The following is a 114,072-nucleotide window of genomic DNA, read 5'->3' as shown; positions in this document are numbered from 1 at the left end:
GGCCGGTGTGCGCGCGAGGCCTGCGACCAGGCCTTCGTGGACACTTCCCGGAACGGCCGGCGGGCCTACTGCTCCCTGCGCTGCGCGAACAACGATGCGGTGGCCCGCCACCGGGCCAGGGTCGCGGGCCGGTACGGCATCTGAGCCGGAGTTCAGCCCTGTTCGGGCAGGTGAGCAGCGGTGATCTCGGATTCGACGGCCCAGCCGAGGGTGCGGTAGAGGGCCAGGCCCTCCGCGGTGGCCACGAGCATCGACCGCGTGGCCCCGCTCTCCGCCGCCGCGACGCCGAGCGCTCGCATCACGTACCGTCCGAGTCCGCGCCGACGGTGCTCGGCGTGCGTGGCGACCTGGTCGACGACGGCCGCCTGCCCGGCGACGGCGACGCGCCCGCTGGCCGCCACCGTCCCGTCCTCGGCGAGCACCACCACGTCGTGGACGTCGCCGTCGGAGGTGATCCCGGCTGAGTACCCCGGCTCGATCGATCCGGCATCGTCGCTGCTCAACGCCGCGCTCATCAGGTATTCCGGCGCCTCGACCCGCCAGGCCGCGCTCAGCGCCGACACCACCTCGGCCCGGTCACCGCAGACCTTCAGCCAGGTGCCGGGCGCGGTCAGGGTCGCGGCTCGGTGACCTGTCGAGGCAGGGCCGGTGAGCACGAACCGAATGCGGTGTCCCGGCGCGCCGACGTCGATCCGGTATCCGTCGGGCTCGGCGACCGGGCTCGGTGCCCCGCGGCAAAGCGACCAACCGCGCACCCAGTCCTGAACGCACTGCTCAAGCCCGTGCTTCGATCTCACACGGCCGATCGTGCCAGCGCGGGCGGACATTTCCGGTGGCTCACGACGCGGTGATGCGCAGGTACAGCGCCGCGACGGCGGCGACCGCGGCCGCTGCCGTGAAGATCGGGGCCGGACCGAGAGCGAGCAGCGCGCCGCCGAGGAGGGTGCCCGCTCCGATGCCGAGGTAGATCGCCGACGCGTTCAGCGACACCACGATCGCCGCCTCCTGCGGCGCCGCGTCGATGAGCCGGGTTTGCTGCGGAGGCGTTTGGGTCCAGGTGCTCCCGCCCCACGTGAACACCAGGATGGCGACCGCGACCTGCGGCGTGGTGCCGGTCCAGGCGAACCACGCCAGCAGCGCCAGCGCAAGCGTCATGGTCAGGTAACCGCAGGTCAAGACCCTGGTCGGGCCCCAGTGGTCGGTCGCGTAGCCGGACAGGAGGTTGCCCAGCACCGCCCCGAGCCCGTACAGGAACAGCATCAGCATGGTCGAGTTCACCGGGACCCCGACGGCGTTCAGCGCGGGAACGCTGTAGGCGTAGACGGTGTAGCTGGCGCCCATGCCGAGCACCGTCAGCGGCAGGACCGCCAGGACGCTGCGGCGGCGCAGCAGCGCGAGCCGGTCGCGCAGCGGGACGCGGGCGCCGCCCGGCAGCGCGGGCATGATCAGGTAGACGCCGACGCCGACGAGCAGGCACAGCGCGGCGACCAGCCCCAGAGCGGCGCGCCAGCCGAACCATTCGCCGGCCAGATCGCCGAGCGGAACGCCCAACGCCGTGGCCACGGTGAGGCCGCCGACGACCACGGCCAGCGCCCGGCCGCGGAACTCCGCAGGCACCAGCGTCGCGCTGACCGCACCCGCGCTGGGCGTGTACGCGGCGGCACCGGCCGCCGCGAGCACCCGGCTGACGATCAGCACCGCCAGGTTCGGGGCTAGCGCGGAGCCGATGTTGGCGATCCCGAGCAGGACGAGGGCGGCCACCAGCAGGCCGCGGCGCGGCATCCGGGCGGTCGCGGTCGCCAGGACCGGGGCGAGGACTGCGTAGGCCACGGCGAACGTGGTCACCGACTGGCCTGCCGCGGCCGTGGTCACCTCCAGCGAGTCCGCCATGGCCGGGAGGAATCCGGCGACGATGAAGGCATCGGTGCCGACCGCGAAGGTCCCCAGCGCCAGCACCAGGGTGGCCGTAAGGCCTCGGCTCCGCGTCGGATTCGGGACATTTGACATCCAGGTTCTCCAGCTGAAGAAGCTCTGCTGAGCAGGTCATTCGGAAAAAGATCAGTCTGCGGCGTGCCAGCGCCGTACTCGGCCGGCGGCGCGGGGCGGGGCGGTGGCCATCAGGTCGGCGATGGTCTGCGAGGCCAGTTCGCGGCGCCAGGCCAGCTCGGCCCGGCGCATGGCGACGTCGATGCCGCAGCGCTTGCGGAACTCGCCTGCCGGGGTACCGGTCCCGGCTCCGCGCTGCCGGATCTCGGCGCAGCGGAACGCGTCCTCGGGTCCTTCGATGGCGGCGACGACGTCCATCAGCGTGATCTTCGCCGGCGGCCTGGCCAGCCGGAAGCCGCCGCGCGCCCCCGGCGTGGAGGTGAGGATCTCGGCCCGGACCAGCGCTTGCAGGCGCTTGTTCAGGTATGCCGGGGGCAGGTCGAACTGGGCGGCGAGCCGGGCGGTCGGCACGGGTTCGTCGTCCAGCCACGCCAGCGTGAGGCAGCAGTGCAGGCCCCACTCGACCCCTTCGCCCATCCGCATACCTGGATGTTAGACGTCCAGGTTCGCCGATGTGCGTCGGGGCTCCGTCGGCCGGATGAGCTTGCTCCTGCCAGGGCATTCAGGCGCTGCGGATCATTCCCCGGTGCGCTGGGCGGTGTCGATGATGAAGAACGTGGCGCCGACGACGTCCTGGATCAGGGAGAGCCGGCCGTACGGGGAATCCGACGGTTCGCGCAGCACCTTGCCGCCCAGCTGGACCGCCTTCGCCGCCGCGTCGTCGGCGTTGCTGTCCGGGTTGACCTGGAAGTACAGCTGCCAGTGCGCGGGCACGTCCTCGGGCAGCGCCGAGCTGGTCTCGAACCGGCCCACCGTGGGCAGGTCGTCGACGTACCAGACGGTGTAGTCGAAGCCGTCCCCCGGCTCGCCGATCTGCTCCTGCCGGTAGCCCAGCAGTTCGGCGTAGAACGGATCGGCGGACGAGCCGTCGCGGGTGTGCAGTTCCGCCCAGCAGAGCATGCCCGCGTGGTCGCGGCCGAAGGTGCCGTTGGGCGGCGCCTCCCACAGGCCGATCGCCGCGCCGGAGGGATCCTCGGCGACCAGGAACGTCTCGTCGGCGGGCGTTTCCGTCGGTGGGACCAGCACTTTGCCGCCGAGCGCGCGGATCCGCTCCACCGCGCGGCGGGCCGAGCCGCACTCCAGGTACAGCGTCCAAGCCGTCGGCGCGTCCGTCTCCGGCAGCAGCAGCCCGGCGACCGGCTTGTGCTCCTTCATCGCGATGTTGTAGTCCGGGCGCTGGATCCAGTGCCAGCCGAACAGGCCGGCGTAGAAGTCCCGGGCTTCGGTGACGTCGTGGGTGGCCAGGTCCACCCAGGCTGGGGCGCCCACTGCGATGGCCATCGCTCCTCCTCCGAAATGCACTTCGACACGAGGTGAATTCAGGGGGTATCCCCAGGGTGACCGAGGTTTCGGTCCGGAAAACACGCGTGGCGGATCAAGGGCGTCACGCGTGGCGGATCAAAGGTCTTCGGCCGCACGATGGCGTTACTGTTCGGTGCCTTTTCCGCAATGGGAACGCCCCCGAATGACGCCTTGATCCTGAACGGCCCGCGTGATCGACTAGTACCGGTCACTCAGTGTGCGTATTTGCATGCCGAGCAACCCGATCGAAGCACGCACCAGGGTTACAGGAGCAGCCATGGCCAACCGCGCGGCGAAGCCGGTGACCGCGGGCCTGAGCCGGCTAGCTCAGCTGGACCGCCGCGAGCGGGCCCGCATCATCCAGCAGCTGTGCCACCAGTACCCGGCGTTCCGGTCGATGCTGAGGCAGGTCACGATCGCCCGCGGGATCGCCTTCGCATCCGGGTTGCTGCTCGCCCTCGCGGTGATGTTCCTGGTCCAGGGTGCATCGGTGTGGTGGGTGTCCGGTCTCGTGTTCACCGGCCTCGCCGGGTTCTGCTACGTCGCCGTGGCGCTCACCGACAGCCGGTTCGACCTGCTGCTCGCGGTGCTGGGCGCGCACCGCACCGACGAGCTGCACGGGCGGCTGGTGACCGAGCAGGTCTACGGCGACGACCCGCCGTCGGATCCGCTGGAGTGGCCGGTGTCGCGCGTGGTCGCGTCCCGCACGGTCGCCTCCCGGCTTACCGACGGGGCGGGTTCACCGGTGCACGCTGATCGATAGCGCGGCCGCGATCTCGTCGCCCACGAAGTGGGTTTCGTCGTCCGGCGGCTCGCCGACGCGCACCACCAGCGGCCCGCCGAAGGGCTTGCGCTCCACGACCTCGATCCGCGAGCCCAGCGTCATGCCGTGATCGGTCAGGTAGCGCAGCAGCTCCGAATCCGTGTCCCAGACCCGCGCGATGGTGCCGACCGTGCCCGGCTCGACCTGGTCCAGCAGCAGCGTCGCGGGCTTCTCGACGGTGCCCTCCGCGGTCGGGATCGGGTCGCCGTGCGGGTCGTGGGTGGGGTTGCCGAGCTTGGCGGCGATGTGCGCGACCAGCTCGTCGGACACCGCGTGCTCCAGCGCGTCGGCCTCCCGGTGCACCTCGTCCCAGCTGTAGTCGAGCTCCTCGACCAGGAACAGCTCGATCAGCCGGTGCCTGCGCAGCACGTCGAAGGCCAGCCGGCGGCCCTCCGGGGTCAGCTCGACGCTGCGGTACCGGACGTGCGTGACCAAGCCGAGCTGCGCCAGCTTGTTGATCATCCCGGAGACCGATGACGGGCTCAGGCCGAGCCGCTGGGTCAGGGTGGCGTTCGTGACGGGCACACCCCGTTCGCAAAGCCCGTAGATCGCCCGGAGGTAGTCCTCGACGGACGACGAGGGGCGCTCGGCCATACTCGTCATACTTGCACGATACGGGCGCTGCCCGGTCGGTGGACGCACCCACCACCCGCGTGGACGCCGCGTGGCGGCCGGATTCGCGCCTCGTCCGGTGGTCGCCGCCAAGGTCGTTCCGGGGCATGGGACACTGGTGGGCGCTATGTCTGCGACTTCCCTTCCGCTCGTCTTCGACGCCCCGCGCCGTGGCATGCCGCCACGGCACCTCGCCGACCTCTCCGCCGACGAACGGCGCGCCGCGGTGACCGAGCTGGGGGAGAAGCCGTTCCGCGCCAAGCAGCTCGCGCACCACTACTTCGGCCGGCTCAACGCTGACGTGGAGTCGATGACCGACATCCCGGCGGCCAGCCGCGCGAAGCTCGGCGAACACCTGCTGCCGGCGCTGCTCAGCCCGGTCCGCCACCTGAACACCGACGACGGCACCACCCGCAAGACGCTCTGGCGCGCGCACGACGGCACGCTGCTGGAAAGCGTGCTGATGCGGTACCCGGACCGCGCCACGGTGTGCATTTCCAGCCAGGCGGGCTGCGGGATGGCCTGCCCGTTCTGCGCCACCGGCCAGGGTGGGCTGCAGCGCAACCTGTCGACCGCGGAGATCGTCGACCAGGTGCGCTCGGCCGCGGCGGCGATGCGCGACGGCGACGTCCAGGGCGGGCCCGGCCGGCTGTCGAACGTCGTGTTCATGGGCATGGGCGAGCCGCTGGCCAACTACCGGCGGGTGATCAACGCGGTGCACCGGATCTGCGACCCGGCCCCGGACGGGCTGGGCCTCTCGCAGCGGTCGGTCACCGTGTCGACGGTCGGCCTGGTGCCCGCGATCAAGAAGATGACCGCGGAGGACCTGCACGTCACGCTGGCGGTGTCGCTGCACACCCCGGACGACGAGCTGCGCGACACGCTGGTGCCGGTGAACAACCGCTGGAAGGTCGCCGAGGTGCTGGAGGCGGCTCGCGGCTACGCCGACCACACCGGGCGCCGGGTGTCGATCGAGTACGCGCTGATCCGCGACATCAACGACCAGCCGTGGCGCGCGGACCTGCTCGGCAAGCTGCTGCACCGGCACCTCGGGCAGTTCGCGCACGTCAACCTGATCCCGCTGAACCCGACGCCGGGCAGCAAGTGGGACGCCAGCCCGAAGCCGGTGGAACGGGAGTTCGTCCGCCGGGTCCGCGAAGCGGGCGTCTCCTGCACGGTCCGGGACACCCGGGGCCAGGAGATCGCGGCGGCCTGCGGCCAGCTCGCGGCCGAGGAATGAGCGTTCGGCGGATCGCCTCGGGCCGCGATTTGCGCGCCTGATCTCCGGTATCTTGCCGGGGATCCGCGGCGGACCGGGGGAGCGCGATGTCAGGCGAGATCGAGTACGGGCCGGTGGTCGTGAACAGGCCCGGGGCCGATCCTCGGGTCGGCTACTACGACGACGATGACCACGACCTCGAGCGGGACTGCCCGCAGGCGATCGTGTACTACTGCGAGCCCCCGTTCACCGCGGCTTCCGGCTACTACTTCGCGGATCATTCGTGGCTGGCCCCGGTCGACACCGATTCCCTCTGGAACCGGCGGCTGAAGCTCCAGCGGATCCTGGCGGACCGGAACATCGCGGCGTTCGAACGCCGGAAGCCGTCCTATTCGTACAAGCGCTTGTACGAGTTCTCCATCGAGCTCTCGTTCGTCAATTCCCTGCTCGCCGACCGGATGGTGAGCGCCCGCATGAACGAGGGGCAGATCGGCGGCCGCCGCGTCTTCATCTCCTACTCGTCCTCGGACCGCCAGGTCGCCACCTGGCTGTCCGTCGACCTGGCGAACGAGGGGCATGTCCCGTGGCTGGACGAGTGGGAGATCAAGGCGGGCGAGTCGATCCCGAACAAGATCGCCCGCGGGATCGATGAATGCGACTACCTGCTCGTGCTGCTGAGCCCGAAGTCCGTCGGCTCCGGATGGGTCGAGCGGGAGTGGTCGGCGAAGTACTGGGCGGAGGCCGCCGGCGGCGGGATCGGCGTGATCCCGGTGTTGCTGGCGGACTGCGAGATCCCCACGCTCCTCCGCGTCAAGAAGTACGTCGACCTGCGGCGCGATTACAGCGCTGGGCTGGAGCAGATCCTGGCGGCGTTCGCGCCCTGACCGATGGCGCGCTGGTCCGCCGGTGCGGTTTCCGTGAACGCAATGAACAGAATGGTGACGGCCGGGCCGGCGTGGTCCCATGATCCTCGCACCCGAACTCGATCGAGGTGGGAGGCAATGGTGCCTGGCCGTGCGAAGCGAGGTCTCGTCCGCCGATCTGCCCGTTCGGTCCTAAGTGGACGGATTCCGGCGGTGTTCGCCGCAGCGGGTCTGGCCGCGGTGCTCGGCGGGGCGCCGGCGCAGGCCGAATCCCGGATCGATCGCTCGCCGTCCGCCGGCTGCGGCGAGGCCGCGGTGCCCGGGACGTCGGAGACCCGCACGATCGTTTCGGGTGGGATCACCCGCAGCTACCTGCTGCACGTGCCGGCGGACTACCGGCGGGACGAGCCGACCCCGGTGGTGCTGTCCTTCCACGGCCACTCGCGGACTTCGGAGTACCAGGAAGAGCTGTCCGGCTTCTCCGCCACCGACGCCATCGCGGTGTACCCGCAGGGCCTCGTCGGCACGGACGGCGAAACCGCCTGGCAGGGCGCGCCGTACTCCGCGGCGGTCGACGACGTGCTGTTCACCGGCGACCTGCTCGACCGGTTGGAGCGGGATTTCTGCGTCGATCGCGCGCGGATCTACGCCGCGGGCAAGTCCAACGGCGGCGGCTTCACGGGCGTGCTGGCCTGCCGGATGAGCGACCGCATCGCCGCCTTCGCGCCGGTGTCCGGCGCGTTCTACCCGCAGGGCGGCGAGTGCGAGCCGGAGCGCGCGGCGCCGGTCCTGGACTTCCACGGCACCGACGACCAGACGATCCCGTACCTCGGGAACCCGGAGAAGGGCCTGCCGCCGATCCCGGAATGGCTGGCGGGCTGGGCCGATCGCAACGACTGCGACGACACCCCGATCGTCCGCGACGAGGGCAACGGGGTGCAGGTCGGCAAGTGGATCGGCTGCGACCGGGGCGGCAACGTCGTGCACTACCGGATCGAGGGCCTGGGGCACGACTGGCCGAGCACGCGGCCGAACCCGGACTCCGACCAGCCGTCGGTCGTCGACGCGACGCCGATCATCATGCGGTTCTTCGCCGAGCACCGGCTCCGCTGAGAAGACCCGGGCCGGAGCGGAAGCTCCGACCCGTGCCCGGCCGGTGCGCGCCGCCCAGCCCCCCGAACGGCGCGCACCGGTCCGGTCCAAGACCCCGTGGCGTCAGCGCAGAAGCCGGATCGAACACGAACATCGATGTACCGCCAAGCCTTGTCCGCTGTCATGACGGGCGCGTCCAAGCGGAGCGCCACCGCAAGGCAGGCCCGGTCGCCCGGCGACAACCCGAAGGACCGGGTGTGCGGCCACAACTCGCCCGCGCACAGGGCGTCGTCGGCGGTGAAGGGCTCCACCAGCACCCCGAGCGTGCGGAGGCGATCGCAGGTGCGCCGGGCGTCCGCGCCGTGCTGGGTGAGCTTCTGCATGGATGACTGGTAGGCGTGCGGCAAGACTGAAGTATTCGGCCTGTGACACGAATCCAGGTCATCGGTCACTTCGATCAGCGGCTGTCACACGCGTGAGTGGATGTTCGGGCCGCGGTCGCGAGCGTCGGCGGACGACCGCGGCCCGTGGTGTCAGCGGGTGTGTTCGCGGATGGCGTTCTCCAGGACCGTCAGGCCTTCTTCGAGGAGGGCCTCGTCGATGACCAGCGGCGGGAGGAGGCGGATCACGTTGCCGTAGGTGCCGCAGGTGAGGATCACCACGCCCTGGGCGTGGCAGGCCTTGGCGATCCGCGAGGTCACCTCGGGGTCCGGTTCCGCGGTGCCCGGCTTGACGAACTCGATGCCGATCATGGCGCCCCGGCCCCGCACGTCGAGGATCGCGTCGGTGGTCTCGGCGAGCGCGCGCAGGCGGGGGAACACCAGGTCGCCGATCTCGCGCGCTGCGGTGGCCAGGTCGCGTTCGCGCATCGCGCGGATCGCGCCGAGCGCGGCCGCGCACGCCACCGGGTTGCCGCCGTAGGTGCCGCCCAGGCTGCTCGGCGGCATCGCGTCCATCAGCTCCGCACGACCCGTGACCGCGGCCAGCGGCAGCCCGCCTGCCATGCCCTTCGCCGTGGTGATCAGGTCGGGCACCACGTTCTCGTGGTCGCAGGCGAACCAGGCGCCGGTCCGGCAGAAGCCGGTCTGGATCTCGTCGGCGATGAACAGCACGCCGTTGTCGGTGCACCACCGCGAGATCGCGGGCAGGAATCCCGCCGCGGGCTCGATGAATCCGCCCTCGCCCTGGATCGGCTCGATCAGCACCGCCGCCACCGAGTCGGCGCCGAGCTGCTTCTCGATGCGGTCGATCGCCTCCCGGGCCACCTGCTCGCCGGTGCGCGGATCGCGCGCCGGGTAGGACATCGGCACCCGGTAGATCTCCGGCGCGAACGGGCCGAACCCGTGCTTGTACGGCACCGACTTCGCGGTCAGCGCCATGGTCAGGTTGGTGCGGCCGTGGTAGGCGTGGTCGAACACCACGATCGCCTGCCGCCCGGTGGCCCGGCGCGCGATCTTGACGGCGTTCTCCACCGCTTCCGCGCCCGAGTTGAACAGGGCGCTGCGCTTGTCGTGGTCGCCGGGGGTGAGCGCGGCGAGTTCCTCGCAGACCTGCAGGTAGTTCTCGTACGGCGTGACCATGAAGCAGGTGTGCGTGAACTCGCCGACCTGGCGGCGCACGGGCTCGACGACCTCCGGCGCCGCGTTGCCGACGTTCGTGACCGCGATGCCCGAACCCAGGTCGATCAGCGAGTTGCCGTCGACGTCGTGCAGCACGCCGCCGGCCGCCTCGGCGATGAAGACCGGCAGCACGCTGGACACGCCGGTCGACACCGCCGCCGCGCGCCGCCGCTGGAGTTCGCGGGAGTTCGGGCCGGGGATCTCGGTGCGCAGCACGCGCGCCTGGGGCAGTGCCGCCTGGGCCGGGGAAACCGTCACGGTGGTGACCTCCTAGAACAGTCTTGAAAGTGGCCTGCGCAGCGGTGCGGGTAGCGGAACCCCGCGGCGGTGCAAGCTGCGTCCCACCGCAAGCGGCCTTCGCCGCTTGGAAGGGGCTCTGGTCGTGTTGTCCTGCGAACAGGTTCGCCCCGCCACCCGCAACCGAACAGTGGACGATCTGGTTAACTCGGGTTTCGGGATTCGACACACTGTCAGGAGGTTCTCCGGTGCCGTTGACGGTGCGCGACCTGGTCGCCGACGCCGCGCTGGGGCTCGTCGCGCGGGCCGGTCAACGCTCCCTCGATCGCCCGATCGCGTGGGTGCACACCAGCGAACTGGCCGATCCGGCGCCGTTCCTGGAGGGTGGCGAGCTGCTGCTGACCACCGGCCTCGCGCTGCGCGCCGAGGACTGCGCGGGGCTGGTCGAGCGGCTCACCGCCGTCGGGGTCGCGGGCCTGGGGTTCGGCGTCGGGCTGAGCCACCGGCAGATCCCGGCCGAGCTCGTGACGGCGGCGGAACGAGCCGGGCTGCCGCTGCTCGAAGTGCCCCGGCCGACCCCGTTCATCGCGATCAGCAAGGCGGTTTCGCGCGCCGTCGCGGCGGACGAGTACGCGAGCCTGCGGCGCACCAGCCGCGCCCAGCACGAACTCGCGCAGGCGGCCGGCACCACCAACGGCGTGGCCGCGCTGGTCCGGAAGCTCGCGCTGCTGCTGGATTCGTGGGTGCTGCTGCTCGACGCGGGCGGCCGGCTCCTGCACAGCGCACCGGCGACGGCCGGTTCGCGGCTGCCGGACCTGGAGCCGGAGGTGGCGAAGGTGCGGGCGAAGCGGGGCCTGGCCGCGGCCGGGTTCTCGCTCGGCGACCAGGAGGTGAGCATGCAGGCGCTCGGCGGCCGGGCGCGCGGGTTCCTGGTGGTGGGTCGCGGCGAGCCGTTCGCCACCACCGACCACCACGTGATCAACTCGGCCGCCTCGCTGCTGACCCTGGCGCTGGAGCAGGTCGAGGCGCTCACTTCCGCCCGGCGCCGGCTGCGCGCGGACTTCCTGGCGTTGATGCTGCGCGGCGAACAGGTGCAGGACGTGCTCGCCGACCTGCACGCCGAGTTGCCGCCCGAGCCGTTCCGGGTGGTGGTGCTGGCCGGTGCCCGCGATCGCGACGAGCTGCTGTCCCGACTCGCGGCGGATCCGCCGAGCGCCCCGGCCTACCTGGCCGAGCACGGCGACATGGTGGTCGGGCTCGTCGGCGACGGTGCGCTCGACTGGCTCACCAGGCAGGTCGGCGTCGCCATCGGGGTGTCCGAGCCGTGCGAGCTGGCCGGACTCGCCGAAGGGCTGCGGCAGGCGCAGCAGGCGGCGCGGGCGGCGAAGCGCAGCGGCACCGTGGTGCACTTCGCCGACCTCGCCGGATACGGCCTGCTGAACCTGGTTCCCGGCGCCGACGCGCAGGCGTTCGCCGAGGCCGTTCTCGCCCCGCTGCGCGGGCAGGGCGTGCTCTTGGAGTCGCTGCAGACGTGGTTGGCGCACCATGGGCAGTGGGATCCGGCGGCGAACCGGCTGGGCGTGCACCGGCACACCCTGCGCAACCGGGTGCGGAAGGTGGAGGAGTTGCTCGGGCGCAGCCTCGACCAGCCCGGCGTGCGCGCGGAGCTGTGGCTGGCGCTGCAGGTCCTGGACCGGCCCGGCGAGTGACGGAGGTGGCGCGGTGCTCGTCGAAGATCTGCTGAACCGTCCGGAACTGGCCCTGCAGGTGCGGGTGCGCGGCCGGGTGGACCGGCCGATCCGCTGGGTGCACACCATCGAGATCAAGGCCCCCGGCCGGTTCCTGCGCGGCGGCGAGGTCGTGCTCACCGCCGGGGTGTGGCGCACCGCCGGGACCACGCCGGAGGCCTTCATCGCAGACCTGGTCGCCGCCGACGTCGCGGCGGTCGGATACGGCCTGGTGCCACCGGAAACCCAGGTCCCCGAGGCGTTCGTCGACGCGGCGCGCGAGCACGGCCTGACCTGCTTCGTGGTGCCCGTGGAGGTCGCGTTCCTGCAGATCGTCGAGGCCTTCGTGAACACCAAGCGCGCCGAGTGGGAGCGCCCGCTGCGCCGCCACCTGGCGCAGCACGACGCGATCGTCGCGGCGCTGCGGCTGCGGCGCGGCGTCGAGACGGTGCTGGACACGCTGGCCAAGCAGCTGGGCGAAGCCGTGGCGGTGCGGGTCGCCGGAGGCGTGGTGGCGGGCACCGCGCCGCAGCCGAACCACCCGTTGCCGCTGGTGGGCGAGGGCCTGGCCGAGGCCGAGCTGCTGCTGCCGCGGCCGCTGGCGGATCTCGACGTGGAGCAGCACGCGGCGGTGGTGCAGGCGATGCCGTTCATCGCGCTGGAGATCGAACGCACTCGCGCGGTGCGGGCGACGGAACTGCGCTACGCGTGGGAACTCTTCGAATGGGTCCACAGTGGAACGGTCGGGATCGACACCGTGCGCACCCGGCTGCACGCGCTCGGGCTGCAGCCGGACGGGCCGCTAGCCGCCGTCGTGGTGCGCACGTCGAGCCCCGGCGCGGATTCCGCGCGGCTGGGCGATCTGCTGGGCACGGACGGGGTCGCGGCGCAGCGCGGCGGCGACGTCGTCGCATTCGCCCAGGTCCGCGACACCGTGGCGGAGCTCGCGCGGCGCATCACCGATGCGCTGGCCAGCGGTGTCGTCCACGTCGGCGTCGGCAAGCCGGGCAGCGCGTCCGAGCTGCGCGTGAGCCTGTTGCAGGCGGCGCACGCCGCCGAGGCGGTGTCGTCGCGGGCGGAGCGCGGGTGGATGACGCACGAGCAGCTCAGCAGCCCGGCGCTGCTGCTCTCCGCGCAGGACCCGGAGCTTCTGGCGGCCACTTCCCGGGCGCTGCTCGGGCCGGTGCTCGACCACGACGAGCGGCGGGGCAGCGACCTGGTGCCGTCGCTGGCGGTGTTCCTCGACGCGGGCGGCCGCTGGCAGGAGGCGGCCCAGCGCCTCCACGTGCACATCAACACCCTGCGGCACCGGATGACCCGGGTCGAAGAGCTCACCGGCCGAAGCCTCTCCAGCACGGCGGACCGCGTCGACCTCTTCCTCGCGCTCCGCGCCCTCCATCAGGCCTGACATGCCTCGTGAGCGCCGGCTCCGGTTCTTGCCGGAGCCGGCGCTCACGAGTCCGCTCGTGGTTTCGCCGCGCGCTGCGGCTCCCGTTCTGCGGCGAAGTCGCCCGAGCACCGGACGATCGTCGACCGCGCGTTGTGCGAACGTCCAACGGTGGTTGTGGACTTCGGACGATCGGTGACTACCTCCGGCCGGTGACCCGGCCCACTCTTGGTCGGTGCCGCGCGGCTCAACGCTCCAGCCATCCGCCAAGGAGGTCAACGGATGACCCCAGATCCGCCACCGGCCGCGCGCGTCGACATCGAGACGCACGGCGTCGACACCATCCCCGAGGCCGATCGCACCGGCCGCCCCCGCGATGTCGCCGGCATCCTGCTCGGCTCCAACATGTGCCTCGGCGTGGTCATCTTCGGCTGGTTGCCCGCCTCGTTCGGGCTGTCGTTCTGGCCGGCCGTCACCTCGATGATCGCCGGGACGCTGCTCGGCACGCTGCTGGTCGCGCCGCTGGCGCTGGTGTCGCTGAAGACCGGCACGAACCTGTCCACCAGCAGCGGCGGCACCTTCGGCGTGCGGGGCCGGCTGATCGGCTCGGTGATCGGCCTGCTGCTCTCGCTCGGCTACGCCGCGCTGACGGTGTGGACCGGCGGGGCCGCGGTGGTGGGCCCGCTGCACCGGCTGTTCGGGCTGCCCGATGACGGGGTCAGCCACAGCGTCACGTACGCGGCGCTGGCGGTGCTCTCGGTGCTCGTGGCGATCTTCGGCTACCAGCTGATGACCCGGATGAGCAAGTGGGTCGCGGTCGGCACCGTGGTGCTGATGGCGGCCGGCCTGTTCGCCTACGGCGACCAGTTCCGGACCGGGCCGGTCACCGACGCCGGCTACCTGCTCGGGGACTTCTGGACGACGTGGGCACTGTCCACAGTGGCCGCCGGGCTGAGCGGGCCGATGGCGTTCATCACGCTGCTCGGCGACTACAGCCGCTACGTCTCGCCGAAGCGCTACTCGTCCCGGAAGGTGTTCGCCGCGACCTGCGCCGGCATGCTCCTCGGGCTGCTGATCCCGCAGCTGTTCGGCACCTTCACCGCGTTCGCGGCCCGCGCCGCGGACGACTACGTCGGGCCGCTGGTGGCCGCCGCGCCGCTGTGGTTCCTGCTGCCGCTGCTGCTCAACGGCGTGTTCGGCACGATCGGCAACGCCGGGGTGCTGATCTACAGCATGGGGCTCGACCTGGACGCGATCGTGCCGCCGCTGTCGCGCGTCAAGGCCACCATCCTCACCTCGGTGCTGTCGACGGTGCTGGTGTTCCTCGGCTACTTCGTCTGGGACGCCCAGGACGCGGTCACCGCGTTCGTGCTGCTGCTGACCGCTATCGGCACGCCGTGGGCCGTGATCACGCTGATCGGCTTCGCGCGCTGCCGCGGCCTCTACGACCCGGACGCGCTGCAGGTCTACAACCGCCGGGCGCGGGGCGGCATCTACTGGTACACCGGCGGCTGGAACATCCGGGCGGCGGCCGCTTGGCTGACCGGTTCGGCGGTCGGCCTGCTGTCCGTGGACACCGCCCTGTTCAAGGGGCCGCTGCTGGAGCTCACCGGCGGCATCGACCTGAGCTTCCTGCTGGCCGCCGCGGCCACGGCCGCCACCTACCTGCTGCTGTGCATCGGCAGTCCGCAGCCGATGCCGCGGCAACCCGACGTTCGAGTCGCAGCGAGCGTCTGAATCCCGTTACGAATCAAGGAAGTGCGAGCAATGGATCGTTACGACGTCGTCGTCATCGGCGCGGGTTTCGCCGGCCTGACCGCGGCCCGCGAGCTGCGGGAAGCGGGCAAGGACGTGCTGGTCCTGGAGGCCCGCGACCGGATCGGCGGCTCCACCTGGTACCAGCCGGAGGGCTTCGACGGCTTCGGGCTGGAGATGGGCGGCACCTGGATCGTCCCGCAGCAGACGCACGTGTGGGGCGAGGTGCAGCGTTACGACGTCCCGATCAAGGACAGCGAGCTGCCCGGCCGGATGACCTGGTCCGACCACGGCAAGGTGCTGGACGCGCTGCTGCCCGTGCCGCCGCAGGAGTACGAGCAGCTGGAGCACGCGGTGCGGGCGCTGATCGAGGCCGCCTCCCGGTTCGACCCGCTGCGCCCGCTGTCCGAACAGGACGTCGCCGACCTCGACGTGCCGATCCGCGAGTGGGCCGAGAACGTCGGGCTGACCGGCAACGCCAAGGAACTGATGATGTCCTGGTTCTGCGGCTGCGCGAACGCCAGCGAGGACACCGGTTCGGCGCTGGACATCCTCCGCTGGTGCTCCTCGATGGACAACTCGCTGTGGGGCATGGTGCAGGCCAGCGTGCTGGGCTTCACCTTCGTCAACGGCACCGCCTCGCTGGCGCGGGCGATCCAGGCCGACGGCGGCGCCGAACTGCGGCTGTCCAGCCCGGTGCGCAAGGTCGAGGCCGACGACGACGGCGTGACGGTCACCTACGACGGCGGCGCGGCGCGCGCCGACCGGGTGCTGATGACCACGCCGGTCGGGATCTGGCAGGACATCGAGTTCAGCCCGGCGCTGCCCGCCGACAAGCTCGCCATCTCGCGGGAGAACCACGCCGGGCAGGGCCAGAAGGTCTGGGCGCTGGCCCGCAACGTCCCCGAGGACATCAGCGGTTTCGGCTGGGGCACCAGCTTCGACTACGTCGGCGCGATGGAGACCACCGAGCGCGGCGTGGTGCTGGTGTGCTTCGCCCCGGAGCACGACCGCGTCGACGCCGGCGACCTCGCCGACGTGCAGCGCGCGGTCCGCGAGTTCGCGCCGGACGCCGAGGTCGTCGACGCCCGCTCGCACGACTGGGTGCACGACGAGTTCTCCAAGGGCACCTGGGCGACGTTCGCCGCCGGGCAGTTCGCGAAGTACGAGCTGTGCGTGGGGCGTCCGGAGGGCCGGGTGCACTTCGGCGGCTCGCACACCGCCCGCCGCTGGCGCGCGTTCATCGACGGCGCGATCGAATCCGGCAAGCGCTCCGCGGCGGAGATCCTGGCGGCCGAGAAGTGAGGTCGTGAGTGCGTGAACGGGCTCTGGCCCGCTTGCGCGCTCACGAAAAAGTGGAGGAATGCATGAACAACCCGATCGGTCCGGTGGACGCCACCAAGGTGCCGCGCTACGGCGGTGACACCACCTTCGCCCGGCTGCCCCGGCTGACCGACGTGCCCGACGCCGACGTGCTGATCTGGGGCGTGCCGTTCGACACCGGCGTCAGCTACCGGCCCGGCGCGCGCTTCGGCCCCAACCACGTCCGGCAGAGCTCGCGACTGCTGCGGCCGTACAACCCGGCCAACGGCGTCGAACCGTTCGCGGTGCGGCAGGTGGCCGACGCCGGGGACATCGGCGTGAACCCGTTCGACATCGGCGAGGCCATCGACACCATCGAGGCCGGTGCGCGGGAGCTGTCCGGGACGCGGCGCACCCTGCTCACCATCGGCGGCGACCACACCATCGCGCTGCCGCTGCTGCGCGTGCAGCACGAGCGGCACGGACCGATCGCGGTGCTGCACTTCGACGCGCACCTCGACACCTGGGACACCTACTTCGGCGCGCCCTACACGCACGGCACCCCGTTCCGGCGCGCCGCCGAGGAGGGCCTGATCGACTTCGAGCACTCGATGCACGTGGGCCTGCGCGGCCCGCTGTACTCGAAGCTCGACCTCGACGAGAGCGAGCGGATGGGCTTCGCGGCGCTGCACAGCCGCGAGTTCGCCCGGACGCCGCTGGACACCATCATCGACCGGATCCGCACCCGGCTCGGCTCGCGCCCGGTGTACCTGTCCATCGACATCGACGTGCTGGACCCGGCCTTCGCGCCGGGCACCGGAACCCCCGAAGCCGGCGGGCTGTCCAGCCGCGAGCTGCTCGAAGTGGTGCGCGGCCTGGCCGGCCTGAACGTCGTCGGCGCGGACGTGGTGGAGGTCGCCCCGGCCTACGACCACGCCGAGATCACCGGCATCGCCGCCGCTCACGTGCTGTACGACCTGCTGTGCATCCTGCCGGGAGGACGCTGATGCGCCAGATCCGCAACATCATCGACGGCCGGCCGGTCGACGCGGCCGACCGCCGGACCACCGACCTGGTCGATCCCTGCAGCGGCAAGGTGTTCGGCACCGCGCCGCTCTCGTCCGCCGCGGACGTCGAGTCTGCGTACGCCGCGGCGCAGCGGGCCTTCGAGGACTGGCGGACCACCACGCCCGCAGACCGGCAGCGGCTGCTCCTGCGGCTGGCCGACGAAATGGAGCGGCGGACCGAGGATTTCGTCGCTGCGGAGGTGGAGAACACCGGCAAGCCGGTCGCCGCAACGCGCACCGAAGAGGTGGGCGCCGCCATCGACCAGATCCGGTTCTTCGCCGGGGCGGCCCGCGTCCTGGAGGGCACCGCGGCCGCGGAGTACACCCCGGGCCACACCTCCTACGTGCGGCGCGAACCGGTCGGCGTGATCGGCCAGGTCGCGCCCTGGAACTACCCGTTGCTGATGGCGGTGTGGAAGATCGCCCCGGCGATCGCCGCGGGCAACACCGTCGTGCTCAAGCCCTCCGACACGACGCCGGCGACCGCCGCGCTGCTCGGCGAGGTGGCCGCCGGGATCCTGCCGCCGGGCGTGCTCAACGTCGTGTGCGGCGACCGGGAAACCGGCCGCGCCGTTGTGGCGAACCCGGCGTCGGCGATGGTGTCGATCACGGGGTCCACCCGGGCGGGCCGGGAGGTGGCGGCAGCGGCGGCCGAGGACGTCAAGCGCGTGCACCTGGAGCTGGGCGGCAAGGCCCCGGCCCTGGTGTTCGCCGACGCCGACCTCGCCGCGGCCGCCGCGGGCATCGCCGCCGCAGGCACGTTCAACGCCGGGCAGGACTGCACCGCGGCGACCCGGGTACTGGTGGCCGAGTCGGTCGCCGAGGAGTTCACCCGGCTGCTGGTCGAGGAGGTCGCGGCGCTGCGCTGCGGCCCACCGTCCGATGTGGACGCAGTCGTCGGCCCGCTGAACAACGCCGCGCAGCTGGCGCGGGTGCAGGACATCATCGGCCGGCTGCCCGCGCACGCGCAGGTGCTCACCGGCGGGCAGCGCATCGGCGACGAGGGGTGCTTCTTCGCGCCGACGGTGCTCGGCGGCGTCCGGCAGGACGACGAGGTCGTGCAGGAGGAGATCTTCGGGCCGGTGCTCACGGTGCAGACCTTCCGCGACGAGCCGGAGGCGCTGAGCATGGCCAACGGCGTGAACTACGCGCTCGCGTCGAGCGTGTGGACGCGCGACCACGGGCGAGCGCAGCGGCTCGTGGCGAGCCTGGACTTCGGGTGCGTGTGGGTGAACACCCACATGGTGCTGGTCGCGGAGATGCCGCACGGCGGCTTCAAGCACTCGGGCTACGGCAAGGACCTCTCCCGCTACGGCTTCGAGGACTACACCCGCATCAAGCACGTCATGCACAACCACGCCTGACCAGCGACGCGGCACCGGCACCACCCCGAGGTGCCGGTTCGGCCAGGTCGGGGTCCGGGGGTGGCCAGATTGGCACTCCCGGCCCCCGGCAGCGGGCTCGTAGCGTCACGGCGAGGACGAAAACGACAGGAGGCAGCCGATGGCATCGGTCACCGGGAACTGGATCGCAGGCGAGCTGGTCACCAGCGACGAGACCTTCGAGGTGCGGCACCCCTACGACGGTTCGGCGGTCGCCACCGCGTGCTACGCCACCGACGCCGACGTGGAGCGCGCCGTCGCGGCCGCGCACGCGGTCCGCCGCGAGTTCGCGACGCTGCCCGCGCACGCCCGCGCGGCGGCGCTGGACCACGTGAGCCGCCGCCTCACCGAGCGGGCCGAGGAGATCGCGCAGCTGATCACCGCCGAGAACGGCAAGCCGATCACCTGGGCGCGCGCCGAGGTCGCCCGCGCCGCCTCCACCTTCCGCTGGGGCGCGGAGGAGGCCCGCCGCTTCTCCGGCGAGCTGCAGCGGCTGGACACCGACGCGGGCGCGACGGGCCGGATGGCCCTGATCCGCCGGGTCCCGCGCGGGCCGGTGCTGGGCATCTCGCCGTTCAACTTCCCGCTCAACCTGGTGGCGCACAAGGTCGCCCCGGCGATCGCCGCCGGCACCCCGATCGTGCTCAAGCCCGCGCCGAAGACCCCGCTGTCCGCGCTGCTGCTCGGCGAGATCCTGGCCGAGACCGAGCTGCCCGCCGGGACCTGGTCGGTGGTGACGACCACCAACGAGAAGGCCGCCGAGCTCGTCGCCGACCCGCGGCTGCCGGTGGTGTCCTTCACCGGCTCCGGGCCGGTCGGCTGGGGCATCCGCGACTCGGCGCCGCGCAAGCACGTCACCCTCGAACTCGGCGGCAACGCCGCGGTGATCGTCGACTCGGACTGGTCGGACCTCGACTACGCCGCCGACCGGATCGCCACCTTCGCGATGTACCAGGGCGGCCAGTCGTGCATCTCGGTGCAGCGCGTCTACGTGCACCGCGACAGCTACGACGACCTGACCGCCCGCGTGGTCAAGGCGGTCGAGGCGCAGGGCACCGGAGACCCGAAGGACCCGGCCACCAAGGTCGGGCCGCTGATCGACGTGGCGGCCGCGGAGCGGGTGGAGCAGTGGGTCGGCGAAGCCGTCGCGGCGGGCGCCCGGGTGCTCACCGGCGGCACCCGCGAGGGCGCGACGTACGCGCCGACGGTGCTGGCCGACGCGCCGGAGGACGCGAAGGTCTCGTGCGAGGAGATCTTCGGCCCAGTGCTGGTCATCTCGCCGGTCGACTCGGTGGACGAGGCGTTCGAGAAGGTCAACGCCTCCCGCTACGGCCTGCAGGCCGGCGTGTTCACCCGCGACCTGCAGCTGGCCTTCCGCGCCTCGTCCGAGCTGGAGGTCGGCGGCGTGGTCATCGGCGACGTGCCGAGCTTCCGCGCCGACCAGATGCCCTACGGCGGGGTGAAGGAGTCCGGCGTCGGCCGCGAAGGCGTCCGAGCGGCGATGACGGACCTCACCGAAGAGCACGTCACGGTCCTCACCGGCATCAACCCGTGAACCGGCGGCCGTGAGCGGTGGCCGCAGTTTCAATTGAAACTGCGGTCGACCACCCACTGCCGTTCGGAAGGCCCACGGTCGAACGCACGAAAAACGCCGCCCCGGTGACCGGGGCGGCGTTTTCGGTGCTTCGGTGCGTCAGCGGCGCCAGGCGGTCCGCTTCCGGCGCAGGTCGATCAGCAGGCCGATGACCAGGATCGCCGCGATCACGACCAGGTAGCCGTCTTCGGTCTTGAAGTGCCCGCCACCGCTGATGATGCCGCCGTGGTTGCCGATCAGCATGGCCAGGCACGCGATGACCGAGAACCAGCCCATGAACTGGGTGCCCTTCGGGAAACCGCCGTGCCAGCCCCACTCGACCGACGGTTCCTCGGCCGGGTCGATGGCCTGGCTGGGCTTCTTCTCCAGCTCGGTGCTCGCCACGTTCCCCTCCTGTGCCACGCCGGCCGCGCGGGCCGGAAGACAGTGCTCGGTGCGCGGATCACCGACCGGCGATCCACATTGCCCTCATCCTCGCACACGCCCTCCGCGACCGAACGCGCGCCCACCCGGCACGAGCAGCGAAAAGGGGTGTCGCGGAAAGAGATTTCCGCAACACCCCGAAAAGCGTCCGCTCGCGCCGGCGCTACCGCTGCACCGCCCTGCGGCCGACGATCACCCGGTAGACGCCCAGCACGATGACCGAGCCGGCGATCGCCAGGAGCCAGGTGCTCAGCGACCAGAACCGGTCGATGCCGACGCCGAAGATCCAGTTGCCGATCAGCCCGCCGATGAACGCGCCGACCACGCCCAACAGCATCGTGACCAGGATTCCGCCCGGGTCCTTGCCCGGCATGATCGCCTTCGCGATGGCGCCCACGATCAGGCCGAGAACGATCCATCCGATGATGCCCATGGTTGTTCTCCTCACGTCCTGCGCCGCACCCTGCCGGGCCGACCACCTGATCGTGGGCCCCGAAAGTGATTTGCGCACCGCGAGCGACGGGGGCTCACCTTCTTCGGGGACAATGGCCGGTGATGCACGCCGACACCCCGAATCAGAGCGCACCCAGCGAACCGGGTCCCCGCACCGTCCTGGTGCTCGGCTCGACCGGTTCCATCGGAACCCAGGCCCTGGACGTGATCCGGCACAACCCCGACCGGTTCCGGGTCGCCGGGCTGGCCGCGGGCGGCAGCGACCCGCAGGCGCTGGCGGCGCAGGCGCTGGAGTTCGACGTCCCGGCCGTCGCCGTCGCCAAGGGCACCGCGGTCGAGGACGTCCAGCTCGCCCTCTACGCCGAGGCCCAGCGGCGCGGCTACGCGGCCGGGGAGTTCCGGCTGCCGCGGCTGCTGGCCGGGCCGGACGCGGTCACCGACCTCATCGAATCCACCCCCGCCGACGTGGTGCTCAACGGCGTCGACGGCTCGCGCGGCCTCAAGCCGACGCTGGCCGCGCTGGCCACCGGCGCGACGCTGGCCCTGGCCAACAAGGAGTCGCTGATCGCCGGCGGCCCGCTGGTGCTCAACAGCGCCGCGCCCGGCCAGATCGTGCCGGTGGACTCCGAGCACTCGGCGCTGGCGCAGTGCCTGTTCGGCGGGCGCGCCGACGAGGTGGAGCGACTGGTGCTGACGGCCTCCGGCGGGCCGTTCCGCGGCCGCAAGCGCGACGAGCTCGTCGACGTCACCGTGGAGCAGGCGCTGGCCCACCCGACCTGGTCGATGGGCAGCGTGGTCACGATCAACTCCGCCACGCTGGTGAACAAGGGCCTGGAGCTGATCGAGGCGCACCTGCTGTTCGGCATCGGCTTCGACCGCATCGACGTCGTCGTGCACCCGCAGTCGATCGTGCACTCGATGGTCACCTTCGTGGACGGTTCCACGATCGCGCAGGCCAGCCCGCCGAACATGCGGATCCCGATCGCGCTGAGCCTGGACTGGCCGCGCCGGGTGCCCGGCGCCGCCCCGGCGCTGACCTTCGAGAAGGCCCAGGAGTGGACCTTCGAGCCGGTCGACGACGAGGCGTTCCCGGCCGTCGAGCTGGCCCGCGCGGCGGGCTCCGGCGGCGGCTGCCTGCCCGCGATCTACAACGCGGCGAACGAGGAGGCGCTGGCGGCGTTCGTCGAAGGCCGCCTCGGGTTCACCGCGATCGTGCAAACTGTGGGTGACGTGCTCGCCGGCGCCGACCAGTGGCGCAGCGATCCGGCGGGCTTGGACGAGGTCTTCGCAGCCGAGGACTGGGCACGGACTCGGGCTCGCGAGCTCGTCGGGAAGGCGGAGTAGATGCTGGTCGTCGTTGGCATCCTGATCTTCTTCCTCGGGCTGCTGTTCTCCATCGCGTGGCACGAGCTGGGGCACCTGACGGCCGCGAAGCTGTTCGGGATCAAGGTCACCCAGTACATGGTCGGCTTCGGCCGCACCGTCTGGTCCCGCAAGAAGGGCGACACCGAGTACGGCCTGAAGCTCATCCCGTTCGGCGGCTACATCCGGATGATCGGCATGTTCCCGCCCAAGAAGGACGAGAAGTACGGCCGCACCACGTCGTCCGCGCCGTGGCGGGCGATGATCGAGGACGCCCGCCAGATGTCCGCCGAGGAGATCACCCCGGAGGACGCGCACAAGCAGTTCTACCAGCGCAGCCCGTGGAAGCGGGTCGTGGTGATGATGGCCGGGCCGTTCATGAACCTCATCCTGGCGGTCGGCATCTTCACGGCGATCCTGATGGGCCACGGCATCGCGACCCCGACGACCACGGTCGCCGACGTCAGCGCGTGCGTGCTGCCCGCCACCGCGCCGAACACCGAGGTCTGCCCGACCGACGCCCCGCCGTCGCCCGCCGCGGCCGCGGGATTCCGGGCCGGCGACCGGATCCTGGAGTTCAACGGCAAGCCCTACGCCTCGTGGGACGAGCTGCAGCTGGCGATCCGCGCGTCCAGCGGCTCGGTGCCGGTGATCATCGAGCGCGACGGGCAGCGGATCCCGCTGCAGGCCGACCTGATGCAGACCGACCGGCCGAAGCTGAACTCGACCAGCGAGTACGAGAAGGTCGGCTTCCTGGGCCTGACCCCGACATCGGTGCTGGTCAAGCAGGACATCGGCGGCGTGGCGAGCACCATCGGCGGCTTCGTGAGCCTCACCGCGCAGAAGGTCGTCGAGCTGCCGCAGCGGGTGCCCGACCTGGTCGCCGCGATCTTCGGCGGCGAACGGCACCAGGACTCGCCGGTGGGCATCGTCGGCGCGAGCCGGCTCGGCGGCGAGGTGCTGGCCTCGGAGAAGGTCGGCGTCGACGACCGGATCATCATGATGTTCAACCTGCTCGCGGGCGTGAACCTGTCGCTGTTCGTGTTCAACATGCTGCCGATCCTGCCGCTGGACGGCGGTCACGCCGTCGGCGCGATCTGGGAGGGCATCCGCCGCAAGTTCGCCAAGCTGGTGCGCCGGCCCGACCCGGGGCCGTTCGACACGGCGCGGCTGATGCCGCTGGCGTACGCGGTGAGCCTGATCTTCATCGCGTACTCGCTGCTGGTCCTGGTCGCCGACGTGGTGAACCCGGTGAAGCTGTTCTGATCGGTCTTGGCGCACAACCGGCGCTCGGCACGCGTGGCGGGCGCCGGTTCCGCGCGACACCGGCGGCGATTTCACCCGCGTGGCCGAGCGCCTGCGGGGAAGCGGAACCCTCGTCGGCGCGGCCGAACGGGTTTCGGCGCGCGCCGCGTCCGTTACCTGGATCGAGTGGTGACGGACACGCGACGCTCGCTCGAACGAGACATGAACCGGCGCTGATGATCACCGAACGTGACTCGGGTGACCATGACGACGTCCGGCCGGATGAAATGCCGCCGGTATCGTGGAGCGCGGGCGGTGCAAGCCGTCCGAAAACACCAGAAGAGGTGGAGAGGAATCGATGACCGTCGATCTGGGCATGCCCGCGGCCCCGGCTCCGGTGCTCGCGGAACGGCGCAAGACCCGGCAGTTGCAGGTCGGACCGGTCGGAGTGGGCAGTGAATCGCCCATCTCCGTGCAGAGCATGACCACGACCGTCACCGCGGACGTCAACGCCACGCTGCAGCAGATCGCCGAGCTGACCGCCGCGGGCTGCGACATCGTCCGGGTGGCCTGCCCCAGCGCGGACGACGCGGAGGCGCTGCCCGCCATCGCGAAGAAGTCGCAGATCCCGGTCATCGCCGACATCCACTTCCAGCCGAAGTACGTGTTCGCGGCGATCGAGGCCGGTTGCGCCGCGGTGCGCGTCAACCCGGGCAACATCAAGAAGTTCGACGACAAGGTCAAGGAGATCGCGCAGGCCGCCAGGGACCACGGCACGCCGATCCGGATCGGCGTCAACGCCGGTTCGCTGGACCCGCGGCTGATGCAGAAGTACGGCAAGGCGACCCCGGAGGCGCTGGCCGAGTCGGCGCTGTGGGAGGCGGGCCTGTTCGCCGAGCACGACTTCCACGACCTGAAGATCTCGGTGAAGCACAACGACCCGGTCGTGATGGTGCGCGCCTACGAGATCCTCGCCGAGCAGTGCGACTACCCGCTGCACCTCGGCGTCACCGAGGCGGGCCCGGCGTTCCAGGGCACGATCAAGTCCGCGGTCGCCTTCGGCGCGCTGCTGCGGCAGGGCATCGGCGACACCATCCGCGTGTCGCTGTCGGCGCCGCCGGTCGAGGAGATCAAGGTCGGCACCCAGATCCTGCAGTCGCTGAACCTGCGGCCGCGGAAGCTGGAGATCGTGTCGTGCCCGTCGTGCGGCCGGGCGCAGGTCGACGTGTACAAGCTGGCCGAGGAGGTCACAGCCGGGCTCGAGGGCATGGAGGTGCCGCTGCGGGTCGCCGTGATGGGCTGCGTGGTCAACGGGCCGGGCGAGGCCCGGGAGGCCGACCTCGGGGTGGCCTCGGGCAATGGCAAGGGCCAGATCTTCGTCAAGGGCGAGGTGATCAAGACGGTGCCGGAGCACCAGATCGTCGAGACCCTGATCGAGGAGGCCATGCGCATCGCCGAGGACATGGAGCCCGCCGACGACGCGGCCGGGGCGCCGGTCGTCACCGTCAGCTGATCTAGTGCGACCGGCCGTCCCCGGTTCAGGGGGGGCGGCCGGTTTCGCTTTTCCGGACTTCTGCGCGCCGCGTCGGCGGTGAATCCGCCGCGATCCGTCGACCGGGCTACTCCGAATGGGTGAGTGCCGGTTCGGGGCGGTGTGGTGCACACCGGCCGGTGGGGCTCTTCACCCCGGGTTTCTGGCAGTCTTGGCAGGTGCTCAAGCTCGCCGGTGCACGGCTGTTGGAGGAACGCGACGCGGTGCTGGTCCGTTCCGTGCTGGATTCCGCCCCCGTCGCGGCCTGCATGGTGGCCGCGCGCGTCGAGGAGGCAGGCATCCACCCGTTGCGCCTCGGCGGCGAGCTCTGGGGCTACGGCGGCAAGCTCACCGGGATGTGCTTCTCCGGCGCGAACCTGATCCCGCTGCGCGGCGGACCGGCCGCGATGCGCGCCTTCGCCGACCGCGCGCTGCGCCGGCGCCGCGTCTGCTCGTCGCTGGTCGGCCCGGCCGAGCAGGTGCTCGCGCTCTGGAGCGAGGTCGCGGCGCAGTGGGGCCCGGCGCGCGAGGTGCGCGCCGATCAGCCGCTCATGGCGCTGTCCGAGCCGCCCCGGGTGGCCCCGGACCCGCTGGTGCGCCCGGTCCGGCCGGACGAGCTGGACCGCTACCTGCCCGCGGCGATCGCGATGTTCACCGAGGAAGTCGGGGTGGATCCGTCCAGCGACGGCGGCGCGGCGAGCTACCGGGCGCGGGTCGCCGACCTGATCGCCGGTGGCCGGGCGTTCGCCCGCTTCGAGGGCGGCGAAGTGGTGTTCAAGGCCGAGATCGGCGCGCTGTCCCGCACGGTCGGGCAGATCCAGGGCGTCTGGGTGCACCCGGACCGGCGCAGCACCGGGCTGGGCACGGCGGGAACGGCTGCGGTCGCGGACCGGCTGGTGCGCGGCCTGGGCCGCACGGCGAGCCTGTACGTCAACGGCTACAACACCGCGGCCCGGGTGGCGTACCAGAAGGTCGGTTTCCGCCAGGTCGGCTCCTTCGGCACGGTCCTCCTCTGAGTGTCCACTGTGGATGGTTATCGGCGGTTTCAATTGAAACTGCAGACCACCCGCGGGTGCCGAACCCCCGGTTCAACTGAACCCGTGGTCTCCCGTGCGGCGTGCGTTGACCGAACGGGCAACGGGCCGAAAAAGGGGTGTGGACGTTTCGGGGCATTTCGGCATACTCGCGGACATGGTTTCCTCGCGGATCTTGGCCGGCGCGGCGGCACTCCTGCTGCTGCCGCTGGCCGCTTGCAGTACCGGGCCGTCTGAAGAGGACGTCGCCGCCTCCTTCGTGAACGCGGTGGCGGCGGGTGACGCGGTCGGTGCGGCGAACCAGACCGACGCCCCCGACCAGGCCAAGCAGGCGCTCGAAACGGCCCGGCGGAACCTGGCGCCGACGGCCGCGCACGCGACGGTCCGCGAGGTGACCGAGGACGCGCAGGGAACGCCGACGGCCCGGTTCGACATGTCCTGGGACTTCGGCGCGGGCAAGGTCTGGAACTACTCGAACGAGCTCAAGCTCGTCGAGCAGGAGCAGGGCTGGAAGGTCCGCTGGGCGCCCGCGGTGCTCCACCAGCAGCTGGCGGCCGGGCAGACCCTCGCCTACCGAGAGCAGCGCCCGGACCCGGCGCCGGTGCTGGACCGCGACGGCAAGCAGCTCATGGGGCCGGAGCAGCTGGTCACGGTGAGCCTGAGCGCGCAGGAGGCCGGGGACGTGCCCGGCGTCGCGGCCTCGCTGGCGAACGCGCTGAAGACCATCGAACCCGCGATCACCCAGCAGTCCATCCTGGACGGCGTGGCGAAGACGCCGCAGGGTCAGCCCTACGCGGTGGTCACGCTCCGGCAGGGCGACTACGAGCAGGTCAAGTCCCGGATCTACGACCTGCCGGGCGTGCGCTTCCCGGCCCAGACGCGGCTGGTCACCACCGAGCGCGGGTACGGCACGCAGGTGCTCGCGGGCGTGGCGCGCGTCGTCGACCAGCAGGTCCAGGCGAACGCCGGGTGGCGCGTCGTGACGCTCGACGCGGCCGGTCAGGAGGCCGCGGAGCTGCACGGCGTCGCGGAGCGACCGGTCGCGCCGACCAACGTGACCCTCGGCGACCGCGCGCAGCGGGCCGCCGAGCAGGCGGTGGACCCGGTTCCGCAGACCGCGATGCTGGTGGCCATGCAGCCGTCCACCGGCGAAGTGCTCGCCGTGGCGCAGAACGCGCCCGCCGACGCGCAGGGCCCGGTCGCGCTGTCCGGCCAGTACCCGCCGGGTTCGACGTTCAAGACGGTGACCGCGACCGCCGCGCTGGGATCCGGGAAGGCGGGCATCGACACCCCGGTGGAATGCCCGGCGGAGAAGGTGTTCGACGGTCGGCCGCTGCCGAACGACAAGAAGTTCGACCTCGGCGTGGTGCCGCTGCGGACGGCCTTCGCGCACTCCTGCAACACGTCGTTCGCGCAGCTCGCGGTCGACATGCCCGGGGAGGCCCTGACCGACGCCGCGCGCCAGCTCGGCCTCGGCGTGGACTTCGAGATGGCCGGCGCGACCACCATCACCGGCAAGGTGCCGCCGGGCGGCAGCACGGTGCAGCGCGCGGAGAACGGCATCGGGCAGGGCACGGTGCTGTCCAGCCCGTTCGGCATGGCGCTGGTGACCTCGTCGATCGCCGAGGGGCGGATGCCGGTGCCGACGCTGGTCCGGGGCGCGCAGACCAAGGCGGACGCCACCCCGCAGCCGCCCGCGCCGCAGACCCTCGACCAGCTCCGCGCGATGATGCGCGAGGTGGTCACCGCCGGGACGGCGACCGCGCTGAACGGCTCCGGCGACGTCCGGGGCAAGACCGGGACCGCGCAGTTCGGCGACGGCACCCACTCGCACGGCTGGTTCGTCGGCTACCGCGGCGACCTGGCCTTCGCGGTGCTGGTGACGGACGCGGGCTCGTCGGGGCCGGCCGTCGAGGCGGCGAAGCGCTTCCTGGCAGGCACCTGATCGCGTCACGTGATCGGGTGATCACCTAGGGTCAGCGTGGTGCTACGTTGTAGCTCATGGAGCGGATCGGCGTCCGCGAGCTGCGGCAGCACGCCAGTCGATACCTGAAGCGGGTCGCCGCCGGGGAATCGATCCTGGTGACCGATCGGGGTCGCACCGTCGCCGTGCTCAGTCCGCCCACGCGTGACCAGGCCCTGTACGACGAACTCGTCGCCGCCGGGGAGCTCGTGCCCGGCGAAGGCGGTGAGCTCCCCGAACCGTTGCCGGCAGCACCGACCCCGAACGTCTCCGACCGGCTGCTGCGCAGGCGTGAACAGGAGCGGTTTTGATCTACTTCGATTCCTCCGCGCTGATCAAGCTGATCGCCCCCGAGCCGGAGAGCAAGGCGCTGAGCCAGTGGGTCCGCGAGCGCTGGGAGCAGCCCCGCGTCACCAGCGCGTTGTCGAAGGTGGACGTGTTGCGCACGTTCCGCGAGGTCGGTCCGGCCGCCGAGGACCTGGCGTCGATCATCGTGTCCAAGATCGACCAGCTGCCGGTGAAGCAGGACGTGCTGGACGTGGCCACCGAGCTGCGCTGCAACGTCGGCCCGGTGGACGCCATCCACCTGGCCTCCGCCTACAAGATCAAGGACGGCTTGCACGCCTACGTCTCCTACGACCCGGGGCTGCTGGCGGCGGCCGCCGAGGCGGGCCTGACCACGGCCTCCCCGGGCGCGAGCTGACGCCGATCCGCCGCAATTTCCATTGAAATCGAACCTTCGATTTCAATGGAAATTGCGGCCCGACGGCGAGGGGGCCGGGCGTGGAGCGCTCGTGACCGCCACCCGGAGTTCGGGCGGGCATCGCGGTTACAGTGGTGGGCATGCCGGTTCGAGCTCCGTTGAAGCCAGGCGTGCAGACGCCGCGTCGCCCAGTCCCTGCGCACATCGAGCGCCCCGAGTACGTCGACAAGCCGGCTCCCCAGCGCAGCACCGACCCGTACGTGCAGCCGCCCGAGGTCATCGAGGCGATGCGGGTGGCGGGCAAGCTCGCCGCGCAGGCCCTGGTCGAGGCCGGCAAGGCGGTGCAGCCGGGCGCGACCACCGACCAGGTCGACGCGGTGGTGCACGAGTTCTTCTGCGACCACGGCGTCTACCCGTCGACGCTGGGCTACCGGGGCTTCCCGAAGTCCTCCTGCACTTCGCTGAACGAGGTGATCTGCCACGGGATCCCGGACTCGACGGTGATCGAGGACGGCGACATCGTCAACGTCGACGTCACCGGCTTCATCGGCGGCGTCCACGGCGACACCAACGCGACGTTCCTGGCCGGCGAGGTCTCGGAGGAGGTGCGCCTGCTGGTGGAGCGCACCCACGAGGCGCTGATGCGCGGCATCAAGGCGGCCAAGCCGGGGCGGCAGCTCAACGTGATCGGCCGGGTCATCGAGTCCTACGCCAAGCGGTTCGACTACGGCGTGGTCCGCGACTTCACCGGGCACGGCATCGGCCGCGCGTTCCACAGTGGACTGGTGATCCTGCACTACGACGAGCCGTCGGTGCAGACCGTCCTGGAGCCGGGCATGACCTTCACCATCGAGCCGATGATCACCCTCGGCACCCACGAGTACGACATGTGGAGCGATGGCTGGACGGTGACGACGAAGGACAAGAGCTGGACGGCCCAGTTCGAGCACACCATCCTGATCACCGAAGACGGCAACGAAATCCTGACCCTGCCCTGATCTGGGGTTCCAGGCTCGTTCTGCGTAGCGGTGCGGGTGGCGGAACCTCAGAAGCCTTCTCGACTCCGGGATCCCCGACTTGCGTATGACCAATACGCGGCGTCGGGGCTGTCCTCGCGAGAAGGCTTCTGAGAACCCGCGGCGGTGCGGGTTGCGAGGGTGGGCTAAGCGGCTGCGCCGCTTGCGGCGGCTATGGGTCGTGAGATTCGAGCGTCGCGCCGGCGGTTGTGCGTTCGCGGTGCGCACCTTGGGCTGTCCGCATCGGCTTTTGGTTTGGTCTGGGAGTGGCTTGGTCGGCGATTTCGCGCGAAATCGCCAGTTGCCCTGTCTGCGTTAGGTACCAGGCCTCGAAAACCGCTGTGTCCTGGGCGGAGCTTGGGTTTTTCAGTGGGCGGTCGTGAGTGGCTTTGGTTGTCATGGCGCCAAAAGCACTCACGGGACTCGCCTGGGAAGACGTTCGGTCTGCTGGTTTCGCCGGTGTTCGGTGGTGCCTTTGGGTGAGCTCGGGTGATGGGGTAGGAACTTCGTGTGAATGCGGTGCTGATCGCTGGGACCACCTCCGATGCCGGGAAGAGCGTGGTCACCGCCGGGATCTGTCGTTGGCTGGCGCGCGGCGGCGCTCGGGTTGCGCCCTTCAAGGCGCAGAACATGTCCAACAACTCCGTGGTCACGCCCGATGGCGGCGAGATCGGGCGGGCTCAGGCCGTGCAGGCCGCCGCGTGCGGCGTCGAGCCCTCGGTCCGGTTCAACCCCGTGCTGCTCAAGCCCGGCAGCGACCGCAGTTCGCAGGTCGTGGTGCTGGGGCGGGTCGCAGGCGAGGTGACCGCGATGTCCTACCGGGCCCGCAAGGCGGCCCTGCTGGACACCGTCGTGTCCACGCTGGAAGGGCTGCGCGCGGAGTACGACTACGTCGTGTGCGAGGGCGCCGGGTCGCCGGCCGAGATCAACTTGCGGGCCAACGACATCGCCAACATGGGGCTCGCGCAGGCCGCCGGGCTGCCGGTGCTGGTGGTCGGCGACATCGACCGCGGCGGCGTGTTCGCCCAGCTCTTCGGCACCCTCGCGCTGCTGGACGCGGCGGATCAGGCGTTGGTCGCCGGATTCCTGATCAACAAGTTCCGCGGCGACCCGGCGTTGCTGGAACCGGGCCTGGACCAGCTGCGCGCGCTGACCGGTCGCCCGGTGCACGGCGTGCTGCCGTGGGCCGAGGAGCTGTGGCTCGACGCTGAGGACTCACTGTCCTATGTGGCCGATGGGGTGATCGGGCGGCCGGCGCCGCCGAGGGGCGCGCAGTGGTTGCGGGTCGCGGTGCCGAGGCTGCCGCGGATCTCCAACGCCACCGACGTGGAGGCGCTGGCCGCGGAACCCGGCGTCGCGGTCCGGTTCGTCACCGAGCCGTCGCGGCTGGCCGACGCGGACCTTGTCGTGCTGCCCGGCTCGAAGTCGACGGTCGCGGACCTGGACTGGCTGCGGCGCAGCGGCCTGGCCGAGGCGATCCGCGCGCACGCCCGCGCCGGGCTGCCGGTCGCCGGCATCTGCGGCGGTTTCCAGATGCTGACGCGGCGCATCGTCGACGAGGTCGAGTCCGGTAGCGGTGCGGTCGACGGGCTGGGGCTGCTCGACTTGGAGATCGAGTTCGCGCCGCGCAAGACGCTGGCCCGGCCGCGCGGCCAGGCCTTCGGCGAGCCCGTCCAGGGCTACGAGATCCACCACGGCGTCGCGGTTCGTCGCGGCGACCTCGCGCCGCTGGTGAGCTTGCCCGACGGGCGGGTCGAGGGCGGTGTGGCCGAGTCCGTGCTCGGCACCCACTGGCACGGGCTGTTCGAGAACGACGCCTTCCGCCGGGCCTTCCTGCGCTGGGCCGCCCGGCACGCCGGACGGGACGGCTTCGAACCGGCCGATGGCACGGTCTTCGCCGAGGTCCGGGCCGGGCAGCTCGACCTGCTCGGCGACCTGGTGGAGAAGCACCTGGACACCGACGCCCTGCGCCGACTGCTCGACGACGGCGCGCCCGCCGGGCTCCCGGTGGTGCACCACAGTTTCAATTGAAACTGGGTCATCGGTTGTGATCCCGGTAACGTCGTAGCCATGGCCGAGTTTTCCGTTGATGAAGCCCGCGAGCGGCTGGTGGAGCTGCTCGACCGCGCCGAATCGGGGGAGGAGATCGTCATCACCCGGTTCGGTGCGCCGTCGGTGTGGCTGCAGCCCGCGCGCGGCGGATCGACCGGCGGTGGTTTCGCCGCCGGGGTGATCGCGGCGTCGTGGGTGGCCCCGGCCGCCGGTGACGCGTTCGACGTCGGAACCGACTACTGGCCGGACTCCTCTGCCTGACCAGGATCTGAACCCACCTGGCTGAGCAGTTCGTCGAGGAATCCGCCCGCCTCTTCGGCCGCCCGGCGCGGATCGCCGTCGCGCACCGCTTCCAGCAGCTCGGTGTGCGAGACGTGCTGCTCCGGTGGGATCTCGGGGTTGAAGGTGGTCGCCACGCTGGAGGCCACCGTCTCGCGGATCCCGTCGTAGAGCGAGATCAGCACCGGGTTGTGCGAGGCCGCGACCAGCAGCCGGTGGAACTCGGCGTCGGTGACGATGACGTCCGCGCTGTCCAGGCGCTGCACCGCCTCGTTCCGGCTGTCCAGGCAGGCCGTCAGCTCGCGCAGGTCCTCATCGGTGCGCGCCCCGGCGGCGAGCCGGGCGCCCTCCACCTCCAGCGCGCGCCGGACCTCCAGGACCTGGCGCAGCTCCGGGCCGCACAGCTTGCGCACCGCCCCGGAGATCTCGTTGGTGGCGCGCACGAACGTGCCGTCGCCCTGTCGCACTTCCAGCAGCCCGGCGTGCGAGAGCGCGCGCACCGCCTCGCGGACGGTGTTGCGGCCGACGCCGAGGGCGTTCACGAGCTCGGTCTCGGGCGGGATCTTCTCGCCCAGCGGCCATTCCCCGGACGCCACGAGCTCGCGCATCTGGGCGATGACCTGATCGACCAGCCCGGTCCGTTTGGCAGTGACCAAAGGCACTGACAGGTCCTTTCGTCCAAACATCCTACGTTTGACATAATAGGCCGTGATGTCTACGAAGTCACGACCCCAGCATGTCCCCGACCAGGTGGCTGACCAGGATGCCACGCGACTCGCCGCCGGACGCCATCCGGATGGCTTCTCCGCCGAGAACCAGGGCGCCGCGGAGCCGGTCTTCCCGAACCGGCACGTCGCCGTCGCCGGTGGGGGACTGCTGCTCGCCGGCGTGGCGCTCGCGGCGGCGAACATGCGCCCAGCGGTCACGAGCCTGGCGTCGGTGCTCGGTGAGGTCCGCGACTCGCTCGGTGCCTCCACGACCTGGGCGAGCGTGGTGACTTCGGTGCCGACGCTGTGCTTCGGGATCGCCGGCATCGGCGCTCCGCTGCTGGCGAGGCGGATGGGCATCAACAAGGTCATCGGCGCGTCGCTGGCGGTGCTGACGCTCGCGATGCTGCTGCGCGTCGTCGACGGTCCGTGGACGGTGCTGGGCGGGACCGTGCTGGTCTGCGCCGCGATCGCGATGTGCAACGTGCTGATCCCGGTGGTGGTCAAGGAGTCCTTCCCGACCCGCGTCGGGATGGCCACCGCGCTGTACACCACCGCGATGGCGGCGGGCGGCTCGACCGGCTCGGCCCTCACGCCGTACCTGAACTCCACCACCGGCAGCTGGCGCCTGTCGCTGGCGACCTGGGCGGTCGTGGCGCTGGCCGCGTTGTGCGTGTGGGTGCCGGCGACGGCTCGCCGCTCCTCGACGCGGCAGGTGTCGGGCACCGCGTCGACGAGCCCGCGGCGTTCGCTGATGCGCAGCCCGCTGGCGTGGGTGATCACCGTCTACTTCGCCCTGCAGTCGCTGGTCGCCTACGTCGTGATGGGCTGGATGCCCGAGGTGTTCAAGGGCGCCGGGATCGACAGCACGACCGCGGGCATGCTGCTCGGTCTGCTGCTGCTGATCGGCGTGCCGATCAACATGATCCTGCCGCCGCTGGTGACCCGGACCCGCAGCCAGTCCTGGTGGGCCGTCGGGCTCGCGGTGCTGACCCTCACCGGACTGCTCGGGCTGCTGCTGGCGCCGCAGGCGCTGCCGGTGGTGTGGGCGCTCGCGATCGGCATCGGGATGAGCGCGTTCCCGCTGGCGCTGGTGCTGATCTCGCTGCGGACCGCCAACGCCGCGGACACCGGGTCGCTGTCCGCGATGTCGCAGAGCGTCGGCTACCTGATCGCGTCCTTCGGGCCGTTCCTGTTCGGCGTGCTGCACGACGTGACCGGCACCTGGTCGGCGTCGCTGACGGCGATCGTGGTGATCGTCGCGATCCAGGCGGTGTTCGGCGTCATCGCGGGTCGCCCCCGCACCATCTGACACCCCGCGGTTCTGCGAAGGGCGTCTTCGGCCGGTCCGGTCGGAGACGCCCTTCGCATCCGACGGACTGCGCCGATGGTGTGAACGACGCCGAATCGGATTTCCGGACGGGTCGTCCCTGACACCATTGATCGCCGTGGGTGGTGTCGCGAGAACGCGGCGCCCCCGGGAGACCCGGCTCGCTGCCGTTGATCCCCGGCCTTCGGCAACGGGTCGCGCGGCTGGCCGGCACATCGCCCCTCGGCGCGCCGGCCAGCCGCACCCGTTCGGTCAGACGAGGCCGAGGCGGAGCATCGCGTCGGCCACGTTGGTGAAGCCCGCGATGTTCGCGCCCGCGACGTAGTTGCCCGGCATGCCGTACTCCGCCGCCGTGGCGTAGCAGCGGGCGTGCACGTCCTTCATGATCTCTTCGAGGCGCTTCTCGGTGAACTCGAAGCTCCAGCTGTCGCGGGACGCGTTCTGCTGCATCTCCAGCGCCGAGGTGGCCACGCCGCCCGCGTTGGCGGCCTTGCCGGGGCCGAACGCGATGCCGGCTTCCTGGAAGCTGCGCACCGCCTCCGGCGTGGTGGGCATGTTCGCGCCCTCGCCGACCGCGATGCAGCCGTTGGCGATCAGGGTGGCCGCGTCGGCGCCGGTGAGCTCGTTCTGGGTCGCCGACGGCATCGCCACGTCGCACGGCACTTCCCAGACGCTGCGCTGCGCGACGAACTTCGCGCCCGGGCGGCGCTCGGCGTAGGTCGCGATGCGGCCGCGCTCGACCTCCTTGATCTGCTTGATCAGCTCGACGTCGATGCCCTTCTCGTCGACGACGTAGCCGGAGGAGTCCGAGCAGGCCACCACGGTGCCGCCGAGCTGGTAGACCTTCGCCATCGTGTAGATGGCCACGTTGCCCGATCCCGACACCACGACCTGCTTGCCGTCGAACGACTGGCCGCGCGCCGTCAGCATCTCCTGCACGAAGAACGCGCAGCCGTAGCCGGTGGCCTCGGTGCGGACGCGGGCGCCGCCGAAGGACAGGTGCTTGCCGGTCAGCACGCCGGATTCGTAGCGGTTGGTGATCCGCTTGTACTGGCCGAACAGGTAGCCGATCTCGCGGCCGCCGACGCCGATGTCACCGGCCGGCACGTCGGTGTACTCGCCGATGTGCCGGTGCAGCTCGGTCATGAAGCTCTGGCAGAACCGCATGACCTCCCGGTCGGAGCGGCCCTTGGGGTCGAAGTCCGAGCCGCCCTTGCCGCCGCCGATGGGCAGCCCGGTCAGGGCGTTCTTGAAGATCTGCTCGAAGCCGAGGAACTTCACGATGCCCTGGTAGACCGACGGGTGGAAGCGCAGGCCGCCCTTGTACGGGCCGAGCGCGCTGTTGAACTCCACCCGGAAGCCGCGGTTGATCTGCACCTCGCCGCGGTCGTCCTCCCACGGCACGCGGAAGACGATCTGCCGCTCGGGCTCGCAGATCCGCTCGATGATCTTCTGCTCGGCGTACTCGGGGTGCTTGTCGATCACCGGACCGATGCTCTCCAGCACTTCCCGGACTGCCTGGTGGAACTCGTCTTCGCCGCGGTTGCGCTGGACCACGTTCTCGTAGACCGGTTCGAGGCGTTCGTGAAGCACAGGCAAACTCCTTTGTCCGATGACGTTCCGGGCCGCCCGGGCCCGCTCCGCCACGGCGGGAGCGCAACAGCGAGCAGCCCAATCCTCCTAAGGTGACCCGTTAAACTGGAACTGCTCAAGATGACGCCCGACACATCGGGCGCAACCGTCACTTCAGCGGCAGGTTGAGCAGCGCGTTCTCGACGAGCTCCGGCATGCCCGGGTGGATCCAGTACTGGCCGCGGGCCATCGTCCGGGCGTTCAGGCCGAACTGCATCGCCTGGATCAGCGGCTGCAGCAGCGTCGGCGCCTGCGGGCCGATGATGTGGGCGCCGAGCAGCTGTCCGGTGTCCGGATCCGCCAGGAGCTTGGCGAAGCCGGTCTTGTCCTCCATCGCCCAGCCGTAGGCGATGCCCGCGTAGTCCTGGATCGAGGTCACGTAGCTGACGCCGCGCTGCTGCGCCTCCTGCTCGGTGAGGCCGACCGCGGCGATCTGCGGCGCGGAGAACACCGCGTGCGGCACGAACCGGTGGTCGGACTCGATCGGCTCGTCCGGGTGCAGCAGGTTGTGCTGGACGACGCGCATCTCGTGGTTCGCGACGTGCTTGAGCTCGTGTTCCGAGCTGATGTCGCCCATCGCCCACACGCCGTCCACCGAGGTCAGCTGGGTCGCGTCGGCCTTGATCTTGCCGTCGGCGGTGAGTTCGAGACCGCCCGCGGCGGCGTCCAGCAGGTCGGAGTTGGGCACCCGCCCGATCGCGATGAGCAGCGCCTCGGCCTCCACCACCTCGGCGCCCTCCGGGCCCTCCAGGTGCAGCCGGACGAGGTCGCCGTCGCGCTCGACCGAGATCTCCTTGCGGTTCAGCCGCAGGTTCCAGCGCGCGGCCGCGAGCTCGGTGAACCGCTCGGAGATGTCGGTGTCCTCGGCGCGCAGCACCCGGCCGGAGCGGCCGATCATGGTCACGTCGACGCCCAGCGCGCTGAACACGTGCGCGAACTCCGCGCCCACGAAACCGGTGCCCATGATGATCATCCGGGCGGGCAGCTCGTCGAGCCGCATCACCGTGTCGCTGGTGTAGTAGCCGGCCTGGTCCAGGCCGGGGATGTCCGGGATCGCCGGGCGGCCGCCGGAGGCCACCACGAAGCGGTCCGCGGTGATCGTCTCCGGGCCGGTGGGGGTCTCCACGGTCAGCTGCTTGACCCCGGTGAACCGGGCGACGCCCGCGTAGAGGGTGACGTTCGGGCTGCCCTCGGCGCGGTACCGGCGGCCGCCGGTGGAGATCTCGTCGATCCGCCCGAAGATCCGGTCCCGGATGTCGCGCCAGCGCACGTCGCGCAGTTCGAGGTCGACGCCGAGCTTCGCGCCGCCCGCCGGGGCCGCGGCCACGTCGGCGGTGTGCACGAACATCTTCGTCGGGATGCAGCCGACGTTCAGGCAGGTGCCGCCGTAGGCGTCGTTGGGGCCGATGCCCTTCTCGACCACGGCGACGTCCCAGTCGGCGAACCGGTCGTCGAGGATCGAGTTTCCGGAGCCGGAACCGATGATGACTAGATCGAAGTGCCGCACTGGTCCATCCTGCCTCAAGTCGGGCGCGCCAGGTCCGGCGCGCCGTGGCTTCTTCGGGCGTCGATCATCTCCAACCCGGCGACGAGCCCCGTGATTCCGCGATGATCTCGGGTTCTGGTCACACCCCAGGCGTGCGCGGCGCACCACAACACGCCGAGCATGGCACCGGGTTCCCCGAACGTTCCCTCGGTCACGCCCTGCGCCACGGCCAGCCCGCCGATCCCGGCGGCCCACCGCAGCAGCGCCGCGGCCGGCGGTGGGCGGCCGTTGGGCGCCCTGGCACGCAGCATCACCGCGTGCTGGCCGAGCGAGGTGCCGTGCCCGATCAGCATCGTGACCAGCAGCAACGCCGCCGGGGCGAGCCACAGCGCGGCCGCCTCCCACCACCGCGTCGGGGCGGTGCCGGTGAGCCGCAGCGCGATGTCCGCGGCCCGGGCGCAGGCCACGCCGAGCAGCCACAGCACCAGGACGTCGCAGCACATGCCCAGCAGCCGCCGGGCGGCGGTGACCGGGCGCGGCTGCGTCGCCGGGCGTCCGCTGGTGCCGGCCGGCAGCCGCTGTCGCAGCGGCGCGAGCAGGCCGCCCAGCAGCGCGCCCGCGGTGTTCGCGATGACGTCGTCCACGTCGAAAACCCGGTACGGGCAGGGGAAGGCGAACCAGAACCCGGTCAGCTGGGTCAGCTCGATCAGCACCGATGCCGCCGCCCCGGCCAGCACCGCTGCCGACCGGCCGCCCCGCACGAGAGCGCCCAGCGGGACGAAGAGCGCGACGTTGCACGCGAACTGGGCCAGCATCACGGGGCTGGTCAGCCCGGCGAGCGGTCGCCACTGCGGCGCGAAGCAGGCCGCGCCGGACGGGAACGGCAGGAACACGTAGGAGAAGAGCCCGAAGGCGTAGAGCAGGACGGCGAAGCGCTGCAGCGCGATGCCCACGCGCAGCTCGCCGTGCCGCCGGTGCTCACCGGCGACGAACGGCGCGAACAGCAGCGCGGCCACCCCGGTGGCGGCCAGCGCGGCGAACGAACCCGGCAGCACGCTCATCTCGGCCTCCTGACTCCCGGAAAACCTCCCGCAGATAAAGAGGAGCGAGGTGCCGATTCAGATACATCTCGATCGGGCGATCCTGGCACGCGAAAGGGCCGCGCCCCCCCGGGGAGGCGCGGCCCTTTCGCGTACCGGCTCTGCAGCTGTGGAGACGTGGACGGGGCAACTTCGCAACTCGCACCGCCGCCCGCACCGCTACGCAGGGCGAGCACGGTCCATAAAACGTCAGTGCTGGTACGTCGGCGTGAGGACGGCCCGGGCGACGGTGTGGAAGGCCAGGTTGAAGCTGACCACCGCCGGGCTCGCCTTCTCGTCCACGCCGAGCTTCTCGGTGTCGACCGCGTGCACCACGAAGTAGTAGCGGTGCGGGCGGTCGCCGGGCGGCGGGGCGGCGCCGGCGAACGCGTGCTCGCCGAGGTCGTTGGCGACGTGGAAGGCCCCGGCCGGGACGCCGTGGCCGTTGCGGTTGCCCGCGTCGGCGGCCAGCTCGGTCACGTCGGCGGGCACGTCCACCAGGATCCAGTGCCAGAAGCCGCCGGGAATGGGCGCGTCGGGGTCGAAGCAGGTCACCACGAAGCTCTTGGTGGTGTCCGGGAAACCGGTCCAGCGCAGCTGGGGCGAGCGGTTCTCGCCGTCGGCGCCCATGCCGTCGTAGGCGTGGGCCTGCGCCATCGGCCGGCCGTCGGTCACGTCGTCGGAGGTGACGGTGAACGCCGGAACCGCGGGCAGCAGCGAGTACGGGTCCGGATCGATCGGGCGCTCCAAGCTCATTCGAGCATCCTCCCTTTCCTGGGGTGTGCGTGATCACCGGATTCCCAGCCTAGTTGGCCGCCGGTGCCCGAGCCGGAACCAGTGTGTTGCAAGGTGTGCAACGGCGATGTGCATTTCGCAGCATCGAGCGGTTAAGCTGTCCGGCGACGAATGCCGCGGGACCGAGGAGGCGAAGGTGGCGGAGTCCGGCAACGACCCCGAGGTGCTGTGCCTGGGGGAGACGATGTCGCTGGTCGCCCCGGCCGTCCCGGTGTCCCTGGAGCAGGCGCGGACGTTCACGCTCTCGGCCGGCGGCGCCGAGTCCAATGTGGCCATCCACCTGGCGGCGCTGGGCCACCGCGTCGGCTGGGCGAGCCGGGTCGGCGACGATCCCCTCGGCCGCCGGATGCTCGCGGCCATCGCCGCCGCCGGGGTGGACACCGGCCTGGTGGAGGTGCGCCCGGACGCGCCGACCGGCGTCTACTTCAAGGACCCCGGCCCCACCGGCACCAAGGTCTACTACTACCGGGCGGACTCGGCGGCGTCCACAATGGACGAAAACTTCCTGGCCGACGAGCGGCTCGACGCGCCCCGGCTGCTGCACCTCAGCGGCATCACCCCGGCGCTGTCCGACAGCTGCGACCGGCTGGTCCGGCGGCTGCTGACCCGCGAGCGCCGCGCCCGGATCACCTTCGACGTCAACTACCGCCCGGCGCTGTGGCCGGTCGAGCAGGCCGGTCCGCGGCTGCGCGAGCTCGCCCAGCTCGCCGACGTGGTGTTCGTCGGCCTGGACGAGGCGGCCTCCCTCTGGGGTGTGGAAACCGCCGAGGACGTGCGGAAACTCCTGGACGGGCCGGGTGTCGTCGTGGTCAAGGACGGTGCCGACGCCGCCTACGCCCTGAGCACCGAGACGGTGATCGTGCCCGCCCCGACGGTCCAGGTCGTCGAGCCGGTGGGCGCCGGTGACGCGTTCGCCGCCGGATACCTCTCCGGCGTGCTGCGCGGCGAGGACGGCATCCGCTGCCTGCGGCTCGGGCACATCCTGGCCGCGCACAGCCTGCTCAGCACCGAGGACCACATGCCGCTGCCGGATCGCAGGGCGATGGCGGAATGGCTGGGCTGCGACGAGGAGCAGTGGCGCAACCTCAGCTTCGGCGGCGGTGTTGCATCCAAAGAGGGGGAATAGCGTGGGTTTCTTCGACGAGCTCTTCACCGGCCCGGTGATGGCGATCCTGCGCGGGATGGACCCGCAGCGGACCGTCGAGCTGGCCGAACGGGCCTGGGACCTGGGCATCGAGGCGGTCGAGGTGCCGATCGAGACCTCGCGCGCCGAGCCGTCGCTGCGCGCGGCGGTGGAGGCCGGGACGCGGCGAGGCCGCCTGGTGGGGGCCGGGACCGTGGTGAGCACGGAGCAGGCGCACACCGCCAAGGAGCTGGGCGCGGCGTTCACCGTGGCGCCAGGGCTGGACCCCGACGTGGTGCGGCTGAGCGCGGAGCTCGGCGTGCCGCACCTGCCCGGCGTGGCCACGCCCAGCGAGATCCAGCACGCCCACCGGCTCGGGCTGTCGTGGGTCAAGGCCTTCCCGGCGGCCGAGCTGGGCGTCGGGTGGTTCAAGGCGATGCACGGCCCGTTCCCCGGGCTGCGGCTGGTGGCCACCGGCGGGATGAACGCGCGCAACGCGCCGGAATTCCTCTCCGCCGGGGCCACCGTGGTGGCCGTCGGTTCGGCGTTGGAGGATGCCGAGCAGTTGCCAGCGCTGGCGAAGCTGGTCGAGAGCTCGTGAGCGTTGATTCCGGTTCCTACCGAAATCGACGCTCACGAGCTGCCCCGACCCGAGCCGAGATGGAGAAGTCGTGAAGGTCCACATTGGTCCGGTCGCCCCGCCAGAGCTGGCGGCGGCCGTCATCGCGGCAGGCGCCGAGATCGGCCCGGCGGCGGAGGCGTCCGCGCTGGTCTGGTACGGCGGCGGCCCCGAGCGGTTCGCCGAGTTGGACCACCCCGGCCTGGAATGGGTGCAGCTCCCGTCGGCAGGCATCGAGACCTGGGTGACCGCCGGCGTGCTGCGCGACGGGATCACCTTCACCTCCGCGGCGGGTACTTACGCCCAGACCGTCGCCGAGCACACGCTCGGGCTGATGCTGGCCGGGGCGCGGCAGCTGCACGCGGTGGCGCGCGCGGACCGCTGGGCGCGACCGGTCGGCATCCGCAGCCTCACCGGGGCCGCGGTCGGCATCATCGGTGCGGGCGGCATCGGCCGGGCGTTGATGGACCTGCTGCGGCCCTTCGGCGTCCGGGTGCTGGCGGTGAACCGCTCCGGGAAGCCGGTGGACGGGGCCGCCTGGACGTGCTCGGCCGACGACGCGTCCGGGGTGCGGCGGGTGCTGGCCGAGTCGGACTTCGTCGTGGTGGCCGCGCCCGCGACTGCCGAGACGGCGAAGTTGATCGACGCCGACGCGCTGTCCCTGATGAAGTCCGACGCGTGGCTGGTCAACGTCGCGCGCGGATCGCTGGTCGACACCGACGCGCTGGTCGCGGCGCTGGACGCGGAGAGCATCCGCGGCGCGGCGCTGGACGTGACCGACCCGGAACCGCTGCCCGCCGAACATCCGCTGTTCCAGCACCCGCGCGCGATCATCTCGCCGCACTCGGCCAACCCGAAGGCCTTGCTGATCCCGGCCCTGGCGCGGCGGGTGGAGGACAACGTCCGGCGGCGCCTCGCCGGCGAGCCGCTGCTCGGCGTCGTCGACCTCACCGCGGGCTACTGAGCTTCCCGATTTCGCCTGGGACTGGACTTTTCGCTCCGTGACCGCCGGAATTGGCAGCGGGGGCGGGCTTTCCGATTTCGCCTGAAATTGGGAACCCCTTCTCGATCCGACCTGACGTCCGGCGGCGCCGCCACCACGTGATCTCGATCTGGTGGCCACAGTGGACGGTCTGTTCGGCTTGGTCGCGCGTGCGGGCCGATGGCGGGATGATGCTCTTCGTGCGGCTTGTCCGGAATTGTGAAGTGCAGTTGGGAAATCGCGCTTCGCGCAAGCGTGGAACTACTCGCTTCCCGGTACGGTGATCGCTCACGTAACAGATGTCCTTTTTGGACAGTCTAGGTAGACCGTTCGAGTGGTAAATGGGCTGATTTTCCACCCGATCGGATTGCCTTGCTTAACTCAGGTGTATCCAAAAACGGGTTCTGATCCTCTTTCTCATGGACACTCTTGGTCGAGCCGGAGGTGGCAGGTCGAACGACGGCGTGCCGATGGCTCCGGGGGAGGAGGCAACGTGATGGCAGACATCAGGCGCCGGATGTGGTCGGTGGCCGGGCTGCTGGCGGCGGCGACGCTGTCGTCGGGCTTGCTGACGACGGCGGCGAACGCGTCGGACCGCGATGCATCGGCGGCGAAGGTCCCGCCGATCGTGGGCGGCCAGCCCGCCAAGATCGCCGATCACCCGTGGGTGGTGTACCTGACGGACACCCAGGGCAACCAGTTCTGCGGCGGCACGCTCGCCAAGGCCAACAAGGTCGTGACCGCGGCGCACTGCGTCTCCGGTGAGAAACCGGAGACGGTCCAGGTCGTGGCCGGGCGGGAGGACAAGCAGACCAGCGAGGGCAAGGTCGCCAAGGTCACCGGCATCTGGGTGCATCCGAACTTCCAGAACGCCAACAGCGGCGCCGACGTCGCCGTGCTGACCCTGGACCAGGAGCTCCCGCAGCAGCCGCTCGCAGTTGCCGGCAAGGGGGACACCTCGCTCTACGAAGTGGGCAAGACGTCCGCAGTGCTCGGCTGGGGAGCCACCGCCGAAGGCGGCCAGGCGTCGCAGACCCTGCAGAAGGCCGAAGTGCCGCTGGTCAGCGACCAGGAATGCCAGAAGGCGTACCCGCAGTACAAGTCCGACGCGATGGTGTGCGCCGGACTCCCGCAGGGCGGCGTGGACAGCTGCCAGGGCGACTCCGGCGGGCCGCTGGTGGTCGAGAACAAGCTGGTCGGCATCGTGTCCACGGGCAACGGCTGCGCCCGGCCCAACGCCCCGGGCATCTACACCCGCGTGGCGACCTACCACGACGACGTCCAGGCACAACTGGGTTCCTGACCCGAACGGACGCGGCCGGGGCGCAGCTGCAGCGCCCCGGCCGCGTCATGTCGGGCGTCAGGTGGCGGTCAGGCGGAGCCGGGGGCCGAGCTCCCTGGCCAGGCTGGCGGCCAGCGAGCGGAACGTGCGCACGGCCGGGTTGCGGTCGTCCGCGCGGACGGCCAGGACGCTGTGCTCCGGCGGCGCGTCCAGCACCGGCAGGCAGACCGTGCCCGGCCAGGGGTAGTAGCGCTGGAAGGATTCCAGCGCCGATCCGGCGCCGCGCCCGGCCGCCGCCGTGGTCAGGACCTCGTGCGGGGTCACGGCGTGCGAGCTGCTGCGGTGCGGCGACAGGCCGCCGCGCGCCTCGGCGAAGTAGAGGTAGTCGGAGAACTGGCGCGGGGTGTGGTCGGGCAGCGCGATGAACGGCAGGTCGAGCACGTCGGCCAGCCGCACCGACGGCGCGTCGGCCAGCTCCCACGACGCGGGCACGACCACGATCCGCCGCTCGGTGGTCAGCACGTCCACCGCCACCCGCTCGTCGTCCGGCGCGGGCCGCACGAAAGCCACGTCGACCTTGTGCCGCACCAGCGCGGAGACGTGCTCGGTGAAGTCCAGCGCCACGAACTCGACCCGGATTTCCGGGCAGGCGCGGTGGAAGGCCTGCACCACCGCGGGGGTGAGCTCGGCCGAGCCGTTGCTCATCACGCCGATCCGCAGCGTCGACTCGGCGGCCGCCTCGGCCACGTCCGCGACTGCGGCGTCCATCGCCGCCAGCAGCGAGCGCGCGTGCCCGACGAACCGCTCGCCGGCCGGGGTGAGCCGCACCGGGGAGCGGTCGAGCAGCCGCACCCCGAGTTCGCGTTCCAGTTGCTGGACGTGCGCCGTCACGGACGCGGGCGACCGGAACAACCGCATCGCGGCCTTGCCGAAGTGGCCTTCTTCGGCGACCGCCAGGAACGACGCCAATCGCCGCAAATCCATGCCTGCAGCGTACGAAGCGCGGGAAGGGGCGGCATCGGCCAGTTTTGCCTCGGGGCGCGTGCGAAGCGCCGTGCCGAGCCGGCGGTTTCCGGCAAAACGGGCCAAAACGCGGCGGGTTTCCGCAGCGCGGAAGGAATGGCGAGGCGCAGATCACGGCCGCGTTCACGAATCCTGAACGGCCGGTGCGGTCGCACGTTCGACCGGCATAGAACCGATGCCGTGCGGAACAAGTGGTTGCCTGCCGCGTTCCTGCTGACCGCGGCGGGCTGGGGCGCGAATCAGTTCTCCTCGCTGCTCGGCGGCTACCAGTCCGAGTTCGGGTTGTCCGGGCAGGCCGTGACCGGCCTGCTCGTGCTCTACGTGGTCGGGCTGCTCCCCGGGCTCCTGCTGGGCGGCCCGATGGGCGACCGGTACGGCCGGCGACCGGTCGTGTTCGGTGCGATCGCCATCAGCGTGGCCGGGACAGCCGCGTTGATGGCCGGTGCGATCGCCACGCCGTGGCTGGTGGTGGGGCGACTGCTGGCCGGGGTCAGCACGGGCGCGGTCCTGGCCGCGGGCAGCGCCTGGGTCCGGGACCTGTCGCACCCGCCGTTCGGCACCGCGGTCGAGGACGGCGTGGGGGCTCGTCGCGCCGGGGTGGTGCTGTCGCTGGGGTTCAGCGTGAGCGGGCTGGTGTCCGCGCTGATCGCGCAGTGGGGGCCGAACCCGCTGGTCATCGCCTATGTTCCGCACCTGGTGCTGAGCGTCGCGGGCCTGGCGCTGGCGCTGTCGTGCCCGGAGACGCGGCCGCGCGAGGTCCAGTGCAGCTCGCAGGCCAGCGGCATCCGGGACCCGCGGTTCAGGCGGTTGGTGCTGCCGGTCGCGCTCTGGGTGTTCGTCGGGCCGACGGTGGCATTCGGCGTGCTTCCCGCGCAGGTCGCCGCCGAGGTTCGCGGATTCGAGCTGGTCTACGCCGGAGTGGCGGCGCTGCTCGCGCCGGGGTTCGGAGCGGTGGTGCAGCCCCTGGCCCGGCGCGTCGCGCGGCGAGGTGAGCGCGCACCGGCGATCGTCGGGCTGCTCGCGATGACCGCCGGGCTCGCGTTCGCGGCCGTCGCGGCGTGGCTGGTGCGGCCGTGGCTGGGGCTGTTCGCGGATCTCCTGCTGGGCGCCGGCTACGGCTTCTGCGTGACCTTCTGCCTGACCGTGGTCGGCCGCATCGCGCCACCGTCCGCCCTGGCCAGGCTGACCGCGGCCTTCTGGGTGATCGGCTACCTCGGCTTCTGCACGCCTCTCGTGGTCAGCCTGCTGGAACCCTTCGTCGCGGTGCCGGTGGTGTTGGCGGTGCTGGGCGGCCTGGCGCTGGCGACCTGCGTCGTGGTGTCAGCCGGCGACCAGCCCGACCGAGATGGTCAGGAACGCCGCCGCGCTCACCACATCGAGCGACTTCGCGACGCGGGGGTGCTGTAGCCGGGTGGCGATCTTGGCGGCCCCGAGCACGATCGTGAGCTCCCAGATCGCCGCCAGCACCAGGAAGACCACGCCGAGCAGCACCAGCTGCAGCGCTGGTTGCGCGGCGGCACCGACGAACTGCGGCAGGAACGCCAGGCTGAACAGCAGCATCTTCGGGTTGGTGAGGTTGCTGAACAGGCCGCGCAGGTAGGGGTTCGCGGAATCCGCCGGGGCCGTGGTGAGCGTGCCCGCGGCGGATTCCTGCCTGGTCAGCCACAGCCCGCGGATGATCGTCGCGGCCAGGTAGACCAGGTAGGCGGCGCCGATCCACTTCAGGACGGAGAGGACCGCCGGATTGCTGGTGATCAGCGCGCCGAGCCCGGAGATCACCACCGCGACCTGGATGATGCTCGCGGTGTGGATGCCGGCGAGCGCGAACAGCCCCGCCCGGCGGCCGGAGTTCAGCGAGGTGCGCAGCAGCAGGAAGACATCCACGCCGGGGGTGAGGATGACGACCATGCTGGCGAGCAGGAATGCGGGCAGCGGGGTCAGGTCCAGGAGCACAGCGTTCCTCCTTCGCGGCGGCATGCGGCAGCAGTGATCACTTGATCGGGCGTAGTTCTGTCACCTGTTCAGGCGCAATTCGCGGGCCCGGCGCTGTGTGCGTTCCGGACCCGTGACGGATCGGGCAGGATGAGTGGCCGCCCGTGGCGGCCTGGTCCATAAAATTTCCCGATGTCATCCATATTAACGAAATATTTTCCTGCTGACGTGTGAGTTGCGCCTCGTGATGTTCCGGTATCGGGGTGACTACGGTGTGCGCTCGGCAAGATCGGCGACAGCTGGAGGCACGACGTGGGGCGTGGCAGTGAGCGCAAGACCGGAGCGGCACGCGGCGGTGGGCTGCTGCGCCTCGTGGTCACCGGCGCGGTGACGGCGCTGGCCGGACTGCACCCGGTCGCGGCGAGCGCCGAAGAACGCCCCGAAGCGCGGGTGCTGGGCGGCGCCGATGTCGCGGCGGACGACGCGCCCTGGGCGGTGGCCCTCACCGACGAGTACGGCCGCCAGTTCTGCGGCGGCACCCTGGTGAGCCCGATCAAGGTGATCACGGCAGCGCACTGCGTGGTCTCGCCGATGACGGGCGCCAAGCGGGTCCCGGAGGACTTGCGGGCGATCGCGGGGCGCACCGACCTGCGCACGGAACACGGCACGGTCGGCGAGGTCGAGAGGATCTGGGTCCACCCCGGCTTCCGGGACTACACCAGCGGCGACGACGTGGCGGTGCTGACGCTGCGGACGCCGATGCCGCAGCGCCCGCTGGAGATGGTGGGCGCGGGCGAAACGGAGCCGTACCGGACGGGCAAGATGGCCCGGGTCTACGGCTGGGGCCGCACCAGCGAGTCGGGGCCGCCGTCGGACACCCTGCGCTCGGTGGAGGTGCCGGTCACCACCGAGGAAGCGTGCCGGAAGACCTACCCGAACTACGACGGCCGGAGCATGTTCTGCGCGGGATTCCCGGAGGGCGGCACGGACGCCTGCGCGGGCGACTCGGGAGGCCCGATCGTGGCGGACAACCGCCTGATCGGCGTGGTCTCCTACGGAACGGGCTGCGGCCGGCCGAACACGCCGGGCGTGTACACGAGGCTGTCGAGCTACAGCGGCGAGCTGTGATCGGGGAAATCTCGGTTGAGCGATCCTGCGGTCTTGCCGCAGGATCCGGGTTGTGAAAGATCAGGAAAACCCGTACCGTGCCGTCCGAGCGCGGTATTCGGAGTCCACCATCACCGTGTACCAGGCCTATTCGCCGGCAATCGCGGAAGCGGCCCTGGCGGCGGGGAAGTTCGTGCCGCCGTTCAAGCGCGAGCGGATGACGTGGATCAAGCCGTCGTTCCTGTGGATGGCATACCGGTGCGGCTGGGCGACCAAGCCGGACCAGGAGCGGGTGCTGGCGGTGGAGATCACCCGGGAAGGCTTCGAGTGGGCGCTGGAACACGCGTGCCTGAGCCACTACGAACCCGACGTCCACGGCAGCCGGGAGGAGTGGGCGGCAGCCAAGCGTGTCAGCCCGGTCCGGGTCCAATGGGACCCGGAACGCGACCTCCACCACCGCCCGCTGAACTACCGGTCGGTCCAAATAGGACTCGGAGGCGTAGCGGTCGACCGCTACGTCGACGACTGGACCGCGTCGATCGAGGACATCACGCCGCTGATGCGGAAGACGGCCGAGCTGGTGGCGGCGGGGAACCTGGAAGCAGCGGGAGCAACGCTTCCTACGGAGAGGTCGTACCCGCTCCCGGAGCACATCGGCCGACCCCTTGGCGCCACCAGCTAGTGCAATGCGGGAGCAAGTCAGCCCCGTCTGTTCTGGCGGTCCCAAGCATTGATGATCTCGGCGACGCGGGAAGCGAGCTGCGGCCATTGCTTCGACACAGCGTCAAGGCGTTCCACCAACTCCTCACGGGTACGGAACAGAAATGCCTCTTTCAGTGCTAGTGCCGCTTCCACGCGTCTGAGGTCCTCGCCAGCGATCCAGCGGCGGCACACCTCGATGAGGTCGCTGCCGTTGTCGTCCGTCATGTAGATCAACTGGTCGAGGACTTCCCCGAGCGCCGACCCTGGAAGTGCGGGATGCAGGCGCTCGATCAGGCCATCCATGATCGCTTCCATCGACATTGCGGGCATGTTCTCGTTAAATCCTCTGGTAGACCCGGGAGATGTGGTTGGTGGTATTGATCGGGTTGCCGTTGCTCAAGGCCTGAGTGCCGAAATTGTGTTGTGGCACCATCGGGCCTTCATACACCAATCTCAGGCCCATCGCCTCTGCCTCGTCAGCCCCGGGAGCTCGCCGGATGAACTGGTTCACCGGGCTGCCTGACACGGTCAGCGTTGCTCCTGGCTGCATGACTCGCGCGGTCTCCGCTGAAACGGGCTGGAATCCGTACGGATTGACGGAGTGGACCTCGCGGAACGTACCGTCCCTGAAGGGGAGATTGTTCGCGTCCCCTACGACGTCAACTCCGTCGCCTGGTTGGTAGTCGAGGTTCGTGGCGTTGTCCATCGGGTTCTGGCCCGAGCCAAGGTTCAAGACGTCGCATCCGGCGAGGCCGAGAGGATCGAAGCGGTTGTGCGGGTTGCTGACGTATGCGTGCGGGTTCGGGCCGCCATCCAAGCCCAGCGGATCGTTACTGCTGTAGCGGCCGGTCGCTGGGTCGTAGTGCCGGAAGTAGTTGTAGTTGAAGCCGGTTTCCGGGTCGTGGTACTGCCCAGGAAAACGCAAGGGGCTGTAGGCGCCGGTCTGGCTCTGGTCGATCGTAATGCCCCACAGCGTGGTCCGGTGGAACCACGCGATCCCGCCCTGATCGTTCACCAGCTCAGCAGGTGCTCCGACCAGATCGGTGACGATCGAGTAGAACTCCTCGTCGATCCACTGCTGAGGAGCGTCCTGCAACTGCGACCGCGTGACTTGGGTGATCGGACGGTAGGTTCCCGGCTCGTATTCCCAGACGGTCGCTCGTCGGTCACCGAGCCCGGCACCGTTCGGACGACCGTCGGTGTGCGCTTGCTCAGCCAGAACAGTGCCGTCCCAGACGAACTCGGTCTGTTCCAGCAGATGAGTACCGTCGGCCGTCAGTCGCTGCTTCGCTATGCGCCGACCCAACGGATCGTATCGATAGCGCCATCGAGAGCCATCCGGTGTGACCACTTCAACGAGGCGGTCTTCCGAATCCCAGCGGTAGTGCCAGACATCTGGCTTCCGGGACAACCGGGTCTGACGTCGCAGTACGAGGCGTCCTTGAGGATCGTGCTCGTAATGCACCTTCCCGGCACGGCGGATGAGGGTGCCGTCGTACTCTCGATCGCCCAGGTCGCCGGAATCCGGCACCACCGATTCCGGCCGTGCCGCACTGGTCAAGTTGCCTGCTGCGTCGTAGGCGTAGCGCTCGGTCCAACCTGGACCATGCACTGCGGTGACACGCCCTGCGCTGTCTAGCTGGAAGTTTCGAGCGCCTGTGAGCCCGTCGTCGATCCCGGAGAGGAATCCGTCCTCTCGATAGGAGTAGGAGCGTTTCTGGATTTGCCGGTTGCCGCCGGTGGTGATCGTCTGGGACAACAGCTTGTCATTGAGATCCCAATCCTGGCTGAGCACTGCTTCGGAACCGAGATTCCGCTGAATTTCGCGACCGGCGTTGTCATACGCGAAGCGCAGCGTGCGGCCAGCCGTGTGCAAGGCAATCGGCCGACCATTCCGGTTGTACTCCCACGTGCTGTCCGCCCCGGAGGGCGTGACCCGTCTGATGCGGCGTCCCAGAGCGTCGTATGCGGACGTGACAGTGCGGCCGTTGACTGTCTCGGCGAGGACCCGGCCGAGAACGTCACGGCGCAGTGTCACGAGGCAGTCGTTGTCCCGCGCCTCGATAAGGTGGCCAACCTCGTCGTAGGTGAACACGGTGTTCGCTGACCGGCTTTGCCGCCGAACAACCCGCCCCAGCGGATCTCGTGTGAAGCGAGTGGCCTCTCCCGCCCCATTCGTCCGCTCGGCCAACTGGCCTGCCGCGTCGTGCCGGTACGTGATGGTCCGGTTGTTGAAGTCGGTTTCGGCAGCGAGGTTCCCGGACGGGTCGTATTCGTAGCTCCATATCTGGCCGAGTTCGTTCGTGACGCTGACCAGCCGCAGTTCGGTATCGTAGCCGAATTCGAGTCGGGTACCGTCTGCGCGGACTTCCGCGCACGGCAGGTCGAAGTGAGTTACCTCGGTGCGGGTGATTCGGCCCAGTTCGTCGATGTGAGTTCGCAGGTTGCCTTCGCCGTCGTACGACCAACGGTCGGTCGCGCCGTTGGGTAGCGTGCGCCACGCCGGTTTACCCTCCACAGTCCAGCCGAAGCGCGTTTCCGCACCATCGGGTTCGGCGATGGAAGTGAGGCGGCCGAATCCGTCGCGCTGGTAACGGGTCGTCGCCCCTTCTGGGGTGATGACCGAGATCGGCAAGCCTGCTTCGTTCGCTTCGATGCGGTGACTGTTGCCGAGGGCGTCCACAACCGAGGTGCGATGACCGCGTTCGTCGTAGGTGAATTCGCTGGTACTACCGAGCGGGTCGATGAGCCTGGTGAGATTCCCCCGCTCGTCGTACTCGCGACGCGAAACGGTGCCATCCGGCGCGATGATGGTGACGGGAAGCCGCATGTCGTTGTACTCGAACCGGGCTTGGCTGCCGTCTGGCCGAGTAACCGTTATCAGGTTTCCGGCTTCGTCGTACTCGTGGCGGACCGTGCGACCCAGCGGATCGGTTCGGGAGAGCAGCCTGTCGTAGGCGTCCCACTCGGACAGCGTTTCTCCGCCGAGCGGGTCGATTTCGCGGACCACCTGGCGCTTTTCGTTCAGGTGGAACGTTGTTGCGTGGCCGAGGGAGTTGGTGAGGCGGGTGATTCCGTCCTCGTACTCGAACGTGCCCGTCAGGAAGCCGCCCGAGCCTTCCGTGCCGATGCAGCGGCCTTGGTGGTCGTAGGTGTAGCGGTACCAGTGGGCGTTTCGGTCCGTCCAGCTGGTTATTCGGCCCGCTTGGTCGTACTCGAACTTCAGCGGTAGGCCCGAGGCGTTGACCACGCCCGTCAGGCGCTGGTCGGTGTACTCGTAGCGCATCAGCAGGAGGTCTTCGCCGTTGTCCGCTTCGCGCAGGTAGAGCGCCGTGATCAGGTCGTTCTCGGATTCGACCCGGATCCGGTAGCCGCCCGTGTGGCGGATCTCCACCGGGGTTCCGCCCGCGTCGTGGTTGAACTCGATCCGGTTGCCGTTGCGGTCGGTGATGCTGGTCAGCGGCAGGACGCGGTTTCCCGGCGCGAAGTGGAAGCGCTTGCCGGACTCGATCTCGGTCAGCGTGTAGCCGTCGTCTTCGTGCCTGGTGAGCGTGTTGCGCGAGCCCTCGAACCGGACTGTCGAACCGGCCGCGGGATTCGGGCCGAACAGCAGTTTTCCGTCTTCGGCGGCGAAGGACACGCCCGAGCTGCCGACCTCGAGGCGCTGGTCCAGGGTGGACGTCCAGGACGGGCCGAAGTGCAGTCCCACCCGGTACGAGGACAGGTGTGTCCGCTTCAGCACCAGCGGGAGAACTGCCGCGATCTCCACATCGGTCTGCGGCAGGATCATCTCTCCGGTGGCGACGTCGATCGGGTCGTTCTCGCACTTCCGGTTGCCTTCGTCCCGGTTCGGCGTCTCGGGATCGTCGGTCTTGTTCTGGAGATTGCCGTCTTCGCTCCTGGACTTCGGGTTGTCCGGCGACGTGCCGTCCAGGTTTGAGGACGTGCTGTCGGGGGAGGTGCTCGACGGGGACGTGTCGGGGGAGTTGGGGGTGGCGTCCGGGGCGTCGGGTTTGGGGCTTGGGGCGTCCACGCCGGACGGTTTCGTGCTGGCCGGGCCGTCGACCTTTCGGAGGCCCTTCAGGGCGTCCTTGATGCCTTCCCAGATCTCGTCGAGCTTCTTCAGCAGTGGCTGCAGCTTGTTCAGGGAGCGGGTCAGCTTGGTGATGACGTCCGAGATCTTGCTGACCCACTTGGCGATCATCCCCGCCGCTTCCGCGACCACCGCCGGGGTGCCGATGCCGAGGGTGCCGCCGATTTCCGCGATCCAGCGCGGGATCCGGGTGATCAGCGCGGCCACGCACTCGGCGACCAGGTCGCGCACCAGCTCGCGGACGATGCCGACCAGCACGCCGACGATCTCGACCACCGTGCTGATCGTGTTCGCCGCGCCGCCCGCCGCCTTGATCTGCTCGGCCTGCTTCGTCGTGGCGTTCTTGTAGGCGTCGGCCGCCTCACCGGTCCAGGTGCCGGTGATGTTGTTGACCTCGTTGGTGAAATCGGCCGCGACCTGCTCCACCGACTTCGCGACGTTGCCCCAGGTCTGCGCGTAGGCGGAGATCTGGTCCGGGTCGCCGGCCAGCCAGTCCAGGGCGTCCGACAGCGGCTTGACGTGCTCCATCAGCCAGGACACCGCGTACGAGACCAGCGTGCCGACCGGGTCCATCACCATCGACAGCGCTTCCAGGCCCGTGCCGGCCGCGCCGAGCGCGATCTCCGACCAGGAACCCGATTCGATGCCGGACTGGAGGTCGCCGACGGACTCGAGGATGCCGATGCCGCTCACCGCGGTGGTGGAGTCCTGCCGCTGCGCGACCAGCGGGTTGTCCGCCATCACACCTCCCAGCCGGAGAAGCTGTCGGCGTTCGCCTGGTCACCGGATTCGTACGTCTGCGCGGTGTCCTTGACGTTGCCGGCCTGATCGCTCATGGACTCCGACGCGGTGGACAGGGCGTCGACCCCCGGCTGCGAGACCGCCTGCACGATCGGCACGAAGAACGAGCAGATCACCCCGTAGGCCTCGGAGCCCATCGTGACCTGGTTCGCCGCGTCCAACGCGGTCTTCAGCTGGTCGGAAAGCGCGTCGAGCTTGCTGGCGTGCGCCCGGAGTTCCTCCGGTGACACGTCGAATGCGTTCGTCATCGTCATCCCCCAGGCGATGGTCAGCGCAGGTAGGAGTCGTCCTCGAAGTCGTCGTCGTCGGGCGGCCGGCGCTCCGCGCCGTGCTCGGCCTCGGGATCGGGGAAGCGCTCGCGGTAGGCCGACACGACCGCGTTGACGGTCTCGGTGTCGTCGCCGACCGTGGCCGACATGACCTCCGCCACCTGGTCCCGGATGCCCGCCTGGGCCTGCCGCATGGTCGTCAGCACCGACTCGGCCAGGCCCGCGCCGGACATCCGGCGCGCGTCGTCGGTGATCTGCAGGTCGGTGACCGCGCCGGCGCTGTCGACCGTCACCCGCACCACCCCGTCGCGGGACTCCGCGGTGGCCTTGACCGCCGTCACCTGCTGCTGCATCTGCTGGTAGCGGTCGGCCTTCGCCTGGATGCCGTCGGCCCAGCGCCGGATCTCCTCCTCGGTTCGCGCGCCGTCGACGCCGAACACCGGTTCGCTCACGAATCCCCCATGGCCGCTCGGCTCCCGATCTCGCGCAGGCTAACCGCGGCCTCGGCGGCGGGTCAGCGCTTCGGCGCGAAACTGGCCCGATCAGAGCAGCGCCCGCCCACCGCCGGCAGGAGTGGCGTTGACTACTCCCGGTGCTGGTGGATGCGGGTTTTGAGACCTCGCTGTGATATCCAGGTAAGGGTGACCCTCCAGCCGCTCGCGACCGCCGTCCACCGCGCCTACACCGCGGATCTGGACGCCGAGGACTTCTACCGGATGCTGCGCCTGCGCGTCGACGTGTTCGTCGTCGAACAGGAATGCCCCTACCCGGAGCTGGACGGTCGCGACCTGGAGGAGACCACCCGCCACTTCTGGATCGACTCCGCCGACGGCTACGTGCTCGGCTACCTGCGGCTGCTGGAAGACCCCGACGGCACCTTCCGCATCGGCCGGGTCTGCACCGCCAAGAGCGCGCGCGGGCTCGGGCTGGGGCGCAAGCTGATGCGCGCCGCGGTCGCCGAGGTGCAGCACACGCCTGCCGTGCTCGCCGCCCAGACCTACTCCAAGGAGTTCTACCGCTCCTTCGGATTCGTCGAGGACGGCGAGGAATACCTCGAGGACGGCATCCCGCACGTCGACATGCGCCGGGAGCCCCGCCGGCGGGCGTGACCGGCGCTACTCGGGACTTGACCTCCGCCATCCGGGCTGCCACGCTCCCGGCGTCCAGATGGAACGTGGAGGAGCGGCAATGGGTGCACGGGACGGCGTGATCGCCGCGATGTGCTGCCCCGCGTCCGTCGCCCTGCCACCCGACCCGGCGCTTCGCGGCCGGGTGAATCGCGCGCACCCCTTCTGCCGGTCCCGCACCGGCCCCGACGCCGCCTGAGCCAGTCCCGGCCCAGCGGCGCTACCAGCGCGCCCATTTCCGCGAGCACGCCATTCCGCTCGCGCATTTCCACCGCACCGGGACGGCCCGATTCTTCGGCGCGATCCCGGCATGCACGTGCGTTCGCGCCGTCTGCTGCGCACATCGCCGTGCATGAGGAGGAAGAACCATGTCAGCACCGCCGCTTCTGGAACGGATCGGCATTCCCCCAACCCTGAAGTGGGGCTTCGTCGGCCTGCTGGTCTTCATGATCGGCGACGGCGTCGAAACCGGGTACCTGTCGGCCTTCCTGGTCGAGCAGCAGGGCTTCAGCGAAGGCCGCGTCGCCCTGATCTTCACCGTCTACGGCATCACCGCCGCGGCCGCCTACTGGTTCTCCGCGGCGCTGTCGGACATCTGGGGCCCGCGCCGGGTCATGTTCCTCGGCGCGGCGATCTGGATCGTGTTCCACGTCCTGTTCGTGGCCGGCGGGATCATGGCGCACAACTACCCGCTGCTGCTGGTCAGCTACGCGATCCGCGGCTTCGGGTACCCGCTGTTCGGCTACGCGTTCCTGGTCTGGATCACCGCCAGCACCCGGACGCAGCGGCTGGGCACCGCGGCCGGCTGGTTCTGGTTCGCCTACAGCGCCGGCTTCGCCGCGCTCGGCCCGCAGCTGGCCAACATCGCGATTCCGCTGATCGGCCAGCTGAACACGCTGTGGCTCGGGCTGGTGGTGATCGTCGCCGGGGCGCTGCTGATGCTGCTGGTGCGCGATCCGAACGGGGACCGGCCGACCTCGGCGGTCGACGAGAAGCCGCTGCGCAGCCTGCTGGCCGGGCTGACGATCCTGTGGGAGCGGCCGCGGATGACCGCGGGCATGTTGGTGCGGATGATCAACAGCATCCCGCAGTACGGATTCATCGTCTTCATGCCGATCTTCTACACGCGCGAGCTCGGCTTCACGCTGTCGCAGTGGCTGACGGTCTCCTCGGTGATGTTCGTCAGCAACATCTTCTTCAACCTGGTCAGCGGAATCCTCGGTGACCGCTTCGGGTTCGCCGTGGTGGTGCGGTGGATGGGCGGGATCGGCTGCGCCGTGACCACGCTGCTGTTCCACTACCTGCCGCTGGCCACGCACAGCTTCTCGATCGCGCTGATCACCTCCGTGCTCTACGGCGCGACGCTGGCCGGGTTCGTGCCGATGTCCGCGCTGATGCCGACCATGGCGCCGGACCGCCGGGGCGCGGCGATGGCGGCGCTGAACCTGGGGGCCGGGCTGGCCACCGCGGTCGGCCCGGCGATCGTCGGGATCGCCCTGCCGCTGTTCGGCGTCGGCGGCGTGATGTGGGTGTTCGCGCTGCTCTACGTGCTCGCCGCGGGGCTGACGCTGGTGCTGAAGGTGCCGAGCCCGGAAGCCGCCCCGGTGCGGGCCTGAAAACGGGCGTTCGCGCGGGCAGGTGGCCGTGAGTGGTTTGTGTCGCAATAGCAGCACAAACCACTCACGGCACCTCGCCCGGCCGTTCGCCCGAGTTGAAAACCCATGCAGGACAACGAGGAGCTACGAATGAACCTGATCGGAATCCACGCGGGCGTCTGGGTCGGCGGCTGGAGCCCCGAGGAGACGCGGCTGGCGCTGAGCAAGGCCAAGGAGACCGGCTACGACCTGATCGAGCTCACCGCGACCGACTTCTCCACCATCGACACCGAGCTGGTGCGCCGGTTGCTCGACGAGCACGGACTGGCGTCCTCGGCGTCGCTCGGGCTGACCTTCGACGCCGACGTCAACAACGACGACCCGGCGGTCGTGCAGCGCGGCCGGGACCGGCTGGGCGGCGCGCTCGAACTGGTGCACAGCATCGGGTCGAAGTACCTGATCGGCGCCCTGTACTCGACGCTCGGCAAGTACCCGGCGGCCGCGACGCCGCAGGCGCGGGCCAACGCCGTCGCCGCCATCCGCGACCTGGCCGCGCAGGCCGCGGAGCTCGGCATCACGCTCGGCCTGGAGATCCTCAACCGCTACGAGACGAACCTGCTCAACACCACCCGGCAGGCCCTGGCGTTCCTGGACGACGTCGGCGCCGACAACGTCACCATCCACCTCGACACGTACCACATGAACATCGAAGAACCCGACTTCGTGCGGCCCGTGCAGGAGGCCGGGGACCGGCTCGGGTACGTGCACATCGGGGAGAGCCACCGCGGCTACCTGGGATCCGGCACGATCGACTTCCCGGCGTTCTTCCGCGCGCTGGTGGACATCGGCTACACCGGGCCGATCACCTTCGAGAGCTTCTCCTCGGCCGTGGTGGACCCCGCGCTGTCGGACACCCTCGCGGTGTGGCGGAACCTGTGGGACGACAACGAGGACCTGGCCCGCCACGCGCACCGCTACATCACCGACGGGCTGCACGCCGCCCGCCGGTGACAGTTGACGGCGATTTCTGCGGTCTGGGTGCGGGCGGGGTGGCGCTTTCGCGCGAGAACGCCACCCCGCGGGCCCCGGCCGCAGTGGTGCTGGTCTCGTCGCCGCCGCGGCCGGTTGGTCCGCCGGGCCGGTTCTGCGACGATGCACCTTGATCCGAATGCAAGGGGTGCGCCAGGAAGCCGGTGGGAATCCGGCACGGTCGGCGCCACTGTGACCGGGGAGCGGCCCTCCCTCGCGAGCCACCGGGGAGACCTGGGAAGGCCGGAGGGGCGCGGTGATCCGGGAGTCAGGACACTGCCGCCCCTTGTTCCCGCCACCGGGGCGTCCGAACCCCGAGGAAGGAACACCGGCATGACCGCTGCCCCGCGCTTCCCCTTCTCCGCCGTCGTCGGCCACGACGACCTCCGGCTGGCGCTGCTGCTCAACGCCGTGCACCCGGCCATCGGCGGCGTGCTCGTCCGAGGGGAGAAGGGCACGGCGAAGTCGACCGTGGTGCGTGCGCTGGCGTCGCTGTTGCCGCCGCTCGACGTGATCACGGGCTGCCGCTTCGGCTGCGCCCCGCAGGCCGCCGACCCGCAGTGCCCGGACGGCCCGCACGGCTCCGAAGCCGCGCAACGACCCGCCCAGCTCGTCGAACTCCCCGTCGGCGCCACCGAAGACCGGTTGATCGGCTCGCTCGACCTGGAACGCGCCCTGACCGAAGGGGTCCGCGCCTTCCAGCCCGGCCTGCTCGCCGCCGCGCACCGGGGCGTGCTCTACGTCGACGAGGTGAACCTGCTGCACGACCACCTCGTGGACCTCCTGCTGGACGCCGCGGCGATGGGCCGCGCGCACGTCGAGCGGGAAGGCGTTTCGGTCTCGCACGCGGCGTCGTTCCTGCTGGTGGGCACCATGAACCCGGAGGAGGGCGAGCTGCGCCCGCAGCTGCTCGACCGGTTCGGCCTCACCGTGCACGTCGCCGCGTCGCGGGACGTGGCGACCCGGACCGAGGTGGTGCGCCGCCGCCTGGCGTTCGAGGCCGACCCGGCCGGGTTCGCCGAGAGGTGGGCCGACGCCGACGCCGAACTGGCCGAGCGGATCGCCGCCGCCCGCTCGCGGGTGGACTCGGTCGCCCTCCCCGACGCCGAGCTCCGCCGGATCTCCGCGCTGTGCGCGTCCTTCGACGTCGACGGCATGCGAGCCGACCTCGTGCTGGCGCGCACCGCCACCGCGCACGCGGCCTGGCGCGGCGCCGAGGCGGTCGCCGAGGAGGACGTCGAGGCGGCGGCCCGGCTCGCGCTGCCGCACCGGCGCCGCCGCGACCCGTTCGACGAGCCCGGCATCGACGAGGACCAGCTCCAACAGGCCCTGTCCGAGGCGGCGGAGCACGCCGACGACGGCGACGACGAACCGCCGGAAGGCCCGGACGGCGGCGGTCAGCCGCCGGAAGGGCCCGAAGGACCCACCGGTCCGGACGGCGGAGCCGACGGCTCGGAGGAGCGCAGCGACGACCGGGCGCCCGCGGAGCGGCCGCCGGCGGCGCCGGCGCCGGCTTTTCAGGCGCGGCTGCTGGAGGTGCCGGGGCTCGGCGACGGCGCGCCGGGGCGGCGGTCGCGGTCCCGGGCGCGGAGCGGCCGGACGACGCGGGCATCCACTGTGGAGGGTCACGGCATCCACCTGGCGGCCACGCTGGCCGCCGCGGCGCCGCACCAGGTCGCGCGCGGGCGCAGCGGCCCCGGGCTGGTGCTGCGCGGCGACGACCTGCGGCGCGCCATCCGGGAGGGGCGCGAGGGGAACCTGGTGCTGTTCGCAGTGGACGCGTCGGGATCGATGGCCGCGCGGGAGCGGATGTCGGCGGTCAGCGGCGCCGTCCTGTCGCTGCTGCGGGACGCCTACCAGCGGCGCGACAAGGTCGGCGTGGTCACCTTCCGCGGCGACTCAGCGGAACTCGCGCTGCCGCCGACGTCCTCTGTGGACATCGCGGCCGCACGGATGCGGCGGCTGCGCACCGGTGGCCGCACGCCGCTGGCCGACGGGCTGCTGCGCGTGCACCGGGTGGTGCAGACCGAGCGGATGCGGGACCCGCAGCGGCGGGCCCTGGTCGTGCTGCTGACCGACGGAAAGGCCACCGTGCCGCTGGATTCCGGGCTCACCGGGCGGATTCGCACACGGCGCGCCGTCGATGACGCGCTGCGCTCGGCGGGCCTGCTCGCCGAGGCGGGCGTCGCGTCCGTCGTGGTGGACTGCGAGAACGGTCCGGTCCGGCTCGGCCTGGCCGGCCGGCTCGGGGCCGCGCTGGGCGGTCCCTGCCTGCGGCTGGAGGAGCTGTCCGCGGACAACGTCGCCGGCGTCGTCCGCGCGGTCCGGGACGAGCGCCCCCGCGCCGCTTGATCTCGTTTTGATTACGAGATCCGACGTTCCGTCTTCTGGCCCACCCGACCGATTGGTACGGTGACGCAGTCCACCTGACCCCCAGGGGTGGACCCGCAAGATGCCCCCGCGCTCCCGGTAACCCCCAGGCCGGTCGAGTGCGGGGGCTCTTTTAATCGCCCCTAACGCCGACCGAGGGCGCGACGACGCGGGTTTGGTAGCGGTGGCGGCAGGCCGCCGCCACGATCAGCAGCGGAACCGCCGTGGCGGCGGCGATCCCGAAGATCAAGCCGTACGAGCCGCGCTCCGCGAAATACCCGGCCGCCGCCGATGCGGCCGCGCTGCCCAGGAACAACGCCGACGCGAACAACGCCACGGCGGTGCCCCTGGCCTCCGGGGCCACCGAGGTCACCCAGGTCTGCAACGACGAGTGCATGAACGACCAACCGCCGCCGAGCAGCAACGCCGTGACCACCACGGTCGCGATGCTCGCGGTGGCCGTCACGACCAGGTAGCCGACGAACATCGACGTGCCGCCGATCGCGATCAGCTGCCAGACCGCCAAGCGCCGCCCCAACACCTTTACCAGCCGGGAGAACACCCACACGCCGACGCCGTAAGCGGCGGTGGCGAGCCCGGCCACCGCGACGTCCACGCCCTCGTGGACCAGCGCCGACGCCAGGAACGTCATGGTGCCCAGCAACACCGCACCCTCGACGAACACCAACCCGAAGACCAGCAGCGCCCAGCGATTCGTCAGCACCGCCATCAGGTGGCTGCGCACGCCCTGGGCCTGAGCGCGCTCCGGCTCCGGCAGCTTGCGGAGCAGGACGACGCACACCGCGGCGCAGACAGCGGGTAGCGCGAAAACCGCGCGCCAGTCCAGAAAACCGGCCAGCAGTCCACCGACTGCGGTCGCCAGCGCCGTGCCCATCGCCGAGGCCGCCATCAGATCCGAAAGCGCGCCCTGCCGGTGTTCCTGCGGCACGGTGTCGCCGACGTAGGTCAGCGACGCGGGGACGACGGCCCCCATGCACGCGCCGGTGACCACGCGCGCCACGACCAGCGCGGTCAGGTTCGGCGCCAGCGCGGAAACCACCCCGCCCGCCGCGGCGGCGAGCATCGTGCCGCGCATGACCGGCAGCCGGCCGAAGCGGTCCGACAGCAAACCCCACAGCGGCTGGGACAGGCCGTAGGCGAGGAAGTAGCCGCTGGCGACGGCGACCGCCGCGGCCAGCGGCTCTTCCATCGCCAGCGCGATCAGCAGCAGCATCGGGGTGACCGCGAAGCGGTCGAAGTTGGAGATCAGCGCGGCGAAGGACAGCACCAGCGGCGGCCTGGTCGGCATCGGGCGGCTCCTCGCTGACTGGGACGACCGTCCATGTTCGTCGCCTGCACCGTTCCAGAACCCCGTGAGCTCGGCCACCATCGAATCGGTGGCGTTAGGCCATTGGGGGCGATCAAGCGGGTGAGGTATTGCGGATTTGTCTCGTACCGGCGTTCGCGCGCGGGGTGCGGTGCTAGGTTCGGGCGCGCTGCGGGGAAAGACGAACCTTCTGGGGAGAAGCGATGACGGGGTCGATTGGATCGGCGGCGGCCGGGCTCGCCGCCACGAACGACGCCATGCAGGGCATCATCAGCGCGGCCAACAGCGGCGGCTTCCAGGTCACGCCGGAGGCAGGCGACGAGCTGATCAGGGTTTTCCAGGCCTTCCAGGACGGCCCGCTGCTGGAGATACAGAGCGATTTGTTCAACATGATGTACCGGACCCCACTGGGCGATAGCCCGGCAGGTCAGGCTATCGCTGATTTCAACGAACAAGTTGTAGCGGGCGGCGACGGTCGTTCCTATCAAGAACTGATCTTGCAGATGAAAGAACGAGTGCCTCAAGTGATCGAAGCGATCAAGAAGGGCATTCAAGCCTACCAGGAAGTCGACGAGGGCAACGCTGGCAACGTTGGCGTGCGGGATTGAGAACGGGGATTGCTCAGGTGCGTAGGTCGTTGACGAAGTCTGTGATCGCCGGAGCGCTCGCGCTGTTGGCGATGGGTGTCGCGGGCTGTGGATCGTCGGGCACTGGCGGAACCGGCGACGGTTCAGGAGAAACCGGCGAGAGCGCATCGCCGACGAGCAATGCGGCAGCAGCCATCGATCCCTGCGAGATGTTGAAGTCGGCCGATACGGCAAAGCTGGGCGTCAAAGGTCCTGGCACGCCCAAGCGCTACGCGGGTGCTCCTGGCTGTGATTTCAAGCTTGCTGTAGGCGGCATTTCCGTGGTGGTGAACAGCGACAAGTCGGTGGACGAACTGAACCTCACCGGTGGCAAGGTCGATGCCGTCTCTGTCGCAGGTGTGGACGGCAAGCGCGTCCGCGAGCTCGTCGGTCCAGGAGACTGCGGGGTGTTCTTCCCCCTATCTCCAAAGGAATCCATTGCGATTAACGCCACCGCGCGTGACACCGAAGCGGCGTGCCAGGCGACGCAGGAGGCTGCGCCGTTGGTGCTTGCGAATCTTCCGAAGAACTGAAGCATTTGCGTAGAACTTAAAAAGGTAAATCAAGGGGGAAGTCATGACGTCGCCACCGGGTGGTGGGTCGGAATACATCGCCGATCACGAGCACTCCGCGTACGAGCAGGGGAAGCAGGAGTACGCGGGCGCGTCCAACGTGCCGATCATCGGCAATGTGCTGACGGACGTGTTGTCGAAGGCCAAGGCCACGGCGGAAGCGTCGAAGTACGGGCAGGAGCAGGCCGAGGCCCTGTCGGTCGACCAGGAGCTTCGCGAGAAGCCCGGTTCGCTGGGGAACACGCACTACCTGTCGTTCGAGCACAAGGAGATGGACCGGTTCGTCCGGGAGAACTTCGACCCCACTGCGGTGCACGACGTCGGCCGCGTCTACCACGGCCACGGGGCGAAGTTCCTGGAGTTCGCCGAGCAGATCCGGCAGGCCGCGACGAAGACGGAGCACACCTGGCAGGGCGAGGCCGGTGACGCCATGCGGAAGCACGTCACGCAGCTGGCCGACCACATGTCGCACTCCGGCAGCGCCGCTCAGCTCACCGCCAACCAGGTCGGCATGCAGGCCGAAGCCGCGGAGCGGGCGCGGAACTCGATGCCCGAGGTCGTCGAGTTCGACATGAAGCAGGAGCTGAAGAACTACTTCTCCGACCCGAACCCGTTCACGGCCCTCAGCCGGGCCAACGACATCGTGGAGAAGCAGGAGAAGAGCCAGGCCGCGCACCAGGAAGCGGCCCAGGTGATGTCGAAGATGGAGACCGACTTCGGGACGGCCGCGGCGCAGACACCGGCGTTCGTGCCGGCCCCGCGCGGGCCCGAGGAACAGCCCGGCACGTCGGAGCCGTCGAAGAACACGATCGGTTCCATCAACCCGTCGAGCACGCCCGCGTCGACCCAGTCGGCCTGGTCCAGCCCGAACACCTCGACGCCGCAGTACAGCCCGCCCAGCTCGCCGAACGTACCGCCGAGCAGCACGAACGCGGTGTGGCAGCAGAACCCGCCGGCCTCGCCGCCGTCGGACACCCGCTGGAATCCGAACACCGGCCAGTGGGAGCGCCAGAACCCCTACAACGGGCGGTGGGCTCCGCTGCCGCCGAACCAGCAGCGCCCCGGCCCCGGCGGGCCCGGTGGCGGACGCCCGGGCGGCGCCGGCGGCATGGGCGGTGGCCGAGGCGGTGGCATGGGCGGTGCCGGCCGGGTCGGCGGTGTCGGTGGCGGCCAGCTCGGTGCTGGTGGTCGTGCCGGTATCGGCGGTCTGGGGGCCGCCGGTGGCGCCGGAGCCGGTGGTGCGGCCGGTGGTCGTGGTGGTGCCGGGATGGCCGGCGGCGGTGCGGCCGGTCGCGGCCAGGGCGGTAAGTCCGAAGAGGACGACGAGCACGAGAGCAAGTACGTGGTCGACACCGATGAGGCCTGGGACGACCTCGGGTTGCCGAAGGTCGCGCCGCCGGTGTTCGGCGAGTAGCCCGCCCGCGTTCGAAGTTTCGCGCGATTCCCCGAGGAGCACCGGCTCCTCGGGGAACCGAGGCGTGCCCAGAAGGGGAAGAGATGATCGAATCGTTCACGCTTTCCGCGGAGGCGGCGGACGTTCTCGGCGAGGATCTGCGGGTCGACCTTCGGCAGTTCCCGTTCGAGATCCCGCACTTCGCCGCCACGCTCGACGAACGCGCCCGGCTCCGCAAGGACGTCTGGGGTGGGCTGGAGCAGCGCCGGCTGGCCGATCGTGGCCGCGCCGAACCGGAGGTGGAGCAGGCGCTGAACCTGCTGCACCGCCCGGAGATCGGCGTGGCGGTCACCTCCTACGACGGCAAGTCGGACGCCGTCTACCGGGCGCGCGTGGCGGTGGCCGGGCGGGCCGGGGTGCTGGCGGTCCAGGAAGAGCAGGGCTTGCGGATCGAGTTCATCGACGTCCGCGGCCTCGCCCGGGTCTGCGTGGGCCTGCTGCCGGAGGTCCCGGCAGGCAAGCTCGACGCGGGGACGATCGCCGCCGGTGGCGAGCCGAAGCCCCGGCCGGTGCGCGAGGCGGAGCCGGATTCGTGGCTGGGTTCGGCGCAGCCGGGCGCGTCCAGGCGCGGCGGCGGGGACCTGCGCAAGGTGGAGAAGATCATGGCCCTGCCGACGCGGCGGGTCGGCTACTTCGTGGTGACCGGCCGGGACGGCGGTGGGCAGCCGGTCCGGCTCCCGGCGATCGGTTGGCGGGACACCGAAGAAGGCCGCTACAGCGTCACGACGCGCCGCAACAACGACGGCGAGCGCTGGAACACCTTCGGCCCGGCGGACAGGCAGCGGCTGGCCCGGTACCTCGACGAGCAGCTCGGGGCCTTCCGGCCCGCCCGCTGAGACCGTTCGGGACGAGTCAGACGGTGCCGGGGCGGCCCGTTAGGGTCGGGGCATGCCTCAGGGACAGCCTTCGACAGTGCCGAACGACGGGTTGACCACTCGCCAGCGCCGCAACAGGCCGCTGCTCGTGGTGCACACCGGCGACATGAAGGGCAAGTCCACCGCTGCCTTCGGGCTCGCCCTGCGCGGCTGGAACCAGGGCTGGTCGATCGGGGTGTTCCAGTTCGTCAAGTCGGCGAAGTGGCGCGTCGGCGAGGAGTCGGCGTTCCGCGCCCTGGGGCGGTTGCACGACGAGACCGGCGAGGGCGGGCCCGTCGAGTGGCACAAGATGGGCGAGGGCTGGTCGTGGGCCCGCAAGAAGGGCAGCGAGGAGGACCACGCGGCGGCGGCGCTGGAGGGCTGGCGGGAGATCGCCCGCCGGATCGGCGAGCAGCGCCACGGGCTCTACGTGCTTGACGAGTTCACCTATCCGCTGCACTGGGGCTGGGTCGACGTCGCCGAGGTCGTCGAGACCCTGCGCGACCGGCCCGGGCACCAGCACGTCGTGATCACCGGCCGCTACGCCCCGCAGGCCCTGATCGACGCCGCCGACCTCGTCATGGAGACCACCAAGATCAAGCACCCGATGGACGACGGCCAGAAGGGCCAGAGGGGCATCGAGTGGTGACCGATTCCTCGCACGCCCGGGTGGTGGTGGCCGCACCGGCGTCCGGGCAGGGGAAGACCACCGTGGTGACCGGGCTGCTCGGCGCGCTGCGGAGGCGCGGGACCGGGGTCGCGCCGTTCAAGGTCGGCCCGGACTACATCGACCCCGGCTACCACCGGCTCGCCGCCGGCCGCCCGGCCCGCAACCTCGATCCCGTGCTGGTCGGCGAGGAGCGGATCGCGCCGCTGTTCCGGCACGGCGCCGTCGGCGCCGAACTGTCCGTCGTGGAAGGCGTGATGGGCCTGTTCGACGGCCGCATCGGGCCGGGCGAGGGGATCGCCGCCGGATCCACGGCGCACGTCGCGCAGCTGCTGGACGCGCCCGTGGTGCTGGTCGTCGACGCGAGGGGCCAGAGCCACAGCCTCGCCGCGCTGCTGCACGGTTTCCGCAGCTACCGCCCGGAGGTCCGGATCGGTGGCGTGATCCTCAACCGGGTCGGCTCGCAGCGGCACGAGCAGGTGCTCCGCGACGCCGCCGACAACGCCGGCCTCCCGGTGCTCGGCGCGATCCCGCGCGCCGATGATCTCGCCGTCCCATCGCGCCACCTCGGCCTCGTCACGGCCGCCGAGCACGGCGGCGAGGCCGTCCGCGCGGTCGAGGCGATGACCGAAGTCGTTGCCCGGTCGGTGGATCTCGACGCGGTGTGCGCGCTCGCGCGCTCGGCTCCCGGATTGCCCGGCGCCGCCTGGAATCCGCGCGACGAGGTGCAGCCGCAGGCCGGGGCCGTGGTCGCGGTGGCCGGCGGGCGGGCGTTCACCTTCGGCTACGCCGAGCACGTCGAGCTGCTCGAAGCCGCCGGGGCCGAGGTCGCGGTCCTCGACCCGCTCCACGACGAGCGGCTGCCGGAACGCACCGCGGGCCTGGTGCTGCCGGGCGGGTTCCCCGAGCAGCACGTCGCCGAACTGTCGGCGAATACCGCGCTGCGCAAGGAAATCACGGCTTTCGCCGCCACGGGAGCGCCGATCCACGCGGAATGCGGCGGGCTGCTGTACCTGGCGGAGGAGTTGGACGGACACCCGCTGTGCGGCGTGCTCGACGCACGAGCGCGGATGTCGCCGCGCCTGACGCTGGGTTACCGCGACGCCGTGGCCGCCGCCGATTCCGTCCTTTTCGACGAAGGCGCCCGGGTGAGCGGCCACGAGTTCCACCGCACCGCCCTGGAGCCCGGCAGCGGCTCGCGGCCTGCGTGGGTGTGGCGTGCGACGGGCGCGCAGCGGGAAGGGTTCGTCGACGGCGGGGTGCACGCTTCGTACTTGCACACCCATCCGGCCGGGCAGCCCGAAGCGGTGCGGCGGTTCGTGGCGCGGTGCGCGCGGTGAGGCTCGTCCGTCCGGCGAGCCGGGGATGCTGACCCCGGCCGCGCTGCGCGAATTCCCCGGAACGGCAACCGTTTTCGGCCCGGGAGTCGTCCTGGTGCAGCGACTGCGTGATCAGGACTGCACCGTGGCCTTCCCCACCCTCGACGATCCCGCCGCGCATCCGGTTTCCAGCCGTCCAGCGGTGGGTGGCACAGGGGCCGGGGGAGCCGGTTCACGCACGGTGATCCAGGCGATGCGGGACGTGACCGCGCTGCGGGTCGCTTTGCGGTCACGCGGTACGGTCGTTGCCTACGAAGGCGGCCGGTGGCTCGGCGAGCCGCGCGCCGCGATCGCCGAACGCGGAGCCCCGGAGCGCTCGGTCCGCGCCGAGCACCTCGGCGCGCCGGGCGCGCGAGTGCTCCCGCCATCCGAAGTGGACGACGCGCCGTACCTGTCCACCGTGGTAGTACTTCCACGCCGAGGCGGAAGAGGAGAACAATGCTGACTGGCCGGATCTCGTTCATCGGTGCCGGGCCCGGCGCGGCCGATCTGATCACGGTCCGCGGCGCCCGGCGGATCGCCGAGGCCGACATCGTGGTGTGGACCGCGAGCCTCGTCGCGCCGGAATGCATCCAGGAGCATGCGCGCAGCGACGCGGAGCTGATCGACTCCTCCCGGCTGACCCACGAGCAGGCGCTGGAGATCTACCGCCGCGCCGAGCGGGACAAGCTCAACGTCGCCCGGGTGCACTCCGGCGACCCGTCGTTGTGGGGCGCGGTCCAGGACCAGCACGACGCGTGCGCGCGGATGAACGTGGAAGTCGAGATCGTGCCGGGCGTTCCGGCGTTCTCCGCCGCAGCGGCCGCGGTCGGGCGGGAGCTCACCGTGCCGGAGGTCGCCCAGTCGCTGGTGCTGACCCGGCTGGAGGGCGGCAAGACGCCGATGCCGGAAGGCGAGAAGGTGCGCGAGTTCGCCAAGCACGGCACCACGATGGCGCTGTTCCTGTCCGCGTCGCGCGCCGCGCAACTCGTCGAGGAACTGCGGGCCGGTGGCTACCCGGAAGACACCCCGGTGCTGGTGGCCTACAAGGTCTCCTGGCCCGACGAGCTGCTGCTGCGCACGAACCTCGCCGACCTGGAGAAGACCGTCAAGCAGCACAAGCTGTGGCGGAACACGCTGTTCATCGTCGGGAAGAGCCTCAACGGCAGCGGAACCCGCTCGCCGTACACCGCGGGGCACTTCCACACCTACCGCCGCGCCGACCCGGTCACGCGCCGGGCGCTGCGGGCGGACCGCCCCACTCCGGTGCGCCGCCGCGCGGAGAACACCGAGCCGCGCGCCGAGGAACCCGGTGAGAACGGCCGGGTGCGCGAGTCCGACGTCGCGTGGTGGGCGGTGCGCAACTGGCAGGAGAGCGCGCGCGGCGCGGCGCGAGTCGCGTCCACCCGCGCGGCCCGGCGGGTCGACGAGGCGCAGTCGCAGCTGTTCGCCGAGGAGCCCGTTGCGGCCGCCGAACGGCCGGTCGATCCGGTGGCGCCGGTTCGCGCGGAAGCGGTTGAGGGCGAACGGCCCGTGGACGTGAGTGAGCAGCCCGTTCGCGCCGAAGCCGCGGAGGCGAAGCCGAAGCGGACATCCGCGGCGCGCACCACGACGACCCGGGCCACCGCGAAGGCCACTCCCGCGAAGCGGGGGGCGAAGGCCGCAGCCGCGAAGCGGACGAAGTCCGCGACCACCGCGACGGCGGCGAAGGCGAAGCCCGCCGCGAAGCGCAAGCCCCCGGCGAAGCCGGATGAGCAGGGCGAATAGCGAGGCGAAGCTGCCGCCCCCGGCGAGGTCGTGAAGGGACCCGCGGGGTCCAAATTGGACATCGGGTCGCCCGGTCGGGGCGAGCAGGCCCCGGCCGCCCACCGGTCATGCGAGATGTGACAGCGGGCGGGCCGTTCTCGGCGTGTGCGGACCGGCTCTGCGCCCCGGTGGCAGCAGTATTGAAGCGGATCAGCCAGTAATGCGGCCGTCGGCCGCGTGTTCGGGTCGCGCGGGCTTCCGGGACGAACACGCGGTGTCGGCCGCCGGAGCGAGGTGGGTGACGTGGCAGTCACGGTGATCGGGGTCGATGGTGGCGACCTGCCGAAGGGCAGCGCCGAGGTGCTGGAGTCGGCGCGGCTCGTGGTGGGCGGCAGACGGCACCTGGAGGCGCATGCGCCGGAACACGCGCGCAAGCTCGAACTCGGGCCGCTGGAACCGGCGCTGAACGCGCTGTCGTCGCTGTCCGGCGACGAGAGCGGCGTGGTGCTGGCCTCGGGCGATCCCGGTTTCTTCGGCGCCGTCCGCGCGCTGCGCGACCGCGGCATCCGGTGCACGGTGCTGCCGTCGGCCTCCAGCGTTCAGCAGCTGATGGCGCGCGTCGGCCGGTCCTGGGATGACGTCGTCGTGGTCAGCGCGCTCGGCAGCGACCTCACCCAGGCGATCAACGTCTGCCGGGCGCGACCGGCCGTGGTGGTGCTGACCGCGCCGAAGGCGGGCCCGGCCCAGATCGGCTCCGGCCTGGCCGGCTGGCGGCGCACCATGATCGTCGCCGAGGACCTCGGCGGACCGAACGAGTCGGTGGTCACCCTCGAACCGGCGGAGGCGGCGAAGCGCAGCTGGCACGAGCCGAACATCGTGCTCTCCCTGGCCGATCTCGACGACGTGCCGCAGCGGGGCTGGATCGCGGGCGGCGAGCCGGTGCCGCCGGCGACTGGTTGGGCGCTGTCCGAGGACGAGTTCTCGCACCGCGACGGCATGATCACCAAGGCCGAGGTGCGGGCCGTGGCGCTGGCGAAGCTCGCGCCGCGGCCGGGCACGCTCGTCTGGGACGTCGGCGCGGGTTCGGGCTCGGTGGCGGTGGAGTGCGCCCGGATGGGCGCGGCGACGATCGCGGTGGAGTCCGACGAGGCGCAGGCGGTGCGGCTGATCACCAACGCCGCGAGCCACGGCGTGGACGTCCGGGTCGAGGAGGGCTCCGCGCCGCAGGTGCTGCGCAACCTGCCGCGGCCGGACGCGATCTTCGTCGGAGGCGGCGGCTCCGAGGTCGTCACGGCGTGCGCGCACGCCGGGGCGTCCCGCGTCGTGGTGGCGCTGTCGGCGCTGGACCGGGTCGGGCCGACCCGCGACGCGTTGCGCGCGGCCGACTACGAGGTCGAGGGCGTGCAGCTGTCGGCGGCCCGGCTGGCGGAACTGCCGGACGGCGCATCCCGCCTGGAGGCGGCCGACCCGGTCGTCCTGATCTCGGGCTACCGGAAACAACGCTGACCACATCCCCTCCCGACGGACCAGGTCCCCGTCGGCCGCAATTTCAATGGAAATTGGACCTTCGATTTCAATGGAAATTGCGGACCATCGGCGTGTCGCGCCACGACACGCCGATGGCTGTGGACAACCTCCGCAAGTTCAATGGAAATCGGAGACGTGATTTCCATTGAACTTGCGGAGGCAGTGGTCCCGTCCGGGCGGGAGGGCGCCATGGGGGTGGCACCATGCTGAGGCGTTCGTGAAAGCAGTCGACCAGGTTGAGGAGTGCCAGTGATCGGTCTGTTCGCGGTGACCGCGGCGGGACGGCGGTCCGCCGCCGAACTGGCCGGGCGGCTGGGGCCGGACGCCGTCGTCGCGGACGGGCCGATCGCGCCCGCCGTGCGCCGCCTGTGGGACCACCTGGACGCGGCGGTGTTCTTCCTGGCCAGCGGCGCGGCGGTGCGGCTGGTCGCGCCGCTGCTGCGGGACAAGCACAGCGATCCCGGGGTGGTCTGCGTCGACGACGACCGCCGCTTCGCCATCGCCCTGACCGGCGGCCACGTCGGGGGCGCGCTCGCCGAGCAGGTCGCCGACGTGCTCGGCTGCACCCCGGTGGTCACCGCCGCCTCCGACAGCACCGGCACCACCCCGCTGGACGAGCTCGTCGACCAGCTCGACGCCACTGTGGACGGTGATCTGGCGGCCTGCGGCGGCGCGATCCTCGACGGCTGGTCGGTCCGCCTGGTCAACCCGCACGGCTTCCCGCTGCCGGCGCTGCCGCCCAACGTTTCCGCCCACCCCGAAGCGCCGCTGTGGACGGTCGTGATCGACGATCGGCGGCCGACGGAGGACGAGGAGCGGACGCTGCGGCTCATCCCGCGCACGCTGGTCGTCGGCGTCGGGGCCGCCCGCGGCGTCTCGCGGACGGCGGTGACCGAGACGATCGCCCGGCTGGACCGCGAGCACGGCCTGGACCCGCGGGCGATCCGCGCGGTCGCCAGCGTCGACCTGAAGGCAGACGAGGACGGCATCCTGGAGGCGGTGCAGGACCTGGGCTTCTGGCACTCCGACGGCGGCGAGGAGCTGTCGCTGCTGACCTACTCGGCGGAGGCGCTGGCAGGCATCGAGGTGCCCAACCCCAGCGAGGTGGCGAGCGCGGCGGCGGGCACGCCCTCCGTCGCCGAGGCATCGGCGCTGCGCGCGGCCGCCGAGCTCGGCGGTGGGGCGCCCGTCGAGCTGGTCGTGCCCAAGATCAAGGGCGACGACGTGACCGCGGCCGCTGCGCGCATCCGGCCCCGCGGCCGGCTGGCGATCATCGGCATCGGCCCGGGCAACCCCGCCCTGCGCACCCCGCGCGCCGACGTCGAGCTGCGCCGCGCCTCCGTGGTCGTCGGCCCGGACGAGCACGTCGACCAGGTCCGGCACCTGCTGCGCCCCGGCACCGAGGTGCGCGCCACCGGCGGCGCCGAGGCGGTCGCGCTGGCTCGGGAGGGGCGCGCGGTGGCGCTGATCGGCGGGTCCGCGATGGCCGGCCCGGCGCTGGCGGAGGCCGGTGCCGACATCGAGTTGGTCGGCGTGCCCGGCGTGACGGCGCCGCTGGCCGCGTCCGCGCTGCTGGGCGGGCCGCTCGGGCACGACCACGCGCTGATCAGCCTGTCCGACGCGCACACGCCGTGGGAGGTCATCGAGCGCCGCGTTCGCGCGGCGGCGGAGGCCGACCTGGTGGTGTGCTTCCACGACCCGCGTTCGGGGGACCGGCGGCTCGGCCGCGCCCTGGAGATCCTGGCGGAGCACCGCCCGGGGGCCACGCCGGTGGGCGCGGTCCGCGGGGCCGGCCGCGCCGGGGAGCGGGTGTGGTGCGCGCCGATCGCCGACTTCGACCCGGCGGAGGCGGATGAGTCCACCACGGTGGTCGTGGGCACCTCGCAGTCCACAGTGGTCGATGGCCGGATGGTGACCCCGCGCGGATCCCAGCCGGTGCCGGCGGACGCCCGCTGACCACCGTCGACCTCGTCCGCTGACGGCGAGTGCCGCAGGGGGCTGCCCGGGATCTGTTGCGAGCGTCGTTCTCGCGCGAAACCGGCGTTCGCCACGCCTGGCGGTGACTGTTTCGCGCGAAACCGGCGTGCCTCACCCGGCGGCCAGGCGGCTTCGCCTCGGCAACGACGCAAGCCCGGCCGCTGGCGAGCATCACCTCATCCAGAACCGCTGCAGCATCCCCGCAACGAGGAGGCGGAGCCGGCGGCCGCTGGTTTTGGTGGGGTGGGCGTGCGAAGCTGGCTGGGATGAGCGGGCACATGTCTCCTGATGAGTTCCGGGAGTTCGGCAGGCAGGTCGTCGACTGGATCGCCGACTACTACTCCGGCGTCGAGCGGCATCCGGTCCGGTCCCAGGTCGGGCCCGGCGAGGTCCGGGCGCAGCTCCCGGCGCACCCGCCCGAGCGGGGCGAACCGTTCGAGCGGGTGCTCAGCGACCTCGACGCCGTGCTGGTGCCGGGCGTCACGCACTGGCAGCACCCGAACTTCTTCGCCTACTTCCCGGCCAACGCCACCGGCCCGTCGATCCTCGGCGACCTGCTCTCCAGCGGGCTGGGCGTGCAGGGCATGGTGTGGGCGACCAGCCCGGCGTGCACCGAGCTGGAGACCGTCGTCGTGGACTGGATGGCGGAGCTGCTGGGCCTGCCCGAGCACTTCCGGACCGACGCCGTCGGCGGCGGGGTGATCCAGGACTCGGCGTCCAGCGCCGCGCTCGTCGCCTGCCTCGCCGCGCTGCAGCGGGTCAGCGACGGGCAGGTGGCGAGCCGGGGCATCACCCGGCGGCACACGCTCTACGTCTCCGCGCACACCCATTCGTCCCTGGAGCGCGCGGCGCGGATGGTGGGCATCGGCGGGGACAACGTCCGGATCGTCGACGTCGACCCGGACACGCTCGGCATGGACCCCGCACACCTCGACGCGCTGATCGCCGAGGACCTCGCCGCCGGCGCGGTGCCCACGCTGGTGTGCGCGACGATCGGCACCACCTCGACGACGGCGATCGACCCGGTCCGCGCGGTCGGCGAGGTGTGCCGGGCACGCGGGATCTGGCTGCACGTGGACGCGGCGTACGCGGGCGTTGCCGCGGTGTGCCCGGAACTGCGCTGGATCAACGACGGCGTCGCCGAATTCGCCGATTCGTACTGCACGAACGCGCACAAGTGGCTGCTGACGAACTTCGACTGCAGCCTGCTGTGGATGGCCGACCGGCGGCCCATGGTCGACGCGCTGTCGATCCTGCCGGAGTACCTGCGCAATCCGGCGACGGCGTCCGGTGAGGTGATCGACTACCGGGACTGGCAGGTGCCGCTGGGCCGCAGGTTCCGGGCGTTGAAGCTGTGGTCGGTGCTGCGCTGGTACGGCGCGGAGGGGCTGCGCGAGCACATCCGCGCCACCGTCGGCCTGGCCCAGGAGTTCGCCGACCGGGTCCGCGACGACCCGCGGTTCGAGCTGCTGGAGCCGCATCCGCTTGGCCTGGTCTGCTTCCGGCCGCTGTTCCCGGAGCTGTCCACCGAGGACGCCAACGACCGGGTCTACCGGCTGATGGAATCGCTGAACGAGTCCGGCGAGCTGTACCTGACCCACACCAAGGTGGACGGCCGGACGCTGCTGCGGCTCGCGGTCGGCTCGCCGCAGACCGAGCGGCGGCACGTGCTCGCGGCCTGGAAGCGGATCCAGGAGGCGATGGGCTGACCTGCCCGCGAGCAGCGCGTGCCCGATCAACACGAGCACGTGCACCGGAGCCGGCCAGTCGCCGGCCGAGGCGGCTTGGAGGGCGTGGAGCGCGGCGCCCGGCGCGGTGAGGTCGCCGATCGGTTGCAGCGGGCCCGGAATCGCGGCCAGCGGCAGGCCGGGCAGCAGCAAAGCCACAGCGAGTGCCGAACCGGTGCGGCGCGGCAGCGCCGCGGTCAGCAACCCGCAGCTGAGCAGAGCGAGCGCGGTGAGCGCGCATGCGACGAGCACGGCCATGGCTCGCTGTGGCGGCATGATGGCCGTGGCGGCCAGCGACAGCCCGGCGAACGCCACCAGGTGAGCGAGGAACGCGGCAACCGGTTCGGTGCACCGCCGCAGGTTGGCGGCCGCGATCACCAGCGCGACGACGATGGCCGCGGGGAGCCCGATCGCGGGTGCGAGGAGGCAGGAGAGGGCCGAGGCGATCGCCGGCGGTTGGCGGGGCAGCCTCGCCAGCTCCGCGCCGACGCGGTTCCCCAGGTCATCCACAGTGGACGGGTCTTCGCTGATTGCCATGGCCTCGACGCTAGGAACGCCGCGCGCCTGCGGGTATGCGTCCTGCTGCCGTTCGAGGGGGGTTTCCGGCCCGTTCGGGAGTAGAGCTAGCTCCACCTCCACGCGGAAGGCATGGGCAGTGCTTTTCCGCCGGTGCCGGAGAAGATGGACTCATGCGAAATCGGGCACGACAACGTGCGACAACCGCCGGGCGCGGGCTGGTGCTCCTGCTGCTGGCGTTGCCGGGGCCGCTGCTGTTCGTGCTGTACCTGTTCGGTCTGGGTGTGGCGTCCATCGGCCTGCTGTCGCCGGGGGAGTGGCTCATCGGTCGCTGCCGGGCGGCCGCGAACCTCGGCCGTCGGCTGGCGCGGGACTGGGGCGGCGTCGAGGTGCCGGTGCCGTACCGGCCCGCCCCGCCGGAACCGCAGCCGGACGCCGAAGGCTGGTACCGGCACGACAAGGCGCTGTACCGGAAGCCGCGCATCCCGCGCTACCTCGCACGCGTCGTGTGGTTGGGGGAGGACCCGGCGACGAACCGGGACCTGAACTGGATGCTGCTCAACACGGTCGTCGGCGCGGTGCTGGGCCTGCTGGCGGTGCTGGGCGGCCGGACTTTCCTGCGGGCGCACGGGCTCTGGACGCGGATGCTGCTGAGCCCGATTCGGCCGTGCCCTTGGTGGGAACGCATCGGGCACGGGTTGCACGCCCTCTGGCACCTGGCGGTTCTCGGCCTGCTGGCCGCGGTGAACCTGCTGGCGGGCGTGGTCCTGGTCGTCCTCTTCGTCCTCACCCACCTGCTGGGCGCGTTCCTGTGGTGGCCCTGGTGCAACCGGGTCGCCCGGCTGCTCGCGGGCCTGGGTCGCAGCCTCGCCGGGAAGTGGTCCGGGGTCCCGGTGGACGAGGTCTACCTGCCCTTCATCGCACCCGTGCCCACGTCCGACGGGCTCTACCGGGCCGGCCGGATGCTGCGGAAGTCGCCGCGACCCGCGATCAGGCGGGCCCGCTACCGCCAGGCGATGACCGATCCGGCCAGCCCGCGAGACCTGCTGTGGCTGCTCGGCGACGGCCCGGTCACCGCGGCGTTGCTGGCCCCGCTCGCGGCGTTGTGCTGGGTCTTCGGCTGGGGCTTCTGGATCCCGTTCTGGGTCCGGGTCGGCGGGCTGTTCTTCGACGTCGGGCGGCCGTGGGCGGAGTTGCCCGCCCCGGCGAAGTGGCTCGCGGAAACCCCGCTGGCCGGATTCCCGCTCGGGCTGGCCGCCGGGGCGGCGGTCGTGGCGCTGGCACCGCCGCTGGTGCGCCTGCACGGCCGGTGGACCCGCCTGCTGCTGGCGCCGACCGGGAAAACCCTGCTGGCGCAACGGGTTCGGCGGCTCGCCGAGACCCGCGCCGACGCGACCGAAGCCGAGGACACCCAGCTGCGCCGGATCGAGCGGGACCTGCACGACGGCGCCCAGGCCCGGCTGATCGCGTTGGGGCTGAAGCTCGCCGCCGCGGAGCAGCTCCTGGACAGCGACCCGCAGCGGGCCAGGGAGCTGCTGGGCGAGAGCAAGGCCGAGTCCGGCCAGACCCTCTCCGAACTCCGCGCCCTGGTGCGAGGAATCCGCCCGCCGGTGCTCGCCGAGCGCGGCCTCGTCGATGCCGTGCGCGCGCTGGCCCTCGACCTGAGCGTGCGGATCGAGGTGTCGGCGGACCTGTCCGGGCGATGCCCGTCCGCGGTGGAGTCCGCGGCCTACTTCGCGACCCGGGAGCTGGTCACGAACGCGCTCAAGCACGCCGGGGCGGAGGAGATCCGCGTCGAGCTGGGTTACCGGCGGGAGTCGCTGCGGATCGTCGTGACCGACGACGGCTCGGGCGGGGCCGACCCGGACTGCGGCAGCGGGCTGCGGGGAATCCGGCGCAGGCTCGGTACGTTCGACGGAACATTGCACCTCAGCAGCCCGCCCGGCGGTCCGACCCTGGCGACGATGGAGATCCCGTGCGCGTTGTCCTCGCAGAAGACCTCTTCCTCCTCCGAGACGGCCTGACCACCCTGCTCGCCGCGCACGGCTGCGAGATCGTCGCCGCCGTGGAGACCGGTCCCGAGCTGGAGCGGGCGCTGCTGGAGCACCGGCCGGACGTGGCGGTGGTCGACGTGCGGCTGCCGCCCACCCAGACCGACGAGGGGCTGCGGGCCGCGCTGGTCGCCCGGCGCGAGATCCCGGGGTTGCCGGTGCTGGTGCTGTCCCAGCACGTCGAGCAGCTCTACGCCCGCGAACTCCTGGCCGACGGCACCGGCGGGATCGGCTACCTGCTCAAGGACCGGGTGTTCAACGCGGAGCAGTTCATCGACGCGGTGCGCCGGGTCGCCGCCGGCGGCACCGCGATGGACCCGGAGGTGATCTCCGCGCTGGTCGCCCGGCGGACCACCCCGCTGGAGCGGCTGACGGAGCGGGAGCGCGAGGTGCTGTCGCTGATGGCCGAAGGGCGCTCGAACGCGGCGATCGCCGGGCAGCTGTTCATCAGCGAAGGCGCGGTGAGCAAGAACATCGCGAGCATCTTCGGGAAGCTGGGCCTGGAGACGTCGGACGACACCAACCGCAGAGTGCTGGCAGTGCTGGAATACCTCAAGCAGTGAAAACTATTTCCAGGCTCGTTTTGCGTGGCGGTGCAAGTAGCGGAACCTCAGAGATCTTCTCGCTGTGGGATCCCCGACATCATGAATGACCAATTCACCACGTCGGGGCTGTCCTCGCGAGAAGACCTCTGAGAACCCGCGGCGGTGCCGGTTGTGAGGGTGGGCTAAGCGGCTGCGCCGCTTCAAAGCAAATGCCGACTCGAACAACACAGCCTCTATGTCGATCCAGAACTTTCACGCCGCGGCGCGCGCCTCTGCGAGTCCTCGGGGCTTGGGCTCGCGGGCCGGGTCGGGCCTGGTGCCGAGCACGCACGCCACGGCTCCCAGGGCCATTCCCAGCACGGCGGTGAGGGACGGCGTTTCGCCCAGGATCGGCCAGGACAGCAGGGCGGACACGGGCGGGACGATGCAGAACAGGGCGCTCGTCCGGCTCGCGCCGCCGACCGCGATCGCCCGCAGGTAGAACGCGGTTCCGGCCACCGATCCCGCCAGGACCAGCCACAACAGCACCGCGGTCGCCTGCCCCCAGTGCGCGACGTGGCCCTGCTCGAACACCGCGATCACGCCGACCGCCAGCGCCGCCGCGCCCGACTGCACGGCGCCACCGGCCCGGACGTCGACCCCGGCGCAGTACCGCTGCTGGTAGAGCCCGCCCGCGGAGAAACCGAGCAACCCCAGCAGGGTGAGCAGGATTCCCGGGTTCACCGCGCCGTCGGCGAGCACCTGGCCGCCGAGCGTGACGACGACGGCGGCCACGCCGAGGACGAGCCCGACCATGCGGACCCGGCTCAGCCGCTCGCCCAGGAATCCGGCCGCGAGCGCCGCGGTGAGCACCGGGTTCATGGCGAGCACCAGCGCCGTCACCGATGCCGGGACCCCGACGGCCATCCCGCCGTAGCACCCGGCGAACTGCGCCCCGCTGGTGAGGATTCCGGCGACGGCGGTGTGCCCGAACCGCTTGCCGCTGGGCCAGGCCGCGCGGGAGCAGACCGCGATCGCCGCGAACACCGCCGCGGCCAGCGCGAGCCGCACGGAGGTCAGGAGGAACGGGGGAGCGGCGCCGACGCCCAGCTTCCCGGTGGGGAATCCGCTGGCCCAGATGACGACGATCGGCGCCGCCAGCGGCAGCGGGATCGAGCGGGTGCCCTTCATGATCCCAAGCCTCGCCCGCCCGGCCCGGCCGCGTCCAACGACGATAAGTAATCGCGATCGATTTCGATTGCTGATCGGTTAGGGTGGCCGCATGAGTGCAGTGCTGGACATCGTCGCGTTGCGCAGCATGGTCGCGGTCGCCGACTGCGGCGGGTTCCACCGGGCCGCCGCGGCGCTCTGCCTGACCCAGTCCGCGGTCAGCCAGCACCTGCGCAAGCTGGAGCGGGTGCTGGACCGGAAGCTGGTGGTCCGGGAGGGGCGGCAGGCCAAGTTCACCGCTTCCGGAGAGCTCCTGCTGGCGGAGGCGCGGCGCATCCTCGGCGCGCACGACGAGGCGCTGCGCCGGCTCGGCGCGGAGGAACGCCGCACGCTCGTCTTCGGCTCCACCGAGCACGCCGCCGACCGGCTGCTCCCCGAGCTGGCGACCCGGATGCGAGCCGCCTTCCCGGCGTTCGAGGTGCGGTTCCGGCTGGACCGGACGGCGCGGCTCGCGGAAGCGGTGGACCGCGGCAGCATCGACATCGCCCTGCTGATCGACCTGTCGGTCGGCGGGCGGAGCCGGGACGCGGGCCGGCTCCGGATGGACTGGTACGCGGCACCGGACTGGGCGCCGCCGGGCCCCGGCGAGCCGCTGCCGATGGTCGTCTTCGACGAGCCCTGCATCATGCGGCGGCTCGCGGTCGACGCGGTGACCGGGATCGGCCGGCATCCGGACCTGGTGTGCGAGGCCGCCGATCTGGCCGGGGTGCTCGCGGCCGCGCGGTCCGGCCTCGGCGTCACGCTGCTGCCCTCGGCGAAGCCGCGCCTGGAAGGGCTGGTGGTGCGCGACGACCTCCCGCAGCTGGATTCCGCGCCGCTGCGGGTCCGGGCCCGCCCCGGGCTCGACGACGACCTCGCGGATCTCGTCGCGAAGACGGCGCGCGAGGTGGTCGAAGCGCATTCGTGAGACATGCCGGAGGGCGCCCCCGACGGATCGGAGACGCCCCCGGCTGCGCGTCAGGCGGGCAGGTGCACGCGGCGGTGCAGGCGCTCGCCGATGTCGCTGGCCGCGTTGTCCAGCAGCTTGTGCGCCAGTTCGAACAGGGCGCGGGCGATCGCGATCTCGTCGCCGATCTGCGGTACCTCCGGGTCGTCCGGGTGGCGGCGCGCGGTGCCGTGCCCGTGCAGCGCCTGACCGCTGGGGGTGGTGAACCCGACGTCGGCGGTGGTCTTCGCGCCCGCCTCCACGACCTGGAGGTTCAGCGTGATGGTGTGGGTCTCGTTCATGGTCGCCTCCTGTACCCGTCGGCCCGCGTTCCCGCAGGCCCTTGAGGTCGCCGTAGCCCAAGCATGCGCTGGCCGACCGGAGCAGCGGAAGACCGGTGTTCACCCATCCGGGTCGCCCCGGTCGGCCGCGCAGACCGGTACGCGCGACGTACCCAACCGGCCCTCGTCGCCAAACGAGGTGCGGCGCGTCCCGCCGTGATCGACTTCACCCGGGGTTTGACCTCGGGTCGCGGGGCAGGCAAGGATACGGCCGCCGACAGTGCAGGAACCCGGTGCGAATCCGGGACGGTCCCGCCACTGTGACCGGGGAGTGGGCCCCACTCGTTGCCACGGCTGCGTGCAGCTGGAAGGCCGGGGTGCCGCATCGATCCGGGAGTCAGGAGACTGCGCGCCGGCCCCGCGCCGCGCCGCGGCGTGCGGACACCGAGCCCCTCGGGCGGGAAACCCAGGAGGTCGGATATCCCATGTCTCGGGATGCCGAAGAGAGTCGGCCGCAGGCCGGTTGGGGCGCCATCGAGCGCCGGAAAGCAGCGGTCGTGCTGGCCGCCGTCGGAGTGCTCCACCTGGCGGGTTGGGGCGCGTACCTGCTGCAGCAGCAGGATTTCGGCGCCGCGGGAGGGCTGGCCGCCGCGGGCGTGACCGCGTACCTGCTCGGATTGCGCCACGGGTTCGACGCCGACCACGTCGCGGTGATCGACGACGCCACGCGGCTGCTGATGCAGCGCGGCAGGCGACCGGTGTCGACCGGCATGTGGTTCGCCCTCGGGCACGCCAGCGTCGTGCTCTTCCTCGCCGTCGCGGTCGCTTTCATCGCCGGGCCCGCCGCGCAGCAGTGGGCCGAGGAGGCCGGCGTGCGGATCGCCACGGCGGTGGACCTGATCGTGATCGCGGTCCTGACCGCACTGGCCGTGCTCAACGCGCTGGTGCTGCGCGATGCCCTGCGGCTGCTGCGCCGCGCCCGCCGCGGCGCGGTCGACGAGGCCGAGGTCGAGCTGGTGCTCGGGCGGCGCGGCCTGCTCGCCCGGGTGCTGCGGGGGCGGATGCGCAACGTGGCCCGCTCCTGGCACCTGTTCGGCATCGGTCTGCTGTTCGGGCTCGGCATGCAGACCGCCACCGAGATCACCGTGCTCGCCATGGTCTCCCCGACCGAGCACCTGTCAGCGATCGCCGTGCTGAGCCTGCCGCTGCTGTTCGCCGCCGGAATGTGCACAGTGGACAGCGTGGACGGCATGTTGATGTCCCGGGCCTACACGTGGTCGCTGGCGCGGCCGCTGCGGCGGTTGTGGGTGAACGTGACGACCACCGCGCTGACGGTGGTGCTCGCCGCGGTCGTCGCGCTGGTCGTCCTCGCCGGGTTGCTCCAGGAGCTCGGCGCGTCCTTCGCGGAGCCCGTCGCGGCCATCGGCGACCACTTCGAGCTGCTCGGCTATCTGACGCTGGCCGCTTTCATGGCAGTATGGGGCGGCGCCGCGCTCTGGTGGAAAGTCGCCGCCCGCGGCGACGACGCGGAACGCGCGTGACCGGCGTCCACCGGCTGTGCCAGGTGGCGCCCCGCGGTCAGGCCGGTGATCGTGAGCCACGACGAGGTGGCCTACCGCGTGGCTGCGCCCCCGTGCACAAGGCCCCGGCGAGTTCGCCGGGGCGGAGCCGACATGGACTACGGACATGACCAAGCACACTGAACAGCACTACTTCGCCGGGCTCGACCTCGCCGGGAAGCGGGTGGTCGTCGTCGGCGCGGGCACCGTCGCGCAGCGCCGGGTCCCGCGCCTGATCAACTCCGGTGCGCTGGTCGACGTGATCGCGCCGGAGGCGACCCCGGCCGTCGAGGCGATGGCCGAGGCGGGCGACCTGACGTGGCACCGGCGCCCCTACGCCGACGGCGACCTGGAAGGTGCTTGGTACGTCGTGGCGTGCGCGACCGGGGCCGAGGTGAACGCCGCGGTCGCGGCCGAAGCCGAGCAGCGCCGCATCTTCTGCGTCCGCGCCGACGACGCCTCGCAGGGGACCGCCGTCACGCCCGCGGTGGCCCAGCACGGCGGGCTGCTGCTCGGGGTGCTGGCGGGCGGCGACCACCGGCGTTCCGCCGCCGTGCGGGACGGGCTCGTGGAGGCGTTGCGCACCGGTGTTGTCGACGAGCGGTCCGAGCCGCCGGCGCCGGGCGTCGCGCTCGTGGGCGGCGGCCCGGGCGACCCGGACCTGATCACGGTCCGCGGGCGCCAGCTGCTGGGCCGCGCGGACGTGGTGATCACCGACCGCCTGGCGCCGCGCGAGCTGCTCGAAGAGCTCGGCCCGCACGTGGAGGTGGTGGACGCCTCGAAGATCCCCTACGGGCGGGCGGCCAACCAGGACGTCATCAACTCGCTGCTGATCGAGCACGCCAAGGCCGGCAAGTTCGTGGTCCGGCTCAAGGGCGGCGACCCGTACCTGTTCGGGCGCGGGTTCGAGGAGCTGCTGGCGTGCGTCGAGGCCGGGGTCGCGGTGACCGCGGTTCCCGGGATCACCAGCGCTTTCGCGGCTCCCGCCGCGGCCGACGTGCCGGTGACCCACCGCGGCGTCGCGCACGAGGTCGTGGTCGTGTCCGGGCACGTCGGGCCGCACGACGAGCAGTCGTTGGTGGACTGGCCGACGCTGGGCCGGCTGCGCGGCACCCTGGTGCTGATGATGGCGGTCAAGCGGATCCGGGAGTTCGCGGCCGTCCTGATCGAGCACGGCCGCGACCCGAAGTCGCCGGTCGCGGTGGTGCAGGAAGGCACCACGCGCAACCAGCAGACGCTCCGCACCACGCTCGGCGAGGTCGCCGACGCCGTGCGGGACGCGGAGATCAAGCCGCCCGCGGTGATCGTCGTCGGTCCGGTGGCGGACCTCGCTCCGGAGTCGCGCCGGTAGTGCCGGAGCCCCGCAGTTTCAATTGAAACTGCGGATCCGGTTTCAATGGAAATTGCGGGAAGCCGGTTCCGGGCGGGGTCTCGTGGCCCGCCCCGGACCGGTTGTCAGCGCTGGCCGGGCCCGTCCTCCAGATCACCCTCGGTCTGCAGGTAGACGTCCTGCAGCGCCTGCAAGGTGTCCGGGTCCGGCTCCTGCCACATCTGCCGGTTGGCGGCCTCCAGCAGCCGCTCGGTGATGCCGTGCAGCGCCCACGGGTTGGACTCGGTGAGGAACCGCTGGTTCTCCTCGTCCAGCACGTAGGTCTCGGCGAGCTTCTCGTACATCCAGTCGGCCACGACGCCGGTCGTGGCGTCGTAGCCGAACAGGTAGTCCACCGTCGCCGCCAGCTCGAACGCGCCCTTGTAGCCGTGGCGGCGCATCGCCGCCAGCCACCGCGGGTTGACGACGCGGGCCCGGAACACCCGCGACGTCTCCTCGGTCAGGGACCGGGTGCGGATCGAGTCGGGGCGCGTGCTGTCGCCGATGTAGGCCGCCGGGGCCTTGCCGGTGAGCGCGCGGACCGTGGCGATCATGCCGCCGTGGTACTGGAAGTAGTCGTCGGAGTCGGCGATGTCGTGCTCGCGCGTGTCGGTGTTCTTCGCCGCCACGGAGATCCGCTTGTAGGCGCTCTCCATGTCGGCGCGGGCCGGCTCGCCGTCCAGCTCGCGCCCGTAGGCGAAGCCGCCCCACACCGCGTACACCTCGGCCAGGTCGGCGTCGTCGCGCCAGTTCCGGCTGTCGATCAGCGGCAGGATCCCCGCGCCGTACGCGCCCGGCTTGGAGCCGAAGATCCGCATCGTGGCGCGCCGCTCGTCGCCGTGCTCGGCGAGGTCGGCGCGCGCGTGCGCCCGCACGAAGTTCTGCTCGTCCGGCTCGTCGAGGGCGGCGACCAGGCGCACGGCGTCGTCGAGGAGCGCGACCACGTGCGGGAAGGCGTCCCGGAAGAAACCGCTGATGCGGACCGTGACGTCGATGCGGGGGCGGCCCAGCTCGTCGAGCGGGATCACCTCCAGCCCGTTGACCCGGCGCGACGCCTCGTCCCAGGTCGGCCGGACGCCGAGCAGCGCCAGCACCTCCGCGATGTCGTCACCGGACGTGCGCATCGCGCTGGTGCCCCACACCGACAGGCCGACCGAGCGGGGCCAGTCGCCGGTGTCGGCGCGGTAGCGGTCGAGCAGGGATTCCGCGATCGCCCACCCCGTCTCCCAGGCCAGGCGGCTGGGCACGGCCTTGGGGTCGACCGAGTAGAAGTTGCGGCCGGTGGGCAGGACGTTGACCAGCCCGCGCAGCGGCGACCCGCTGGGACCCGCGGGAACGTACCCGCCTTGGAGGGCGTGCAGCGTCGCAGTCATCTCGTCGGTCGTCGCGGCGAGCCGCGGCACCACCTCGGTCGCGGCGAACTCCAGCACCCGCACGACCGCGTCCTCGGCGCTGCCGAGGACCTCCCGGCAGACCTCCGGCGCCGAATCCGGGCTCCAGCCGCGGTCCTCCATCGCCTGGACCAGGGCGTGCGCGCGGGTCTCGACGTCGTCGACCTGCTCCCGGGCGGCGCTGCCGTCCTCGGCGAGCCCGAGCGCTTCCCGCAAGCCGGGCAGCGCGGCGCTCTGCCCGCTCCACATCTGGCGCGCGCGCAGCATCGCGAGCACGAGGTTCACCCGGGCCTCGCCGGCCGGGGCGTCGCCGAGCACGTGCAGGCCGTCGCGGATCTGGGCGTCCTTGACCTCGCAGAGCCAGCCGTCGACGTGCAGCAGCATGTCGTCGAATTCCGCGTCGTGCGGCCGTTCGTCGAGCCCGAGGTCGTGGTCGAGCTTGGCGGCCTGCATCAGCGTCCAGATCTGGCTGCGGATCGCGGGCAGCTTCGCCGGGTCCATCGCGGAGATGTTGGCGTGCTCGTCGAGGAGCTGTTCCAGCCGGGCGATGTCGCCGTAGCTCTCCGCGCGGGCCATCGGCGGCACGAGGTGGTCGACCAGGGTGGCGTGCACCCGGCGCTTGGCCTGGGTGCCTTCGCCGGGGTCGTTGACCAGGAACGGGTAGATCAGCGGGAGGTCGGCGATCGCGGCGTCCGGGGCGCACGAGGCGGACATGCCCGCCGTCTTCCCCGGCAGCCATTCGAGGTTGCCGTGCTTGCCCAGGTGCACCATGGCATGGGCGCCGAACTCGTCGATCAGCCAGCGGTAGGCCGCCAGGTAGTGGTGGCTCGGCGGCAGGTCCGGATCGTGGTAGATCGCGATCGGGTTCTCGCCGAAACCGCGCGGCGGCTGCACCATGAGCACGACGTTGCCCGCGCGGACGGCGGCGAGCACGATCTCGCCCTCCGGGTCCTGGGAGCGGTCGACGAACAGCTCGCCCGGCGGCGGTCCCCAGTGCTGCTCGATCGCGGTGCGCAGGTCCTCGGGCAACGTCGCGAACCAGCTCGCGTACCGGCGCGCGGGGATGCGGACCGGGTTGCCGCTGAGCTGCTCCTCGGACAGCCAGTCGCGGTCCTGGCCACCGGCGGCGATCAGCGCGTGGATCAGCGCATCGCCGTCCTGGTCCGCGACGCCGGGCAGCGCGTCGGGGCCGTCCTCGGGGCCGATGTCGTAGCCCTGCTCGCGCAGCGCCCGCAGCAGGCGGACCGCGCTGACCGGCGTGTCCAGGCCGACGGCGTTGCCGATCCGGGAGTGCTTGGTCGGGTAGGCCGACAGCATCAGCGCCAGCCGCTTGTCCTGCGGCGGGACGTGCCGCAGCGTCGCGTGCCGGACCGCGATGCCGGCGACCCGGGCCGCCCGTTCGCGGTCGGCCACGTAGACCGGCAGCCCCTCGGCGTCGTTCTCCTTGAAGGAGAAGGGCACGGTGATCAGGCGGCCGTCGAACTCGGGCACGGCGACCTGCGTGGCCATGTCCAGCGGCGACAGGCCCTCGTCGTTGTCCTCCCAGGCCTCGCGGGAACTGGTCAGGCACAGCCCCTGCAGGATCGGGATGTCGAGTTCGGCGAGCGCTCCGACGTCCCATGCCTCGTCGTCACCGCCGGCGGAGGCGGTGGCGGGCTTCGTGCCGCCGGCGGCGAGCACGGTGACGACCAGCGCGTCCGCCCGGCCGAGCTGTTCCAGCAGCTGCGGGTCGGGCGCCCGCAGGGAGGCGCAGAACAGCGGCAAGGCCTGGCCACCGGCGTCTTCGATGGCCTCGCACAGCGCGTTCGCGAACGCGGTGTTGCCCGCCATGTGGTGCGCGCGGTAGTAGAGCACGGCGACGGTCGGGCCTTCGGTGCGCCGCGGGGTCCGCTCCAGCACGCCCCAGGTCGGCGTCTCCGCCGGCGGCTCGAAGCCGTGCCCGGTGAGCAGGATCGTGTCGGACAGGAAGCGGTGCAGCTGAGCCAGGTTGTCCGGGCCGCCGTGGGCGAGGTAGCGGTGCGCTTCGGCGCACACCCCGCCCGGCACGGTGGAGCATTCCATCAGTTCCGCGTCCGGGGCCTGTTCGCCGCCGAGCACGATCACCGGGCGCGGGCCCGCGAGCAGCGCGTCCAGGCCCTCTTCCCAGGCCCGGCGGCCGCCGAGCAGCCGCACGACGACGAGGTCGACGTCCTCCAGCAGCGGGGGCAGGTCGTCCACGCCCAGCCGCGCCGGGTTGCCGAGCCGGTACTCGGCGTCGGCGGCCCGCGCGCTGAGCAGATCGGTGTCCGAAGTGGACAGAAGTAGGATCATGCGGATCGCTCCTCGGCGTGGCGACCGGCGTCGCGGGGCCTGGGCGCGCGTGCGCAGCGCATGACGGCACCTCCCTCGGGGTCCTCGCCCCGGTTCGTAGGTCGCGGCGACCGGAGTCTCCTGGCTCCCGGATCAGCGCTCGCTCCGTCTTCCCGTCCAGTTAGGACAGTGACTTCCCTGGAGTCCGCTCCCCGGTGACAGTGGCGGGACCGCGCCGGATTCGCACCGGCTTCCTCCACCGTCGCCGCTGAATGCTGCGACCACTCTTCGCAACGGGACGATCTTACGTCAAGCGGCGCGGGCATGACGCACGTCGCACCGCGCTTGTTTTGCGTCCGCAACTACCTGGGTCCGTAGTATCAGCCGGGTGTTGCACAGAGCCAGACCAGAGCGGGACGCGTGTCCCGGCGCGCTGCGGGTGCACGAGGCAGCCGACGGCGGACTGGCCCGCATCCGCATCCCCGGCGGCGTGCTCACACCGCTCCAGGTCCGGGCGATCGCGGCGGCCGCGGCGCTCGGCGACGGCGGCGCGGAGCTCACCTCGCGGGCGAACGTGCAGGTGCGCGGACTGCCCGCGGGAGCGGAGGAGGAACTCGCCGCCGGACTCCGGACGGCGGGGCTGCTGCCGTCGGCAACGCACGAGCGGGTCCGCAACATCATCGGCTCGCCCTCGGCGAACGGCCGCGAACTGGTCGACGTTCGGGCGGTGGCCCGGGAACTCGACACGGCGCTCTGCGCGACGCCGTCGCTGGCGGACCTGCCAGGACGTTTCCTGTTCGCCGTCGACGACGGCAGCGCGGACGTCATCTCGCTCGGCGCCGATGTCGGCCTGCTCGCGGAGCGCGCCGACGCCCTGGCGCTGGTGCTCGCCGGCGTGGATTCCGGAGTGCGATCGACCCCGGGCCAGGCCGTCGGCGTCGCCATCGCCGCAGCGGAGGCTTTCCTGGCGGAGAAGGCCGCGCAAGGGTGCTCGGCTTGGCGGCTGGCCGAACTCGACGATGGTGCGCGCCGGATCGCCGAACGCCTCGGCACCGTCCCGGCCGGGCCGCTGCCGACGAACCAGCCGGCGACGCATTCGCAGGTCGGCGCGGTGGAACGGTCCGACGGAACGGTCGCGGTGGTGGCGGGAGCACCACTGGGCCGCCTGTCGCGGGACCAGCTGGATATCATCACCGCCGCGTCCGAGGCCGCGGGTGAACTTCGCCTGACGCCGTGGCGGACCGTCGTCCTGCCCGGCTTGCGGCCGGACGAATCCGGTCGGTGGCTCTCGGAACTCGGCGCGCACGGCCTGCTCGTCGATCCGTCCTCGGCCGGTGCCGGGGTGACCGCGTGCGCTGGTCGTCCCGGCTGTGCGAAGGCGCGGGCCGACGTCCGCGAAGACGCCTGGCGCGCACCGGCCGGCGGCGCTCTGCCGGTGCATTGGTCGGGTTGCGAACGACGCTGCGGCCGACCGCAGGGGCGCGTCGTGGAAGTGCTGGCGACCGGTGCCGGCTACGAGGTCGGTCTCGACGGCGAGACGCGGGCATCCGGCGCCGATGTCGACCAGGTATCCGCCGCGCTCGTCGCGGCACGGAGGACAGTGTGAACGAGAACAACGGGGCGACCCGCTACCGCGGGGTGCCCGAATACGTCCGGGAAGGGGCGGAGATCTACCGCCGCTCCTTCGCCACGATCCGAGCGGAAGCCGCCCTGAGCGGCCTGCCGCCGGAGGTGGCCGGGGTAGCGGTGCGGATGATCCACGCCTGCGGCATGGTCGACCTGGTCGACGACCTGGCGTACTCGGCGGACGCGGTGCTCAACGCGCGCGCGGCCCTCCGCGCCGGTGCGCCGGTGCTGTGCGACGCCGCGATGGTCGCCGCCGGCGTGACCCGGCGCCGCCTGCCCGCGGACAACGACGTGATCTGCACGCTGTCCGACGAGCGGGTCCCGGACCTGGCCCGCGAGCTGGGCACGACGCGCAGCGCAGCGGCACTGGAGCTGTGGCGCGACCGGCTGGCGGGATCGGTCGTCGCGATCGGCAACGCCCCGACGGCGCTGTTCCGGCTGCTGGAGATGATCGAGGACGGCGCCCCGAAGCCCGCCGCGGTGCTGGGGCTGCCCGTCGGCTTCATCGGTGCCGCGGAATCGAAGGAGGCGTTGGCGGCGCACCCCGCCGGGCTGGACCACCTGGTGGTGCACGGCCGCCGCGGCGGCAGCGCCATGGCGGTGGCCGCCATCAACGCGATCGCGAGCGAGGAAGAGTGAGCAGCAACGGCAAGGGCACGCTTTTCGGCGTGGGTCTCGGCCCCGGCGACCCCGAGCTGGTGACGGTCAAGGCCGCCCGGCTGATCGAGCGGGCCGAGGTGATCGCGTACCACAGCGCCCGGCACGGCAGGAGCATCGCGAGGTCCGTCGCCGAGCCGTACCTGCGGCCGGGGCAGATCGAGGAGGCCCTCGTCTACCCGGTGACCACCGAGACCACCGACCACCCGGGCGGCTACCAGGGTGCCATCGACGAGTTCTACGCGGACTGCGCGGCCCGGCTCGCGGCGCACCTCGACGCCGGGCGGGACGTCGTCGTGCTCGCCGAGGGCGACCCGCTCTTCTACGGCTCCTACATGCACATGCACAAGCGGCTGGCCGGCCGCTTCCGCGCGGAGGTCGTCCCCGGCATCACCTCGGTCAGCGGCGCGTCGGCGGCGCTCGGGCGCCCGCTGGCCGAACGCGACGAGATCTTCACCGTGCTGCCGGGCACCCTCCCGCCGGACGTCCTCGCCGAACGGCTCGCCACGACCGATGCCGCCGCGGTGCTCAAGCTGGGGCGCACCTTCGAAGGCGTGCGGCAGGCGTTCGAGAAGGCGGGCCGCCTGGACGAGGCATGGTACGCCGAGCGCGCGACCACGGACCGGCAGCGCTTGCAGCCGCTCGCGGACGTCGACCCGGAAACCGTCCCGTATTTCTCGCTGGTGCTGCTGCCCGGACCGGCGAATTCGGACACCGCGCTCCACGCCGCCGCTGCGGCCGCCGACCGCGGCGCGGAGCGGGGCGAGGTCGTGGTGGTCGGGCTCGGTCCCGGCGGCCGCGAGTGGGTGACGCCGGAGGCGCAGGCGGCGCTCGCCGCGGCCGACGACCTGGTCGGTTACGCCCCGTACCTCGCCCGGATCCCGGACAACCCGCGGCAGCGCAAGCACGCGTCCGACAACCGGGTGGAGGCCGAACGCGCGGAGTTCGCGCTGGAGCTGGCCAGGCGCGGGTCGCGGGTCGCGGTGATCTCCTCCGGCGATCCCGGGGTGTTCGCGATGGCCAGCGCGGTGCTGGAGGTCGCGGCGGAGCGATCGGACGTGCCCGTGCGGGTCCTGCCCGGCATGACGGCGGCGCAGGCGGTGGCCAGCCGCGTCGGCGCGCCGCTGGGCCACGACTTCTGCGTGCTGTCGCTCTCCGACCGGCTCAAGCCGTGGGAGGTGATCGTCGAGCGGCTGCGCGCCGCGGCGTCGGCGGACCTGGTCATGGCGATCTACAACCCCGCCTCGCGCAGCCGGACCTGGCAGGTCGCGGCCGCCCGGGACGCGGTCCTGGAGCACCGCTCGCCCGACACGCCGGTGGTCATCGGCCGGGACGTCGGCGGCCCGGCGGAGAGCATCAAGGTGGTGCGCCTGGCCGACCTCGATCCGTCCGATGTGGACATGCGGTGCCTGCTGCTGATCGGCTCGTCGACGACGCGGCTCGTCGGCGGCGCCGACGGGCGCGACGTCGTGTTCACGCCGCGGCGCTACCCGGCGTGATCTCGTTGGCGCAGCGCGGAATCGAGCCAGGCGACGGCGTCCTCGACCGTCTCGGCCGAGGGCGCGGCGGGCTGGGGCGGCCGCTGGACCACCACCACCGGCAGCCCGAGCTCGCGGGCCGCGGTGAGCTTCGCGCTCGTCATCGAACCGCCGCTGTTCTTGGTGACGACGACGTCGATGCGGTGCTCCCGCAGCAGGGCGAGCTCGTCGTCGACCGTGAACGGCCCGCGGGCGAGCAGCACCGTGGTGTGCGGTGGCAGCGGCGGTTCCGGCGGATCGACGGTCCGCACCAGGAACCGCAGGTCGAGCGCGGCGAAGTGTGCGAGGCCCTGCCGGCCGGTGGTGAGGAAGATCCGTTCGCCCAGCCCGGGCAGCAGCTCCGCTGCCGCCGCCAAGGAAGACGCCGCCCGCCAGTCGTCCCCGGGACCCGGTCGCCACGCGGTACGGCGCAGCACCAGGATCGGGCATCCCGCGCGTTCCGCTGCCGCCACGGCGTTCTCGGTGATCGTGCCGGCGAACGGGTGGGTGGCGTCGACGACCGCGTCGACCTGCTCGCGCCGAATCCAGTCGGCCAGCCCGTCGACACCGCCGAAGCCGCCAACGCGCACCTCGCCCAGCGGCAGCTGCGGCTCGCGGACCCGGCCGGCGAGGGAGGACGTGACGCGCAGGTCCGGCCGCTCGGCGAGCCGTTCGGCGAGCTTCCTGGCCTCGCCGGTGCCACCGAGGACGAGCACGCGGGTCATCCGACCCGCCCCGTTGTTGCTGCGCGCATGAGGAGCATTCTCCCGGTATGAGCGGGCGAGGGGAGGGATCGGGCCTCCGGTACGGCTGGACGACGGGGGCCTGCGCCACGGCGTCGACGGCCGCTGCCTACACGGCGCTGCTGACCGGGACGTTCCCAGATCCCGTCGAGGTCGTCCTGCCGAAGGGGCATCGCCCGGCGTTCGCGCTCGCGCGCGAGCGGCTGGGCGACGGCTTCGCGACGGCCGGCGTGATCAAGGACGCCGGCGACGATCCCGACGTCACGCACGGCGCTCTCGTGTCGGTCACGGTCCGCCCCGCGGATCCGGGGCAGGGCGTGGTGTTCCGAGCCGGGGAAGGCGTGGGCACCATCACCAAGCCCGGCCTGCCGCTGCCGGTCGGCGAACCGGCGATCAACCCCGTGCCGCGGCAGCTGATCCGCGACGTCGTCGCGCGCGTCGCCGCGGAGCACGGCGGCAGCGGCGACGTCGTCGTCGAGGTGTCCGTCGACGACGGGGCGGAACTCGCCCGGCACACCTGGAACCCGCGGCTGGGGATCCTGGGCGGACTGTCCATCTTGGGCACCACGGGCGTCGTCGTGCCGTACTCGTGCTCGGCGTGGATCGACAGCATCCGCCGCGGCGTCGACGTCGCCCGGGCGGCCGGGCTCGAACACGTCGCCGGGTGCACGGGGAGCACCTCGGAGAAGGTCGCCGCGGAACTCCACGCGCTGCCCGGCGAGGCGCTGCTCGACATGGGCGACTTCGCCGGCGCGGTGCTGAAGTACCTGCGGCGGCACCCGGTTCCCCGGCTCACGATCGCCGGCGGCATCGGGAAGATCTCCAAGCTCGCCGACGGGCACATGGACCTGCACTCCAAGCGGTCCCAGGTCGATTTCGCCTCGCTCGCCGGGATCGTGCGCGACGCGGGCGGGAGCGGCGAACTGGTCGCCCGGATCAGGGGCGCCAACACCGCGCTCGAAGCGCTGCAGCTCTGCCTCGCCGCGAGCCTCCCGCTCGGCGATCTCATCGCCGAGCGGGCACGGGCGGTGTGCCTCGAAACCCTGCGCGGGGCACCGGTTTCGGTGGACGTCGTCGTCATCGACCGGGCGGGCACCATCGTCGGCCGCACCGAGGCGTAGCGCGCGGGCCGCCGCAATTCGGTGGTGCTCGGGGCGGAAGTCGGGAAGGCTCGCGCGCATGGTTTCGGTATTGCAGAACGTGGCAATCGACTGCGCGGACGCCTACGAGCTCGCCCGGTTCTGGAGCAGCGTGACCGGCCGTCCGCTGCATCCGGAGTGCGAGCCGGGCGACCAGGAGACCGAGGTGATGCTGGCCGAGGGGCCGGTGCTGCACTTCAACCAGGTGCCCGAGCCCAAGGAGATCAAGAACCGGATCCACCTGTGCTTGCGCCCCGAGACCTCGCGCGAGCAGGAGGTGGAACGGCTGCTGGGCCTCGGTGCCACCTTCGTCGCCGATCACCGGAACGCCGACGGCTCGGGCTGGGCGATCCTCGCCGACCCCGAAGGCAACGAATTCTGCGTTCTCCGCAGCGAATCCGAGCGGGCCGCGATGGATTCACGCACCATCCCGACGGGTGACGCATGATGGCTGCGTCCAACCACTCGCCGAGGTCCGCTACGAGGACGGTCGCCTCGCAGCGGACCACGGGTTCGTAGCGCGACGCCCCTCGGCGGCGTGGGTTCGCAGTGCTCGAGCTTCGGCGGACGTCGTCGTCGACCGAGCAGGCGCCATCGTCGGCCACATGACCACCCCCGCCACCACCTGAGAGCTCGTCCGGCGAACGACGTCCCGCAATTTCCATTGAAATCGAAGGTTCGATTTCAATGGAAATTGCGGGACCACCAGGGGCCCTAGCCCTAGTCGCGGCAGCGGGCGGCGGAGTAGAGGTGGCTGTCGGGGAACTCCGACGCGGTCAGCACCTGGCCCACCACGACGACGGCGGTTCGCACGATGCCCGCGGCGCGCACGCGTTCCGCGATGTCGGAAAGCGTTGCGCGCAGGACGATCTCGTCCGCGCGGCTCGCGTTCGCGACCACGGCCACGGGGCAGTCCGCACCGTAGTTGGGCAGCAGCTCCTCGACGAGCTGCTCGATGCGGTTGACCGCGAGGTGCAGCACCATCGTCGCCCGACTCCGGCCGAGCGTGGCGAGGTCCTCGTGCTCGGGCATCGGTGTCGCGCGCGCGGAGGTGCGGGTGAGCACCACGGTCTGCCCGACGCCCGGCACGGTGAACTCCCGCTTCAGCGAGGCCGCCGCGGCCGCGAACGCCGGCACGCCCGGCACCACCTCGTAGGGGATCCCGGCCGCGTCGAGCCGGCGCATCTGCTCGGCGACGGCGCTGAACACCGACGGGTCCCCGGAGTGCAGCCGCGCCACGTCGAGCCCGGCTCCGTGGGCGGCCAGCATCTCGGCGAGGATCTCGTCCAACGTCAGCTTCGCCGTGTCCACCAGCCTGGCGTCGGCCGGGCAGTGCGCCAGCAGCTCCGCCGGGACCAGGCTGCCCGCGTACAGGCACACCGGCGACGAGGCGATCACGTCGCGGCCCCGCACGGTGATCAGGTCTGCGGCGCCCGGCCCGGCACCCACGAAACGCACTGTCATCGCTTGCTCACCGCCCACTGCGTCACCGGCATCGCCGGTCGCCAGCCGGTGTAGCCACCGATCGGCGCCGCGCGCTCCACCGAGATCCGGACCAGCTCACCGCCGTGGCGGCCGTACCAGTCGGTCACCAGCACCTCCAACTCCAACGTGACCGCGTTGACCACCAGCCGACCGCCTCGCCGCAGAGCGGCCCAGCACGCCTCCAGCACGCCCGGTGCGGTGCCACCGCCACCGATGAAGATCGCGTCGGGTTCGTCCAGCCCGTCCAGCGCGCGCGGCGCGGCTCCGGTGACGACCTGGAGGCCGGGGACGCCCAACGCGCTCGCGTTCGTCGCGATGCGCCGTGCCCGGTCCTCGCGGTGCTCGATCGCGATCGCCCGGCAGGTCGGATCGCTGCGCATCCACTCGATCGCGATGCTACCGGCGCCCGCGCCGACGTCCCACAACAACTGCCCGGGCGTCGGGGCCAGCCGCGCCAGCGTGATCGCCCGCACGTCGCGCTTGGTGAGCTGCCCGTCGTGCTCGAAGGCGTCGTCGGGCAGACCTGGCGCGCTGGGCAGGAGCTTCGCACCGGGAGCCGGGCGGCACTCGACCGCGATCACGTTGAGCGGACTCACCGCCGGCCGGTCCCAGTCGTCCGCGGTGGAACTCGTCCGGCCCTCCTGCACGCCGCCGAGGTCGGACAGCACCGTCATGCTGCTCGGCCCGTAACCGCGGGCCCGCAGCAGCGCGGCCACCTCGTCCGGCGTGCCGCCGTCGGAACTGAGGACCAGCAACCGGTTTCCCGGCTGGAGCCGGGGGTGCAGCAGCTCCACCGGCCTGCCGACGAGGCTCACGACGGCCGTTTCCTGCAGCGGCCAGCCCATTCGAGCGCAGGCCAGCGACAGCGATGACGGGTGCGCAACGATCCGCACCCGATCCCGGCCCAGCAGCTTCACCAGGGTCGCGCCGACCCCGTAGAACATCGGGTCACCGCTGGCCAGCACGCAGATCGACCGGTCGGCGTGCTCGGCGAGCAGGCCGGGCAGCGCGGGCAGCATGGGCGTGGGCCAGGTCACCCGCCGTCCGTTCGCTTCGGGCACGAGGTCGAGCTGCCGCGAGCTGCCGAACAGCACGTCCGCGGAATCGACGATCTCCCGGGCGTGCGGCGACAGACCCGCTGCGCCGTCGGCCCCGATGCCCACGACGTGGACGAGCTCCGGCATCTCCTGGTGAACGGTCACCGCACCACCTCACCACGCCGCCGCTAGACCGTGCCGAGGACCTTCGTCACGGAGATCTCGATCACCACGCGGGACGGGTTGGGGCGGGGCTTCTTGTAGCGCTGCTCGTACCGGGCCTCCGCCTCGGCCACGGCGCCGGGATCGTCCCGCACCACGGCGCGACCCTCCAATGTGGACCAACGTCGCCCGTCGACCTGGCAGACCGAGGCGGGCACGCCCGCCGGCCCGGCGGCGAGGATCTGGCGCACCTTGTGCGAGGTGCCCGAGGAGATCACGCGTGCGACCGCCGACTCGACGTCGAGGGTCACACCCACCGGAACGACGTGCGGTGTGCCGTCGCGGCGCACCGTCGTCAGCGTGCACAGGTGTCGCTCCTGCCAGAACTGCAGGAAATCCTCGCCCTTGCCGTCCAGCGGCGACTTCTGGTCCACCGGTTTCCCCTCTTGCTCTCGGTTGGCTCCCCGTGTTCACGAGCGCCCGCAGCCGCGCGTCACCCCCGGCGCGCACCGCCGCGGTCGTTGCGGGTGCCGTGGCCTCGCCGGGCACCGCGCCCGGACGGACCGTGCACGCCGCGGCCGGCGCGATCTCCGTGCGCGCCTTCGGTGCTGCGGCCGCTGTCGCGGCGCCCCTGGCCGTTGCCGTCCGCACGGCGCGGCCTGCGGCTCGCCCTGGGCTCGCCGACCTCGTGCTCGGTGCGTCGCGCGCCTCGCGGCGCTTCGCCCTGCCTCGCACCGCGACTGCGCGGTGCACCGCCCTGCTTCGCGGGCCTGCTGCGCGGCGCTTCGCGCCGCTTCGGGTCGACGATGGCGACGCCGTCGGGTTCACGGGCTCCGGTCAGGCGCGCCAGTTCGGCGTCCTCCGGGCCGACCGTCGTGGTCGTGGCCGTGACCCCGGCCTGGTTCGCCATCGTCCGGAAGGCCTGCTTCTGGTCGTCCGTGACCAGGGTGACGACGGTGCCGGTCGCGCCCGCACGGGCGGTTCGGCCCGCTCGGTGCAGGTAGTCCTTGGGGTCGGCCGGCGGCTCGACGTGCACCACCAGGCTGACGTCGTCCACGTGGATGCCGCGCGCGGCGACGTTCGTCGCCACCAGGGTCTCGGTCTCGCCGGTCTTGAACTCGTCGAGGATCCGGGTGCGCGCGTTCTGGGCCTTGCCGCCGTGCAGCGCCCCGGCCCGGATCCCGACCGCGCGCAGCTTCTTCGCGAGCCGGTCGGCGTGGTGCTTGGTGCGCACGAACATGATCGTGCGGCCCTCGCGGGCCGCGATGCGGGCGAGCACCGCCTGCTTCTCCGCCGCGGACACCAGGAGCTGGTGGTGCTCCATGCTGTCCACGCTCGCCGCCGGGGGCGCCAGCGAGTGCACCACCGGGTCGGTCATGTAGCGCTCGACGAGCTTGTCGACGTCGCCGTCCAGCGTCGCGGAGAACAGCAGGCGCTGGCCGTCGGCCGGGACCAGGTCGAGCAGCTCCCGGACCTGCGGCAGGAAGCCCATGTCCGCCATCTGGTCGGCCTCGTCGAGCGCGGTCCGCTCCACTTCGGACAGCACGCAGGTGCCCTGGCGCACGTGGTCGGCCAGCCGGCCGGGCGTCGCGACCAGCACGTCCACGCCCCGGCGCAGCGTGTCGGCCTGCCGGGTGAAGGAGGTGCCGCCGACGACCTCGCGGACGTAGAGGCCGAGCGCCTTGGCCAGCGGCTTGAGGGCATCTGTGACCTGCGTCGCCAGTTCGCGGGTCGGCACCAGCACCAGCCCGCGCGGGTGCAGCGGGCGGGCGTTGCCCTCCTGCATCGCCAGCAGCGGCAGGCCGAAGGCCAGCGTCTTGCCGGATCCGGTCTGGCCCCGGCCCAGCACGTCCCGTCCGGTCAACGCGTCCGGGATGGTGGCCGCCTGGATCGGGAAGGCCTCGACCATCCCGTTGTCGGCCAGGGCGCGCACCAGCCGCTTCGGCAGCCCGAGCTGGTCGAAGGGCGCCGGGTCGACGGCTGTGACGCCGACCTCGTCGAACAGGCTGCGCTTCGGCGCCGGCTGCTGGGACTGCGGGCGGCGCCGGCGGGGCCGCCGGGACGAGCGCGCGGGTGTGTTGGACGAACTTGATGGCACGAAGAAACTCCCGAGAGGTGGCACGTCACGGGGAGGCTTCGCGGAGACCGCGTGCGATCGCAAGGACGAGCCCGGCGCATTCGCGCCGATAGATGTGGATTCCGAGTCCGTCGACTCGTGGTCGGCCGGTGGGTTTCCCGGCCCGGTTCAGCGCCGAGTCTAGCCGATCACGCGCGGTCGCCGGTGGCTGGCGTGCGTGGTGGCCGGACCCGGCGCTGAGACCGCGGTCACATCACATTTCCCGCTGTGGCAAGGAGAACCGTCAGCGCTTCAGGATCCGCCAGGTGCTCGTCGGCGCCGCGGGCGCGGAACCAGCCGGCGATGTTGTCCGCGTCACGTCGCAAGAATTCGAGCCCCCGCGGATTCGCCGCGAGATCGACCGCCTGCGGCAGGTCGATCAGCATCAGCCTGCCGTCGTGCACGAGCACGTTGTACGCGGACAGGTCGCCGTGGGTGTAACCCTGCTCGGCCAGCACCACGAGCGCGTCGACGAGTTGCAGCCAGAGCTCGTCGAGCTCGTCCGGCGTCGGCCGCAGCGCCGCGAGCCGCGGAGCCGCCGTCCCGTCGGCGGAGCCCAGGAACTCCAGCAGGACCTCGGTGCCGACGCGCTGCACGGGGTAGGGCACCGGCACGCCGGCCAGCCACAGCGACGACAGCACGGCGAACTCCGCCACCGCCCACTGCTGCGCGATCATGCCGCGCCCGAACGAGCTGCGCTGCTGCATCGCCCGCATCTCGCGGGACTTGCGCATCTGCCGGCCTTCGAGATAGCCCGCGTCGCGGTGGAACATCCGGTGGTCCATGTCGCGGTACCGCTTCGCCGCGAGCAGGCAGGACCTCCCACCGGGCAACGACCTGCGCAGCAGGTGCACGTCGGCTTCCTTGCCGGTCTTGAGCACGCCCAGCTCGTGGTCGACCGCCGCCAGCTCGGTCACCAGCCAGGACGGGTGCGGCCCGGGGCCGCGTTCCCCGGTGTCCCAGGTGGACCAGCGGTCGGCGCCGTCGGGCAGCGGTCGTGGTTCTGGCTCGTCGCGCAGCGCGGCGAGCAGGGTGCGTTCCTCCTCGGTGAGTCGGCCGCGCCGCATCGGCTCGTCGTCGAAGCGGCGCTTCTTCGACTGCTTCGGCTTGCGGTTCTTGATCGGCTTCGTGATGCGGATGAAATCCGGGTCGTACTCGTCGTACGCAGACAAGATCTGGTGCTCCTCAAGCGGGACCTCCGCCGGGCACCGGTGTTTCAGCGCACGCGTGGCGGAGAGAGGCGGGTTCGGCGGTAGCTGCGCGGAATACGCACGCGCGCGAAGGTCACAAAGGCCACCATGGCGAACCTCCCTCCAGCTTTCCGAGCCGTGCCAACTGGCAGAAGCCAGTTTGATCGATCGACGGCCGCCGCCGCAACCGAATTTCCGCGCCCGGAAAGTCAGGCCCGGACGACGACGCAGAGCCCGCGCGAGCCCTCGCGTTCCACCTGCAGCCCGGCGTCGTTGGCCACGTCGAGGACGTCCTCGAGCGCACCGGGCTCCTCGGGCGTCCGGGCCAGGGCCCGCGCCAGCTTCCCCTTGTGCGACTTGTTGTGGTGGCTGACGACCTTCCGCTTGCCCGCCGCGTCTTCGGACAGCACGCGAACCGCGACGGCGTTCGGCACCTTGGCCAGCGCCGAGTACGCGCCCGACCGCAGGTCGACCACCAGCGCGTCGGCATCGGCGAGCACCGGCTCCAGCGCCGGGCGCCACACGCTGCGCAACGTCCCGAACCCGGGCAGCGCGCTGCCCCCGGACAGGCGGTAGGCGGGGATCGCGTCGGTGCCCCGGACCAGCCCGAACAGCGCCGAAGCGACGGCCAGCCGGGCATCGGCCCGCGCGCGCTCGGCGGCCGACAGCGACCGGACGTCCAGCGCGTCGTAGAGCACCCCGGTGTAGCGCTCGAGCGCCGGAGCAGTGGGCGAATCCCACAGCTCTGCGTTGCGCTCGACCTCCTCGACCTGGCGCTCCGACAGCCCCAGCGCGGCCAGGCTGGCGGGCACGTCATCGGCCAAAGTGGACAGTGCCTCGATCAGCTTCCGCCGGGTGGGCGTCAACTCCGGATGCGACAGGGCGTCGAGATCCAGCGGCGCCCCGGCGCCGCCAACGGCCTTGGTCTCCGAAGGAGGAAGCAGAACCAACACCCCACCAGGCTAAGCGGTCCAGCCCCAACGACCCGGCACCCCTCGTTCGGTTGGTGGCAGTTTCAATTGAAACTGCCGTTCCTCTGGTGGGTGAGTGCCTCGTGGATCGATGAGACGACGTGGTCGATGGACGTTTGCATGTGCTTGTTCGTTACAACGATGACGATCCAGCCTGATTCGTTGAGGCGCAGTCGGCGGGCCTCGTCCCTGCGGAACTGCTCTGGGTCGGCGTGCCAGTGACCGTCGTATTCGACAGCAACTCGTTCGACGGGGAAGGCCAAGTCGACGCGCGCGATGAACCGGCCCTCGGCGAATACCTCGAGCTGCGGCGTCGGATCCAGGCCGCGCAGGTTGAGCTCGACGCGTAGCACTGATTCGGGGATGGATTCGGCGCGGCCGTCCAAGTAGGGCAGCCGATGCCGGGCAAGCACGACCCCGTTGTCGCGACGCCCGGAAAGGAACTTCGCGATCCCTTCCCGGGTGATCAAGCCCCTGTGCAGCAGCGCATCGCAGTGCGCGATCGACAGCGACATGGAACGGCGCTTCAGGAGGTCGAATGCGGTGCGCTCGATGCCCGCCAACCTGATCCCGTGCCAGACCTCGTGCTCGAAATCGTAGGTTCGCACCGCCGAGCAGCGGAGTCCTTGCCGGCGGTGCATGCCGTACTCGCGGGGCACGATTACATCCACCGGGGTCGAGAAGTCGGCCAAGGCAACCCCGCGAAGGGTTGCCGAGGACAAGCCCGTGAGCATGGCTTTCGCAGGCAGCCGCATCGCCGCTGCCAAGCACTTGAGTTCGTGCGTCAGCGGTGTTCCGCTGGTCGTGTACACACCGTGGAGGACTCGGCAGAAGGCCGAACTGCGCAGGTGAGTATCGGTGAGTCCCGCGGTCAGGGCTTCGGAGCGGAGGAACAGCTTGTGTTCATTGCCTAGCTGGGGAATTTTGGACGTGGTCACGCTCTATAAGAGGAAGATACCCCGTTTCCGGATACACCAGGACCCGAATCTGTGGACAACTTCAGTCGTCTGTGGATAACTGAATCCCAGTTTCAATTGAAACTGCGCGCACCAAGGGCCTGGTTGGAGGTTTCAATTGAAACTGGGGTGACGTCAGGCGGGGGAGAGGGTGCGGTCGGTGGTGGCCGGTAGGGCGGACAGGCCGTGGATGATCGACGTCGGGCGGCGGACCACCGCGCCCGCCCGGCGCAGCCCCGGCAGGCGGGTCGCCAGGCAGCGGAACGCGATCTCCGCCTCCAGCCGGGCCAGCGGCGCGCCCAGGCAGTAGTGGATGCCCGAGGAGAACGCGAGGTGATCACCCCGGTCCGGGCGGGTGATGTCGAACCGGTCCGGGTCGTCGTGCACCGCCGGGTCCCGCCCGGCCGACGCCAGCACCGCCAGCACCGGCGTGTCCGCCCGGAGCCGGCGACCGGCCAGCTCCACCGGCTCGTGCGCGATCCGCATCGTCACCTGAACGGGTGGATCCCAGCGGAGCGTCTCCTCGACCACGGCCGACGCCATGCCGGGATCGGCCCGCAGCAGATCCCACTGCTCCGGGTGCTGCAGCAGCGCGAGGGTGCCGTTGCCGATCAGGTTGACCGTCGTCTCGAAACCGGCGACCAGCAGCAGGTCGCACAGCTGCACCAGCTCGGTGCCGGTCAGCTTGTCCTGGTCGAGGGCCGTGACCAGGTCGCTGACGATGTCCTCGCCGGGCTCCGCGCGGCGCTGCTCGATCAGCCCGGTGAACATCGCGTCGAGCTCGCCGAAGGACTCCCGCATCTGCCGGAGCTGGCGGGCCGACCGGACCCCGTCCAGCGCGCCGGCCAGCACCGTGCCGTGGTGCGCCAGTCGCTGCGCGTCCAGCGGCGGCAGCCCGAGCAGCTCGCAGATCACCCGGATCGGCAGCGGCCCGGCGAAGTCCCGGACCACGTCGAACTCGCGGCGCTCGGCGGCCCGGTCCAGCAGGTCGTGGGCGATCTGCTCGATGCGCTCGCGGTAGGTCTCCAGGCGGCGCGGCCGGAAGGCCGGGGCGGCGAGCTTGCGCAACCGCGAATGATCGGGCGGATCGAGCTCCAGCAGCGAGAGCTGCAGGTCAACGGCGGCGGCCGTCGGATCGCCGTAGGAGCCGTCGCTGGTGCGCACGCCGAACCGCCGGTCCCGCAGCACCTCGTCGCACAGCTGGTGGGTCGTCGCGACCAGCACCCCGAGCTTGCTGCGCACCAGCGGCCCCCGCTCGCGCATCTGCCGGTAGAGCGGGTACGGATCGTCCCGCCACGGGGCGTGCAACAGGCGCGCCATCGGGTCGCCTCGCACGGCGAAGAGCCAGGTCAGCGCCCCCTGCGCGAGCAGGCGCGTGCGGAGGCTCCACTCCGCTAATCGGCCGTCGTCGCTGCGGGCCTGCTGAGCGGACATCGGACCCCCTACGTGAAACGGACACCTCGTTCGAGGTAACCGCACCCGCGGCGGCCCGACAATGGGCCAACCGGATCAGTGTCCGCTGGCCACGCAGAACTCGTTGCCCTCCGGGTCCTGGAGCACGGTCCAAGCCAGGCCGCCGGGCCCCTCGTGCTCGCCGACCTCCGTGGCGCCCAGCTCGACGAGGCGGCGCACCTCGGCCTGCCGGTCGGTGGTGCCCAGGTCCACGTGGACCCGGTTCTTCCCGGCGCGCGGCTCCGCCACCTGCTGCAACCCGAGCGCCACCCCGCCCTCCTGGTTCGCGGCGAGCATCACGAACTCGCCGACGTCGAGGACGACGGACGTGTCCAGGGCCCGCGTCCAGAAGTCGGCCAGCTTCCGGGGCGATGCGCAGTCGATCGTCACCATGCCGATGTTCAGTGCCATGGCGCGGAAGATAGGCGCCGACCCCGACAGCCGCCGGGCGGCGCGGGTAATCCGCTGGTGGTGACCCCGGGGTGGGTCGCTACCCTGCGGTTGACGTATCGGGCCGGACGAGGAGCTAGTAGCCGTGATCACGAGGATGTCGACGTTGTTCCTGCGTACCCTGCGCGAGGATCCGGCCGACGCCGAGGTGCCGAGCCACAAGCTGCTCGTCCGCGCCGGCTACGTCCGCCGGATCGCGCCGGGCATCTACTCGTGGCTGCCGCTGGGCCTGCGGGTGCTGCGCAAGATCGAGGAGGTCGTGCGCGAGGAGATGAACGCGATCGGCGCGCAGGAGATCCACTTCCCCGCGCTGCTGCCGAAGGAGCCCTACGACGCGACCAACCGCTGGACCGAGTACGGCCCGAACCTGTTCCGGCTGAAGGACCGCAAGGGCGGCGACTACCTGCTCGGTCCGACGCACGAGGAGCTGTTCGCGCTCACCGTCAAGGGCGAGTACAGCTCCTACAAGGACTACCCGGTCATGCTGTACCAGATCCAGACGAAGTACCGGGACGAGGAGCGGCCCCGCGCCGGCATCCTGCGCGGCCGCGAGTTCGTCATGAAGGACTCCTACTCCTTCGACCTGGACGACGAGGGCCTGGCGAACTCGTACCAGCTGCACCGCGACGCCTACATCCGGATCTTCGACCGGGTCGGGCTGCGCTACGTGATCGTCGCGGCCACCTCCGGCGCGATGGGCGGTTCGGCGTCCGAGGAGTTCCTGGCCGAGAGCGAGACCGGTGAGGACACCTTCGTCCGCAGCACCGAGTCGGGCTTCGCCGCCAACGTCGAGGCCGTGGTCACCCCCGCGCCGCCCGCCGAACCGATCGAGGGCAAGGCGGCCGCCGAGGTCCACCACACGCCGAACACGCCGACCATCGAGACCCTGGTCGACTACCTCAACGCCAACACCGACCGCAAGTTCACCGCGGCCGACACGCTGAAGAACGTGCTGGTCAAGACCCGGCAGCCGGGCTCGTCGGACTGGGAGCTGCTGGCCGTGGGCGTGCCCGGCGACCGCGAGGTCGACATGAAGCGGCTGGAGGCGTCGCTGGAGCCCGCCGAGGTGGCGCTGCTGGAGGAGGCCGACTTCGCCGCCCACCCGTTCCTGGTCAAGGGCTACATCGGCCCGAAGGCGTTGCAGGACAACGGCGTCCGGTACCTGGTCGACCCGCGCGTGGTGACCGGGACGGCGTGGGTCACCGGCGCCGACAAGACCGACCACCACGTGGTGGACCTGCTGTGCGGCCGGGACTTCACCCCGGACGGCACCATCGAGGCCGCCGAGGTCCGCGAGGGCGACCCGTCGCCGGACGGCCACGGCACCCTGGTCGCCGCGCGCGGCATCGAGATCGGCCACATCTTCCAGCTCGGCCGCAAGTACGCCGACGCGTTCTCGCTGGACGCGCTCGGCCAGGACGGCAAGCCGAAGCGCATCACCATGGGCTCCTACGGCGTCGGGGTGTCGCGGCTGGTGGCCGCGATCGCCGAGCAGAGCCACGACGAGGTCGGCCTGGTGTGGCCGCGCGAGGTGGCGCCCGCCGACGTGCACGTGGTGATCGCGGGCAAGGACGAGAGCATCCGGGAGCGCGGCGAGGCCATCGCGGCCGAGCTCGACGCGGCCGGCGTGCAGGTGATCCTGGACGACCGGACGGTGTCGCCGGGCGTGAAGTTCGCCGACTCCGAGCTGATCGGGGTGCCGACGGTCCTGGTGGTGGGCAAGGGCCTGACCAGGGGCGTCGTCGAGGTCCGCGACCGTCGCTCCGGCGACCGCGCGGAGGTCGAGGCGGACAACGCGGTGCAGCACCTCATCGACGTCGTCCGCGGCTGAGGGACTCGAAGCCGATTAACGGGGCCGTGGGTCCGGGTTTCCCGGGACCCACGGCCCGTTTCTTCGCTGCTCCGGCAGCCGCAGGTCAGGTCAGCGCGGCGAGCACCGCGTCGGTGTCGGCGAGGTTCGGCAGGACCGCGTGGGCGCCCGCGGAGCGGAGGTCGTCCTCGCTGCTGGATCCCGTGGCGACGCCGACCGCGACCGCGCCGAAGCGCAGCGCACCCGCGACGTCGTGCGGCGTGTCGCCGACGACCACCACGGCGTCCGGGGCGATCGGCCCGCCGTGGCGGTCTTCGGCCTTCGCGACGGAGTCCGCGATCAGGTCGTGGCGGTGCACCGAGGCCTCGCCGAAGCCGCCGATCTCGAAGTCGACGTGGTGGTGCAGGCCGAACGATTCGAGCTTGTGGAAGGCGACCTCCGCGAGGTTCCCGGTCACCAGCGTCTGCGTGAACCGCGGCTCGTCGGCCAGCGCCGTCAGCGCCCGGGCCGCACCGGGCAGCGCGCTGCCGCGCTGCGAGAGCTCGTCGCGCGTGTCGGCGACCGCGCTGGTCAGCGCCGCGAACATGGCCGCGATCGTGGGCTCGTCCGGGGTGCTGCCGTGGATCTCCAGCACGTCCGTGGTGATCGCCAGCTCGGTGCGGCCGGCGGTGTCCGGCATGCGCTGCAGAGCCTTCCCGGTCACGTCCGCGAGCGCGCGGCGGTACCAGCGGGAGCCGAAGCCCCGGGCGTCGATCAGGGTCAGGTCGATGTCCCACAGCACGAGTCGCGTCACCGCACCATCCTGCCAGCCGACAGGACGGTGCGGGACGCCCGATTTCCCGGCGGCCGCGGGCTCAGGCGGCCAGCTCGCGGCGGGCGGTCTCGGTGACGATCGACATGCCCAGCACCGTCAGCGCCAGGCAGCAGATCAGCATGATCGCCACCGGCATCGCCGAATGCGTCGCCCGCAGCAGCGCCGCGCCGATCAGCGGTGCGGCGGCGCCAGCGACCACCGTGGCGGCCTGATATCCCAGCGACACCCCGGAATACCGCACCGAGGTGCCGAAGAGTTCGGCGTAGAAGGCGGATTGCGCGCCGGTCAGCATGCCGTGCAGCAGCAGCCCGACCGCGACCGCCAGGAACACCAGCACCGGATCGTGGCTGCCCACCAGCGGGAAGAAGATCACCGTCCACAATGCACAACCGATGGCGGCGGTGATCGCCACCGGGCGGCGGCCGAGCCGGTCGGACAGCGCCCCGCCGGCGAGCATCGACAACGCCTGCACGAGAGAACCGACGGCCACCGCGGTGGTCGTGATCGCGGTGGGAAGCCCGATGTTGCCCGCGTAGACCAGCAGGAAGATGGTGAACACGTAGAACGCGGCGTTCTCGCCCACGCGCGCCGCGAACACCGCGAACACCGCCCGCGGGTACTGGGCCAGCGCTTCGAGCACCGGCGCCCGCTCCTCGCGGCTCTCCTCGGCGACGGCCTGGAACAGCGGCGACTCGGCCACCCGCAGCCGCACCCACAGCCCGATGACGACCAGCACGATCGACGCCAGGAACGGGATCCGCCAGCCCCACGCCGAGTACTGCGCGCCGGTCGTCGCTGCCGCCATCGCGGCCAGGGCGCCCGTGGCGAGCAGGTTGCCCAGCGGCCCGCCGGTCTGCGGCCACGAGGTCCAGAAGCCGCGCCGCTCGCGCGGTCCGTGCTCGGCCACCAGCAGTACCGCGCCGCCGAACTCGCCGCCGAGCGCGAAGCCCTGCACCAGCCGCAGCAGCGTCAGCAGCAGCGGCGCCGCGATCCCGATCTGCTGGTAGCCCGGCAGCACGCCGATCAGCACCGATGCGGAGCCCATCAGGATCAGGCTGATCACCAGCAGCCGCTTGCGGCCGACCCGGTCGCCGAAGTGCCCGAACACCAGGCCGCCCAGCGGCCGGGCGGCGAACCCGACGGCATAGGTGACCAGCGCCAGCAGCACGCCGAGCAGTCCGTCGGAATGCGGGAAGAAGACCGGGCCGAACACGGTGGCCGCGGCCGCCCCGTACAGGAAGAAGTCGTAGAACTCGACGGTGGTCCCGACCACGCCCGCGGACACCACGCGGGCCAGGCGGCGAGTTCCCCCAGCTGTTGTCGTCACGGTCGCAAAGAGTGCTCGCGCGACCACGCCCCGCGCAAGATCCCGGCTCGAAGTTGCCTCGTCCGCAATGCCATTGGAATCGAACCGCCGATTCCATTGAGATTCTTCCAGCCTCGTTCTGGGTGGCGGTGCGGGTAGCGGAACCTCGGACGCTTCCTGGACTGCTCCAATACGCGGCGGAGGGACCGTCCTCACCAAGAAGCGTCTGAGAGCCCGCAGCGGTGCCGGTTGCGGGGTTGGCGGCAGCGTGCGCGGTCACGGCAGATCGGGCGCCGCAGTCACCGCCGCTCCAGGATGAAAAGGCTCAGTGGAATCGCGGCCGGGATCAGCCGGGCAGGAAGCTCAGGCGGACCCGGCGGACCGGATTGTCCACATTGGTGTCCACCAGGCACACCGACTGCCAGGTCCCCAGCGCCATCTCCCCGCCCAGCACCGGGATCGACGCGTACGGCGGGACGAACGCGGGCAGCACGTGGTCCCGGCCGTGGCCCCGCGAGCCGTGGCGGTGCCGCCAGCGGTCGTCGGCGGGCAGCAGGTCCCGAAGCGCGGCGAGCAGGTCGTCGTCGCTGCCCGCGCCGGTCTCGATGATCGCCAGCCCGGCGGTCGCGTGCGGCACCCAGACGTTGAGCAGGCCGTCGCGGGCCCGGGCCGAACGCAGGAACCGCTCGCACTCCGCGCCCAGGTCGTAGACGACTTCCACGGAGCCGGTCCGGACCTCGATTTCCTCGCTGTGCATGGTTCAACCGTAAGCAGCGGTACCGGAACCGGCCCGGCCGGTGCGAGGATGCCGCCATGCGTGAGGCATTCGGTGCGCGGTTCGACGTCCCGGACGGCTATCTCAACACCGCGAGCATCGGCATCCCGACCGCCGACGCGGCCCGCGCGGTCGCGGAGTCGGTGGCGCGCTGGGGGAGCGGCCGCGACCTGCCCGAGGACTTCGAGCCGGCGGTGGCCGACGCGCGGGCGTCGTTCGCGGCGCTGGTCGGCACCACCGCGGAGCGGGTGGCGATCGGGGCCACCGCCTCCCAACTCGTCGGCCTGGTCGCGGCGAGCCTGCCGGCGGGCGCTCGCGTGCTGGTCGCCGAGAACGAGTTCACCAGCGTCGTCTTTCCGTTCGCCGCGCAACCGGACGTGCGGGTCACCGAGGTGCCGTTGGACGAGATCGCGGAGCACGCCGCGGGCCACGACCTGGTGGCGGTCAGCGCGGTGCAGTCCAGCGACGGCCGGATCGTCGACCTCGACGGCCTCCGGCGGAGCGCCGCCGCTGGTTCGACGCGGGTGCTCATCGATGTCACGCAGGCGCTGGGCTGGCTGCCGGTGCGGCTCGACTGGGCCGACTGGGTCGTCGGCGCCGCCTACAAGTGGCTGCTGTCACCGCGCGGCGCCGCCTGGCTGGCGGTGCACCCGGATGCGCCCGAGGTCGTGCCGAACAGCGCGAACTGGTATGCCGGGCAGGACCCGTGGAGCACCACCTACGGCCTGCCGCTGCGGCTGGCCGGCGGCGCCCGCTCGCTCGACCTCTCGCCGACGTGGTTCGCGCAGGTCGGGGCGGCGGTGGCGATGCGCTGGCTGGCCGGGCTCGACATGGCCGCGGTCGCCGCGCACTGCACCGGGCTGGCCGACGAGTTCAGCGCGGCGCTGGGCCTGCCCGCCGCCGGATCCGCGATCGTCTCGGTGCGGGCGCCGGACGCCGTGTCGAAGCTCACGGCGGCCGGGATCACCTGCGCGGCGCGAGCGGGCCGGGCACGCCTGTCATTCCACCTCTACAACACCTCCGCCGATGTCGAGCGCGCGGTGCGTGCGCTGCGATGACCATCCGGGGTGTCCGACTTGTAATCAGCGCCCGCTACGGTTGGTGCTCGTGCCGGACCGACGAGGTGTGCCCGAAGAGATGACGGGAGCACAAGCCAACACGCAGCGCGAAACCACGCCGCTGCGGCGCGACAACTCGCTTATCAGACCGGATCGCGCATCGGTGCCGCCGCCGGACGAGGCCACTCGGCCGGCGTTCGCCCCACCGCCCCGCCGCGACCAGCCGCCGCCGGCGCAGCAGCCGCCGCCGGTGCCGCCGCCGCAGGCGCAGCAGCAACCGACGAGCTGGCAGGCCCCGGTGGCGCAGCCGGAGCCGCAACCGCGTCGCGTCACGCCGACCGGCTGGCTGCTGCGCGGGCTCGGGCTCGTCGCGATCTCCGTGTTGTCCGGGCTGATCTGGCTGATGATCAAGCCGGACACCGATGAAGAGGCCGCGCCGCCGCCTGCGGAGGTGCCGCGCTACGAGTTCGTCCCGATCCACCGCGAGGAAGCGTTCCAGGGCTGCCAGAACGTCTCCACGGCCAAGATCAAGAGCTTCTTCCAGAAGCAGGAGTGCACGCACCTCACGCGGGCGCTCTACAGCACCAAGCTGCCCGACGGCACCCGGGTGCTGACCTCGCTGGTCACGGTCCTGATGCCGGACGCGGCCACCGCGCAGCAGCTCAACGACCTGACCACCAAGGACGGCACGGGCAACATCCGGGACCTGGTCGACGACGGGCGGGACGGCACCAAGGGCATGCCGGCGCTCGACGACGACGCCTACGCCTCGGGCCGCCAGGACCGGCTGGTGGTGATCGGCGACTCGGCCTACTTCGACAAGAACACGCCGCACAAGGACCCGGTGCTGCTCGACGTCACCAAGGAAGCGCTGAAGCTCGGCTGGCCGCAGGAGCAGACCCCGCGCTGACCGCCGGAGTCAGGGCTGACCGGGGAAGGGCTTCGCGGCCGGCTGCGTGCCGACGGTGAGCCGCCACCGGGTGGCCCGGACGGCAGCGGTGGTCAGGCCGTCGAGCGCGATGCCGCGCAGCGCGGCGTCCTCGGTGTTCTCCAGCACCGAACGCCAGCCGGTCTCGCAGTCGTTCTCCGTCTTGACCAGCAGCCCGATCGCGGCTTTCTGGTCGCTCACCGACTCCCCGACGTCGTACGCCGGCTGAGCCGCCGACGGCGTCTGCTGCGCGTCGCGGATCACCCGCTCCGCGGTGTCGCGCAGCCTCCGGTGCTGCTCCATCGCGTCGCCGATCGCGCTGCGCACGCGGGATTCGCTCGCGAACGCGCTCGCCAGCCCGTACACCCACACCGCCGCGTGCTCCGCGCTCAACGCGCTGCGCAGCGCGTTTCCCGCCTCGTCCGAAAGCTCCGTCATCCGAGCACCTCCCGCAGGCTCGCGCAGCTCGCCGCGACCGATCCCAGCAGCCCGGCGCGGTAGGGCTCCACCCCGGGCACCAGCTGGGCCGCCCTGTCCTGCGCGCCGGTCAGCGCATCGCGCAGCGCCTTCGCCGCCGTGCTCGCCGAGGACGGGGCCTGCTGCGGCGCCGGATCGGGCACCGACGGCGGGTCTTCGGGATCGCGCGGATTGACCCGGTCGACCTCGCGCTGCAACGCGGCGGCGTGCTCGGAACGCGCCGAGGCGATCTCGCCGGCGGCGTCGGCCAGGCCCGAATGCGCCTGCGCGATCGCCTTCGCCAGCTGGGCGTCGGACTTCGCCGCGGCCGCCAGCGCCACCAGCGGGTCGGGCTCCTCGGGTGCCGAGCTGCACGCCGCGGTCAGCGCGGCGGCGACCGGAACGGCCGCGAACAACCGCAGCGCGCTCCGCCGCCCCAGCAGCGACCTGGCTCGCGAAGGGGATTCCACGTCGGCCTATCCTGCCAGGCGATCACCCGGGCGGACGCCCGGGCATCGCCCCCGGTGATCGGTACGATCCGCCGATCGTTGGGGTCCCACGCCGCGCTCGGGTGCGGGTGGACGCGATACCCTGGGCGACCGCGGCCGGCACGGACAGCACTGGTCGTGAACGTCCCGCCGGCCGGCCCGGCCGCGAGACCCCGTGCCGCGATGTTTCCAGGTCTGCCCCAGACCCCGATCGGAATTTAGGGAGTGCCAACGTGTCCAGCCCGCCGCGCGGTGCGATCACCGCGCAGCTGGAGCCCGTCGTAGCCGAGGCCGTGGCTAGATCGGGCTTCGACCTCGAGGAGTTCGACGTGCAGCAGGCCGGCCGCCGCCGGCTGATCAAGGTCGTCATCGACTCCGACGACGGCGTCGGGCTCGACGAGATCTCCGACGTCAGCCGCGCGGTGTCGGAGGTGCTGGACGCGCACGAGCACGTCCTGGCCGGCTCCTACACGCTCGAGGTCACCTCGCCGGGCGTGGACCGGCCGCTGACCCGCGCGCGGCACTGGCGTCGCGCCCGCTACCGGCTGGTCAAGATCCGGTTCGCCGACGGCGAGAAGTTGGTGGCGCGGGTCGGGGCGGCCGATGATGAAGGAGTCACGGTGCTGGTCGCCGACGAACTGCGTCGGGTGGCCTACCGTGATGTCGAACGCGCGGTGGTCGAGGTGGAGTTCCAGCAGCCACCGGCGGAGGATTTGGTCAAGCTGGAGCGGGCTGCGAGCGGCGTTTCCCAAGAGGGGGACGACCGGGAAGACACGGAGGAGTCGAGGTGAACGTCGACATCGCGGCGCTGCGGGCGATCGAACGCGACAAGGACATCCCGTTCGAGACGGTCCTGGAAGCGATCGAATCGGCACTGCTCACCGCATACCGCCACACCGAGGGGCACCAGCCGCACGCGCGGGTGGAGGTGGACCGCAAGACCGGTGTCGTGCGGGTCCTCGCGCACACCCTGGCGGCCGACGGCAGCGTGCAGGAGGAATGGGACGACACCCCGGAGGGGTTCGGGCGCATCGCGGCGACGACCGCGCGGCAGGTCATCCTGCAGCGGTTGCGCGACGCCGAGCACGAGCGCACCTTCGGCGAGTTCTCCGCCAAGGAGGGCGAGATCCTCGGCGGTGTCATCCAGCGCGACGCGCGCGCCAACTCGCGCGGCATGGTCATCGTGTCGGTCGGCGACAGCGAGGGCGTGATCCCCGCCGCCGAGCAGGTGCCCAGCGAGAACTACGAGCACGGCACCCGGATCAAGTGCTACGTCGTCGGGGTGTCCCGGAGCGCGCGCGGACCGCAGATCACGCTGTCCCGCACCCACCCGAACCTGGTGCGGCGGCTGTTCGCGCTGGAGGTCCCGGAGATCGCCGACGGCACCGTGGAAATCCCCGCGGTGGCGCGGGAGGCCGGGCACCGCTCCAAGATCGCGGTGCGCTCGACCGTCAGCGGCGTCAACGCCAAGGGCGCCTGCATCGGGCCGATGGGCTCGCGGGTGCGCAACGTGATGAGCGAGCTCGGCGGCGAGAAGATCGACATCATCGACTACTCGGACGACCCGGCGACCTTCGTCGGCAACGCCCTGTCGCCGGCCAAGGTAGTCTCGGTGGAGGTCGTCGACGAACGCACCAAGACCGCGCGGGTGGTCGTGCCGGACTTCCAGCTCTCGCTGGCGATCGGCAAGGAAGGCCAGAACGCCCGGCTCGCGGCTCGGCTCACCGGCTGGCGGATCGACATCCGCAGCGATGCCGACCCGGGTGCGTCGGCCACTCCGGCGGCGCAACCCCCGGCGCAGGCGTCCGGTCTGGACCCCGCGGTGGAGGGACTGCCGACCGTGGGTTCGGCCGAGTAACGTCGTCGGGTTAGAATTAGAGGAGGTTCGACGCGAGGGGAGCGACAATCCGCACACGGGTGTCCGGTGAGCGCGGCGAAAGCCGTGAGCCGGTTCGTACCTGCGTGGGGTGTCGTGCCCGGACGTCATCCTCTGAGCTGCTGCGTGTGGTGGCTGAGGTCGGTCGGGCGGGTCCCGTCGCTGTACCCGATCCACGACGTCGGCAACCGGGCCGGGGCGCTTGGCTGCACCCCGATCCGGCGTGCCTTCGTCTGGCCGAGCGGCGCCGGGCCTTTCCGCGTGCACTCCGTGCGCCGGGAGTCCTGGACACCTCGGCCGTGCAGGCCCACCTGAGTGCCGGGCAACCGCAGCAGGCGGCTCAAGACGTGACCGACGCGGGATCCGTCCCGCGCCAGGCAACTGAAGGAAAGCAGGTCGACCCGTCATGAATCAGCCGTGAAGCTGAAGCCATGAACGCGCATCGGCGATAGGACGAGGTCGAGCGGGACTGCCGCCCGGCCTCACCCAGATGAGGAGAGCAGTGGCAGGCAAGGCCCGCGTACATGAGCTCGCCAAAGAGCTCGGTGTTACCAGCAAGGAAGTTCTGAACAAGCTCGCCGAGCAGGGCGAGTACGTGAAGTCCGCGTCGTCCACCGTGGAAGCCCCGGTGGCCCGCAGGCTTCGCGACGCACTCGCCAAGCCCTCGGCGTCGAGGAAGAGCGACGCCGGCGGAGGCAAGCCCGCTCCGGCAGAGCCCAGGCCGTCCCGCGCCGATGCGGCGGCGCCGAAGCCTGGACCCAAGCCCGGCCCGCGCCCCGAGGCGCCGGTCGGTGAGCGTCCCAAGCCCGGCCCCAAGCCGGGTCCGAAGCCGACCCCCAAGCCCGAGCCGGAGGTCGTCAAGCCGGCCGAGCAGGCACCGGCCGCCAAGGCGGCCGAGTCGCGTCCGGCGCCCGGCCCCAAGCCGGGTCCGAAGCCCAGCCCGAAGCAGGGTGGCGACGGCGACGCCGGCGTGGTTCCGCCGCGCCCGAAGGCGCCCAAGCCGGGCCCGCGGCAGCCGCGCGTCGGCAACAACCCGTTCGGCGTCGGCAGCGGAGCGCCGCAGCAGCGGCCGCCGCGGCCGGGCCCGGGCGGCCGTCAGGGCGGCGGGCAGGGTCCCGGCCGCCAGCACGGCGGTCCCGGTGGCCAGCGGCAGGGCGGCGGTCAGGGTGCCGGCACGGCCCCGGCCGCGGGCAACGCCCCGCGCGGTGAAGGTGGCTCGCGCCCGAACCCGGGCATGATGCCGCCGCGTCCGAACCCCGGCATGATGCCGCCCCGTCCGCCGCGCAGCGGTGGCGGTCCCGGCGGTGGCCGCGGTGGCGGCGGTGGCCGTGGCGGTCCGGGTGGCGGCGGTGGCCGTCCCGGTGGTGGCGGCGGTCGTCCCGGTGGGGGCGGCGGCGGCTTCCGCGGTGGCGGTGGCGGCGGTGCCCCGAGCGGTGCCCCGGCCGGCGGTGGCTTCCGCGGTCGTCCCGGCGGCGGTGGCCGTCCGGGCGGTCCCGGTGGTCGCGGCGGTGCTGCCGGTGCGTTCGGTCGTCCCGGCGGGCCCGCGAAGCGCGGTCGCAAGTCGAAGCGGCAGAAGCGCCAGGAGTACATGGAGAACATGCAGGCGCCGTCGGTCGGCGGCGTCCGCCTCCCGCGCGGCAACGGCGAGACCCTTCGCCTGCGTCGCGGTGCTTCGCTGACCGACTTCGCCGAGAAGATCAACGCCAACCCGGCCTCGCTGGTGCAGGCGATGTTCCACCTCGGTGAGATGGTCACCGCGACCCAGTCCGTCTCCGACGAGGTGCTGGAGCTCCTCGGCCAGGAGATGAACTACAAGGTCGAGATGGTCAGTCCGGAGGACGAGGACCGGGAGCTGCTGCAGTCGTTCGACATCAGCTACGGCGACCCGGGCAGCTCCGAGGACGAGCTGGCGGCGCGGCCGCCGGTGGTGACCGTCATGGGTCACGTCGACCACGGTAAGACGCGACTGCTGGACACCATCCGGAAGACGAACGTGCAGGCCGGCGAGGCCGGTGGCATCACCCAGCACATCGGTGCCTACCAGGTCCTCACCGAGCTGGAAGGCAACGAGCGGCCGATCACGTTCATCGACACCCCGGGTCACGAGGCGTTCACCGCCATGCGTGCTCGTGGTGCCAAGTCGACCGACATCGCAGTGCTGGTGGTGGCCGCCGACGACGGCGTCATGCCGCAGACGGTGGAGGCGATCAACCACGCCCAGGCGGCCGGTGTGCCGATCGTGGTCGCGGTGAACAAGATCGACGTCGAGGGTGCGAACCCGGCGAAGATCCGCCAGCAGCTCACCGAGTACAACCTCGTCGCCGAGGAGTACGGCGGCGACACCATGTTCGTCGACATCTCGGCGAAGCAGGGCACCAACATCGACAACCTGCTCGAGGCGATCCTGCTCACCGCGGACGCGGCGCTGGACCTGCGGGCCAACCCGCACATGCCCGCCCAGGGCGTGGCGATCGAGGCCCACCTGGACCGCGGTCGCGGTCCGGTGGCCACGGTGCTGGTGCAGCGAGGCACGCTGCGGGTCGGTGACTCGGTGGTGGCCGGCGACGCCTACGGTCGCGTCCGCCGGATGATCAACGAGAACGACGAGGACGTCCCCGAGGCGCTGCCGTCGCGGCCGGTGCAGGTCATCGGTTTCACGTCGGTGCCGGGCGCGGGCGACACCTTCCTGGTGGTCGACGAGGACCGGGTCGCCCGGCAGATCGCCGACCGCCGCGGGGCCCGCATCCGCGAGGCGCAGAACGCGGCCAAGCGCAAGCGCGTCAGCCTCGAGGACCTGGACAAGGTGCTCAAGGAGACCAACCAGCTCAACCTGATCATCAAGGGTGACAACTCGGGTACCGTCGAGGCGCTCGAAGAGTCCCTGATGAAGATCGAGGTCGGCGACGAGGTCGAGCTCCGGGTGATCCACCGCGGCGTCGGTGGCATCAACGAGTCGGACATCAACCTCGCCACCGCGGAGAACACCATCGTCCTGGGCTTCAACGTCCGGGCCGAGGGCAAGGCGGCCGAGGTCGCCAACCGCGAGGGCGTGGAGATCCGGTACTACTCGGTGATCTACCGGGCGATCGAGGACATCGAGCAGGCCCTCAAGGGCATGCTCAAGCCCGAGTACGAGGAAGTCGAGCTGGGCCGGGCCGAGATCCGCGAGGTCTTCAAGTCCTCCCGGATCGGCACCATCGCGGGCTGCATGGTCACCGAAGGCATCATCAAGCGCAACGCCAAGGCGCGCCTGCTGCGGGACAACGTGGTCGTCGCCGAGAACCTCAGCATCAACTCGCTGAAGCGGTTCAAGGACGACGCCACCGAGGTCCGCGAGGGCTTCGAGTGCGGTCTGACCCTGGGGTCGTACAACGACATCAAGGTCGGCGACGTCATCGAGCCCTACGAGATGCGCGAGAAGCCGCGCGACTGAGCCGGTGCTGCGCAGGGGGTCGTCACTCGACGGCCCCCTGCGTGCCGGTTCGCCCCCGCGGTGAGGAACACCCATGTACGTCGGTGTACTCGAACTGGACGTCCTCCTCGGCGACGTCCACTCCCTGAAGCAGAAGCGCGCTGTCGTGCGGCCCGTGGTGGCCGAGTTGCGGCGGCGCTTCGAGGTTGCCGTCGCCGAGGCCGGGAACCAGGACTTGCACCGCCGCGCGCTGTTGGGCGTCGCGGCCGTCTCCGGCGACGCCGCGCACGTGCGCGAAGTGCTGGAAGCGTGCGAGCGGCTGGTCGCCGCACGCCCCGAACTGGAACTGCTCTCCGCCCGCCAGCGCATGCTCGGGCCGGAGGACTAGGAGCTCTTCGTGGTCGTTCTGCGCGAGAACCCGCGGCGGCGCGAGTCGAGTCCCACACGC

103 protein-coding genes, 1 pseudogene and 3 riboswitches (1 of these 107 only partly in view) are annotated in these 114,072 nt (G+C 71.5%); of the genes and pseudogenes, 65 read left to right on the top strand and 39 right to left on the bottom strand.

What is annotated here, in order from left to right:
- Positions 1 to 144, top strand: partial view of a CGNR zinc finger domain-containing protein gene (locus tag AB0H93_RS24520; RefSeq protein WP_358575431.1) — the 3' portion only. The gene continues 387 nt to the left of window position 1, outside the view; 144 of the gene's 531 nt are visible here — the last part of the coding sequence; its start codon lies beyond the left edge, outside the window; the stop codon is at positions 142 to 144.
- Between the two features lie 8 nt (positions 145 to 152).
- Here the strand turns inward: AB0H93_RS24520 and AB0H93_RS24515 are convergent, their stop codons facing one another.
- The 4 genes from AB0H93_RS24515 to AB0H93_RS24500 form a co-directional block, all read right to left on the bottom strand.
- On the bottom strand, positions 153 to 797 hold the full coding sequence (locus tag AB0H93_RS24515; protein WP_358575429.1) for a GNAT family N-acetyltransferase: 645 nt from the start codon (positions 795 to 797) through the stop codon (positions 153 to 155).
- A gap of 40 nt (positions 798 to 837) precedes the next feature.
- A complete protein-coding gene (locus AB0H93_RS24510) occupies positions 838 to 1,956 on the bottom strand; it encodes an MFS transporter (protein WP_358575428.1) in 1,119 nt (372 codons plus the stop codon).
- Between the two features lie 102 nt (positions 1,957 to 2,058).
- Complete coding sequence (locus AB0H93_RS24505; RefSeq protein ID WP_358575426.1) at positions 2,059 to 2,529, bottom strand: Rrf2 family transcriptional regulator; 471 nt, start codon at positions 2,527 to 2,529, stop codon at positions 2,059 to 2,061.
- A 93-nt stretch (positions 2,530 to 2,622) separates the two neighbouring features.
- The gene (locus AB0H93_RS24500) at positions 2,623 to 3,387 is read right to left on the bottom strand and encodes a VOC family protein (RefSeq protein ID WP_358575424.1); all 765 of its coding nucleotides are present in this window, start codon (positions 3,385 to 3,387) and stop codon (positions 2,623 to 2,625) included.
- A gap of 298 nt (positions 3,388 to 3,685) precedes the next feature.
- Here AB0H93_RS24500 and AB0H93_RS24495 point away from each other — a divergent pair, with 298 nt between their 5' ends.
- Positions 3,686 to 4,171: a hypothetical protein gene (locus AB0H93_RS24495; RefSeq protein WP_358575423.1), complete on the top strand. Its 486-nt coding sequence runs from the start codon at positions 3,686 to 3,688 to the stop codon at positions 4,169 to 4,171.
- Here AB0H93_RS24495 and AB0H93_RS24490 read toward each other — a convergent pair.
- Positions 4,148 to 4,834: a metal-dependent transcriptional regulator gene (locus tag AB0H93_RS24490; RefSeq protein ID WP_132494167.1), complete on the bottom strand. Its 687-nt coding sequence runs from the start codon at positions 4,832 to 4,834 to the stop codon at positions 4,148 to 4,150. The two genes, AB0H93_RS24495 and AB0H93_RS24490, sit on opposite strands and share 24 nt — an antisense overlap.
- 136 nt (positions 4,835 to 4,970) lie before the next feature.
- Between AB0H93_RS24490 and rlmN the strand changes: the two genes are divergently transcribed.
- The 3 genes from rlmN to AB0H93_RS24475 all read left to right on the top strand — a co-directional run bounded on the left by rlmN (position 4,971) and on the right by AB0H93_RS24475 (position 8,038).
- Complete coding sequence (gene rlmN / locus AB0H93_RS24485) at positions 4,971 to 6,083, top strand: 23S rRNA (adenine(2503)-C(2))-methyltransferase RlmN (RefSeq protein WP_358575422.1); 1,113 nt, start codon at positions 4,971 to 4,973, stop codon at positions 6,081 to 6,083.
- Between the two features lie 86 nt (positions 6,084 to 6,169).
- Positions 6,170 to 6,946 (top strand): toll/interleukin-1 receptor domain-containing protein, encoded by a 777-nt coding sequence (locus AB0H93_RS24480; protein WP_358575420.1) that lies wholly within the window; start codon positions 6,170 to 6,172, stop codon positions 6,944 to 6,946.
- A 192-nt stretch (positions 6,947 to 7,138) separates the two neighbouring features.
- Positions 7,139 to 8,038: a ferulic acid esterase gene (locus tag AB0H93_RS24475; RefSeq protein ID WP_358575419.1), complete on the top strand. Its 900-nt coding sequence runs from the start codon at positions 7,139 to 7,141 to the stop codon at positions 8,036 to 8,038.
- A 146-nt stretch (positions 8,039 to 8,184) separates the two neighbouring features.
- Here AB0H93_RS24475 and AB0H93_RS24470 read toward each other — a convergent pair.
- Positions 8,185 to 8,400: pseudogene (locus tag AB0H93_RS24470) on the bottom strand (PIN domain-containing protein); the annotation flags it as partial.
- 150 nt (positions 8,401 to 8,550) lie between these two features.
- On the bottom strand, positions 8,551 to 9,894 hold the full coding sequence (gabT, locus tag AB0H93_RS24465) for a 4-aminobutyrate--2-oxoglutarate transaminase (protein WP_358575418.1): 1,344 nt from the start codon (positions 9,892 to 9,894) through the stop codon (positions 8,551 to 8,553).
- A 227-nt stretch (positions 9,895 to 10,121) separates the two neighbouring features.
- Between gabT and AB0H93_RS24460 the strand changes: the two genes are divergently transcribed.
- From AB0H93_RS24460 to AB0H93_RS24430, 7 genes are all read left to right on the top strand, one after another.
- Positions 10,122 to 11,582 carry a PucR family transcriptional regulator gene (locus tag AB0H93_RS24460; RefSeq protein WP_358575417.1) on the top strand — a complete coding sequence of 487 codons (1,461 nt, stop codon included), beginning with the start codon at positions 10,122 to 10,124 and terminating at the stop codon, positions 11,580 to 11,582.
- A 13-nt stretch (positions 11,583 to 11,595) separates the two neighbouring features.
- Positions 11,596 to 13,008 carry a PucR family transcriptional regulator ligand-binding domain-containing protein gene (locus AB0H93_RS24455; protein WP_358575416.1) on the top strand — a complete coding sequence of 471 codons (1,413 nt, stop codon included), beginning with the start codon at positions 11,596 to 11,598 and terminating at the stop codon, positions 13,006 to 13,008.
- Positions 13,009 to 13,269: 261 nt separating this feature from the next.
- On the top strand, positions 13,270 to 14,724 hold the full coding sequence (locus tag AB0H93_RS24450; protein ID WP_358575415.1) for a cytosine permease: 1,455 nt from the start codon (positions 13,270 to 13,272) through the stop codon (positions 14,722 to 14,724).
- Between the two features lie 30 nt (positions 14,725 to 14,754).
- Positions 14,755 to 16,047, top strand: coding sequence for an NAD(P)/FAD-dependent oxidoreductase (locus AB0H93_RS24445; RefSeq protein ID WP_358575414.1), 1,293 nt, complete (start codon positions 14,755 to 14,757; stop codon positions 16,045 to 16,047).
- A 62-nt stretch (positions 16,048 to 16,109) separates the two neighbouring features.
- Positions 16,110 to 17,051 carry an agmatinase gene (speB, locus tag AB0H93_RS24440; protein WP_358575412.1) on the top strand — a complete coding sequence of 314 codons (942 nt, stop codon included), beginning with the start codon at positions 16,110 to 16,112 and terminating at the stop codon, positions 17,049 to 17,051.
- A complete protein-coding gene (locus AB0H93_RS24435) occupies positions 17,051 to 18,475 on the top strand; it encodes an aminobutyraldehyde dehydrogenase (RefSeq protein ID WP_358575411.1) in 1,425 nt (474 codons plus the stop codon). The genes speB and AB0H93_RS24435 overlap by 1 nt, the downstream gene beginning before the upstream one ends.
- Positions 18,476 to 18,614: 139 nt before the next feature.
- Positions 18,615 to 20,048 (top strand): aldehyde dehydrogenase family protein, encoded by a 1,434-nt coding sequence (locus tag AB0H93_RS24430; protein WP_358575410.1) that lies wholly within the window; start codon positions 18,615 to 18,617, stop codon positions 20,046 to 20,048.
- A gap of 138 nt (positions 20,049 to 20,186) precedes the next feature.
- Here AB0H93_RS24430 and AB0H93_RS24425 read toward each other — a convergent pair whose 3' ends face one another.
- Positions 20,187 to 20,471, bottom strand: a complete 285-nt coding sequence (locus AB0H93_RS24425) for a DUF2631 domain-containing protein (protein ID WP_132494179.1) — start codon at positions 20,469 to 20,471, stop codon at positions 20,187 to 20,189.
- Positions 20,472 to 20,673: 202 nt separating this feature from the next.
- Positions 20,674 to 20,943 carry a GlsB/YeaQ/YmgE family stress response membrane protein gene (locus tag AB0H93_RS24420; RefSeq protein WP_358575409.1) on the bottom strand — a complete coding sequence of 90 codons (270 nt, stop codon included), beginning with the start codon at positions 20,941 to 20,943 and terminating at the stop codon, positions 20,674 to 20,676.
- Positions 20,944 to 21,065: 122 nt separating this feature from the next.
- Between AB0H93_RS24420 and dxr the strand changes: the two genes are divergently transcribed.
- The 10 genes from dxr to AB0H93_RS24370 all read left to right on the top strand — a co-directional run bounded on the left by dxr (position 21,066) and on the right by AB0H93_RS24370 (position 32,130).
- Positions 21,066 to 22,307, top strand: coding sequence for a 1-deoxy-D-xylulose-5-phosphate reductoisomerase (dxr, locus tag AB0H93_RS24415; protein ID WP_358575408.1), 1,242 nt, complete (start codon positions 21,066 to 21,068; stop codon positions 22,305 to 22,307).
- Positions 22,308 to 23,591, top strand: coding sequence for a site-2 protease family protein (locus tag AB0H93_RS24410; protein ID WP_358575407.1), 1,284 nt, complete (start codon positions 22,308 to 22,310; stop codon positions 23,589 to 23,591).
- Positions 23,592 to 23,928: 337 nt separating this feature from the next.
- The gene (gene ispG / locus AB0H93_RS24405) at positions 23,929 to 25,083 is read left to right on the top strand and encodes a flavodoxin-dependent (E)-4-hydroxy-3-methylbut-2-enyl-diphosphate synthase (RefSeq protein WP_358575406.1); all 1,155 of its coding nucleotides are present in this window, start codon (positions 23,929 to 23,931) and stop codon (positions 25,081 to 25,083) included.
- 197 nt (positions 25,084 to 25,280) lie between these two features.
- A complete protein-coding gene (locus AB0H93_RS24400) occupies positions 25,281 to 26,117 on the top strand; it encodes a GNAT family N-acetyltransferase (RefSeq protein WP_358575452.1) in 837 nt (278 codons plus the stop codon).
- Positions 26,118 to 26,292: 175 nt separating this feature from the next.
- On the top strand, positions 26,293 to 28,080 hold the full coding sequence (locus tag AB0H93_RS24395; protein ID WP_358575405.1) for a penicillin-binding transpeptidase domain-containing protein: 1,788 nt from the start codon (positions 26,293 to 26,295) through the stop codon (positions 28,078 to 28,080).
- Positions 28,081 to 28,136: 56 nt separating this feature from the next.
- Positions 28,137 to 28,409: a type II toxin-antitoxin system prevent-host-death family antitoxin gene (locus AB0H93_RS24390; protein WP_358575404.1), complete on the top strand. Its 273-nt coding sequence runs from the start codon at positions 28,137 to 28,139 to the stop codon at positions 28,407 to 28,409.
- Complete coding sequence (locus AB0H93_RS24385; RefSeq protein ID WP_132494124.1) at positions 28,406 to 28,801, top strand: type II toxin-antitoxin system VapC family toxin; 396 nt, start codon at positions 28,406 to 28,408, stop codon at positions 28,799 to 28,801. The genes AB0H93_RS24390 and AB0H93_RS24385 overlap by 4 nt, the downstream gene beginning before the upstream one ends.
- 140 nt (positions 28,802 to 28,941) lie before the next feature.
- Positions 28,942 to 29,799 carry a type I methionyl aminopeptidase gene (gene map / locus AB0H93_RS24380; protein ID WP_358575403.1) on the top strand — a complete coding sequence of 286 codons (858 nt, stop codon included), beginning with the start codon at positions 28,942 to 28,944 and terminating at the stop codon, positions 29,797 to 29,799.
- A 528-nt stretch (positions 29,800 to 30,327) separates the two neighbouring features.
- Complete coding sequence (locus AB0H93_RS24375; RefSeq protein ID WP_358575402.1) at positions 30,328 to 31,848, top strand: cobyric acid synthase; 1,521 nt, start codon at positions 30,328 to 30,330, stop codon at positions 31,846 to 31,848.
- 39 nt (positions 31,849 to 31,887) lie between these two features.
- Positions 31,888 to 32,130: a type II toxin-antitoxin system prevent-host-death family antitoxin gene (locus tag AB0H93_RS24370; RefSeq protein WP_132494121.1), complete on the top strand. Its 243-nt coding sequence runs from the start codon at positions 31,888 to 31,890 to the stop codon at positions 32,128 to 32,130.
- Here AB0H93_RS24370 and AB0H93_RS24365 read toward each other — a convergent pair.
- Positions 32,106 to 32,810: a FadR/GntR family transcriptional regulator gene (locus tag AB0H93_RS24365; RefSeq protein WP_358575400.1), complete on the bottom strand. Its 705-nt coding sequence runs from the start codon at positions 32,808 to 32,810 to the stop codon at positions 32,106 to 32,108. The two genes, AB0H93_RS24370 and AB0H93_RS24365, sit on opposite strands and share 25 nt — an antisense overlap.
- Before the next feature lie 88 nt (positions 32,811 to 32,898).
- Between AB0H93_RS24365 and AB0H93_RS24360 the strand changes: the two genes are divergently transcribed.
- Complete coding sequence (locus AB0H93_RS24360; protein WP_358575399.1) at positions 32,899 to 34,167, top strand: MFS transporter; 1,269 nt, start codon at positions 32,899 to 32,901, stop codon at positions 34,165 to 34,167.
- Between the two features lie 270 nt (positions 34,168 to 34,437).
- Here AB0H93_RS24360 and gdhA read toward each other — a convergent pair whose 3' ends face one another.
- The 4 genes from gdhA to AB0H93_RS24340 all read right to left on the bottom strand — a co-directional run bounded on the left by gdhA (position 34,438) and on the right by AB0H93_RS24340 (position 39,138).
- Positions 34,438 to 35,784: an NADP-specific glutamate dehydrogenase gene (gene gdhA, locus AB0H93_RS24355; RefSeq protein ID WP_358575398.1), complete on the bottom strand. Its 1,347-nt coding sequence runs from the start codon at positions 35,782 to 35,784 to the stop codon at positions 34,438 to 34,440.
- A gap of 142 nt (positions 35,785 to 35,926) precedes the next feature.
- Positions 35,927 to 37,324, bottom strand: a complete 1,398-nt coding sequence (locus AB0H93_RS24350; protein WP_358575397.1) for a mycothione reductase — start codon at positions 37,322 to 37,324, stop codon at positions 35,927 to 35,929.
- Between the two features lie 14 nt (positions 37,325 to 37,338).
- Positions 37,339 to 38,364 carry a VanZ family protein gene (locus AB0H93_RS24345; protein WP_358575396.1) on the bottom strand — a complete coding sequence of 342 codons (1,026 nt, stop codon included), beginning with the start codon at positions 38,362 to 38,364 and terminating at the stop codon, positions 37,339 to 37,341.
- Between the two features lie 228 nt (positions 38,365 to 38,592).
- On the bottom strand, positions 38,593 to 39,138 hold the full coding sequence (locus AB0H93_RS24340; RefSeq protein WP_358575395.1) for a YbhB/YbcL family Raf kinase inhibitor-like protein: 546 nt from the start codon (positions 39,136 to 39,138) through the stop codon (positions 38,593 to 38,595).
- Positions 39,139 to 39,313: 175 nt separating this feature from the next.
- Here AB0H93_RS24340 and AB0H93_RS24335 point away from each other — a divergent pair, with 175 nt between their 5' ends.
- From AB0H93_RS24335 to AB0H93_RS24320, 4 genes are all read left to right on the top strand, one after another.
- On the top strand, positions 39,314 to 40,303 hold the full coding sequence (locus AB0H93_RS24335) for a sugar kinase (protein WP_358575393.1): 990 nt from the start codon (positions 39,314 to 39,316) through the stop codon (positions 40,301 to 40,303).
- A 1-nt stretch (position 40,304) separates the two neighbouring features.
- Entirely contained in the window at positions 40,305 to 40,901 is a 597-nt protein-coding gene (locus tag AB0H93_RS24330) for a bifunctional 4-hydroxy-2-oxoglutarate aldolase/2-dehydro-3-deoxy-phosphogluconate aldolase (protein ID WP_358575392.1), read from the top strand.
- Between the two features lie 70 nt (positions 40,902 to 40,971).
- On the top strand, positions 40,972 to 41,883 hold the full coding sequence (locus AB0H93_RS24325) for a D-isomer specific 2-hydroxyacid dehydrogenase family protein (RefSeq protein WP_358575390.1): 912 nt from the start codon (positions 40,972 to 40,974) through the stop codon (positions 41,881 to 41,883).
- A 514-nt stretch (positions 41,884 to 42,397) separates the two neighbouring features.
- A complete protein-coding gene (locus tag AB0H93_RS24320) occupies positions 42,398 to 43,204 on the top strand; it encodes a serine protease (protein WP_358575389.1) in 807 nt (268 codons plus the stop codon).
- Positions 43,205 to 43,261: 57 nt separating this feature from the next.
- Here AB0H93_RS24320 and AB0H93_RS24315 read toward each other — a convergent pair whose 3' ends face one another.
- Positions 43,262 to 44,167: a LysR family transcriptional regulator gene (locus tag AB0H93_RS24315; protein WP_358575387.1), complete on the bottom strand. Its 906-nt coding sequence runs from the start codon at positions 44,165 to 44,167 to the stop codon at positions 43,262 to 43,264.
- Positions 44,168 to 44,386: 219 nt separating this feature from the next.
- Here AB0H93_RS24315 and AB0H93_RS24310 point away from each other — a divergent pair, with 219 nt between their 5' ends.
- The gene (locus AB0H93_RS24310; RefSeq protein WP_358575386.1) at positions 44,387 to 45,613 is read left to right on the top strand and encodes an MFS transporter; all 1,227 of its coding nucleotides are present in this window, start codon (positions 44,387 to 44,389) and stop codon (positions 45,611 to 45,613) included.
- On the opposite strand, the gene AB0H93_RS24305 is transcribed toward AB0H93_RS24310, so the two are convergent.
- Positions 45,527 to 46,159, bottom strand: coding sequence for a LysE family translocator (locus tag AB0H93_RS24305; RefSeq protein ID WP_358575385.1), 633 nt, complete (start codon positions 46,157 to 46,159; stop codon positions 45,527 to 45,529). The two genes, AB0H93_RS24310 and AB0H93_RS24305, sit on opposite strands and share 87 nt — an antisense overlap.
- A 291-nt stretch (positions 46,160 to 46,450) precedes the next feature.
- Between AB0H93_RS24305 and AB0H93_RS24300 the strand changes: the two genes are divergently transcribed.
- Positions 46,451 to 47,266: a serine protease gene (locus tag AB0H93_RS24300; protein WP_358575384.1), complete on the top strand. Its 816-nt coding sequence runs from the start codon at positions 46,451 to 46,453 to the stop codon at positions 47,264 to 47,266.
- 52 nt (positions 47,267 to 47,318) lie between these two features.
- A complete protein-coding gene (locus AB0H93_RS24295) occupies positions 47,319 to 47,927 on the top strand; it encodes a DUF4291 domain-containing protein (protein WP_358575382.1) in 609 nt (202 codons plus the stop codon).
- Positions 47,928 to 47,944: 17 nt separating this feature from the next.
- On the opposite strand, the gene AB0H93_RS24290 is transcribed toward AB0H93_RS24295, so the two are convergent.
- Genes AB0H93_RS24290 through AB0H93_RS24275 form a run of 4 tightly spaced genes read right to left on the bottom strand, consistent with a single transcriptional unit; the run spans position 47,945 to position 53,562 of the window.
- Positions 47,945 to 48,268, bottom strand: a complete 324-nt coding sequence (locus tag AB0H93_RS24290) for a hypothetical protein (RefSeq protein WP_358575380.1) — start codon at positions 48,266 to 48,268, stop codon at positions 47,945 to 47,947.
- Positions 48,269 to 48,284: 16 nt separating this feature from the next.
- Complete coding sequence (locus tag AB0H93_RS24285; RefSeq protein WP_358575379.1) at positions 48,285 to 52,781, bottom strand: RHS repeat-associated core domain-containing protein; 4,497 nt, start codon at positions 52,779 to 52,781, stop codon at positions 48,285 to 48,287.
- Positions 52,781 to 53,089, bottom strand: coding sequence for a type VII secretion target (locus AB0H93_RS24280; protein WP_093263118.1), 309 nt, complete (start codon positions 53,087 to 53,089; stop codon positions 52,781 to 52,783). Before AB0H93_RS24280 ends, AB0H93_RS24285 begins: the two co-directional genes overlap by 1 nt.
- A 20-nt stretch (positions 53,090 to 53,109) precedes the next feature.
- Positions 53,110 to 53,562, bottom strand: coding sequence for a YbaB/EbfC family nucleoid-associated protein (locus AB0H93_RS24275; protein ID WP_358575378.1), 453 nt, complete (start codon positions 53,560 to 53,562; stop codon positions 53,110 to 53,112).
- Between the two features lie 189 nt (positions 53,563 to 53,751).
- Between AB0H93_RS24275 and AB0H93_RS24270 the strand changes: the two genes are divergently transcribed.
- From AB0H93_RS24270 to AB0H93_RS24250, 5 genes are all read left to right on the top strand, one after another.
- Entirely contained in the window at positions 53,752 to 54,219 is a 468-nt protein-coding gene (locus AB0H93_RS24270; RefSeq protein ID WP_358575376.1) for a GNAT family N-acetyltransferase, read from the top strand.
- Between the two features lie 79 nt (positions 54,220 to 54,298).
- Positions 54,299 to 54,436 (top strand): hypothetical protein, encoded by a 138-nt coding sequence (locus AB0H93_RS24265; protein WP_358575375.1) that lies wholly within the window; start codon positions 54,299 to 54,301, stop codon positions 54,434 to 54,436.
- Positions 54,437 to 54,605: 169 nt separating this feature from the next.
- On the top strand, positions 54,606 to 55,853 hold the full coding sequence (locus AB0H93_RS24260) for an MFS transporter (RefSeq protein WP_358575374.1): 1,248 nt from the start codon (positions 54,606 to 54,608) through the stop codon (positions 55,851 to 55,853).
- Positions 55,854 to 55,982: 129 nt separating this feature from the next.
- The gene (locus AB0H93_RS24255; protein ID WP_358575373.1) at positions 55,983 to 56,843 is read left to right on the top strand and encodes a sugar phosphate isomerase/epimerase; all 861 of its coding nucleotides are present in this window, start codon (positions 55,983 to 55,985) and stop codon (positions 56,841 to 56,843) included.
- Positions 56,844 to 57,015: 172 nt separating this feature from the next.
- Positions 57,016 to 57,140, top strand: a riboswitch (cobalamin riboswitch).
- Positions 57,141 to 57,194: 54 nt separating this feature from the next.
- A complete protein-coding gene (locus AB0H93_RS24250) occupies positions 57,195 to 59,213 on the top strand; it encodes a putative cobaltochelatase (protein ID WP_358575372.1) in 2,019 nt (672 codons plus the stop codon).
- A 151-nt stretch (positions 59,214 to 59,364) separates the two neighbouring features.
- Here AB0H93_RS24250 and AB0H93_RS24245 read toward each other — a convergent pair whose 3' ends face one another.
- Complete coding sequence (locus AB0H93_RS24245) at positions 59,365 to 60,540, bottom strand: MFS transporter (protein WP_358575371.1); 1,176 nt, start codon at positions 60,538 to 60,540, stop codon at positions 59,365 to 59,367.
- A gap of 221 nt (positions 60,541 to 60,761) precedes the next feature.
- Here AB0H93_RS24245 and AB0H93_RS24240 point away from each other — a divergent pair, with 221 nt between their 5' ends.
- The 13 genes from AB0H93_RS24240 to AB0H93_RS24180 all read left to right on the top strand — a co-directional run bounded on the left by AB0H93_RS24240 (position 60,762) and on the right by AB0H93_RS24180 (position 76,195).
- Positions 60,762 to 61,166, top strand: coding sequence for a hypothetical protein (locus tag AB0H93_RS24240; protein ID WP_358575369.1), 405 nt, complete (start codon positions 60,762 to 60,764; stop codon positions 61,164 to 61,166).
- A gap of 29 nt (positions 61,167 to 61,195) precedes the next feature.
- Positions 61,196 to 61,717: a DUF3558 family protein gene (locus AB0H93_RS24235; RefSeq protein WP_358575367.1), complete on the top strand. Its 522-nt coding sequence runs from the start codon at positions 61,196 to 61,198 to the stop codon at positions 61,715 to 61,717.
- Positions 61,718 to 61,760: 43 nt separating this feature from the next.
- A complete protein-coding gene (locus tag AB0H93_RS24230) occupies positions 61,761 to 63,170 on the top strand; it encodes a hypothetical protein (RefSeq protein ID WP_358575366.1) in 1,410 nt (469 codons plus the stop codon).
- 83 nt (positions 63,171 to 63,253) lie between these two features.
- Entirely contained in the window at positions 63,254 to 64,045 is a 792-nt protein-coding gene (locus AB0H93_RS24225; RefSeq protein ID WP_358575364.1) for an ESX secretion-associated protein EspG, read from the top strand.
- A gap of 52 nt (positions 64,046 to 64,097) precedes the next feature.
- Positions 64,098 to 64,712 (top strand): cob(I)yrinic acid a,c-diamide adenosyltransferase, encoded by a 615-nt coding sequence (cobO, locus tag AB0H93_RS24220; protein WP_358575363.1) that lies wholly within the window; start codon positions 64,098 to 64,100, stop codon positions 64,710 to 64,712.
- Complete coding sequence (locus AB0H93_RS24215) at positions 64,706 to 66,070, top strand: cobyrinate a,c-diamide synthase (protein ID WP_358575362.1); 1,365 nt, start codon at positions 64,706 to 64,708, stop codon at positions 66,068 to 66,070. The genes cobO and AB0H93_RS24215 overlap by 7 nt, the downstream gene beginning before the upstream one ends.
- A 25-nt stretch (positions 66,071 to 66,095) precedes the next feature.
- Positions 66,096 to 66,554: a hypothetical protein gene (locus AB0H93_RS24210; RefSeq protein ID WP_358575361.1), complete on the top strand. Its 459-nt coding sequence runs from the start codon at positions 66,096 to 66,098 to the stop codon at positions 66,552 to 66,554.
- Entirely contained in the window at positions 66,548 to 67,855 is a 1,308-nt protein-coding gene (cobM, locus tag AB0H93_RS24205; RefSeq protein ID WP_358575360.1) for a precorrin-4 C(11)-methyltransferase, read from the top strand. Before AB0H93_RS24210 ends, cobM (AB0H93_RS24205) begins: the two co-directional genes overlap by 7 nt.
- A gap of 282 nt (positions 67,856 to 68,137) precedes the next feature.
- A complete protein-coding gene (cbiE, locus tag AB0H93_RS24200) occupies positions 68,138 to 69,340 on the top strand; it encodes a precorrin-6y C5,15-methyltransferase (decarboxylating) subunit CbiE (protein ID WP_358575358.1) in 1,203 nt (400 codons plus the stop codon).
- Positions 69,341 to 69,610: 270 nt separating this feature from the next.
- A complete protein-coding gene (locus AB0H93_RS24195) occupies positions 69,611 to 71,317 on the top strand; it encodes a cobalamin biosynthesis protein (RefSeq protein ID WP_358575356.1) in 1,707 nt (568 codons plus the stop codon).
- A gap of 299 nt (positions 71,318 to 71,616) precedes the next feature.
- Complete coding sequence (locus AB0H93_RS24190; protein ID WP_358575354.1) at positions 71,617 to 73,047, top strand: pyridoxal-dependent decarboxylase; 1,431 nt, start codon at positions 71,617 to 71,619, stop codon at positions 73,045 to 73,047.
- A 707-nt stretch (positions 73,048 to 73,754) separates the two neighbouring features.
- On the top strand, positions 73,755 to 75,605 hold the full coding sequence (locus AB0H93_RS24185) for a sensor histidine kinase (RefSeq protein WP_358575353.1): 1,851 nt from the start codon (positions 73,755 to 73,757) through the stop codon (positions 75,603 to 75,605).
- Positions 75,557 to 76,195, top strand: coding sequence for a response regulator transcription factor (locus AB0H93_RS24180; RefSeq protein WP_358575352.1), 639 nt, complete (start codon positions 75,557 to 75,559; stop codon positions 76,193 to 76,195). The genes AB0H93_RS24185 and AB0H93_RS24180 overlap by 49 nt, the downstream gene beginning before the upstream one ends.
- A 234-nt stretch (positions 76,196 to 76,429) precedes the next feature.
- On the opposite strand, the gene AB0H93_RS24175 is transcribed toward AB0H93_RS24180, so the two are convergent.
- Entirely contained in the window at positions 76,430 to 77,347 is a 918-nt protein-coding gene (locus tag AB0H93_RS24175; protein ID WP_358575351.1) for a DMT family transporter, read from the bottom strand.
- A 91-nt stretch (positions 77,348 to 77,438) separates the two neighbouring features.
- Here AB0H93_RS24175 and AB0H93_RS24170 point away from each other — a divergent pair, with 91 nt between their 5' ends.
- Positions 77,439 to 78,293 (top strand): LysR substrate-binding domain-containing protein, encoded by an 855-nt coding sequence (locus tag AB0H93_RS24170; protein ID WP_358575350.1) that lies wholly within the window; start codon positions 77,439 to 77,441, stop codon positions 78,291 to 78,293.
- 50 nt (positions 78,294 to 78,343) lie between these two features.
- Here AB0H93_RS24170 and AB0H93_RS24165 read toward each other — a convergent pair whose 3' ends face one another.
- Positions 78,344 to 78,613 carry a DUF1876 domain-containing protein gene (locus tag AB0H93_RS24165; RefSeq protein WP_358575349.1) on the bottom strand — a complete coding sequence of 90 codons (270 nt, stop codon included), beginning with the start codon at positions 78,611 to 78,613 and terminating at the stop codon, positions 78,344 to 78,346.
- 262 nt (positions 78,614 to 78,875) lie between these two features.
- Positions 78,876 to 79,000, top strand: a riboswitch (cobalamin riboswitch).
- 77 nt (positions 79,001 to 79,077) lie between these two features.
- Between AB0H93_RS24165 and AB0H93_RS24160 the strand changes: the two genes are divergently transcribed.
- Positions 79,078 to 80,133: a nickel transporter gene (locus tag AB0H93_RS24160; protein ID WP_358575347.1), complete on the top strand. Its 1,056-nt coding sequence runs from the start codon at positions 79,078 to 79,080 to the stop codon at positions 80,131 to 80,133.
- Between the two features lie 145 nt (positions 80,134 to 80,278).
- On the top strand, positions 80,279 to 81,502 hold the full coding sequence (cobA, locus tag AB0H93_RS24155) for a uroporphyrinogen-III C-methyltransferase (RefSeq protein ID WP_358575346.1): 1,224 nt from the start codon (positions 80,279 to 80,281) through the stop codon (positions 81,500 to 81,502).
- Between the two features lie 104 nt (positions 81,503 to 81,606).
- Here cobA and cobN read toward each other — a convergent pair whose 3' ends face one another.
- Positions 81,607 to 85,221, bottom strand: coding sequence for a cobaltochelatase subunit CobN (gene cobN, locus AB0H93_RS24150; protein WP_358575344.1), 3,615 nt, complete (start codon positions 85,219 to 85,221; stop codon positions 81,607 to 81,609).
- A gap of 113 nt (positions 85,222 to 85,334) precedes the next feature.
- Positions 85,335 to 85,457: riboswitch (cobalamin riboswitch) on the bottom strand.
- A gap of 131 nt (positions 85,458 to 85,588) precedes the next feature.
- Here cobN and cobG point away from each other — a divergent pair.
- Genes cobG through AB0H93_RS24135 form a run of 3 tightly spaced genes read left to right on the top strand, consistent with a single transcriptional unit; the run spans position 85,589 to position 88,982 of the window.
- On the top strand, positions 85,589 to 86,806 hold the full coding sequence (gene cobG, locus AB0H93_RS24145) for a precorrin-3B synthase (protein ID WP_358575343.1): 1,218 nt from the start codon (positions 85,589 to 85,591) through the stop codon (positions 86,804 to 86,806).
- A gap of 32 nt (positions 86,807 to 86,838) precedes the next feature.
- Complete coding sequence (locus tag AB0H93_RS24140) at positions 86,839 to 87,465, top strand: precorrin-8X methylmutase (protein ID WP_358575450.1); 627 nt, start codon at positions 86,839 to 86,841, stop codon at positions 87,463 to 87,465.
- Entirely contained in the window at positions 87,462 to 88,982 is a 1,521-nt protein-coding gene (locus AB0H93_RS24135) for a precorrin-2 C(20)-methyltransferase (RefSeq protein ID WP_358575341.1), read from the top strand. The genes AB0H93_RS24140 and AB0H93_RS24135 overlap by 4 nt, the downstream gene beginning before the upstream one ends.
- Here the strand turns inward: AB0H93_RS24135 and AB0H93_RS24130 are convergent.
- A complete protein-coding gene (locus AB0H93_RS24130) occupies positions 88,970 to 89,725 on the bottom strand; it encodes a cobalt-precorrin-6A reductase (RefSeq protein ID WP_358575340.1) in 756 nt (251 codons plus the stop codon). The genes AB0H93_RS24135 and AB0H93_RS24130 overlap by 13 nt on opposite strands.
- Positions 89,726 to 89,772: 47 nt before the next feature.
- Here AB0H93_RS24130 and AB0H93_RS24125 point away from each other — a divergent pair, with 47 nt between their 5' ends.
- From AB0H93_RS24125 to AB0H93_RS24115, 3 genes are read left to right on the top strand one after another with little or no spacing between them, the layout of a single operon-like run.
- On the top strand, positions 89,773 to 90,864 hold the full coding sequence (locus AB0H93_RS24125; protein ID WP_358575339.1) for a cobalt-precorrin-5B (C(1))-methyltransferase: 1,092 nt from the start codon (positions 89,773 to 89,775) through the stop codon (positions 90,862 to 90,864).
- 58 nt (positions 90,865 to 90,922) lie between these two features.
- Positions 90,923 to 91,330 carry a VOC family protein gene (locus AB0H93_RS24120; protein ID WP_358575337.1) on the top strand — a complete coding sequence of 136 codons (408 nt, stop codon included), beginning with the start codon at positions 90,923 to 90,925 and terminating at the stop codon, positions 91,328 to 91,330.
- Complete coding sequence (locus AB0H93_RS24115) at positions 91,320 to 91,511, top strand: hypothetical protein (RefSeq protein WP_358575335.1); 192 nt, start codon at positions 91,320 to 91,322, stop codon at positions 91,509 to 91,511. Before AB0H93_RS24120 ends, AB0H93_RS24115 begins: the two co-directional genes overlap by 11 nt.
- A gap of 91 nt (positions 91,512 to 91,602) precedes the next feature.
- On the opposite strand, the gene cobM (AB0H93_RS24110) is transcribed toward AB0H93_RS24115, so the two are convergent.
- The 9 genes from cobM (AB0H93_RS24110) to AB0H93_RS24070 all read right to left on the bottom strand — a co-directional run bounded on the left by cobM (AB0H93_RS24110) (position 91,603) and on the right by AB0H93_RS24070 (position 100,662).
- Positions 91,603 to 92,346 (bottom strand): precorrin-4 C(11)-methyltransferase, encoded by a 744-nt coding sequence (gene cobM, locus AB0H93_RS24110; RefSeq protein WP_358575334.1) that lies wholly within the window; start codon positions 92,344 to 92,346, stop codon positions 91,603 to 91,605.
- Positions 92,343 to 93,551 carry a precorrin-6y C5,15-methyltransferase (decarboxylating) subunit CbiE gene (cbiE, locus tag AB0H93_RS24105; RefSeq protein WP_358575449.1) on the bottom strand — a complete coding sequence of 403 codons (1,209 nt, stop codon included), beginning with the start codon at positions 93,549 to 93,551 and terminating at the stop codon, positions 92,343 to 92,345. The genes cobM (AB0H93_RS24110) and cbiE (AB0H93_RS24105) overlap by 4 nt, the downstream gene beginning before the upstream one ends.
- Before the next feature lie 41 nt (positions 93,552 to 93,592).
- Positions 93,593 to 94,000, bottom strand: a complete 408-nt coding sequence (locus AB0H93_RS24100) for a pyridoxamine 5'-phosphate oxidase family protein (protein WP_358575332.1) — start codon at positions 93,998 to 94,000, stop codon at positions 93,593 to 93,595.
- A 59-nt stretch (positions 94,001 to 94,059) separates the two neighbouring features.
- Positions 94,060 to 95,571 (bottom strand): DEAD/DEAH box helicase, encoded by a 1,512-nt coding sequence (locus tag AB0H93_RS24095; protein WP_358575448.1) that lies wholly within the window; start codon positions 95,569 to 95,571, stop codon positions 94,060 to 94,062.
- A 320-nt stretch (positions 95,572 to 95,891) separates the two neighbouring features.
- Complete coding sequence (locus tag AB0H93_RS24090; RefSeq protein ID WP_358575446.1) at positions 95,892 to 96,749, bottom strand: RIO1 family regulatory kinase/ATPase; 858 nt, start codon at positions 96,747 to 96,749, stop codon at positions 95,892 to 95,894.
- A 332-nt stretch (positions 96,750 to 97,081) separates the two neighbouring features.
- Entirely contained in the window at positions 97,082 to 97,825 is a 744-nt protein-coding gene (yaaA, locus tag AB0H93_RS24085; protein ID WP_358575331.1) for a peroxide stress protein YaaA, read from the bottom strand.
- Between the two features lie 62 nt (positions 97,826 to 97,887).
- Positions 97,888 to 98,781, bottom strand: a complete 894-nt coding sequence (locus AB0H93_RS24080) for a DUF559 domain-containing protein (protein WP_358575329.1) — start codon at positions 98,779 to 98,781, stop codon at positions 97,888 to 97,890.
- A 153-nt stretch (positions 98,782 to 98,934) separates the two neighbouring features.
- Complete coding sequence (locus tag AB0H93_RS24075) at positions 98,935 to 100,233, bottom strand: cytochrome P450 (protein WP_358575328.1); 1,299 nt, start codon at positions 100,231 to 100,233, stop codon at positions 98,935 to 98,937.
- A 75-nt stretch (positions 100,234 to 100,308) separates the two neighbouring features.
- The gene (locus AB0H93_RS24070) at positions 100,309 to 100,662 is read right to left on the bottom strand and encodes a VOC family protein (protein ID WP_358575326.1); all 354 of its coding nucleotides are present in this window, start codon (positions 100,660 to 100,662) and stop codon (positions 100,309 to 100,311) included.
- Positions 100,663 to 100,786: 124 nt separating this feature from the next.
- Between AB0H93_RS24070 and AB0H93_RS24065 the strand changes: the two genes are divergently transcribed.
- The gene (locus tag AB0H93_RS24065) at positions 100,787 to 102,532 is read left to right on the top strand and encodes a proline--tRNA ligase (RefSeq protein ID WP_358575324.1); all 1,746 of its coding nucleotides are present in this window, start codon (positions 100,787 to 100,789) and stop codon (positions 102,530 to 102,532) included.
- An 85-nt stretch (positions 102,533 to 102,617) separates the two neighbouring features.
- Here AB0H93_RS24065 and AB0H93_RS24060 read toward each other — a convergent pair whose 3' ends face one another.
- From AB0H93_RS24060 to AB0H93_RS24050, 3 genes are all read right to left on the bottom strand, one after another.
- Positions 102,618 to 103,304, bottom strand: a complete 687-nt coding sequence (locus tag AB0H93_RS24060; protein WP_358575323.1) for an HAD hydrolase-like protein — start codon at positions 103,302 to 103,304, stop codon at positions 102,618 to 102,620.
- Positions 103,305 to 103,365: 61 nt separating this feature from the next.
- Positions 103,366 to 104,652, bottom strand: a complete 1,287-nt coding sequence (locus tag AB0H93_RS24055) for an MFS transporter (protein ID WP_358575321.1) — start codon at positions 104,650 to 104,652, stop codon at positions 103,366 to 103,368.
- 325 nt (positions 104,653 to 104,977) lie between these two features.
- The gene (locus tag AB0H93_RS24050) at positions 104,978 to 105,388 is read right to left on the bottom strand and encodes a YjbQ family protein (RefSeq protein ID WP_132487358.1); all 411 of its coding nucleotides are present in this window, start codon (positions 105,386 to 105,388) and stop codon (positions 104,978 to 104,980) included.
- A gap of 56 nt (positions 105,389 to 105,444) precedes the next feature.
- Here AB0H93_RS24050 and AB0H93_RS24045 point away from each other — a divergent pair, with 56 nt between their 5' ends.
- Both AB0H93_RS24045 and AB0H93_RS24040 read left to right on the top strand, forming a co-directional pair.
- On the top strand, positions 105,445 to 106,464 hold the full coding sequence (locus AB0H93_RS24045) for an aminotransferase class V-fold PLP-dependent enzyme (RefSeq protein ID WP_358575319.1): 1,020 nt from the start codon (positions 105,445 to 105,447) through the stop codon (positions 106,462 to 106,464).
- Positions 106,465 to 106,543: 79 nt separating this feature from the next.
- Complete coding sequence (locus AB0H93_RS24040; RefSeq protein WP_358575318.1) at positions 106,544 to 107,374, top strand: hypothetical protein; 831 nt, start codon at positions 106,544 to 106,546, stop codon at positions 107,372 to 107,374.
- Positions 107,375 to 107,383: 9 nt separating this feature from the next.
- Here the strand turns inward: AB0H93_RS24040 and AB0H93_RS24035 are convergent, their stop codons facing one another.
- Positions 107,384 to 107,830 carry a ferritin-like domain-containing protein gene (locus tag AB0H93_RS24035; RefSeq protein WP_358575316.1) on the bottom strand — a complete coding sequence of 149 codons (447 nt, stop codon included), beginning with the start codon at positions 107,828 to 107,830 and terminating at the stop codon, positions 107,384 to 107,386.
- Complete coding sequence (locus AB0H93_RS24030) at positions 107,827 to 108,318, bottom strand: hypothetical protein (protein ID WP_358575315.1); 492 nt, start codon at positions 108,316 to 108,318, stop codon at positions 107,827 to 107,829. Before AB0H93_RS24030 ends, AB0H93_RS24035 begins: the two co-directional genes overlap by 4 nt.
- A gap of 251 nt (positions 108,319 to 108,569) precedes the next feature.
- Between AB0H93_RS24030 and rimP the strand changes: the two genes are divergently transcribed.
- From rimP to AB0H93_RS24005, 5 genes are all read left to right on the top strand, one after another.
- Entirely contained in the window at positions 108,570 to 109,127 is a 558-nt protein-coding gene (gene rimP, locus AB0H93_RS24025) for a ribosome maturation factor RimP (RefSeq protein ID WP_358575313.1), read from the top strand.
- Positions 109,124 to 110,194, top strand: coding sequence for a transcription termination factor NusA (gene nusA / locus AB0H93_RS24020; protein ID WP_132487368.1), 1,071 nt, complete (start codon positions 109,124 to 109,126; stop codon positions 110,192 to 110,194). The genes rimP and nusA overlap by 4 nt, the downstream gene beginning before the upstream one ends.
- A 59-nt stretch (positions 110,195 to 110,253) precedes the next feature.
- The gene (locus AB0H93_RS24015; RefSeq protein WP_358575311.1) at positions 110,254 to 110,622 is read left to right on the top strand and encodes a YlxR family protein; all 369 of its coding nucleotides are present in this window, start codon (positions 110,254 to 110,256) and stop codon (positions 110,620 to 110,622) included.
- A gap of 92 nt (positions 110,623 to 110,714) precedes the next feature.
- A complete protein-coding gene (gene infB / locus AB0H93_RS24010) occupies positions 110,715 to 113,645 on the top strand; it encodes a translation initiation factor IF-2 (RefSeq protein ID WP_358575310.1) in 2,931 nt (976 codons plus the stop codon).
- A gap of 73 nt (positions 113,646 to 113,718) precedes the next feature.
- A complete protein-coding gene (locus tag AB0H93_RS24005) occupies positions 113,719 to 114,012 on the top strand; it encodes a DUF503 domain-containing protein (protein WP_132487374.1) in 294 nt (97 codons plus the stop codon).
- The last annotated feature ends 60 nt before the right edge of the window (positions 114,013 to 114,072 follow it).

Origin of the sequence: Saccharopolyspora sp. NPDC050642, from assembly GCF_040654735.1 — a bacterium.
Classification (GTDB): domain Bacteria; phylum Actinomycetota; class Actinomycetes; order Mycobacteriales; family Pseudonocardiaceae; genus Saccharopolyspora; species Saccharopolyspora elongata.
This window is presented reverse-complemented; position numbering and strand designations above follow the sequence as displayed.

Bases quoted from the DNA above. Each gene is read 5' to 3' on its own strand.
- AB0H93_RS24255 (WP_358575373.1), top strand. From the start codon at position 55,983: ATGAACCTGATCGGAATCCACGCGGGCGTCTGGGTCGGCGGCTGGAGC.
- AB0H93_RS24260 (WP_358575374.1), top strand. From the start codon at position 54,606: ATGTCAGCACCGCCGCTTCTGGAACGGATCGGCATTCCCCCAACCCTG.
- AB0H93_RS24045 (WP_358575319.1), top strand. From the start codon at position 105,445: ATGCGTGAGGCATTCGGTGCGCGGTTCGACGTCCCGGACGGCTATCTC.
- AB0H93_RS24130 (WP_358575340.1), bottom strand. From the start codon at position 89,725: ATGACCCGCGTGCTCGTCCTCGGTGGCACCGGCGAGGCCAGGAAGCTC.
- AB0H93_RS24175 (WP_358575351.1), bottom strand. From the start codon at position 77,347: ATGAAGGGCACCCGCTCGATCCCGCTGCCGCTGGCGGCGCCGATCGTC.
- dxr (WP_358575408.1), top strand. From the start codon at position 21,066: ATGCACGCCGACACCCCGAATCAGAGCGCACCCAGCGAACCGGGTCCC.
- ispG (WP_358575406.1), top strand. From the start codon at position 23,929: ATGACCGTCGATCTGGGCATGCCCGCGGCCCCGGCTCCGGTGCTCGCG.
- AB0H93_RS24040 (WP_358575318.1), top strand. From the start codon at position 106,544: ATGACGGGAGCACAAGCCAACACGCAGCGCGAAACCACGCCGCTGCGG.
- AB0H93_RS24070 (WP_358575326.1), bottom strand. From the start codon at position 100,662: ATGGCACTGAACATCGGCATGGTGACGATCGACTGCGCATCGCCCCGG.
- AB0H93_RS24280 (WP_093263118.1), bottom strand. From the start codon at position 53,089: ATGACGAACGCATTCGACGTGTCACCGGAGGAACTCCGGGCGCACGCC.
- AB0H93_RS24370 (WP_132494121.1), top strand. From the start codon at position 31,888: ATGGCCGAGTTTTCCGTTGATGAAGCCCGCGAGCGGCTGGTGGAGCTG.
- AB0H93_RS24240 (WP_358575369.1), top strand. From the start codon at position 60,762: ATGACGGGGTCGATTGGATCGGCGGCGGCCGGGCTCGCCGCCACGAAC.
- AB0H93_RS24410 (WP_358575407.1), top strand. From the start codon at position 22,308: ATGCTGGTCGTCGTTGGCATCCTGATCTTCTTCCTCGGGCTGCTGTTC.
- AB0H93_RS24345 (WP_358575396.1), bottom strand. From the start codon at position 38,364: ATGAGCGTGCTGCCGGGTTCGTTCGCCGCGCTGGCCGCCACCGGGGTG.
- AB0H93_RS24395 (WP_358575405.1), top strand. From the start codon at position 26,293: ATGGTTTCCTCGCGGATCTTGGCCGGCGCGGCGGCACTCCTGCTGCTG.
- AB0H93_RS24505 (WP_358575426.1), bottom strand. From the start codon at position 2,529: ATGCGGATGGGCGAAGGGGTCGAGTGGGGCCTGCACTGCTGCCTCACG.
- map (WP_358575403.1), top strand. From the start codon at position 28,942: ATGCCGGTTCGAGCTCCGTTGAAGCCAGGCGTGCAGACGCCGCGTCGC.
- AB0H93_RS24190 (WP_358575354.1), top strand. From the start codon at position 71,617: ATGTCTCCTGATGAGTTCCGGGAGTTCGGCAGGCAGGTCGTCGACTGG.
- speB (WP_358575412.1), top strand. From the start codon at position 16,110: ATGAACAACCCGATCGGTCCGGTGGACGCCACCAAGGTGCCGCGCTAC.
- cbiE (WP_358575449.1), bottom strand. From the start codon at position 93,551: ATGCCGGAGCTCGTCCACGTCGTGGGCATCGGGGCCGACGGCGCAGCG.
- AB0H93_RS24480 (WP_358575420.1), top strand. From the start codon at position 6,170: ATGTCAGGCGAGATCGAGTACGGGCCGGTGGTCGTGAACAGGCCCGGG.
- AB0H93_RS24165 (WP_358575349.1), bottom strand. From the start codon at position 78,613: ATGAACGAGACCCACACCATCACGCTGAACCTCCAGGTCGTGGAGGCG.
- AB0H93_RS24210 (WP_358575361.1), top strand. From the start codon at position 66,096: ATGCTGACCCCGGCCGCGCTGCGCGAATTCCCCGGAACGGCAACCGTT.
- AB0H93_RS24290 (WP_358575380.1), bottom strand. From the start codon at position 48,268: ATGTCGATGGAAGCGATCATGGATGGCCTGATCGAGCGCCTGCATCCC.
- AB0H93_RS24005 (WP_132487374.1), top strand. From the start codon at position 113,719: ATGTACGTCGGTGTACTCGAACTGGACGTCCTCCTCGGCGACGTCCAC.
- AB0H93_RS24495 (WP_358575423.1), top strand. From the start codon at position 3,686: ATGGCCAACCGCGCGGCGAAGCCGGTGACCGCGGGCCTGAGCCGGCTA.
- AB0H93_RS24490 (WP_132494167.1), bottom strand. From the start codon at position 4,834: ATGACGAGTATGGCCGAGCGCCCCTCGTCGTCCGTCGAGGACTACCTC.
- AB0H93_RS24315 (WP_358575387.1), bottom strand. From the start codon at position 44,167: ATGGATTTGCGGCGATTGGCGTCGTTCCTGGCGGTCGCCGAAGAAGGC.
- AB0H93_RS24230 (WP_358575366.1), top strand. From the start codon at position 61,761: ATGACGTCGCCACCGGGTGGTGGGTCGGAATACATCGCCGATCACGAG.
- cobM (WP_358575360.1), top strand. From the start codon at position 66,548: ATGCTGACTGGCCGGATCTCGTTCATCGGTGCCGGGCCCGGCGCGGCC.
- AB0H93_RS24245 (WP_358575371.1), bottom strand. From the start codon at position 60,540: ATGCCGACCAGGCCGCCGCTGGTGCTGTCCTTCGCCGCGCTGATCTCC.
- AB0H93_RS24285 (WP_358575379.1), bottom strand. From the start codon at position 52,781: ATGGCGGACAACCCGCTGGTCGCGCAGCGGCAGGACTCCACCACCGCG.
- AB0H93_RS24075 (WP_358575328.1), bottom strand. From the start codon at position 100,233: ATGTCCGCTCAGCAGGCCCGCAGCGACGACGGCCGATTAGCGGAGTGG.
- AB0H93_RS24445 (WP_358575414.1), top strand. From the start codon at position 14,755: ATGGATCGTTACGACGTCGTCGTCATCGGCGCGGGTTTCGCCGGCCTG.
- AB0H93_RS24170 (WP_358575350.1), top strand. From the start codon at position 77,439: ATGAGTGCAGTGCTGGACATCGTCGCGTTGCGCAGCATGGTCGCGGTC.
- AB0H93_RS24160 (WP_358575347.1), top strand. From the start codon at position 79,078: ATGTCTCGGGATGCCGAAGAGAGTCGGCCGCAGGCCGGTTGGGGCGCC.
- AB0H93_RS24185 (WP_358575353.1), top strand. From the start codon at position 73,755: ATGCGAAATCGGGCACGACAACGTGCGACAACCGCCGGGCGCGGGCTG.
- AB0H93_RS24125 (WP_358575339.1), top strand. From the start codon at position 89,773: ATGAGCGGGCGAGGGGAGGGATCGGGCCTCCGGTACGGCTGGACGACG.
- AB0H93_RS24035 (WP_358575316.1), bottom strand. From the start codon at position 107,830: ATGACGGAGCTTTCGGACGAGGCGGGAAACGCGCTGCGCAGCGCGTTG.
- AB0H93_RS24420 (WP_358575409.1), bottom strand. From the start codon at position 20,943: ATGGGCATCATCGGATGGATCGTTCTCGGCCTGATCGTGGGCGCCATC.
- AB0H93_RS24450 (WP_358575415.1), top strand. From the start codon at position 13,270: ATGACCCCAGATCCGCCACCGGCCGCGCGCGTCGACATCGAGACGCAC.
- AB0H93_RS24225 (WP_358575364.1), top strand. From the start codon at position 63,254: ATGATCGAATCGTTCACGCTTTCCGCGGAGGCGGCGGACGTTCTCGGC.
- rlmN (WP_358575422.1), top strand. From the start codon at position 4,971: ATGTCTGCGACTTCCCTTCCGCTCGTCTTCGACGCCCCGCGCCGTGGC.
- cobM (WP_358575334.1), bottom strand. From the start codon at position 92,346: ATGACAGTGCGTTTCGTGGGTGCCGGGCCGGGCGCCGCAGACCTGATC.
- AB0H93_RS24090 (WP_358575446.1), bottom strand. From the start codon at position 96,749: ATGCGGCGCGGCCGACTCACCGAGGAGGAACGCACCCTGCTCGCCGCG.
- cobA (WP_358575346.1), top strand. From the start codon at position 80,279: ATGACCAAGCACACTGAACAGCACTACTTCGCCGGGCTCGACCTCGCC.
- AB0H93_RS24120 (WP_358575337.1), top strand. From the start codon at position 90,923: ATGGTTTCGGTATTGCAGAACGTGGCAATCGACTGCGCGGACGCCTAC.
- cobO (WP_358575363.1), top strand. From the start codon at position 64,098: ATGCCTCAGGGACAGCCTTCGACAGTGCCGAACGACGGGTTGACCACT.
- AB0H93_RS24390 (WP_358575404.1), top strand. From the start codon at position 28,137: ATGGAGCGGATCGGCGTCCGCGAGCTGCGGCAGCACGCCAGTCGATAC.
- AB0H93_RS24435 (WP_358575411.1), top strand. From the start codon at position 17,051: ATGCGCCAGATCCGCAACATCATCGACGGCCGGCCGGTCGACGCGGCC.
- cobN (WP_358575344.1), bottom strand. From the start codon at position 85,221: ATGATCCTACTTCTGTCCACTTCGGACACCGATCTGCTCAGCGCGCGG.
- AB0H93_RS24340 (WP_358575395.1), bottom strand. From the start codon at position 39,138: ATGAGCTTGGAGCGCCCGATCGATCCGGACCCGTACTCGCTGCTGCCC.
- AB0H93_RS24250 (WP_358575372.1), top strand. From the start codon at position 57,195: ATGACCGCTGCCCCGCGCTTCCCCTTCTCCGCCGTCGTCGGCCACGAC.
- AB0H93_RS24430 (WP_358575410.1), top strand. From the start codon at position 18,615: ATGGCATCGGTCACCGGGAACTGGATCGCAGGCGAGCTGGTCACCAGC.
- AB0H93_RS24320 (WP_358575389.1), top strand. From the start codon at position 42,398: ATGGCAGACATCAGGCGCCGGATGTGGTCGGTGGCCGGGCTGCTGGCG.
- AB0H93_RS24265 (WP_358575375.1), top strand. From the start codon at position 54,299: ATGGGTGCACGGGACGGCGTGATCGCCGCGATGTGCTGCCCCGCGTCC.
- AB0H93_RS24500 (WP_358575424.1), bottom strand. From the start codon at position 3,387: ATGGCCATCGCAGTGGGCGCCCCAGCCTGGGTGGACCTGGCCACCCAC.
- AB0H93_RS24050 (WP_132487358.1), bottom strand. From the start codon at position 105,388: ATGCACAGCGAGGAAATCGAGGTCCGGACCGGCTCCGTGGAAGTCGTC.